Source organism: Chryseobacterium defluvii (assembly GCF_003634775.1).
Taxonomy (GTDB): domain Bacteria; phylum Bacteroidota; class Bacteroidia; order Flavobacteriales; family Weeksellaceae; genus Chryseobacterium; species Chryseobacterium defluvii.
Window position 1 is genome coordinate 922,744 of record NZ_RBXB01000001.1, and the last position, 115,343, is coordinate 1,038,086.

General features: G+C 37.1%; 83 protein-coding genes and 1 pseudogene (2 of these 84 only partly in view). 65 read left to right on the forward strand and 19 right to left on the reverse strand.

Annotation, left to right across the window (positions count from 1 at the left end; all coding sequences use genetic code 11):
* On the forward strand, positions 1 to 211 hold the end of the coding sequence (locus tag BCF58_RS04355) for a vWA domain-containing protein (protein ID WP_121460560.1). The gene continues 1,682 nt to the left of window position 1, outside the view; only the last 211 of its 1,893 coding nucleotides appear in the window; the start codon falls outside the window, past its left edge; its stop codon occupies positions 209 to 211.
* Positions 212 to 365: 154 nt separating this feature from the next.
* Here the strand turns inward: BCF58_RS04355 and BCF58_RS04360 are convergent, their stop codons facing one another.
* From BCF58_RS04360 to BCF58_RS04370, 3 genes are all read right to left on the reverse strand, one after another.
* The gene (locus tag BCF58_RS04360) at positions 366 to 1,949 is read right to left on the reverse strand and encodes a hypothetical protein (RefSeq protein ID WP_121460561.1); all 1,584 of its coding nucleotides are present in this window, start codon (positions 1,947 to 1,949) and stop codon (positions 366 to 368) included.
* A 265-nt stretch (positions 1,950 to 2,214) separates the two neighbouring features.
* The gene (locus tag BCF58_RS04365; RefSeq protein WP_121460562.1) at positions 2,215 to 2,829 is read right to left on the reverse strand and encodes a response regulator transcription factor; all 615 of its coding nucleotides are present in this window, start codon (positions 2,827 to 2,829) and stop codon (positions 2,215 to 2,217) included.
* On the reverse strand, positions 2,826 to 5,831 hold the full coding sequence (locus tag BCF58_RS04370) for a sensor histidine kinase (RefSeq protein ID WP_121460563.1): 3,006 nt from the start codon (positions 5,829 to 5,831) through the stop codon (positions 2,826 to 2,828). Before BCF58_RS04370 ends, BCF58_RS04365 begins: the two co-directional genes overlap by 4 nt.
* Before the next feature lie 158 nt (positions 5,832 to 5,989).
* Between BCF58_RS04370 and BCF58_RS04375 the strand changes: the two genes are divergently transcribed.
* The 11 genes from BCF58_RS04375 (at position 5,990) to BCF58_RS04425 (ending at position 19,706) form a co-directional block, all read left to right on the forward strand.
* A complete protein-coding gene (locus BCF58_RS04375) occupies positions 5,990 to 6,493 on the forward strand; it encodes a GbsR/MarR family transcriptional regulator (protein ID WP_121460564.1) in 504 nt (167 codons plus the stop codon).
* Positions 6,494 to 6,501: 8 nt separating this feature from the next.
* Positions 6,502 to 7,197 carry a hypothetical protein gene (locus tag BCF58_RS04380; RefSeq protein ID WP_147462020.1) on the forward strand — a complete coding sequence of 232 codons (696 nt, stop codon included), beginning with the start codon at positions 6,502 to 6,504 and terminating at the stop codon, positions 7,195 to 7,197.
* Between the two features lie 72 nt (positions 7,198 to 7,269).
* Positions 7,270 to 7,977: a DUF2071 domain-containing protein gene (locus BCF58_RS04385; protein ID WP_121460566.1), complete on the forward strand. Its 708-nt coding sequence runs from the start codon at positions 7,270 to 7,272 to the stop codon at positions 7,975 to 7,977.
* 225 nt (positions 7,978 to 8,202) lie between these two features.
* On the forward strand, positions 8,203 to 8,652 hold the full coding sequence (locus BCF58_RS04390; RefSeq protein WP_121460567.1) for an SRPBCC family protein: 450 nt from the start codon (positions 8,203 to 8,205) through the stop codon (positions 8,650 to 8,652).
* A gap of 235 nt (positions 8,653 to 8,887) precedes the next feature.
* Entirely contained in the window at positions 8,888 to 10,360 is a 1,473-nt protein-coding gene (locus BCF58_RS04395; RefSeq protein ID WP_228434733.1) for an alpha-L-fucosidase, read from the forward strand.
* On the forward strand, positions 10,360 to 13,020 hold the full coding sequence (locus BCF58_RS04400; protein WP_121460569.1) for a glycoside hydrolase family 3 N-terminal domain-containing protein: 2,661 nt from the start codon (positions 10,360 to 10,362) through the stop codon (positions 13,018 to 13,020). The genes BCF58_RS04395 and BCF58_RS04400 overlap by 1 nt, the downstream gene beginning before the upstream one ends.
* Positions 13,021 to 13,124: 104 nt before the next feature.
* Positions 13,125 to 13,397, forward strand: coding sequence for a hypothetical protein (locus tag BCF58_RS04405; protein WP_121460570.1), 273 nt, complete (start codon positions 13,125 to 13,127; stop codon positions 13,395 to 13,397).
* 216 nt (positions 13,398 to 13,613) lie between these two features.
* Entirely contained in the window at positions 13,614 to 15,002 is a 1,389-nt protein-coding gene (gene lpdA, locus BCF58_RS04410; RefSeq protein ID WP_121460571.1) for a dihydrolipoyl dehydrogenase, read from the forward strand.
* A 253-nt stretch (positions 15,003 to 15,255) separates the two neighbouring features.
* The gene (locus BCF58_RS04415) at positions 15,256 to 16,830 is read left to right on the forward strand and encodes a membrane dipeptidase (protein WP_121460572.1); all 1,575 of its coding nucleotides are present in this window, start codon (positions 15,256 to 15,258) and stop codon (positions 16,828 to 16,830) included.
* Positions 16,831 to 16,898: 68 nt separating this feature from the next.
* On the forward strand, positions 16,899 to 18,839 hold the full coding sequence (locus tag BCF58_RS04420) for a S9 family peptidase (RefSeq protein WP_121461041.1): 1,941 nt from the start codon (positions 16,899 to 16,901) through the stop codon (positions 18,837 to 18,839).
* Positions 18,840 to 18,905: 66 nt separating this feature from the next.
* Positions 18,906 to 19,706 (forward strand): patatin-like phospholipase family protein, encoded by an 801-nt coding sequence (locus BCF58_RS04425; protein ID WP_121460573.1) that lies wholly within the window; start codon positions 18,906 to 18,908, stop codon positions 19,704 to 19,706.
* Positions 19,707 to 19,749: 43 nt separating this feature from the next.
* Here the strand turns inward: BCF58_RS04425 and BCF58_RS04430 are convergent, their stop codons facing one another.
* Entirely contained in the window at positions 19,750 to 20,460 is a 711-nt protein-coding gene (locus BCF58_RS04430; protein ID WP_121460574.1) for an ABC transporter ATP-binding protein, read from the reverse strand.
* 81 nt (positions 20,461 to 20,541) lie between these two features.
* Positions 20,542 to 21,096 (reverse strand): hypothetical protein, encoded by a 555-nt coding sequence (locus tag BCF58_RS04435; RefSeq protein ID WP_121460575.1) that lies wholly within the window; start codon positions 21,094 to 21,096, stop codon positions 20,542 to 20,544.
* An 829-nt stretch (positions 21,097 to 21,925) separates the two neighbouring features.
* On the opposite strand from BCF58_RS04435, the gene BCF58_RS04440 reads away from it, so the two are divergent.
* The 9 genes from BCF58_RS04440 (at position 21,926) to BCF58_RS04485 (ending at position 30,775) form a co-directional block, all read left to right on the forward strand.
* The gene (locus BCF58_RS04440) at positions 21,926 to 22,387 is read left to right on the forward strand and encodes an Lrp/AsnC family transcriptional regulator (RefSeq protein WP_121461042.1); all 462 of its coding nucleotides are present in this window, start codon (positions 21,926 to 21,928) and stop codon (positions 22,385 to 22,387) included.
* A gap of 186 nt (positions 22,388 to 22,573) precedes the next feature.
* Positions 22,574 to 23,185: a DUF4142 domain-containing protein gene (locus BCF58_RS04445; protein WP_121460576.1), complete on the forward strand. Its 612-nt coding sequence runs from the start codon at positions 22,574 to 22,576 to the stop codon at positions 23,183 to 23,185.
* Positions 23,186 to 23,723: 538 nt separating this feature from the next.
* On the forward strand, positions 23,724 to 25,295 hold the full coding sequence (locus tag BCF58_RS04450) for a tetratricopeptide repeat protein (protein ID WP_121460577.1): 1,572 nt from the start codon (positions 23,724 to 23,726) through the stop codon (positions 25,293 to 25,295).
* Between the two features lie 160 nt (positions 25,296 to 25,455).
* On the forward strand, positions 25,456 to 25,878 hold the full coding sequence (locus tag BCF58_RS04455) for a hypothetical protein (RefSeq protein WP_121460578.1): 423 nt from the start codon (positions 25,456 to 25,458) through the stop codon (positions 25,876 to 25,878).
* Between the two features lie 107 nt (positions 25,879 to 25,985).
* Positions 25,986 to 28,865: a DUF11 domain-containing protein gene (locus BCF58_RS04460; RefSeq protein WP_121460579.1), complete on the forward strand. Its 2,880-nt coding sequence runs from the start codon at positions 25,986 to 25,988 to the stop codon at positions 28,863 to 28,865.
* Positions 28,866 to 28,956: 91 nt separating this feature from the next.
* Positions 28,957 to 29,487: a hypothetical protein gene (locus tag BCF58_RS04465; protein ID WP_121460580.1), complete on the forward strand. Its 531-nt coding sequence runs from the start codon at positions 28,957 to 28,959 to the stop codon at positions 29,485 to 29,487.
* 82 nt (positions 29,488 to 29,569) lie between these two features.
* On the forward strand, positions 29,570 to 30,013 hold the full coding sequence (locus BCF58_RS04470) for a transposase (protein ID WP_121460581.1): 444 nt from the start codon (positions 29,570 to 29,572) through the stop codon (positions 30,011 to 30,013).
* Positions 30,014 to 30,237: 224 nt separating this feature from the next.
* A complete protein-coding gene (locus tag BCF58_RS04480; protein WP_121460583.1) occupies positions 30,238 to 30,477 on the forward strand; it encodes a hypothetical protein in 240 nt (79 codons plus the stop codon).
* A complete protein-coding gene (locus BCF58_RS04485; RefSeq protein WP_121460584.1) occupies positions 30,458 to 30,775 on the forward strand; it encodes a helix-turn-helix domain-containing protein in 318 nt (105 codons plus the stop codon). Before BCF58_RS04480 ends, BCF58_RS04485 begins: the two co-directional genes overlap by 20 nt.
* 106 nt (positions 30,776 to 30,881) lie before the next feature.
* Here the strand turns inward: BCF58_RS04485 and BCF58_RS04490 are convergent, their stop codons facing one another.
* Positions 30,882 to 31,634 (reverse strand): M12 family metallo-peptidase, encoded by a 753-nt coding sequence (locus tag BCF58_RS04490; RefSeq protein WP_121460585.1) that lies wholly within the window; start codon positions 31,632 to 31,634, stop codon positions 30,882 to 30,884.
* A gap of 843 nt (positions 31,635 to 32,477) precedes the next feature.
* Here BCF58_RS04490 and BCF58_RS04495 point away from each other — a divergent pair.
* The 25 genes from BCF58_RS04495 to BCF58_RS04615 all read left to right on the forward strand — a co-directional run bounded on the left by BCF58_RS04495 (position 32,478) and on the right by BCF58_RS04615 (position 73,043).
* A complete protein-coding gene (locus tag BCF58_RS04495) occupies positions 32,478 to 33,203 on the forward strand; it encodes an NUDIX hydrolase (protein ID WP_121460586.1) in 726 nt (241 codons plus the stop codon).
* A gap of 17 nt (positions 33,204 to 33,220) precedes the next feature.
* Entirely contained in the window at positions 33,221 to 34,705 is a 1,485-nt protein-coding gene (locus BCF58_RS04500) for a xylulokinase (protein ID WP_121460587.1), read from the forward strand.
* Between the two features lie 107 nt (positions 34,706 to 34,812).
* Positions 34,813 to 36,141 (forward strand): xylose isomerase, encoded by a 1,329-nt coding sequence (gene xylA, locus BCF58_RS04505; RefSeq protein WP_121461043.1) that lies wholly within the window; start codon positions 34,813 to 34,815, stop codon positions 36,139 to 36,141.
* 96 nt (positions 36,142 to 36,237) lie between these two features.
* Complete coding sequence (locus BCF58_RS04510; protein WP_121460588.1) at positions 36,238 to 39,132, forward strand: SusC/RagA family TonB-linked outer membrane protein; 2,895 nt, start codon at positions 36,238 to 36,240, stop codon at positions 39,130 to 39,132.
* Positions 39,133 to 39,144: 12 nt separating this feature from the next.
* Positions 39,145 to 41,103, forward strand: a complete 1,959-nt coding sequence (locus BCF58_RS04515) for a RagB/SusD family nutrient uptake outer membrane protein (RefSeq protein WP_121460589.1) — start codon at positions 39,145 to 39,147, stop codon at positions 41,101 to 41,103.
* 78 nt (positions 41,104 to 41,181) lie between these two features.
* Positions 41,182 to 42,357, forward strand: a complete 1,176-nt coding sequence (gene uxuA / locus BCF58_RS04520; protein ID WP_121460590.1) for a mannonate dehydratase — start codon at positions 41,182 to 41,184, stop codon at positions 42,355 to 42,357.
* 32 nt (positions 42,358 to 42,389) lie between these two features.
* Positions 42,390 to 43,205: an SDR family oxidoreductase gene (locus BCF58_RS04525; protein WP_121460591.1), complete on the forward strand. Its 816-nt coding sequence runs from the start codon at positions 42,390 to 42,392 to the stop codon at positions 43,203 to 43,205.
* A gap of 127 nt (positions 43,206 to 43,332) precedes the next feature.
* On the forward strand, positions 43,333 to 44,751 hold the full coding sequence (gene uxaC / locus BCF58_RS04530; RefSeq protein WP_121460592.1) for a glucuronate isomerase: 1,419 nt from the start codon (positions 43,333 to 43,335) through the stop codon (positions 44,749 to 44,751).
* A 4-nt stretch (positions 44,752 to 44,755) separates the two neighbouring features.
* Positions 44,756 to 45,754, forward strand: a complete 999-nt coding sequence (locus BCF58_RS04535) for a sugar kinase (RefSeq protein ID WP_121460593.1) — start codon at positions 44,756 to 44,758, stop codon at positions 45,752 to 45,754.
* Complete coding sequence (locus BCF58_RS04540) at positions 45,751 to 46,386, forward strand: bifunctional 4-hydroxy-2-oxoglutarate aldolase/2-dehydro-3-deoxy-phosphogluconate aldolase (RefSeq protein WP_121460594.1); 636 nt, start codon at positions 45,751 to 45,753, stop codon at positions 46,384 to 46,386. The genes BCF58_RS04535 and BCF58_RS04540 overlap by 4 nt, the downstream gene beginning before the upstream one ends.
* Positions 46,387 to 47,661, forward strand: coding sequence for an MFS transporter (locus BCF58_RS04545; RefSeq protein WP_121460595.1), 1,275 nt, complete (start codon positions 46,387 to 46,389; stop codon positions 47,659 to 47,661). It abuts the gene before it with no gap.
* Between the two features lie 51 nt (positions 47,662 to 47,712).
* Complete coding sequence (locus BCF58_RS04550; protein WP_121460596.1) at positions 47,713 to 49,431, forward strand: glycoside hydrolase family 43 protein; 1,719 nt, start codon at positions 47,713 to 47,715, stop codon at positions 49,429 to 49,431.
* A 144-nt stretch (positions 49,432 to 49,575) separates the two neighbouring features.
* Entirely contained in the window at positions 49,576 to 51,183 is a 1,608-nt protein-coding gene (locus tag BCF58_RS04555; protein WP_185144821.1) for a glycoside hydrolase family 43 protein, read from the forward strand.
* A gap of 115 nt (positions 51,184 to 51,298) precedes the next feature.
* Positions 51,299 to 52,171: an alpha/beta hydrolase gene (locus tag BCF58_RS04560; protein ID WP_121460597.1), complete on the forward strand. Its 873-nt coding sequence runs from the start codon at positions 51,299 to 51,301 to the stop codon at positions 52,169 to 52,171.
* Between the two features lie 26 nt (positions 52,172 to 52,197).
* Complete coding sequence (locus BCF58_RS04565; RefSeq protein ID WP_121460598.1) at positions 52,198 to 53,580, forward strand: glycoside hydrolase family 43 protein; 1,383 nt, start codon at positions 52,198 to 52,200, stop codon at positions 53,578 to 53,580.
* A complete protein-coding gene (locus BCF58_RS04570) occupies positions 53,577 to 55,514 on the forward strand; it encodes a glycoside hydrolase family 97 protein (RefSeq protein WP_121460599.1) in 1,938 nt (645 codons plus the stop codon). Before BCF58_RS04565 ends, BCF58_RS04570 begins: the two co-directional genes overlap by 4 nt.
* 88 nt (positions 55,515 to 55,602) lie before the next feature.
* Complete coding sequence (locus BCF58_RS04575) at positions 55,603 to 58,125, forward strand: glycosyl hydrolase 115 family protein (protein ID WP_121460600.1); 2,523 nt, start codon at positions 55,603 to 55,605, stop codon at positions 58,123 to 58,125.
* Between the two features lie 266 nt (positions 58,126 to 58,391).
* The gene (locus BCF58_RS04580; RefSeq protein WP_121460601.1) at positions 58,392 to 61,130 is read left to right on the forward strand and encodes a T9SS type A sorting domain-containing protein; all 2,739 of its coding nucleotides are present in this window, start codon (positions 58,392 to 58,394) and stop codon (positions 61,128 to 61,130) included.
* A gap of 201 nt (positions 61,131 to 61,331) precedes the next feature.
* Complete coding sequence (locus tag BCF58_RS04585; RefSeq protein ID WP_121460602.1) at positions 61,332 to 63,965, forward strand: beta-glucosidase; 2,634 nt, start codon at positions 61,332 to 61,334, stop codon at positions 63,963 to 63,965.
* Positions 63,966 to 64,028: 63 nt separating this feature from the next.
* Positions 64,029 to 66,017, forward strand: a complete 1,989-nt coding sequence (locus BCF58_RS04590; protein ID WP_121460603.1) for an alpha-L-arabinofuranosidase C-terminal domain-containing protein — start codon at positions 64,029 to 64,031, stop codon at positions 66,015 to 66,017.
* A gap of 129 nt (positions 66,018 to 66,146) precedes the next feature.
* A complete protein-coding gene (locus BCF58_RS04595; RefSeq protein WP_121460604.1) occupies positions 66,147 to 67,847 on the forward strand; it encodes a ribulokinase in 1,701 nt (566 codons plus the stop codon).
* Between the two features lie 33 nt (positions 67,848 to 67,880).
* Positions 67,881 to 68,591 (forward strand): L-ribulose-5-phosphate 4-epimerase, encoded by a 711-nt coding sequence (locus BCF58_RS04600; protein WP_002978734.1) that lies wholly within the window; start codon positions 67,881 to 67,883, stop codon positions 68,589 to 68,591.
* A 39-nt stretch (positions 68,592 to 68,630) separates the two neighbouring features.
* Positions 68,631 to 70,127 (forward strand): L-arabinose isomerase, encoded by a 1,497-nt coding sequence (gene araA / locus BCF58_RS04605; protein ID WP_121460605.1) that lies wholly within the window; start codon positions 68,631 to 68,633, stop codon positions 70,125 to 70,127.
* A 27-nt stretch (positions 70,128 to 70,154) separates the two neighbouring features.
* Positions 70,155 to 71,312 carry an aldose epimerase family protein gene (locus BCF58_RS04610; protein ID WP_121460606.1) on the forward strand — a complete coding sequence of 386 codons (1,158 nt, stop codon included), beginning with the start codon at positions 70,155 to 70,157 and terminating at the stop codon, positions 71,310 to 71,312.
* A gap of 3 nt (positions 71,313 to 71,315) precedes the next feature.
* A complete protein-coding gene (locus BCF58_RS04615; RefSeq protein ID WP_121460607.1) occupies positions 71,316 to 73,043 on the forward strand; it encodes a sodium:solute symporter family transporter in 1,728 nt (575 codons plus the stop codon).
* 149 nt (positions 73,044 to 73,192) lie between these two features.
* On the opposite strand, the gene BCF58_RS04620 is transcribed toward BCF58_RS04615, so the two are convergent.
* Complete coding sequence (locus BCF58_RS04620) at positions 73,193 to 73,879, reverse strand: NUDIX hydrolase (protein WP_121460608.1); 687 nt, start codon at positions 73,877 to 73,879, stop codon at positions 73,193 to 73,195.
* Between the two features lie 513 nt (positions 73,880 to 74,392).
* On the opposite strand from BCF58_RS04620, the gene BCF58_RS04625 reads away from it, so the two are divergent.
* The 6 genes from BCF58_RS04625 to BCF58_RS04650 are packed head-to-tail and all read left to right on the forward strand — an operon-like array spanning position 74,393 to position 84,351.
* A complete protein-coding gene (locus BCF58_RS04625; protein ID WP_121461045.1) occupies positions 74,393 to 76,762 on the forward strand; it encodes a glycoside hydrolase family 127 protein in 2,370 nt (789 codons plus the stop codon).
* A gap of 33 nt (positions 76,763 to 76,795) precedes the next feature.
* Positions 76,796 to 78,700 carry a sialate O-acetylesterase gene (locus BCF58_RS04630; RefSeq protein WP_121460609.1) on the forward strand — a complete coding sequence of 635 codons (1,905 nt, stop codon included), beginning with the start codon at positions 76,796 to 76,798 and terminating at the stop codon, positions 78,698 to 78,700.
* A gap of 27 nt (positions 78,701 to 78,727) precedes the next feature.
* A complete protein-coding gene (locus tag BCF58_RS04635; RefSeq protein WP_121460610.1) occupies positions 78,728 to 80,173 on the forward strand; it encodes an MFS transporter in 1,446 nt (481 codons plus the stop codon).
* An 11-nt stretch (positions 80,174 to 80,184) separates the two neighbouring features.
* Complete coding sequence (locus tag BCF58_RS04640) at positions 80,185 to 81,294, forward strand: endo-1,4-beta-xylanase (RefSeq protein ID WP_121460611.1); 1,110 nt, start codon at positions 80,185 to 80,187, stop codon at positions 81,292 to 81,294.
* Positions 81,295 to 81,315: 21 nt separating this feature from the next.
* On the forward strand, positions 81,316 to 82,290 hold the full coding sequence (locus BCF58_RS04645; RefSeq protein ID WP_121460612.1) for a glycoside hydrolase family 43 protein: 975 nt from the start codon (positions 81,316 to 81,318) through the stop codon (positions 82,288 to 82,290).
* Between the two features lie 27 nt (positions 82,291 to 82,317).
* Positions 82,318 to 84,351: an alpha-glucuronidase gene (locus BCF58_RS04650; RefSeq protein ID WP_121460613.1), complete on the forward strand. Its 2,034-nt coding sequence runs from the start codon at positions 82,318 to 82,320 to the stop codon at positions 84,349 to 84,351.
* A 124-nt stretch (positions 84,352 to 84,475) separates the two neighbouring features.
* Here BCF58_RS04650 and BCF58_RS04655 read toward each other — a convergent pair whose 3' ends face one another.
* Positions 84,476 to 85,072, reverse strand: coding sequence for a hypothetical protein (locus BCF58_RS04655; RefSeq protein ID WP_121460614.1), 597 nt, complete (start codon positions 85,070 to 85,072; stop codon positions 84,476 to 84,478).
* A 155-nt stretch (positions 85,073 to 85,227) separates the two neighbouring features.
* Between BCF58_RS04655 and BCF58_RS04660 the strand changes: the two genes are divergently transcribed.
* The 10 genes from BCF58_RS04660 to BCF58_RS04705 all read left to right on the forward strand — a co-directional run bounded on the left by BCF58_RS04660 (position 85,228) and on the right by BCF58_RS04705 (position 100,782).
* On the forward strand, positions 85,228 to 86,100 hold the full coding sequence (locus tag BCF58_RS04660) for an AraC family transcriptional regulator (RefSeq protein ID WP_121460615.1): 873 nt from the start codon (positions 85,228 to 85,230) through the stop codon (positions 86,098 to 86,100).
* 89 nt (positions 86,101 to 86,189) lie between these two features.
* A complete protein-coding gene (fsa, locus tag BCF58_RS04665) occupies positions 86,190 to 86,843 on the forward strand; it encodes a fructose-6-phosphate aldolase (RefSeq protein ID WP_121460616.1) in 654 nt (217 codons plus the stop codon).
* Between the two features lie 17 nt (positions 86,844 to 86,860).
* Positions 86,861 to 88,051 (forward strand): galactokinase, encoded by a 1,191-nt coding sequence (galK, locus tag BCF58_RS04670; RefSeq protein ID WP_317126233.1) that lies wholly within the window; start codon positions 86,861 to 86,863, stop codon positions 88,049 to 88,051.
* Entirely contained in the window at positions 88,035 to 89,084 is a 1,050-nt protein-coding gene (locus BCF58_RS04675) for a UDP-glucose--hexose-1-phosphate uridylyltransferase (protein WP_121460617.1), read from the forward strand. The genes galK and BCF58_RS04675 overlap by 17 nt, the downstream gene beginning before the upstream one ends.
* A gap of 25 nt (positions 89,085 to 89,109) precedes the next feature.
* The gene (locus BCF58_RS04680) at positions 89,110 to 89,910 is read left to right on the forward strand and encodes an HAD family hydrolase (RefSeq protein WP_121460618.1); all 801 of its coding nucleotides are present in this window, start codon (positions 89,110 to 89,112) and stop codon (positions 89,908 to 89,910) included.
* Between the two features lie 712 nt (positions 89,911 to 90,622).
* Positions 90,623 to 94,402, forward strand: coding sequence for an nSTAND3 domain-containing NTPase (locus BCF58_RS04685; protein ID WP_121460619.1), 3,780 nt, complete (start codon positions 90,623 to 90,625; stop codon positions 94,400 to 94,402).
* A gap of 199 nt (positions 94,403 to 94,601) precedes the next feature.
* Complete coding sequence (locus tag BCF58_RS04690) at positions 94,602 to 95,921, forward strand: hypothetical protein (RefSeq protein ID WP_147462021.1); 1,320 nt, start codon at positions 94,602 to 94,604, stop codon at positions 95,919 to 95,921.
* A complete protein-coding gene (locus BCF58_RS04695; protein WP_121460621.1) occupies positions 95,891 to 96,571 on the forward strand; it encodes a hypothetical protein in 681 nt (226 codons plus the stop codon). Before BCF58_RS04690 ends, BCF58_RS04695 begins: the two co-directional genes overlap by 31 nt.
* Entirely contained in the window at positions 96,561 to 99,848 is a 3,288-nt protein-coding gene (locus BCF58_RS04700) for a hypothetical protein (RefSeq protein ID WP_147462022.1), read from the forward strand. The genes BCF58_RS04695 and BCF58_RS04700 overlap by 11 nt, the downstream gene beginning before the upstream one ends.
* A complete protein-coding gene (locus BCF58_RS04705; RefSeq protein WP_121460623.1) occupies positions 99,841 to 100,782 on the forward strand; it encodes a hypothetical protein in 942 nt (313 codons plus the stop codon). The genes BCF58_RS04700 and BCF58_RS04705 overlap by 8 nt, the downstream gene beginning before the upstream one ends.
* Before the next feature lie 207 nt (positions 100,783 to 100,989).
* Here the strand turns inward: BCF58_RS04705 and tnpC are convergent, their stop codons facing one another.
* Genes tnpC through tnpA form a run of 3 tightly spaced genes read right to left on the reverse strand, consistent with a single transcriptional unit; the run spans position 100,990 to position 103,179 of the window.
* Positions 100,990 to 102,507 (reverse strand): IS66 family transposase, encoded by a 1,518-nt coding sequence (gene tnpC, locus BCF58_RS04710; protein ID WP_121460624.1) that lies wholly within the window; start codon positions 102,505 to 102,507, stop codon positions 100,990 to 100,992.
* A 49-nt stretch (positions 102,508 to 102,556) separates the two neighbouring features.
* Positions 102,557 to 102,895, reverse strand: coding sequence for an IS66 family insertion sequence element accessory protein TnpB (gene tnpB / locus BCF58_RS04715; RefSeq protein ID WP_121460625.1), 339 nt, complete (start codon positions 102,893 to 102,895; stop codon positions 102,557 to 102,559).
* A complete protein-coding gene (gene tnpA, locus BCF58_RS04720; RefSeq protein WP_228434734.1) occupies positions 102,895 to 103,179 on the reverse strand; it encodes an IS66 family insertion sequence element accessory protein TnpA in 285 nt (94 codons plus the stop codon). The genes tnpB and tnpA overlap by 1 nt, the downstream gene beginning before the upstream one ends.
* Before the next feature lie 85 nt (positions 103,180 to 103,264).
* On the opposite strand from tnpA, the gene BCF58_RS04725 reads away from it, so the two are divergent.
* The gene (locus tag BCF58_RS04725; RefSeq protein ID WP_121460626.1) at positions 103,265 to 103,519 is read left to right on the forward strand and encodes an IS110 family transposase; all 255 of its coding nucleotides are present in this window, start codon (positions 103,265 to 103,267) and stop codon (positions 103,517 to 103,519) included.
* 128 nt (positions 103,520 to 103,647) lie between these two features.
* Here the strand turns inward: BCF58_RS04725 and BCF58_RS04730 are convergent, their stop codons facing one another.
* The 7 genes and pseudogenes from BCF58_RS04730 to BCF58_RS04770 form a co-directional block, all read right to left on the reverse strand.
* Positions 103,648 to 103,863 carry a hypothetical protein gene (locus BCF58_RS04730; RefSeq protein ID WP_121460627.1) on the reverse strand — a complete coding sequence of 72 codons (216 nt, stop codon included), beginning with the start codon at positions 103,861 to 103,863 and terminating at the stop codon, positions 103,648 to 103,650.
* A 279-nt stretch (positions 103,864 to 104,142) separates the two neighbouring features.
* Positions 104,143 to 105,114, reverse strand: coding sequence for a helix-turn-helix domain-containing protein (locus BCF58_RS04735; protein ID WP_121460628.1), 972 nt, complete (start codon positions 105,112 to 105,114; stop codon positions 104,143 to 104,145).
* 309 nt (positions 105,115 to 105,423) lie between these two features.
* Positions 105,424 to 106,549 (reverse strand): annotated as a pseudogene (locus BCF58_RS04740) (IS481 family transposase).
* 61 nt (positions 106,550 to 106,610) lie between these two features.
* A complete protein-coding gene (locus BCF58_RS04745; RefSeq protein ID WP_121460629.1) occupies positions 106,611 to 107,483 on the reverse strand; it encodes a helix-turn-helix domain-containing protein in 873 nt (290 codons plus the stop codon).
* Positions 107,484 to 108,354: 871 nt separating this feature from the next.
* Positions 108,355 to 108,789, reverse strand: a complete 435-nt coding sequence (locus BCF58_RS04760) for a transposase (protein WP_121460632.1) — start codon at positions 108,787 to 108,789, stop codon at positions 108,355 to 108,357.
* 9 nt (positions 108,790 to 108,798) lie between these two features.
* A complete protein-coding gene (locus tag BCF58_RS04765; RefSeq protein WP_121460633.1) occupies positions 108,799 to 109,338 on the reverse strand; it encodes a hypothetical protein in 540 nt (179 codons plus the stop codon).
* 18 nt (positions 109,339 to 109,356) lie between these two features.
* Positions 109,357 to 112,719, reverse strand: a complete 3,363-nt coding sequence (locus BCF58_RS04770) for an RCC1 domain-containing protein (RefSeq protein WP_121460634.1) — start codon at positions 112,717 to 112,719, stop codon at positions 109,357 to 109,359.
* A gap of 446 nt (positions 112,720 to 113,165) precedes the next feature.
* Here BCF58_RS04770 and BCF58_RS04775 point away from each other — a divergent pair, with 446 nt between their 5' ends.
* Positions 113,166 to 114,116, forward strand: coding sequence for a helix-turn-helix domain-containing protein (locus BCF58_RS04775; protein WP_170148970.1), 951 nt, complete (start codon positions 113,166 to 113,168; stop codon positions 114,114 to 114,116).
* A 393-nt stretch (positions 114,117 to 114,509) separates the two neighbouring features.
* The gene (locus BCF58_RS04780) at positions 114,510 to 114,953 is read left to right on the forward strand and encodes a hypothetical protein (protein ID WP_228434735.1); all 444 of its coding nucleotides are present in this window, start codon (positions 114,510 to 114,512) and stop codon (positions 114,951 to 114,953) included.
* 174 nt (positions 114,954 to 115,127) lie between these two features.
* Here the strand turns inward: BCF58_RS04780 and BCF58_RS04785 are convergent, their stop codons facing one another.
* Positions 115,128 to 115,343: the final stretch of a DUF1896 family protein gene (locus tag BCF58_RS04785; RefSeq protein ID WP_121460637.1), read on the reverse strand. 216 nt of this gene lie beyond the right edge of the window; only the last 216 of its 432 coding nucleotides appear in the window; its start codon lies off the right edge, out of view; it ends in the stop codon at positions 115,128 to 115,130.

Here is a 115,343-nt window from a genome sequence, read left to right on the forward strand (position 1 = left end):
TGTCACCAATGCCAAAGCAAGTTCTGATTTCAAGTTTGCCGCTTCTGTTGCCTGGTTTGGATTGGTTTTGAGAGAATCAAAGCTGATTAAAAAGAAAAACCTTATGGAAATTGAAAACCTGGCCAGAAAGAATACAGGCAAAGATGCGGAAGGCTACAGGGCGGAATTTGTAAAAATGATTCAGGATTACAAAATAGTAAATAAAAACTAAGAACAACAAAACCGACGCTCATTGAGGTCGGTTTCGTTTGATAAAATCCTCTCCTGAAATGGGGAACTATTTTTCTTCATCGTCTGCAAACCATTTTTTGCCTTGATTATAGAAAGGAGAGGAATATCTTTAAAAGGGGAAGTGAATTTTTATTTTAGTTTTGGAATTTTACAAAACTCAGGTAAAAACCAGGATTGCCTATGTTGAATCCTGCAGGCACAGTTGCATTGGTTTTTACCGCTAAAACAGGATAAGTTCCGGGTGCAGAAAAGTAAAGTACTCGATTTTGATCCCGTGGTGACATCATCTGTACATCTGCAACATTGCAATAAGTTCTCCAAACGTCGCCTATTCCATTAATGTAAAAACCAAAATCATTACAGTTGGATTGTATGGTTACTCCACAACGGAAAAAGTACCATCCTTTTGCCGGGATTACCACAGAAATTCCGGTAGACAAACCGCCACCGGGGCTACCCGTAAAAGGATTTGTTAATGTTCCTGTATAAGAAGTCCAGTTATCAGCAAATGCAGTTGTAACAGTAGATGACCAGGTCGCTAATCCATTGGCATCACTGGTCAGGACATAGCCTAGTTGTTCAGTGCCGTCCTTAATCTGTAAAGCTCCGTTTGTAGTACCGTTATCTATTACAATTTTAGCATTGGAAGCTCCTGTGGGAACTGTGTTGGTACCTAACAAAACTTTACCTGTACCTGTAACGCTGAGAGTATTTCCTGCTGTAGCAATTTCTGTGGGCTGAGAAAGGGTACCTCCTAATCTTACATCATTTCCGGAAATCGTAGTACCATTACTTGCCGTAATGTTGTTAGTTCCGCTGCCGCTGCCATTACCACCGGAAAGCTCTGTAATGGACATGAAACCTATAACTGCATGTAGCTGTGCAGTTCCGCCTGCTGTTTCTAACCTTACTTTTACGGTGCCATCCACGGTAGGCTTATAAATGGCATAAGCTTCCGGTTGTCCACCTATGGATGTTGCCGGATAATTATTAAGCGCATCAACAACTCCTGTGGTAGTGGTAGGGAGGGGCGAATTGTTTGAAGCATCAACCCATTGGTAAGCGGCATAACCATTAACAATAGAGAAGTCAGTAGCGTGTAACTGGCATCGCAAAACATATGTTTTACCTGCCTTCAAATTAAAAACCCCGGCATTATATGTAATGTTATTGGAAGCAATTACAGATGAAAATAAAACATCTGATCCGGTAGTGACGGTTTGAGCTGTACTGGGAACTACCGTAATATAATCTCCCGTTGAAGATCCGGCTAAAGAAGATCCCGATGAAACAACTTCCCAGGTAGAACTGGCTCCCGTGAGACCGGTATTGATCAATTGGATACTTTGGTTGGCCGGAACAGAAACGGTTGCATTTCCATTGATGGTCTCGGAACCTGCCGGATTTACAGTTATGGTAAAATTTGTATTATTCTTGATCGTGTATAAACGTCCTTTGAAATTCCCGTTTCCGCTGATTGCGGCAGGAAGGTTAAAGGAGGCGTCGGCTGTCCCGTTATATGATACATGAAAATCTGTTGCCGATAAATTGTAAGATGTGCTGGTTACGGCATTGTATTTGGCTGCCACAGATCCGTTAATATCAATGGTTGAACCTGGATTTACGGTGTTAATACCTACATTTCCGGCCTGTGAAAAGGCAATAGAGGAACTTAGCAGTGCTATTGCCTGCCATGCTTTTGTAAATTTCTTTGACATTTATTTTTTTGTTTTTAGTGGTTTAGACCTAATAAGTACAAGTAACCCTGACGAGAATAATCTCTTTTTAGCTGTTATTATATTTTTATTTATAATTATATATTATTGTGTTAATTTTTAGATATTAACATATATTAATATGTATTTATTAATTATAATGTAAAATTATAGATTTTTTTTTCTTCAAAACATTTTATTTTGTAGAAAAAAATATAAAGAAATGTAGAAAAAATTCTACAAAAGGTGAATTGTTACAAAGCTTGGTCTAGCTGATGTAAGTTTGGTATAATTTGATGAGATCTGCTATATTGTTGGTTTTTAGCTTCTTGTGTATTCTTTTTTTATAAGTACTGATGGTAGGCATCTGGATATTCATTTTATTCGAAATTTCCAGGTTGCCGTTTCCTTTAACCATAAGAGTAAAAATTTCATACTCTCTCTCAGATAGTTTTTTAATAGAATCCAGTGGCGATTCGCTGATCAGTTGATTAACAATACCTGATGGATAATAATATCCTTCGGAAAATATTTTAGTGACGGCATCCGAAATTTCTTCGGATTTACTTAATTTGCTGATGTATCCATTTGCACCCTGCTTGATGTACTGAACGGCAATTTCTTCCTCATACGCTGAAAATATCAATATCTTGATATCCGGATCAAGTGCCTTTATTTCAGTAATCATCTTTTTATTTTTACTTTCCGGCATATTAATATCCAGGATGACAAGATCATATTTCTTTCTGGAAATTTTTTCTAAAGTTTTAGGGTAATCTTCGGCCTGATCTATGACTGCATCTTTGATTTTTGATTCTAAAATTATACTTGTTCCTACAAGCACTATATCATGATCGTCTGCAATAAGAATGTTTTTACTCATCTCTTTTTATTTGTTAAAATCAGTTTGAAAGAAGTTCCTTGTAATTCATTTTTTTTGAAGATAATTTTTCCACCTATCATTTGTAATAATTGCAATACCAGGTGAAGGCCCATTCCATATTTTTGCAATAATAACTTTTCGTTATCAATATTGTCCTGAAGCCTTGTATAATAATCTATTTTCTTTTGTTCCATCCCAATTCCGGTATCTGTGATAAGCAGGAAAATATTTTCTCCCTCTGCCTTGCTTTCGAGAGTGATCGTTCCATTTTGTGTATACTTTACCGAATTATCCATTAAGTTGTGGACAATGGCAGATAAAATATTTTTACTGATGCATATCAGTAATGATTGATCTACCTGATTATTAATCACCGTATTATTTTTCCCGGCTATTTCATTGAAAAGTATTTTTTTCTCTTCTATAAGTTGGTATAAAGAATAATGTTCCGTTTCATCTGATCTGTGGGTGTAAATGTCAGCATATTCTTTGAGTGTAATGGTAAAATTATATAATTGATCCGAGGATTTATAAATAGAAGTGAGAATTTTTTCAATACGTTCCCTGTTGAAATTGTTTTCATCCAAAACTCCTTTAGCCGTTAACGCAATAAATTTTACAGGAGTGGTAATATCATGGGTAATTGTGCCGATAAGCTTTTTTTGCTGTTCCACCTCCTTATGCAGTTTTTCCTTAGTTGTTACTAATTTTTCTACCGTATCAGAAAGCTTTTGGGTTCTGGAATTGATAATCTCTTCCAACTCCTGGTTTCTCTTCTTTAGAAAACTTATCCTCCATCTTACTATCAAATACAGTAACCATAAGAAAAGAAAGAAAGTAACGATTTTAAACCACAGGGTCTGATAAAAATAAGGCGGAATGATGATGTTGATTTTTTTATAGATAAACTTACCATCATCGGAAACCAACATTTTTACGATAAAAGAATGTTTTCCATATCCGAGATTTGAGATAGAAAATTTCCTGTCTTTTCCGATATGCTCCCATTTTGTATTAGGAGAATTGCCCAATTTAGCCTCTATGAATACATTATCGGAATTAGCATAATAAGGCACATCAATGAATAGGTCTATACGGTTGGATTTCTGATCCAAATAAAGCTCATTTTTAAAGTATTGTTCTTTGTCGTCAATAACGGCTCTTTCCACATATATGTTTTCAGGATAATAATTTTTAATTTTCAGGGGATCAAAAAAAACCAGACCATTCAGGGAAGGGAGCACAAACTCTCCGTTTTCTAGCAGGTTTCCGCAAATATTGCTGCCTCCGTTGAATTCATTGGTATTAAACCCGGCATCTTTTGAATATTTGTAATAATGGACCCTGTACTTTTTATTTTGGATATACTTCAAAAGCTCACTTTCCAAAACCCGATATAATCCATTGTTGGTAGGAATCCAAAAATAACCGTTTTTGTCTTCCAGAATTGTATGTGCTGAGGAGATATTCCTTTCTGTATCATAAGGTATTTTGATAAGCTTATCATTTTTTAGTAAATAGACCCCTTTCCCTGCCGTAGTGATCCAAACATGCCCATGTGTTGAGCGGATGATATTACGGATGGAGATTTGTTGAGCCCCACTCAAATTATAGATTTTATTGGTTTTTAATGATATCTTATATAAGGATTTTGTTGTCCCTACAAGCATGTTTACTGCATCAAGCTGTAAGAATTTTGTTGGTTCATTTTTAAAAAAAATCCTTTTTTCAGGAGATAGAAAAGATTGATCTTTAAATACCGTTAATATACCGTCAAACTCCGGAGTCTGATTATTCCTTAAGTCTTTAAGTAACGCATAATATTTACCGTCTTTGAAGAAGAAATCTTTTAAGAATAATTTCAGATTGATGGATTTTTTATAGGATCCGGCTTTCTGATAAATCATTGCATCTTGGAGGCCCATTGTAATAATATTTCCGGCATGATCATAATCCAAGAAATAAGAAGAAGTATTTTTAAAGCCTTTATTTTCTACAAGTCCATGGCGGTCATACACTTCCCCAAAAACAGTTATTACGGAAGAAGAAGTATACGGAAGAGTGGCGTAAAATACTGATTCCGGCTTTGATGGTGGCCTTTTAACGCTTACGAAATCTGAAAGGCTGATAATCTGAAGGCCATCTATGCTGCTTCCCAGATACAATTTTTTATTTTTTTCATCAAAGTAAACGCTGATGAAATTTTCATCTTTTACATTGTCGAGTGTAATGATTTTAGATATTTTAAGTTGCTTGTCGTGATAATTACAAGAGTAGACAGTACCCTTATTAATGATAAAAGTTTGATTATTGATCTGGCTCCATAGAATTTTACTGTTAATATCTCTCAGTAAAGGAATATCATAAGAATCTGTAATTTTTCCCTTTTCTATTTTGTTAACTTTTTTAGAAGGGATATCTATATAGAAAAGCAGTTCGTTCATGGCAAAAACTCTTGGGCCATTTTTGTAAATGGGGCGTATGGACAGCCTGCTTTCAGCCTTTGAATGGAAATCTTCATATATCAGACATTTTTCCTGCAAATAATACCTTCCTTCCTTGAAATTCAAGTAATAATTCATCCCCGAAGAAACGGCATAACTAAAATTGGAGCAGTATAGAAGATAATTGGTGTTGTGGTTTAGGATAAAATTGGGGTATTTGTTGATGGAAGCAACTCTAGGGAATTTATTGTGTATCAACAGACCCTTCCCAAATTCCCCTGTAGTGAATATGCTGTCTTTTTCGGCATTTCCGTAAAAAAAAGTAAACCGCTGGCTATTTAACGGAAAGTTCTTGTACACCAAAAAGCTGTTGCCGTCATATCGTACGATTCCATTTTCTGTGGAGAGCCATATAAAACCGTATTTATCTTTAATAATGTCTTTCACGCTATTTTGAGGAAGTCCGTTATCCGTGTTATAATATTGGATGTAGGGCTTCTGACTATAAACAGGAAAAAATGAGAGGAGAAAAAATATCAGGAGTATATTATTTTTCAATTCTAGTTATTTGATATAGTTGCAAAGGTATTTTATGTAATAGTAAAACCCAAAAAACGGGTATTTATTTCAAGAGAAAGAATAAATTTATTTTCAATAATTATTGAAAATTCAAAATATTTAATTATATTTGTAATAGAAATTAAACAGTACATATAATGAAACTTTCAGAAGCTAAAGAAAAATACATTCAGACTTGGGGAACGTTTGCAACCAATTGGGGTATTAATCGTACCATGGCACAGGTCCACGCTTTGCTTTTGGCAAGTGATAAACCCCTTTCCACCGATGAGGTAATGGAGCAGCTTGAGATTTCCAGAGGGAATGCCAATATGAATTTAAGAGGTTTGATAGACTGGGGAATAGTAAAGAAAGAACTGATTAGAGGCGACCGGAAAGAATATTTTGTAGCTGAAAAAGATGTCTGGTTCCTGTTTAAACAGATCACCAAAGAACGAAGAAAAAGAGAGATCGAACCCGTAATTTCTTTCCTTGAAGAACTGAAGGAAATTGATGAAAAAGATACCCCTGAGGCGAAAGAGTTCATCAAGCTAATGGAAGACTTCAGCTCAGTTACTGGAAAGATCAACAATATTATGGATCTTGCCATTAAAAGTGATGATCACTGGTTGGTGGGAAAGATTACTAATTTATTAAAATAGAAAAACCAATGATAAAAAAAAGAGTAGTCTTTTTCTTGTTCCTATTATCAATAATGAGCTGTCAGGAAAATGTGTTAGCAAATTTTGATATTTATATAGAAAGTACGAATAAATTTGACAAACAGCATTATGATCTTCATAAGATTACCATACTAAAAGATAACAAGGCCTTTAAAATTTTGGAATCTGGAGATCATGCTCCGAGTTTAGACAATAATATAAAATTGGATAGCATATTAAAAGGAAAATACACCTTTGTTTATACTAATCTTTTCGGGGAGGAAATTAGAAAAGAAGAAACAGTAAAGGAATCAAAACGGTATAGAATAAGTATCAATCCGGATAGTTTGATCAGGAAAAATAAAGATCTGCTTTTTGAAAATTTAAAAAATAATGAGGTAAAATTTGTTTTTAAATCTATCGGTTGTTTTCATTTTGAAAAGGATTCAATTATTTTGAAGAATGTAGGAGGGGATTATTTTATTCAAGGAAAAAAAGGCTTGAAAAAGATCAATAAAAAAGTATTAGGATATTTTATCAATATTGAAAATCAAATTCGTAACATACCAACAGATGGTGGATGTACAACTAGAGACACTTTTATATTTCAATATGAGGGAAGATCAGATACAATTTATGATAAGACATGTGACTTTAACATTCCAGGTAAAATATCTGATTATTTAAAACAAAATAATATATAGAAAGGATTGAAAAGCCTTTTTTATTTTAATTATAGTTTCAAAAATTATTGAAAATACAGAAATATCTAAACAATGAAAAAGAATTACAAATTTATGACCTGTAATTGGGAAAACCTGGTGTATATAAACTTCCATATTAAGCCGGAACTGCTTGCCGGACTCCTTCCGGAAGATGTAGAACCTGATCTTTTAAACGGAAAAGCCGTCATAAGCATGGTCTGTTTTGAGTTTTCAAATGCAAGGTTATTCGGGTTCAAAATTCCTTTTCATCAATATTTCCCGGAAATCAATATCAGAACCTATGTTAAAAGAAAAGATAACGGAAATATAAGAGGAATTTATTTCCTATCTGAAATGGTTCCAAAATTATTGACCTTTTTCACAGGGAGGTTTGTATATGGAGAACCATTCTCACTAAGAAATTTAAAAATTGTAAAAACGAAAGGAAATATAAAATATGCCGTTCAAGATTCAATTTGCGAAATGAATATCGGAGTTGAAAGAATGGAATTATCTACATGTCAAAGACTGACAGGTGAGCAAGAATTTGTAATTCAACGAAGCTTAGCTTTTTGCGGGAATGCAGGAATGAAAAGCAAAATGTATGAAGTCAGACATCAGGAATGGAACCTTATTCACATAAAGAATTTTGACATTATGGTTAATAAGATAAAACACATCAATTCCAACATTCAAAGTGTCCTGTTACAAAAGATGCCTGAAAGTGTTTTTATGACAGATGGTTCTGAAGTAGAAGTTTTTAAAAACTTTCTTATTTGAAAATTATTTTCAAAAATTATTGAAAATATAATATTTATAAATTTTAATTACACATAGCAGATTTAAAATGAAAACACTGATCTTTAAAATCTGGATGTATTTTACATTCAAATTACAAAATAAACGTACAAGAGGCGATTTTCTTAATCTTTGAATTGATAACTATGAAAATTTTAAAATCATCTTCAAATTCAATATAATTAACATAAGAAACAGGAGACTAAAATGCCAAGAATTTATTTAGAAACCTACATCAAATCAGACATCCGTAAAGTCTTCGACTTAGCCAGAGATATTGATCTTCATCAAAAGTCGACTTCAAAAACCAATGAAAGAGCAATGGCCGGACGAACTTCAGGATTGATAGAAGAAGGAGAAACAGTGACCTGGAGAGCAAAACATCTGGGTGTTTATCAGACGCATACTTCCAAAATAATCGATATGGAAAAACCTTACCGGTTCACAGATATCATGCTGAAAGGAACTTTTAAATCCTTGAATCATCAGCATATTTTCAAAGCACAAGAATACGGAACAGTAATGATCGATATTTTTGAATTTGAATCTCCCTGTGGATTTCTGGGAAAGCTTTTCAACAAACTTTTCCTTACCCGCTATCTTAGAAATTTCCTGTTGGAAAGAAATGCAATGATTAAAAAAGAATCTGAATTATGAACTTTTACTCTTTGGGTTGCCCAATGGGATGTAACATTTTATAGATTTTTCTACTAACTGTCAGTAATCCAAAAGAGAATATCAACATTACAATTATTTGTATCGGGTATTGGTAGAGAAAGCAGGAAAATCATAATCAATAAACTTTTTACTTATATTATTCTGAAATAGGCGGTCTTTGTTTAACGAAGACCGCCTGTATTGTATGAAATAGTAAAAATTGCGGATTTATAAAATGATAAGTAAATTAGCCCAAAGATTCTTTATGGTAATCAGACAAAAAACTAAAACCACATTTCTAACATCATTACTTATTTCTACAACGCTTTTTTCTCAGGCGCATAATGTTTCGGAAGGATATCAGAAACCCACGGATCCGCTTGTCGTTCAAAATCTCGAAAACTGGCAGGATTTGAAATTCGGGTTGTTCATGCATTGGGGAACCTATAGTCAGTGGGGAATTGTTGAAAGCTGGAGCTTATGCCCGGAAGATGAATCCTGGACACAGCGGAAACCTGAGCATGGAAAATCTTATGAAGAATATGTAAGGAACTATGAAAACCTTCAGACGACTTTTAATCCAACCCAATTTAACCCGCAAAAATGGGCTGAAGCCGTTAAAAAAGCAGGAATGAAATATGTTGTGTTCACTACAAAGCATCATGACGGATTCGCGATGTTTGATACCCAACAATCCGACTATAAAATCACTTCTTCCAAAACTCCTTTTTCAAAGAACCCTAAGGCAGATGTTACCAAAGAAATTTTCAATACATTCAGAAAAGAAGGTTTTAAAATTGGAGCATACTTCTCAAAACCGGATTGGCATTCTGATGAGTATTGGTGGCCTTACTTCCCGCCGAAAGACAGAAACGTAAATTATAATCCCAAAAAATACCCGGAGAGATGGGACAATTTCAAAAAATTCACGTTTAATCAGCTCAATGAAATTACTTCCAATTACGGTAAAATAGACATTCTATGGCTGGATGGAGGCTGGGTTCGCCCTTTTCATACCATCGATCCTAAAGTCGAATGGCAAAGAACCATCCAGGTGGAACAGGATATTGATATGGACAAAATTGGAACGATGGCCCGTAAGAATCAACCCGGAATTATTATTGTAGACCGTACCGTTCCCGGGAAATGGGAAAACTATGTTACTCCTGAACAGGCGGTACCGGAGCATGCCCTTTCCATTCCGTGGGAGAGCTGCATTACCATGGGGGATTCTTTTTCCTATGTTCCCAATGACCATTATAAATCATCTCAAAAAATTATAGAAACGCTCATTAAAATCATTTCAAGAGGAGGGAATTATCTGATGAATATTGCTCCGGGGCCAAATGGGGACTATGATGCCGTTGTTTACGAAAGGTTAAAAGAAATTTCGGGCTGGATGGATAAAAACCAGTCTGCTGTTTTCGCAACCCGGAGCATAGCGCCTTACCACGAAGGAGATTTTTATTATACCCAAAGCAAAGATGGGAAAACTGTCAATGTATTTCATATAGATGAAAAAACAGATTACCAATCACCAACACTTCTTACTTTTTCAATTCCTGAAAACTTTAAGCCTAAATCATTGAAAGTATTGGGCATTTCATCAAAAATCCAATGGAAGAAATCAGGAAACACAATAGAGCTCAAACTGCCTGAAGCAAGAAAAAATCTGAAATATTCAACAGTAATTCAAATTGTACAATAATGAAGCTGTGCCGTTTTAAAATAATGGGGGTTGCCTTATGCAGCATAATGCTTGTTTCAGCTCAAAAGCCTCTGTATAAAGATCCGAAACAGCCTGTGGAAGCCAGGGTTCAGGATTTATTAAAAAGAATGACGCCCGAAGAAAAATTCTGGCAATGTTTTATGATTCCCGGTGACTTGGATAATGTGCCGAAAGGCCGGTATGCTCATGGAATCTTTGGACTACAGGTGAGTGCGGGAAATCAGGGAGGCGGAGCAGCAGGGCAAATGCTGAAATATAATGCCAGTGAAGATGCCGAAAGGCTGGTGAAAAAAATCAATGCCATTCAGAAATATTTTGTAGAAGAATCAAGATTGGGAATTCCTATGATTCCCTTTGATGAAGCTTTGCACGGATTGGTAAGAGAAGGCGCAACTTCTTTTCCGCAAGCAATCGGTTTGGCGGCCACGTTCAATCCTGAATTGATGCAGCAGGTTTCAGCGGCCATTGCCAAAGAATCTAAATTGAGGGGAATCCGTCAGATTTTAACACCTGTAGTGAATTTGGCGAGTGATGTAAGATGGGGAAGAACGGAGGAAACATATGGCGAAGATCCGTTTCTGAGCGCTGTAATGGGAGTTCATTTTGTGAGTTCATTTGAAAATATGGGAATCATTACAACTCCTAAACATTTTTTAGCCAATGTCGGGGAAGGAGGAAGAGATTCATATCCGGTCCACTGGAGCAAAAGATACCTGGAAGAAACGCACCTGATTCCTTTTCATAAAGCATTTATCCAGGGAAAAAGCAGATCGGTGATGACTTCCTATAATTTGCTCGACGGAAGACCTTCCACAGCCAATCATTGGTTATTGACGGAAAAACTAAAAGATGAATGGAATTTTAAAGGCTTTGTCATCAGTGATGCCAGTGCAGTAGGAGGAGCAAATGTTCTTCATTTTACGGCAAAAGATTATGATGATGCCTCCGCACAGGCAATGAATGCAGGGCTTGATGTAATTTTTCAGACAGAGTATAAACATTATGAATTATTCATTCCGCCGTTTTTAGACGGAAGAATCTCAAAAGCAAGAATTGATGATGCTGTATCAAGAGTTCTGAGAGCGAAATTTGAACTCGGGCTATTTGAAAACCCGTATGTTTCAACCAAAGAAATGGAAGAATTAAAAAAGCTGAATCACAAACCTTTAGCAGAAAAAGCGGCTGCTGAATCATTTGTTTTACTACAAAATAATAATCAGACACTTCCTATTTCGGAAGATATTAAAAAGATTTTAATCGTTGGAACAGATGCTGTTGATGCAAGATTAGGCGGGTATTCCGGACCGGGAAACAAAAAAGTAAACATTGTAGACGGAATTAAAAATTTTACTAAAAATAAAAATATTGAGATCATTTATTCAAAAGGGATTGATTGGAATGTAAAAGGTTTTACCACGATTCCTAATGAGTTTTTATCTTTTGGAGGTAAAAAAGGATTGAAAGGAAATTATTTCTCCAATGGCAATTTAAACGGAAATCCTGCTTTTGAAAGACAGGATGAACAGCTGAATTTTAAATGGACATTATATTCTCCCGACCCGGTCAAACTACAACCGGACAATTATAGTGTTCGTTGGACAGGGAAGCTACAAGCACCGGACTCAGGAAAGTATCAGTTGGGTTTACGTGGAAATGATGGTTTCAGGTTGTTTTTGAACGGGAAATTATTGATCGATAATTGGGAAAAGTTAAGCTACTCAGCCAAAACGGTAGACGTTAATTTTATGAAAGGGCAAACATATGATATTGCCGTAGAATTCCATGAAAACAGAGGAGAAGCCAATATTGAGCTTATCTGGAATTACGACTTGAATGATTACCGGAAAGATTTTAATGACGCTTTACAGTTAGCCCAGAATGCAGATTATATTATAATTACGGCAGGAATTCATGAAGGAGAATTCCAGGACCGGTCTTCATTAAGTCTACCCGGAAACCAGGAACAATTTATTCATGAAGTTTCAACATTGAAAAAACCGACAACTGTTATTCTGGTCGGTGGTTCAGCTATAAAAACAACAGAATGGAAAGATAAAGTAGGTGCAATTCTGGATATTTGGTATCCCGGAGAAGAAGGCGGGAATGCAGTGGCAAAAGTTCTTTTCGGGGCAGAAAATCCATCCGGAAAATTACCTATAACGTTCCCCATCGAAGAAGGCCAGTTACCTTTATCATACAATCATCATCCGACAGGAAGAGGGAATGATTATCATGATTTGAGCGGTGAACCGTTGTATCCGTTCGGTTTCGGATTAAGCTATGCGACTTTTGAAATTTCCGATTTACAGTTGAATAAAACTCAATATTCGGAACATGATACCATTATTGCCAAAGTGAACGTTAAAAATACAGGTTCAAAAGCCGGAAGCGAAGTCGTTCAGCTATATGTGAGAGATTTACTTGCCTCAGTTTCAAGGCCGGTTATTGAATTGAAGGGATTCCAAAAAGCAGAATTACAACCCGGGGAATCAAAGACCGTCACGATTAAAGTTCCTGTGAAAGAATTACGCTTTTTGGATGAAAAAATGAACTGGAAAATAGAAAAAGGAACCTACAGGATTATGGTTGGAAACTCTTCGAAAAACCTGCCCTTAAAACAAAATGTGGAACTTCAGTAAACACTGCCTGCAATCTGGTACGATATATGCACATTTATTGTAAATCATAATAATCTAATTGATAACAGTTTATTGATTAACGATTATTCAAAAAAGTAAATGTCATGAAAAAGTTATTGATATCAACACTATTGTTATTAGGCTTGTCAATGCATGTTTCTGCACAAAAGCATCCTCCGCGACCACCGGAACCCCCGGTTCCTTCAAGAAGTGAGATGATCAACATCAAGTCGCGTGAGCTGGATAAAAAATATCAGGCAGAAAAGAAAATGATCTCAAAACATCCGCTCTTAAGCAAGAAAATGAAGCAGGAACAGATAAGGACTTTAACGGAGAGATACAAGAGAGAGAAACGGGCATTGAGAAATCTGCCGTAGAGGTTTAAAATAAAATTGAAATAGTTTAATTCTATCGATTCAGTTTTATGGAATTTTTAATTTAAAATGAAATTTATTGAAAGAGAATGCTTTTTGTGTTCTCTTTTTTGATTAAAATCAAAGCAAATGTCTTTAAATATGCCATTGCCACATGAAATGGCATAAACATTCAACATCCAATATTTTTCCTTAAATTCGCATAAAATTTTTAAACTAATGAATTACGATATTATTGTCATCGGAAGTGGTCCTGGTGGATATGTTACTGCTATCAGAGCAGCGCAATTGGGTTTCAAAACTGCAATTATCGAAAAAGAAAATTTAGGAGGAATTTGTCTTAACTGGGGGTGTATTCCTACTAAAGCTTTATTGAAATCTGCTCAGGTTTTTCATTATATCAATCATGCTGAAGACTATGGTTTGAACAAAGTGGAAGCAAGCTTTGAATTTCCTAACGTGATTCAGAGAAGCCGTGGTGTTGCCGGCAAAATGAGTAAGGGAATTGAATTCCTGATGAAAAAGAATAAGATTGACGTGATTCTTGGTACTGCAAAAGTTCAGCCAGGTAAAAAAGTTTCTGTTACAGATAAAGACGGTAAAGCGACTGAATATTCAGCAAGCCACATTATCATTGCAACGGGAGCACGTTCAAGAGAACTGCCGAACTTACCGCAGGATGGTAAAAAAGTAATCGGATACAGACAGGCATTGTCTCTTCCTGAGCAACCAAAATCTATGATTGTTGTAGGTTCGGGAGCTATCGGGGTAGAGTTTGCCGATTTCTATAATACAATGGGCACAAAAGTGACTGTTGTTGAATTTATGCCAAACATCGTTCCTGTGGAAGATGAGGAAATTTCTAAGCACTTAGAAAAATCCCTGAAAAAATCAGGAATCGAAATCATGACCAATGCTTCTGTAGAAAGCGTTGATACTAGCGGAGAAGGTGTAAAAGCTAACGTAAAAACAGCTAACGGAAATATTACGCTTGAAGCTGATATTTTATTATCTGCTGTAGGTATTGCTGCCAATATCGAAAACATCGGTTTAGAGGAAGTGGGAATCCAGACAGATAAAGGAAGAGTTTTAGTAAACGAATGGTACGAAACTTCAGTTCCTGGTTATTATGCTATCGGAGACATCATCCCGACTCAGGCTTTAGCTCACGTAGCTTCTGCTGAGGGAATCACATGTGTAGAGAAGATCAAAGGAATGCATGTTGAGAAAATTGACTACGGAAATATCCCGGGATGTACATACTGCCATCCTGAAGTAGCTTCTGTAGGTCTTACAGAAAAGCAGGCTAAAGAAAAAGGATATGAGATCAAGGTAGGTAAATTCCCTCTTTCTGCAAGTGGTAAAGCTACTGCTAACGGAAATACAGACGGATTTATCAAGGTTATTTTCGATGCTAAATATGGAGAATGGTTAGGATGCCACATGATTGGTGAAGGGGTTACGGATATGGTTGCTGAAGCAGTTGTTGCCAGAAAACTGGAAACGACAGGTCATGAAATCATTAAGTCTATCCACCCGCACCCGACGGTTTCAGAAGCGATCATGGAAGCAGCAGCAGCGGCTTATGGTGAGGTGATCCACATCTAAGATATAATTCAATATTCAGATATATAGAGCGCAAAGATTTCTTTGCGCTTTTTGTGTTTTTGATGTTACCACTTTAGTTACTTAAGTTTTAAAATAATGAGACTTTAAAGTTCACACAAGTTGAGAATCAAAGATTTTCAGAAAAACTTTTAGGCATTTTGTGGTGACTATTTTTATGCTGAAAATACCACAAAATAGAATGATAGGGTAAAGATTAAAGTCACTAACTTTACATGTATAAAAGCCAAACACCATGAGATATTTTGATTTTCATTGCCATCCTGTTTTAAAACAGTTGTTTAATGACACTCCCAACATCGATGCTTTTATTTACAGAAGCGATGTTGCTGCATTACCCAAAATGTGTTCCGATTTACCCAGTATCATTGAAACGCAAACGCATCCTACGCAGCTGTCTGAATTCAGTGATGAGGTGATCTTAGGGGCTGTTCTTTACAGTGTGGAACGGTATGTGGCGCAAACGGTAATTCCGCTTCAGAACTATTTGAAAAAAACTTCCCGTTTCAAACTGTCCGAAAAGCTTTTAAACAATATTGTTCAGAATACCAATAAACCTTTTTCCGACTTCTTAATGAAAAGAACATTGAATGAATATATTCAATCTTCCTCCTACCATATTCTAACCAAAGACAGCTTTAAAAAAGGACTTCCGAAAAATAAGGTCAATGTGTTTTTTACCATTGAGGGCTGCCATTCTTTAGTGGATAGCCCGAATTACTGTGACACGGTTAACAAATATAAACCATCAGATATTTTGAAAAACCTGGATAAAGTACAGGAAAAAGTAAAAGTAATATCCATTAATATTACCCATCTCCAACAATCAAGTCTGTGTAATCAGGCATTCGGCATGCAGGTAGCAGATTCCAAACCTTTTTTTCCTTCCGGAAACGGGTTGGAAAACGATGGGAGAACAGTGGTGCAGGGAATCTTTGACCGGAAAATTTGTGTAGATGTAAAACACATGAGCTACAAATCCCGAAAAGATGTAATGAATGAAATAGATTCAGGAAAATTTAAGAATGTACAACCTTTAGTTTGTACTCATGCCGGATTTACAGGAATGCCATTTAAAGATTGGGCAGGACATATTCAGCTTAAAAAGCCCCTTTCCGGGGCCTTATATCTGGAGATTACCAAATCTTTTCATATGAAAAATGATCCAAGAAGACCGGGATTTCCAACCTTTAACGCTTCGACGATCAATTTATTTGATGAAGAAATTGCCTGGATCGTGAAAAATGACGGAGTGATTGGCGTTTCAATGGACAGAAGGATTCTAGGGTATGTTGATAAGCATGACGATGATCCGATAGGAATTAGCGGTATGGAAAGAATTGTAGATAAAGAATTCTTTTCAAAAACGGAATGGGCTGCCCTGGGAATCAAAAATGAAGATATAGGTAAGTTGATTGCTGAGGATGAATGTCTTACTATGGGTGAATTGGAAGAAAATACGGAAAGCAGTATTCCGCAACGCAACGAATATTTCTATGATCATGTCCTCTATCACCTGAAGCATTACTTCCAGGTTTGCATAGACAACGGAATCCCGATTAGCAAAGCCCGGAAACAGATCACCATCGGAACAGATTATGACGGATTGATCAATCCTTTCCTCAATATGCTGACGGTCAAAAGAATGGCGGATCTGAAAAGCTATATCCGTATGAACCTGAAATATTTCTTAAAGGACTTACAGGATTCTAAACAATGGGCAGATCAGCTGGATGTTGATACCTTTGTGGAAGACCTTTTTTACAATAACGGATACAGATTTGTGAAAACCAGATTTGAAATCGAGTGAAAAGGAATTTTGACAGAAAAAAAAGCCGTTTTTACAAAAAATCATTAATTTCATCTAAATTTATTACTATGAAAAACAAATCCATCATTCTGGCTTTTTCTATAGCCGGAATGTTTCTTTCAGCACAGCAGAAAAATGAATATGTAAGCCCCAATGAAAACCTGATTGCGGAGAATATCCTTCCGATTCCCAAAAGCTTAAATCAGACCATAAAGAAATATTCCGAGAGCAGGAATGCCGGTTTAGCAGATGTGCATCCCAATGGAAAAGAAATTATAGCAAGCACACGTTTTGCATCCACCAATCAGCTTCACAGGATTTCATTTCCGATGGGAGCCAGAAGGCAGATCACTTTCTTTGATGAGCCTGTGGGATCGGCAAGCTATGAACCAACAAAAGGAGACTACCTGATATACTCAAAAGATATAGGCGGTAACGAGTTCGGACAGCTTTTCAAACTTGATCTGAAAACAATGGAATCAAAGCTCCTTACCGATGGCGGAAGATCGCAGAACGGCGGGATAAAATGGAAAAAAGACGGTTCCGGCTTTTATTTTACTTCTACCAAAAGAAATGGGGGAGACCGTGATATTTATTATATGAATCCGCTGAAACCTGAAGAAACACAACTTGTTTTAGAGGTGAAAGGTGGGGGTTGGGGAATTAATGATCTCTCAGACGACGGAAAAAAACTGCTGATTGGTGAATATGTTTCCGCCAATGATTCCTATTTATATATTTATGATCTGGAAACTAAAAAACTGGAACCTGTTACCGACAGAAATGAAAAAGGGATAGTTCAGTCCGGTGCGACTTTTGGTAAAAATCCGGATGAAATCTGGTATATAACAGACAGGGATAATGAATTTGAAAGGCTTGCTGTTTTAAATATAAAAACAAAGAAAATCAATTATCTTACATCTTCCATCCTCTGGAATGTAGAAGGGTATGATGTGTCGGAAGATAAATCCACCCTTGTTTTCACTACCAACGAAAGCGGAATTAATAAAATGTATAAACTGGATACCCGTACCAATAAATACACGCCGGTTAAAACTTCCTTAGGATTGATCGGAGGTGCAAAGTTTACTAAAGATGGTAAATATTTGTTCTTTACCCAATCGGCGGCTAACTCCGGATCTGATGTTTACAGACTGGATGTCGCTTCCAATACTATTGAAAGATGGACGGAAAGTGAGCAGGGAGAAATGCAGTCTGCAGATATGTCTGTTCCCAAGCTGATCGAGTGGAAGAGCTTTGACAATATGAAGATTACCGGCTTTTATTATCCCGCTTCCTCTAAATTCACCGGAAAAAGACCGGTAGTGATTTCCATTCACGGCGGCCCCGAAGGACAATCTATGGCTTCTTCATTAGGATCTTATAATTATTATACCAACGAATTGGGAGTCGCTATGATTTATCCCAACGTGAGAGGCTCTTCAGGATTTGGTAAGACCTTTATAGCCGCAGATAACTGGTATCTGAGAATGAATTCTGTAAAAGATATAGGCGCTTTGCTGGACTGGATCGCCAAGCAACCGGAGCTCGATAAAGATAGAATTATGATTATGGGAGGAAGCTACGGTGGCTTTATGACTTTAGCTACAGCTTATGAATATGCAGACAGAATCAGGTGTTCCGTAGATGTGGTTGGAATTTCCGATTTCAATACCTTCCTTAAAAATACAGAGGAATACCGAAGAGATTTAAGAAGAGTGGAATACGGTGACGAAAGAATCCCTAAAATGGCTGAATTCTTTACCAAAATAGCTCCTTTGAACAATATTGACAAGATCAAAAAACCGATGTTCATTATTCAGGGAACGAATGATCCGAGAGTTCCCGTTACCGAAGCTGTACAGATGAGAGACAAGCTTAAAGCCCAGGGAAAAACCGTATGGTATCTGGAAGCCAAAAACGAAGGCCATGGATTCCGTAAAAAAGAAAATATAGACTTTCAGCGCCTGGCTGTCATCCGGTTTATGCAGGAGTATCTGTTAAAATAAATTTAAAATCACCATATTTAGAAAAATTAATCCGGTTTTCTCGCCCTGTTTTCTTAATTTTATTCTATGAATTTTGAGAAAGTAGGGCTTGTTTTATCCGGAGGCGGTACCAAAGGTATTGCCCATGCGGGAGTTTTAAAATTCTTACACGAGAAAAACATCAATGTAGATATTTTATCATGTTGTAGCGCCGGCTCCATAGTTGGCTGCTTATATGCGATTGGGAAAACTCCGGAAGAAATTTTGGAATTTTTTAATTCTGTTTATTTTTTCAACTGGAAGCATTTTACATTTAATCAACCCGGATTGGTCTCTTCGGTGATCTTCAGAAATTATCTGGTACCGATCTTTCATGATATGAAATTAGGAGATTTGGATAAGGAAGTCAAAATTGTGGCTACTGAACTGGTAGCCGGAACCCAGAAGATATTTGACCAGGATTTTAAAGTTACGGATGCTATTATTGCTTCATGCTCTATTCCCGGCGTTACCACTCCTTATATCATTGGTGATGAGATGTACTGTGACGGAGGGGTTCTGAATAATTTTCCTGCAGACATTATCCGGGACGAGTGCGATAAGCTGATCGGAGTTTTTGTTTCTCCGCCTCATGATATCAAAATCAATGACCTTAAATCCATTAAGGCTATTGTATCGCGTTCTTATGATCTTCTTTCCTACAGAGTGGAAAAAGTGAAATTTGAATATTGCGATTGGTTTATTTCTTCCCAGAAACTATCCAGCTACGGGACTTTTGAAAGGAAAAAAGACAGATTGGAAGAAATATTCAATATAGGATATAATGCTGCGAAGGAAAGCTTTGCTGAAAGTCAGTTTATAACACAACTTAAACCTTCAGGAACCTGAATGAATATAAAAATCCCGCTTTTAAAGCGGGATTTATTATGATTTAAACTTGATTTTCCATTTGAGTATAATTGGCAAAGGCTTCTTCCAGGCTTCCGAATTTGCCTTTGAATTCCTCAATAGGGCAATCCTGTAAAATATTTCCTTTGTGAATAAGAATTACACGGGAACAAAGCGCTTCCACTTCCTGCATGATGTGGGTGGAAAGCAACACTGTTTTTTCCTGTCCGATTTCTTTCACTACATTTCTGATCTCGATAATCTGATTAGGATCAAGGCCATTGGTAGGCTCATCAAGAATCAAAAGGTCTGGCTGGTGAATGATTGCCTGAGCCAAACCAACTCTCTGCTTGTACCCTTTGGATAGCTGCCCGATCTTTTTAGACTTTTCGGGAGTAATTCCTACCAGATCAATCACTTCGTCCACTCTGGATTCAGGAATCTTGTGGATATTGGCCACAAACTGCAGGTATTCCTTTACATACATTTCCAGATATAACGGATTATTTTCCGGTAAAAAGCCGATTTTCTTTTTACTTTCGATAGCATATTCGGAAATGTTGTTGCCATTAAAGATAATTTCACCTTCATCAATCTTCAGGGCACCGACAATTGATTTCATTAAAGTGGATTTTCCGGCTCCGTTAGGACCCAGAAGACCAATGATTTCATTCTTGTCAATAGAAATGTTGATGCTGTTGAGAGCAGTTTGTTCCCCAAACTTTTTAGTTAAATTCGTTACCTGAAGAGACATAGTTTTAATGATCTTTTTGCAAAAATAAAAATAAAAAACTCATTCGCGGGGAATGAGTTTGCAGAATATTTAAAAATATAATTATTTTCTCGATTTCTTGGTCTTACTGTTGGATGGGGCCGAAGTAGAAGCTGTAGCCGGTTTAACAGTATTCATGTTGTTCATCGTTGCAGGCTTACCATATAAGGCAGACTTTCCGTTTGTTCTTCCAAAGATTTTATCGACCTGTTTTTTATTCAGGAACTGCGATTTTCCAACATATTTTCTGTTCTTGTTGATATACTGGATAAATTGTACGGTAGGTTGTCCGTAATTTTTCTCATAATGCAGTTCAATAATATCATTAGGGAGTTCAAGAGTGATATTTCCGATAGGAGTATCGATAAATCCGTCAGTAATCAGTTTATAAAGGTCTTCAACATCTCCGTTTACATTTAAAAACGAAAAAGATCTGAAAGTATTTAAATTACTGGTATTAAGATCTTGATAATTAATGGTGAATTTATCTTGTTTTTTATATAAACCTACAGAGTTATCCTTGCCAATTTCCACTAAAGTTTCGTTTTTCAGCACTTTAATTTGTGAGAAAACAGAAATACTGAACAGGCAAGTAAATAGTAGAAGTACTTTTCTCATTTTACTGGATTTTAATTTTTTATAATTGGTGTATCTAAATTATGAATAAAAATATTCAAAAACAATCTTTATTTTCTTAAGCAAAAGTAGTATTTTTTTTTAATATCCATTAGTGCGGAAGAAATGATATTATGCGTTGCCTAATAATATTCTTTCTTTAAAAACCCTTTATTAATGGTACTTGCAAGAGTTTTACATTAGTATTGCTTTGAAAATGCATTTTTTGTAGTGATAAATGATTTTATTTCGTAATTTATTAAAACACAGGGTTCGATTTATTTTTTACGCTAGGAAAAAGCTTCCGGTTTAAAATAATTGTTAATTTTACCCAGATGTTGTACTACAATGGTTAAGTTAGAAAATTTAATAATGTGTTTTTGAATAAACGATGCTGCAGAATAAACTCTAAAGAAGAGTTCTTGTTAATTGTTTTTTTTCTCATTGTGTGTAAAATTTGATTGCAAATGTAAAGAAAATATTCAATTTATTAATTTTGAACCTGCTGTTATTGTATATAATAACAAAAGCAGCTATACGATTTGTATAACTGCCCTCCCTAAAAGTATTTAAACTGAGTAAAAATTCTTTTCGATTTAAAAGAGACCACTCCGCGATTGGAGTGATCTCAAATATAAAATTCCCTTTTTTACTTTCTATTATCCTCAGATAATATTAATTACTCATATCTGATTGGTGTAAATGTAAAAATATAGAATATATAAATAATAATTATGTTATTATTAAGTAAATTAATCTTAAAAATACACATAATAAAGAATATAATTCTGTATCTTTGGCTGAAAATCACCCTTTAAAAGAATATTATTCTATGGAACATCTAGATAATAAAGATTTACAACTACTCAGGTTGCTTCAAAAAGATGCAAAACTTACCGTTAAAGAGCTTGCTAAAGAAGTAAATCTTTCTCCATCCCCGGTTTTTGAAAGAGTTAAGCGTCTTGAACAGGAAGGATATGTAAAAAAATATGCCGCAATTCTGGATGCTGAAAAGTTGAATCTTGGATTTACCGTGTATTGTCAATTGAAACTGAAAAGTAACGACAGCTATTTAGCCGTTGAATTTGAACGCGAGATTCTGGAAATAGAAGAAGTGGCCGAATGCTACAGCATCTCAGGTGATTTTGATTTTCTTCTGAAAGTATATGTGCGGGATATGAAGCAATATCAGAATTTCGTTTTTAATATACTTGGAGCGGTCCCGTCAATTGGAAGTACCCACAGTACATTTGTAATGGCACAGGTGAAAAATATACATGGATTGACCATATAACTGAATGCAAATAAGTTCATCAGGACGAAATATTTAATTAATAAAAAGCTTGCAAATTTTGTAAGCTTTTTTGTGAATCTGAGTCAGCTTAAAGCAGATTATTAACATTTTGGCAAAAAAATTGTTGCGGCTAGAATGTAGTATCATATGTTGTAATTTTAACTAAACCACTTAAAATTTTATAATATGAAAAATTCAATTCTGGCCCTGTTAGCAGTTGCTGCTATGGTGGCTTGCAAAAAAAATGAAACTACGGCTGTTGACCAGTCTGCAGATAGTGCTGCAGTAATTGCTCCCGCCGATACTGTGATGGATGTTAATGACTCAACTGTGGTGTCAGACACTTCCGGAGTAGCAAATTCTCTTAGCGATCAGGATAAAAAATTTGCAGATGCGGCTGCAAAAGGCGGAATAATGGAAGTGATGATGGGGCAGCTTGCAGCTACTAATGCGAACAATGCAACGGTGAAAGCGCTGGGACAGATGATGGTTAAAGATCATGGTAAAGCTAATGATGAGCTTACGAAATGGGCATCTACAGTGGGCTATACTCTTCCTGCTGGTTTAGATGCTGCAAAGCAAAAAGAATACGATGATCTGAAAGCGAAAAAAGGAGCGGATTTTGATCGTGCATACACTGCTCTCATGGTGGATGACCATAAAAAGGATATCGCAGAATTTAAAAAACAAGCTGCTGAGGGTAAAGAAGCGTCTTTGAAGTCTTTTGCTGACAAAACCCTTCCTACTTTAGAGCACCACCTGATGGAGTCGAAAAAAGCAAAGAATGCTGTAAAATAGACGTTCAAAAATAATCATAGAAAATCCTGCCATTCGGCAGGATTTTCTATGATTATTCCCTGAAATGAAGAAAAATTGGTTGTAATAATATACGAGGAATCAATAAATAGCTGTTTTCATATTCCTGCATGTGATACATCAATCTGTTTTTTTTGAAGAATCAAAATTATAATTTTGAAGCATACCTCGATGGTAATTGATTCTAAGAAAACATTGACGAAAAAAAATGTAATGAGCGCTTTATCAACACATAGAGGGCTCTTTTATTTTTATTTATATTAATTTCTATTAGTTTATTTTATATTATATAAATTCGCATCTATAAAAAAATATTATTGAAAAATAATTTAATTTTGAATTATATGAATGTATATTCGGAATTTTAAGGATGTAAAGATTACTTTAAACTCATCTTGTTTTAAGATAAAAGTTTATCATTTTCATGAAAATGATAAATGCGGCATTTTAGGTAACGATGATGATGATTTATTTTTACAGCACTTAATCCGGTTGCATTATGTGAAAAACTAATGAACTAATGAAAAAAATGTATTTCGTCTTTATTTTGTCACTTTATATTTCTATAAGTGCTCAGGATGCTCATGCCTATAATATAATATTTACTAAAACCTATCTTGAAACGTCGCAAAAAGATTTTAGTAAAGCGGTTCAAATCGCAGACTCTTTATATACTGTTTCTGAAACTTCTTATTATAAAGCCAGAAGCCTCATGCTCGCTGCCAGTTTGTATCAGCAGTCTGGAGATATTGAGAAATCTGTGGAATATGCTCTTAGATCGGAACGGATTATTGAGGGAACAGAAGATGATGTGTGGAAAGCTAAAATATATGGCTTTTTGGCGACTCAATACCGGTTTTTAAAATTATATAAGCAATCTGAAAATTATTCATCCAAAACATTAAATATCACGAAACAAATTGAAAATCCTGAGCTGAAAAACAATATCCTCGGTCTATTGATGCAGGAAATGGCCTATTGTGACATGGAGCAACAGCAATATCGGAAATCCATTCACTCTGTTCTCAAATCCCAGGAATATTTTAATCTGACAAAACAAGATTTGAGTTTTTTTTCCTCCAATAATGAACAGTTGCTGGGATTAAATTATTTCTATCTGAAAGATTTTGACAGGGCACTAGCTCATTATAACAAAGCCATTGCTTTTTGCAAAAATATCCCGGAAAATCATATTACCGGATTAATTTACAATGGGTTTGCCCAGGTTTATATTGAGAAAGGGGATTTACCTGCCGCTAAAAAATATATTGATCTGGCTCAGAGTATTAGTGATAAATCAAAATATCTTCAGTTAAAAAAAGAAGTGTATTCAACCGTTGAAAAATATTATACTGTAATTGAGGATATGAAAAACCTTACCAAAGTTCAGCAAAAACAGGATTCTGTGGTAAGCAAGATTGAAGAAAAATCGTATGGTTTTGTTAGCAAATCTTACGATCAATTGGAAGAAAAAAATACAAAGATTTCTGAAAGTAATTCTATTAAGAATATAATAATTCTGATGTGTGCTGTCTTTATGGTTGCAGGAACAGCTGGTTTTGTTAGTTATACAAAAAGAAGACAAAAAAGGACGATCAGAAGGTTTAGGGAAATAATTGCCCAGATAAATGTCAGAAAGCAAATTGAAAAGGAAATCGCCGGAACACTACAGGAAAATCAGGAAGAAAAGGCTATGGAATCCGAATATTCAGCGATTATGACTACGGCTACTGAGGAAAAAATATTGCAGAGGCTGGAGGAATTTGAAAAAACGGATCTGTTTACCAATAACAATATTTCACTTTCTTCTCTGGCTTCTTTATTTGAAACCAATAACAAATATCTTTCTTATGTCATCAATACTTACAAAAAGAAAGACTTTAATAATTACATCAATGATTTGAGGGTGTATTATGTGATAAAAAAATTAAAAGATAATTGCCAATACAGGAAATATAAAATTGCCGTTTTAGCAGAAGAGGCAGGCTTTTCCTCTCAAAATAAGTTTGCCACTATTTTTAAAAAAACTACCTCCATGTCTCCTTCCATATTCATAAAACATTTGCAGGAAGAGCTTGTAGAAGAAGGATAGAGATTATCATTTTACGGAAAGTGATAAGTATAACATTTTTATAATTACTTATACCACAGTACTTTTGTGTGAGTCAGAAGTGAGCTATAAGGTTCACTATTTACCTAATAAATCTTAAGAAAGACCATTTTCTTTAGCTTAAGATAAATTAGTAGTTAAAATGATGAATGCAAAAACACAATTTCAAAAAAGAGTAACCCAAGGTGCTCTTTTAGAAAGCAGAATTCGATTAATTTTTTTTACTCCTTTCTGCTTATTTATTTCGAACACTGCATATAGTCAGAATACCATCAAAAGTATTGATGGGGATGACGTGGCATGTATAGGCCGCAATATGACTGTTTCTCTCTTCGATACTGAAGAATCTGCATTTAGTTCTAAAAATGTATTTTATTTTTTTAACAGAACTGCAATCATCTCTATTCCCCTTCTTTGTTTATATAAAATTAAAAATACATATTATAAAAATTTCTTTTCAGACTTTATTGTCAGCTTAATTTCCGACAGCCAGGTTAGTAAAAATATTTCGAAACATTTTATCTCTCATAGTTATGCAGTAAGACCTCCTCCTTATCTTATATAAACACTATCAACAATTATATAGTATCTCATTATAATGCTTCATTCTTTTTTTGAAGCACCGGATACCTCTTGTCCAAAAACTAATTAAACACAATAAAAATTATTTTAATGAATCAAAAATTACAAAATCTGATAACTCATCTACAACTGCGTTTAACTGTTGTTTTAGTATGCATGTTATGTAGCGGATCTCTTTTTGCAGATGGATCCAAAGATCTTTATCCTTCAGGGGTAACTGGTTATCGAGCATTCATGAGATCAAGTACGGCAACTACATCAAGCTGGCCTTTTGCCAATGAAGGAATCCACTATGTATATGCCAAAGTAGGAGAAAGAATTGCCTTAGCTTCCAGCGCACAAAATGGAGGGAACGGAAGAATTAAATTGTTTGCTCCTGACGGAACTCAAGTGATTAATAATACCAGTTCAGGTCAGATAACCAATCGTACAGCTGAGTTGGCCGGTCCTCAATTATTTGGGCAGACTGGCGGAAACCGGTATACTCCTATTTATTATTCTGCAACAACAGAAGGGATCTATCGTGTTGAATTTGTTGGGAGAGGTACGGGCGACCCAAGTACAACCATTGCAGCCAATAATAATTGGGTGCAGGATACCAGTTCCGGAATATCGGCCTGGGATGTATCAGTAATAAATACTTCCAATACAGGTTTTATAAATGGACGTGTTTATACCAATATTCTGAATCTGTCAAACGGAACGTCTGGTTCCAATGCGGATGGATTTTACGGACTGATCTATGTGCTTACAAAAGACGGATATATCTATAAAGTAAATAATAACGGGAATAATGGTTTATACTTCACTTTTTTTGTGAATAATAACGGGTTTGTAGATGTTACTACCCAGGAACCGGTCTATAAAAGTCTCGATCAGTCATCTACGGCATTTTTAACAGGAAAAGTGCATAATCCCAATAATGCAGATACATCTAAACATATCACGCATAAATTATTTTACACATTACCTGCTACCGATCTTCCTGCTCAATCGACAGGGGCAATACCAGGCGGAACAACTTGGTTGAAAAGTTCTGTAGTTGCTCCTGATGTGACAGATGTACAACTTACCGGTGTTGAAGGAACATCGGGGCAGTTTAGCAATAAAGGTGGCTATATAAAATTCAACGCGGGTACGCAGGGGCAATATAATATTGTTATCCAAAGTACCAGTACGCCGGCAGCTTTTGTAACGAGAACTTTGACCGGAGCATCGGTTTCCGGGGTAAATAATATTTTTTGGGATGGAAAAGACGGGGCTGGTAATGCATTGCCGGTTGGAACACTACCGGCTACAGTAACTGTGCAGCTTCGGGGAGCAGAAGTTCATTTTCCATTTTTTGATATGGAATATAATAAAAACGGGACTATTATTCAGTTGTTAGATCATACCAACTTAAATAATGTAGTATCAGATATTGTATATTGGAACGATACGGATGTACCTAATGGTTCTAATGGAAATAATTCGCCGGGAGGCAGTTATACGGATCCAAAAAACAACAGTCATCTACCGCCCGTAAACAGCACCGGGATTAGCAGTAGTGTGAATGGACATATATGGGGAATAGGGAGTACAGGTACATCCGGACAGTTTGGTGACACTAGATCAATAGACACCTGGACATTTATCAAAGGAAATGCTACTGTTCTTACAACGAGTGTGGAAATAAAGGTAGCAGATTTAAAGATTACGCAAATTATACCGGACCAAACAGCAGTTACAACAGGCGACTCAATCAATTATACGGTGAAAGTGAAAAATGACGGACCCAGCGATGTAACGGGAGCACCATTCACCTTTACACTTCCGGTCGGATTTAATTCTCAATCGTTTAGCTTCACGGCTAATGGTTGTGGATCTGAAGCGATAGCGTTAAGTTATAATGCAGGAACACATACTTATTCCTCATCCTTGAATTTACCAAGCGGCTGTGAGATCACGTATAATTTTTCAACCATGATCACTTATCTGGCTGCTTCTGGAAATCAAGCGGTCAAAGCCACTATTTTACGTCCTAACGATGTTACGGATCCTGATGCTACGAATACCAATGTTACAGTTCCGCCAACAAACGCTGAATATGAATGTGCTAATAATGGCTCAGGAGGCAGCTGTAATAATATTTTGAATAACAACAGCATCGTGTTTTCACCCGCACCTGTATGTACTGAAGATGTACAGGGAAATAACTTCAGTACCAGCAATGGAACACCGGTTACCTTTAACCAACCGGCTACAGATTATGGGTTCGTATTCGATGTTTATACCTTAGACAATTCTTTTAATCTGAATATAAATGGTGTGCAGTTGGCAACCCAGGAAATTCAATTTCAATCTTCCGGAACATCAGGAATAAATATTCGCTTTGCCGACGGAGATCAATATGAACTGAATACTCCGGATGTATGGTCGATGACAGGAACAGCATCTGCTCCTTTGATCAGGGTGGTTATCGGGCCGGCAGGTAATGTAACCATGTTTGGAAGTAAAGTTTCCGGCGGGCCCTTATTCCCTTTAGTATTATTTAATGGAAATAGTTTCAATATCATAAGCTGGAATACTGCCATAGCAAATACGGTAACTGCCACACAATCAGTGGTTGGTGTTACTGCAATGACCGGATATGGTTCAGGTAAAAAAATTATTCCTTGCCACTGTATAAAACCAGGAGCAACAGGTACACCTGATAGTTTTGCTAAGATAGGGATCCTTACCAAAGCGCGTCCTACTGTTGCTAATTGGCCACAGAGTGTTCCAAACGGGCACATTGTTTTAGACAGTAATGATAAAGGTATGGTCATAACCCACATGACTACAACTCAAAGAGATGCCTTGATTGCTGTTGAGGGAATGATTATTTACAATACAGATTTGAATTGTGTGCAACTGTACAGGGGAACCACCCCGGGAGTTGATAATTCCCGTACCGGATGGAACTGTATCAAGAGAGGGTGTAATGAATAAATGATAATTATTGTGGTGCTTGAGTCTGCCAGTTATTTATTTATAGGTGCTGGCAGCTCTTTACTAATATAAAATTTAAAAATTAAAAAAAATGAATAGAAAAGTAACGGTCTTAATATTGTTTGTCCATCTTGTTTTTTTCAAAACAGTCCATGCTCAGGTAGCTTTTGGAAAGGATAATATTGTCAATCAAAGTGCTCTTGTAGAGTTTGGAACGGGTAATAAGGGAATCGTATTACCTTCGGTAGCTGCGGCTCCGGGATCAGTGGGAGGAACATTTGTTTTTAATACTTCCAGGAAAGCAGTAGAAGTATATGAAGGAATAAATAACAATAATAACGGAGGATGGACTTCTCTCACAGATGAGAATCAAGGTGTCGTTCATTCGTTTTCAAATGCAGGTCCTGATGTAACGGGGACTAAAGGTGTAATTATAGGGGCGGGCTCTACAACTAAGCCGGGAATACTGGTTTTAGAATCAACTACTAAGGCGATGGTTTTGCCTTTAGTAGCCAACCCGCATACGACGGTCAAAGGAGCAATTGCTGGTACAATGGTGTATGATACTGCTGCAGATATGCTGGCAATATATGACGGGCAAAATTGGAGTTATTGGAAATAAAGCATCAAATAGATTAATAAGTAGCCATTAGCTGATAGCTTTTAAGCATGTAAAATAAATATGAAACTATTCTAAAAGAAAAATGAGTTTTGATTTTAAGAAAATCCATATAGGTGAGCTTATCTGCAAAAGAGTGGAAGAATGCGGGATCGAAATGACCAGGATCTGTAATTTCTTTCAATGTACTGATGTTGAAATCAAACAAATGTTCAGAGATTGTGATATGACGGCAGAAACAATGATGAAGTGGAGTAAATTATTAGGCTATGATTTTTTCAGAATCTATTCGCAGCATCTCATTTTGTATGCCCCACAGGGGAACAAGATATTTTCTATTCCTGATAAAAGTAAAAGCCGTCTTCCGAAATTTAGGAAGAATATTTATACAGCCGGAATAATAAATTTTTTGATTGAGCTTATTGAAACTGGCGAGAAAACAAAACTTCAGGTAATTGATGAATATCGTATTCCTAAAACAACTTTGTACAAATGGCTGGACAAGTACGGAAAGAGCAAGAAAATTTAAAGATACAATGTGTAATAAGAAATTAATCGGAAAATCTTTGGAAGAGGCTGAATTATTTCTCAATAAAACAGCCATAAGGATCTATGCATGTGAATATGCTGTTATTATGGAAAGTTACTTTTTTGGAATCGTGAAAAAAAGAATACACTTATCCATAAAAAACGGAATTATATATGATTGTTTTGTCAGAATTGATTTATAAATATGATTGAAATACAGACAACATGTTGACACTACGTCAAATAAACGATCCGAATTTTCTTGTCGGTTTTTCCAGGAAAGATGTGATCCGGGAGCTGGGGGATGGATTTAACTTTTACCATGATAAAGTTTGGACTTATGAATTAGCAAGGACATGGTGGGGAAAGAAAACCATTCTGGTCTTGTTTTTTCAAAACGATGTGGTCTGTAAAAAAAGCATCATTAAAAAATTTGGAAAAGTAGATGAAACCAAATTATCATAAGATTTATAATGATTTAATCGAAAAAAAATATCCGGAGAAAAAACAGGGATGTTTGGCAATTCTTTCAAAACAGCAATTATCTGCTATGGATATTATTGAATTGAACCGGATCATTTTTAATCCCGAAAACAGAGAAGGAATGAAAATCAATCAAAAGCATCGTTCCTATGACAAATTAACCATAATTCAAATGCTTGATTATCAGAAAGAAAATGGTCTTAATAACACGGAACTTGCTAAACATTTTTCTCTAAGCAGAAACTCTGTTGCCAAATGGAAAAAATATTTTGAGAATTGATTAATAACTGCTTGCAGGCACTTTCACAAAGTTTTACCCGCATTTTAAACCGAGAGCGGGTTTTCGTGTCAGTTGGCTAAAATTCATATGAATTAAAAGTGAGCATTTATTTGCCACCGTTTGCTTTTAAATCTGCCTTGCAATTAGTATCAAGCTGAGGAATATTGTTTGTATTAAGGAAGCTTAAGATATCTGTAGTTTCTGAAGCGTAGTACATTAAACAATTGTTATTATTACAATGATTGCCATTGGCAGGGTCTTTATGGTTGAGTTGCATTTGAGATCCTAAATCAACCAAGCCTAACAAATGCCCTAATTCATGTTCAAGTACAGTAGCTTCAAGTTTTGTCCTGCTAACCTGTCCAAACCCTCCCGAATTATCATGAATCACTTTTCCTAATAAAGCAACAGAAGTATTACGATAGGCTATTCCCAATGTATTGGCATTATCTGAATATTGTCCATTGGTATAAATAACGCTCACGGCCATAGTAGAACCGTTTGTAAAAGATGACCTGCTTGTATTTTCAATTGCTTTGATATCATTTAGTGACAAACTCGAAGCAGAAGCCCCCGGAATTTCTCTCGTAACAATACTTATACCTCCCTCTTTCTTAAGAAATGTGGATAGGAAGTTTTTAACCAGCTCTATAGCATTGGCATCAGGAGCATAACCCGGCATGTATTGTATTTCAAGAATCAAGGCATTGTATTTATTATTACTCAGCAGATCATTTGCAGATGAACCAACTGAACGGGTATGATTGTAATCACCCGAATCATTACTAAACTCACTGTCTCTCTCACAAGCAATACACAAGAAAAGAAGTAAAAAAGCAAAATAGATTTTTTTAAACATACCATCAGATTATAAATTTAAAATTACAAAAATTATTTATCTTACCACTTGCCGTCATACTATTTATACATTTCATGTAAGCACGACTCCTTAGGCTCGTATCAATAGTAAAGAATTTTAGTCTAATCGTCTAAAAAAGAATTATGTTTTAGAGAAAGAAAAGAGTGAAAGATACTTTAAAAAGGCTGAATGAGAGGTATTTATAAATAAAATGACACCATTTGGTCTAAATTGTCCTAATGATGTCATTAAGTGACCAAGACGAGCGTATCTTCAAACACTTTTATCGATGATTTGGAGCGTCTGAGCCAAATTAAAGGAGAATTACAAAACTTATTTTACCAGGTAATTTTCTGAGACATTTGAAGTTCTTAGCATCAAATCTGTAATCAAATAAACCTATCGTTTATATTTTGAATTTTTCAAGTTTACATTCTTATATCATATTGTTGTTTAGGTTGGTTGTTTCGTAATTATTTGCAGTTAGAGTGTAAAAAATGGTAATTTAAAACAATGATTTACTTGTTTTTTAATAATGAAAAGTGTGTTTTTTACATTTTTTTATACAGATAAAATAAAAAAAATACGATTCTTCTTATCATAAAAATTATTCAAAAAAAATGATCAATTTTTCAATATTGTGCATTGCAATTAATTGTGAATATATGTTTTATGAAAATAGTAAGTGTATAGTTAATGATAACCTTATCATAATTTTTATACAATTGATATCATAAAAAATCGATATGTAATGTGTTGATAAGCAGTATATAATGGGAGATTTATTTTTTTTATTCAGATGAATTTTTATATTTGTAATGTTACCAAAATGTTAACGAACTAATGAATCAGAATTTTATTCATACCTATGTCTCTGTAGATTGTGTTGTCTTTGGATTTGACCATGAAAACCGGTTGAATATATTATTAGTACAGCGCCACGTAGATGAGGTACCATTGGAAAAACAAATTAAACTTCCAGGCAGCTTGATTTTCAGTGATGAAGATGTAGATGATGCTGCACAAAGAGTACTTCATGAACTTACGGGAATAAAAAAAATGGTTCTTAAACAGTTCCGGTGCTTTGCAGATCCTATGAGGGCAAGCAACCTGCATGATATAAAATGGATGGATAAGGAATATAAGCATCATATAGACAGGATCATTACAGTAGCCTATCTTTCTCTTTGTAAAATAGATCATAAGATCAACAGCACAAAATATGATACTGTAGACTGGTATCCTATTGATGAGGTTCCGGGACTTCCGTTTGATCATAACAAAATCATCAATGAGTCTTTGATTGAGATCAGAAAATGGATCGAATCTGATTTCTCCATTATTTTTGAGCTGCTTCCGAAAAGATTTACCATAAGACAGCTCTATCAGCTCTACAGTGCTTTAAGTGAAAGAAATATCGATATTAAGAATTTCCATAAAAAAATATCTTCATTCCCCTATATTGTTCCCTTGGATGAAATTCAAAAAGATGTATCCCACCGCGCAGCAAGATATTACAGATTTGATGCTAAGATCTACAAGAAAAACAACACAAAACTTATAAAATAACCCCTTTTTAAAAAATTATGTACTTACTAGGTTATGACATTGGCAGTTCTTCTGTGAAAGTTTGTCTCATCGAGGCATCCAGTGGAAAAGTGATTGCTTCTGAATTTTCTCCCAAAAAAGAAATGAAAATCACTGCTATGAATCCCGGATGGGCAGAGCAAAATCCAGTTGACTGGTGGACCAATCTGAGATTGGCGCATGAAGCTGTCATGCATGAATCCGGAGTACATGCTGAAGATATTAAAGGAATTGGAATCACCTGGCAGATGCACGGTTTGATCCTGGTAGATAAAGATCAGAATCTTTTAAGACCGTCAATCATCTGGTGTGACAGCCGTGCTGTACCTTATGGTGAAAAAGCGTTTAAGGCAATAGGAGAAGAAAAATGCCTCACTCATCTCTTAAATTCACCAGGAAATTTTACGGCATCAAAGCTTGCATGGGTAAAAGAAAACGAACCTGAAATTTTTGAAAAGATAGACAAAATAATGCTTCCGGGAGATTATATTGCGATGAGGCTTTCCGGACAGATTGGAATGACGATTGAAGGGCTATCGGAAGGAATCTTCTGGGATTTTAAGAACAACTGTATCTCGGAAGATATCATCAACTACTATGGGATTCCGAAAAGCTTTTTCCCGGAAATTGTACCTACATTTGGTATTCAGGCAACAGTTTCCAGGACAGCAGCTGAGGAATTAGGTTTAAAAGAAGGTACGCCTATTTCATACAGGGCAGGAGACCAGCCCAATAATGCTCTTTCCCTGAATGTTTTCAACCCGGGAGAAATTGCCTCTACAGCAGGAACTTCCGGAGTGGTATACGGAGTTTTGGACCAGCTGGAGTATGATAAGCTATCAAGGGTAAATACATTTGCCCATGTCAATTACACAGAAGAACAGATCAGGCTGGGAGTTTTATTGTGTATCAATGGAACCGGAATTTTAAATTCCTGGCTGAAGCATAATTTCGCAACCTCACTTTCTTCTTACGGGGACATGAATGATATGGCTTCACTTTCCCCTATCGGTTCTAAAGGACTAAGTATCATTCCCTTTGGAAACGGGGCTGAACGGGTGCTGGAAAATAAAGATACAAGTTGTTCCATTCACGGAATTAATTTCAATATACATACTAAGGGAGATATACTGCGTGCGGCGCAGGAAGGTATTGTATTCTCTTATGAATACGGAATGGATATCATGAGAAATATCGGAATGGATATCCAGGTGATCCGTGCAGGAAATGCCAATATGTTTTTAAGTTCAATTTTTAGGCAGTCACTATCCAGTGTCAGCAATGCACTTATTGAACTTTATGATACGGATGGAGCAGTAGGAGCTGCAAGAGCTGCAGGAATGGGAATAGGATTTTATTCAGATTCCAGGGAGGCATTTTCTTCACTTGAAAAAATAGCGGTGATAGAGCCCGAACATGAAAAACAAGAACAATATTTAGAAGCCTATGCCAGATGGAAACATCATCTTAATGAAATAATCTAAAAAAATTACAACAGTATTTTTCATCCTCTTACTGACTTTTGAGAATCAGTGAGAAGGGAATCTCTACGCAAAAATTAAAAAGACAAATTAAAATTAATCAGATAAATATGAACACTTTAACAGGTACAAAAGAGTTTTTTACGGGTATTGAAAAAATTAAGTTTGAAGGGAAGGAAAGCAAGAACCCGTTGGCATTTCGCTATTATGATGCAGAAAAGATCGTAATGGGGAAACCTATGAAAGATTGGACCAGATTTGCGATGGCGTGGTGGCACACCTTGTGTGCAAACGGAAGCGATCCGTTCGGAGGACCTACCATCCACCACCCATGGGATATCGGAAATGATGCTGTGACCAGAGCAATGCACAAAATGGATGCAGGTTTTGAATTCATGTCTAAAATGGGCTTCAACTATTACTGCTTCCATGATATCGATTTGGTAGACCCTGCTAATAACTGGAAAGACTATGAGAAAAACCTGCAGACCATTGTGGAATATGCAAAACAGAAGCAGCAGGAAACAGGAATTAAGCTTTTATGGGGAACAGCCAATGTTTTCACGCATGAAAGATACATGAACGGGGCCTCTACCAATCCCAATTTTGATGTAGTAGCCTGCGCAGGAACTCAGGTGAAAAATTCAATAGATGCTACGATAGCCTTGGGAGGTGAAAATTACGTGTTCTGGGGTGGAAGAGAAGGATATATGAGTCTTTTAAACACGGATATGAAGCGTGAAAAAGATCATCTGGCCCGTTTCCTTTCCATGTCAAGGGACTATGCACGCCAGCAAGGTTTTAAAGGGACTTTCCTGATCGAACCGAAACCGATGGAGCCTACCAAACATCAGTATGATTATGATTCTGAAACAGTAATCGGTTTCCTGAGACACTACGGATTAGATAAAGACTTTAAACTGAATATCGAAGTAAACCATGCTACATTGGCAGGTCATACATTCGAGCATGAACTTCAGGTAGCCGTAGATGCAGGGCTTTTAGGAAGTATTGATGCCAATAGGGGAGACTATCAGAACGGCTGGGATACGGATCAGTTCCCGATCGATTATTATGATATGGTTCAGGCATGGCTTGTACTGCTTCCGTCAGGAGGTCTGGGAACAGGAGGAGTAAACTTTGATGCCAAGATCAGAAGAAATTCTATTGATGCCGAAGATTTATTCATTTCCCACATTTCAGGAATGGATGTTTTTGCCAAAGGTCTTCTTGCAGCAGCAGATATTCTTGAAAATTCGGATTACAAAAAACTGAGAACAGACCGCTACGCTTCTTTTGATAACGGAAATGGAAAAGCATTCGAGGAGGGTACGCTTACACTGGAAGATCTTCAGAGAATAGCTCACGAAACCGGCGAACCACAGCCAAAAAGCGGAAAACAGGAATTGTTTGAAGCCATCGTGAATATGTATATATAATAAAAAGATAAAAGGCTTATAAACACTAAGGATTTTTATAAACTATAATTATTAAACAGCCTTTTATTTAACAACTAATACTAAAAAATAATAATTATGAACCGATTTTATTTCAATAAAAGCAATAAAGCTGCATTATTTTTTGCAATGACTTTATTGCCTTCCGGAATAGCATATTCACAGGTTAAAAAAGATACAGTAATTAAAGAAAATAAGATAGATGAAGTTGTTGTGATAGGATATGGAACCCAGCGAAAAGAAGCTGTAACAGGTTCTGTAGCTACAGTAAAAGGAGATGTTCTGCGTGAAGTACCTTCTGCTAATATTACCCAGTCATTACAAGGAAGAACGGCAGGTGTTGATATCTCACAAACTTCCACAAAACCGGGCGCTACAATGCAGATCCGTATTAGGGGAACCCGATCTTTGACAGGAGATAATAACCCGTTGGTTGTATTGGATGGAATTCCTTTCGTAGGATCACTGGGAGATATAAGTTCCAGTGATATCAAAAGTATTGATATCCTGAAAGATGCTTCTGCTACGGCAATCTACGGATCCAGAGGGGCAAACGGAGTTATTCTCGTGACTACCAACAGAGGAGCAAAAGGACAGAAGCCAAGATTTACCTACAATACTTTTACCGGAGTTCAGACCCTGTTTTCAAAATATCCTATGATGGATGGTCCTAAGTTTGCACAGCTGCGTGCTTACGCGATTCCTGCGGGAAATACAACCCCTTTGTATTCAAACGGGGCGGATGAAAATAACAGTGTCAATACAGACTGGCAGAGCCTGTACTATAAACCGGCAATGATGACCAGTCATGATATCGGTGTTTCAGGTGGAACGGAAGGAGGAAATTATAATGTAGGCTTGTCATACTTCAAGCAAAATGCATTAATCCCCATTCAAAGTTATGAAAGATTTGCCCTGCGAATGGCTATTGACCAGCAGGTGGGCTCTATCTTTAAATTCGGGTTTACAACCAATACAAACTATTCCATCTCGGAAGGGAACGGAGTAAATCCGGGAGCAGTTTTAGGTTATTCTCCTATTGCCAATCCTTATAATGCGGATGGTACCCCGAAAAGAGTAATGAGTACCGCAGGTGGTATCGATCAGACATGGATTTATACCAGAAAAAGCTTAGAGAGCCTGGGAGATAAATACGTTGATGAGACCAAGGCTTTTGCATCATATAACAATCTGTACGGGGAAGCCAGTCTTCCAATCAAAGGATTGAAATACAGGTTAAATGTAGGTTTGGATTTCCGTACTTCAAACAGTGGAAATTACACCGGTGTAGGGGTCTTTAATACGAACCCTCTGGGGCCGTCAGCAGCAGGAAGAGGTAATAACCAAACTTATCACTGGGTATTGGAAAATCTCTTGACTTACGACCGTACATTCGGCAAGCATAAGATCAATGCCGTAGCACTATATTCCGCAGAAGAGAATAAGTATACAAGCTCATACATGAGTGCAAAGAATGTCCCTGCAGACTTTTTCCAGTATTATAATCTGGGGCAGTCACCTCAGGCAGATATTACAGTGAGACCTGAAGACCAGATATACTGGAAAACTGGTTTGCTTTCCGCTATGGGAAGAGTAATGTATACTTACAATAACAAGTATATGCTGACGGCAACACTGCGTGCCGATGGATCTTCCAGGCTGGCTCCGGGAAACAAATGGCATACATATCCGGCGTTATCATTAGGATGGAATGTTACCAACGAATCTTTCATGGAGAATATCAAAGTTATTAATCTCCTTAAATTCAGAGCTGGATGGGGGCAGACCTCCAATCAGGCAGTGGATCCGTACTCTACGATGGGAAGATATAATGTAGCGCCATACAATTTTGGAAGTGCAGGAAGTACAGGGATCTATGGAAGTCAACCACCCAACCCGAATTTAGGATGGGAATACTCAAAAACACAAAACTACGGAGTAGATTTCGGTATATTGAACAACCGTCTTACGGGAAGTGTGGAATATTACAAAACCCATACATTTGACTTGTTGACACAGAAAAGCCTTCCGGCAACCAGTGGTTGGTCATCCATTGTTTCCAATGTTGCGGAAACAGAAAATAAAGGGCTGGAAGTTTCTTTAAACGGAATCATTTTTGATAATCCGGATGGGTTTACTTGGGAGGCTGGAATTAATTTTTATACCAATAAAAACAAGATTTTATCTCTTGCATCCGGAACAGAACGTGACGTCAATAACTTATGGTTTGTAGGTCATAATATTAATTCATTGTATGATTATCAATATATAGGTCTTTGGCAGGCAGGTGACCCTTATCAAAGTATTCTGGAACCGGGCACCCCGGCAGATGTTATAGGATCTATTAAAGTTCTTTACACCGGAGGTTATAACCCTGATGGAACCCCTGTAAGAGCAATTGGACCGGATGACAGACAAATTTTTGATACAGCCCCGAAATATCAGGGAGGATTCAATATGCGCTTCGCCTACAAAAATTTTGAACTGAGTACGGTAGGAGCTTTCCAGCACGGAGGAATCCTGGTAAGTACCATCTATGGGTCTGCAAGTTATCTTAACAGATTAACGGGAAGAGGGAATAACGTAGATGTTGATTACTGGACAGAAAATAACACTGATGCCTATTTTCCGCGTCCGGGGCGACATTTGAGTGGTGATAACCCTAAGTATTCTTCTACTTTAGCGATGTTTGACGCTTCTTATCTTAAACTTCGTACCATTACATTAGGATACAATGTTGATAAAGAATTTTTAAAGGACTTGAAAGTCAATAGCCTCAGAATCTACTTTACTGTAACCAACCCTATTGTATTATTTTCTCCTTATCATAAATTTTCAGGAATGGATCCGGAGCCCAACTCTTTCGGAAATGAAAATCAGGCGGTAAGCGGATATCAAAGCCGTCAGCTTGTTATAGGAACCAATAACCCTTCCACAAGAAATTACTTGATGGGACTTAACTTAACCTTTTAAAACTGTACAGTCATGATAAATTTTAACAAAAAACTGGTATTAGGAGCAATCTTTCTATCTTTAACGTTTACAGGTTGTAATGAAATTCTTGATGAGCAGCCAAGATCAATATATACGGCTGATTATTTTAATACAGCAGATGGAGTTAATCAGGGATTTACAGCCTTGTACAGACAGCTCCGATTATTGTATGGTAACGGATACTTTATGAGTAATTGTCAGAATGGAACTGACGAATCTACATGGGCACAAAGTGCTGATGGCAATTTTAAAGAACTGGATATGTCCGGAAACGGAAATATCAATTCCAATACTTTTCCTACAAGTATGGTTTGGAATTCAGTATTCCCATACATCAATACAGCCAATGGAATTATTGAAAAAGGCCCCGGGTTCGGCATTGCAGAATCTATGATTTCTGAAGCCCGTTTCTTCCGTGGATTTTACTATTTCATGCTGGTTCAGACCTATGGGGGAGTTCCTATGGATTTAGGTGCAGGAGAATTGAAATATAATACTTTGCCGTCCACAAATTCTGCAAGGAATACCGTTCCGGAAGTATACACAAAAGCTGTCTTTGCTGATCTTAAAAAAGCAATAGAAAATTTACCGTCATCACCAAGGGTAACGGGAGGTGTAACCAAAAATGTGGCTAGATTAATGCTTGCCAAGGCTTATCTTACCTACGGATGGTGGCTGCAAAATCCCAATAATATCCCAACTTATCCGGAAGCCGCAAGAACTGATCCTGACGGGCATAATGCCCAATGGTATTTTCAACAGGCTTATGATATCGCAATGGAAGGTATCAACAATCCCGGACCTTATGCGCTTCAGCCTACCTTCTATGATGTCAATGTAGGCTCAAATGACAGAAATACTGAATCTATGCTGTATGCAGACCATATACAGTCAAGTACATACTATAATGAAGGTGACCCTGTAGGATTTGGTTCAGGTTGGGCGCCGGACAATTTTGCGGCATGGATGCAGACATGGAACTACACAGCCATTAAAAGCAGTAAAACCACAGCGTGGGCAGGAGCAGATGTTGTAAGCTCAGTACAGCGTGAAGCTGCACAGTCCCTGGGGCGTCCATGGGTTCGTATGTGTCCTACCTTGGGGGTTATTAAAAATACTTTTGCAGATAAAACCAATGATTCCCGTTATGATGGTACTTTTGTAACCACGTACAGAGGAAACTGGAACAAAAATGGGACAGGTCTTACGACAGTGCCTGTACTTTATAATGCGAATAATCTGCCTGTACAGCCGGGAGGAGCTATCTTAAGCTTCCTTAACGATGACAGCCAGACGCCTTCTTACCCTACAGGAGCCGGACAAAGCGGTGTAGGAGCTGGTACTCTGTCAGGAAGAGCAGATTGGGTAATTGCACCGAATGGAATCAGCAGAATTGTATACCCTGGCTTATGGAAAATAGGAACTTACCGTACCGATGATCCAAACGGTTTAGGATATCCGAATGCGGGATTAACCCGTCCTTTCAGTGTTGCCAAATTTTCAGAATTCTATTTCATTGCAGCGGAAGCAGCAGTAAAAGGAGCTTCAGGAGCTGTGACAGCCAGAGACCTTATCAATGTTATCCGTGCCCGTGCCGGAAAATGGAAGTTCAATAATGCCCAGAATACTGCTTATGTAACGGATAACAGTGCTGCCATGATTGCTGCTACGCCATCCGTAATTACCATTGATTATATCCTTGCAGAAAGGTCTCGTGAATATTACGGAGAATTCTACAGATGGTATGATCTGGTGCGTACACAGAAGTGGGGAGATTATGCTGCCACTTATCAGATCGGAGGAGCTTCTTATGGAAACCACATTCCGCAAACAGTAACAAGAACAATCATGCCTTTTCACTATCTGAGACCAATTCCTCAGAATCAGATTGATGCGATGGAAGTTTCTGCAGATATTAAGGCAAAATACCAGAACCCCGGATACAATTAATTATTTTCTACATTCATATCAGTAACAGAGTAGGTGTGAAAGCACCTGCTTTGTTTAATTGAATTAAAATTTAAAATTATGGAAAAAACCTGGCGTTGGTTTGGCAAAAAAGACAAAATAGAACTGAGTACGCTTCGTCAAATAGGAGTAGAAGGAATTGTTTCCGCATTGCATGATATCCCAAACGGAGAAATCTGGAATCTGGAGGCCATCAATGATTATAAAAACTATATAGAAAGCCACGGCCTTCGCTGGTCTGTTGTGGAAAGTCTTCCCGTGAGTGAAGCCATCAAATACGGAGGTGAAGACCGTGACTCTTTGATAGAAAATTATATCATAAGCCTTGAAAATCTGGGTAAAGCAGGGATTACAACAGTTTGCTACAACTTTATGCCTGTTCTCGACTGGGCACGTACCGACCTCTTTCACGAATGGGAAGACGGTTCGTCATCACTTTATTTTGACAAAGCCAAGTTTGCATACTTCGAAATTCATATACTTCAAAGAGAAGGAGCCGAAAACGATTACAATTCAGAGATCCTTCAAAAGGTAGAAGAATTAAAAAATACCTTAACGGAAAAAGATAATAATGATCTGATAGACTCAGTGATTGTAAAAACACAGGGATTTGTTAACGGGAATATTAAGGAAGGAGATGATAATCCGGTAGCCATTTTCAAAAATCTACTGGCATTGTACGATGGCATAGATAAAAATCAGCTTCGCCTGAACATGAAATATTTCCTTGAAAAAATAATGCCTGTCTGTGAAAAATGGAATATCCGGATGTGTGTACACCCTGATGATCCTCCATTCTCATTACTGGGCTTACCAAGAATAGTAACCAATGAAGAAGATATTGACTGGGTTCTGAAAGCGGTTGACAATCCTCACAACGGATTGACGTTCTGTGCCGGTTCTTTAAGTGCCAATCTTCAGAATAATGTTCCGAAACTGGCTCAGAAGTTTGCCCACCGGACCAAATTCGTTCACCTGAGAAGTACAAATGTCTTTGAAAACGGGGATTTCATTGAAGCTCATCATTTGGGAGGAAGAGGAAAGCTCATTGAAGTGATCCGTGTATTCGAAAAAGAAAACCCTGATCTTCCGATGAGAATTGACCACGGAAGACTTTTAACAGAAGATGTTGACAAAGGATATAACCCTGGCTATTCATTTTTAGGAAGAATGCTGGCATTGGGGCAGATTGAAGGAGTAATGGCAGCAGTTCAGTCGGAATTACAGAAAAATTAATCTGCGTTTGTAATAAAATAGTAAAAAGTAAAATGAAAGACCTGTTTAGTATTAAGAACAAAGTGGCAGTGATCACAGGGGCTTCAGGCGTTTTGGGAGGCAGCCTCGCCAAAAGCTTTATAGAGGCTGGAGCAAAAGTTGTTGCACTGGGAAGAAACCAGGAAACATTGGATACCCGGGTAAAAGAACTTACGGATTTGGGAGGAGAGGCACTCGCTGTAGAAGCCAATGTGATGAATATCGAAAGTCTTGAAGCCGGCTCAGAAAAAATAAAAGAAAAATATGGCAGAATTGATATTCTGCTCAACATAGCCGGCGGAAATATTCCGGCCGCAACCTTATCTCCCGAGCAGTCGTTTTTTGATATGGATATGAAGGGATGGGCTGAGGTTACCGATCTAAATATCAATGGAACCATTTACCCGAGCTATGTTTTCGGAAAAATAATGGCTGAGCAGGGAAGTGGAAGCATTATTAATATTTCTTCCATGGCAGCTTATTCAGCTATAACAAGAGTGGCCGGATATTCTGCAGCCAAATCGGCGATCACCAACTTTACCCAATGGCTTGCATCTGATCTGGCATTGAAATTCGGAGATAAAATACGTGTTAATGCTGTGGCACCGGGATTCTTCATTGGTGATCAGAACCGCGCCATTCTTTTGAATCCGGATGGAAGCTTAACCGAAAGAAGCAAAAAAGTTATGGCCAAAACACCGATGCAGAGATTTGGAGAAGTAGAGGAACTGAATGGTATTGTACAGTTTCTATGTTCGGATGCAGCAAGTTTTATCACAGGAGCACTGATTCCTGTTGATGGAGGTTTCAGCGCATTCAGTGGAGTATAAGACAATTTTCTTCATATACAACGAACAGGATCTTAATGGTTCCATTCAAGGTCCTGTTTTTAAAATGTTGACTTTTTAAAGTTTGAATAGTAAAGAGAATTAAAATCAAGGATTGTAAAAACAAGTAATGAATAATTCCATTAAAAATAAAGACGTTTTCGGAGAATCATTTTTGCTTGAATCAGCAAAGGCAGAAAACCTGTATTTCGGTTATGCCAAAGATATGCCGGTTATCGATTATCATAATCATCTTGAACCGGACGTTATTGCTGCCAATCAGAATTTCCGTTCTCCAACAGCTATCTGGCTGGATGGTGACCATTACAAATGGAGGGCCATGAGAAATTTTGGTATTGATGAACAGTGTATTTCCGGAAATGCTTCAGATCAGGAAAAATTCAGGAAATGGGCTGAAGTGGTGCCTTATACCCTTCGTAACCCGTTATTTCACTGGACCCATCTGGAACTCAAAAATCCTTTTGAGATCAACGAATATTTATCACCAAAAAATGCAGATACGGTATACCATCAGATGAATGAAAGTCTGCAGACATCCGGCTTTTTACCACAATCTATCATTCAGAATTTTAAGGTAGAAGCCTTGTGCACTACAGATGATCCTGCTGATGATCTGGCTTATCATAAAGCTTTGAAACACAGTGGATTTAAGACAGTTGTTCTTCCGGCTTTCCGCCCTGATTCCTATATTAACATGATTAATCCCGAACAATATCTTTCAGGAATCAAAAAGCTTGAAAAAGTCTGCGGGTTTTCAATCACATCAGTTTCTGACCTGTTGAATGCGCTTCAGTCCAGAATCAACTATTTTGTAGAAGCAGGAGCAAAAGTAGCCGATCATGGCTTTGAATATTTCCCGGATACGACGAAATGGAATCATAGCCTCGAAAGAGAATTTTCTGAATTCCTGAAGGGGAATTTCTCATCATTTTCAGATCCTGAAGCATTGTGTGGTTATATGTTGAAAGAGCTTTGTAAAATGTATGCAGAAAAAGGCTGGGTACAGCAGTTTCATGTAGGGGCAACCAGAAACAATAATTCTGAAATGCTCAGAAAAGTTGGAATCAATGCAGGGTATGATGCCATTGGGGAACAATACTATGCACAGAGACTGAGCATTTTACTTGATGAGCTGAATACAGAAGGAAAACTCGCCAAAACCATTGTCTACAATTTAAACCCGGCATTTAACGAAGTTCTTGCAACCCTTGCCGGAAATTTCAATGAAGGTGGGATCAAGTCCAAGGTCCAGTTTGGAGCAGCCTGGTGGTTTCTTGATCAGCCTGACGGAATGACAAAACAGATGAATACGCTTTCCAATATTGGCCTCATCAGCACTTTTGTAGGAATGCTTACCGATTCCCGAAGCCTGCTGTCATTCTCAAGACACGATTATTTCAGAAGGCTTGTATGCAATATGTTCGGAAGTGAAATGGAAAGAGGTCTTCTTCCCGATGACGAAAAATGGGTCGGAATGATCATTCAGGATATCTGTTATCATAATACAAAAAACTATTTTGAAATCTAATACCATGCAGGATTCAGCAAAAATACTATGTTTCGGTGAACTGCTTCTCCACTTTGCCCCGGATTCCGAAGGGAACTGGTTGAATGAGCAGTCTCTTAAGATGTACATAGGCGGAGCTGAATACAATGTAGCAGCGGCAATTTCCCAGTGGAAGAATTCTGTAAAGCTGCTATCAGCTTTGCCTGAAAATTTTGTAGGAAACCAGCTGGAATCTCAGCTTAAAAATAAAGGAATAGAAGTCCTTGCAGAAAAAAATAAAGGAAGAATAGGAACATTTTATCTGTCTTCCGATGGAGATATGCAGAATGCTTCAGTGGTGTACGATCGCTTTCCGTCTGTTTTTACCCAATCGGGTTTTGAAACATTTAGTGATGATGAAATATTTTCAGAAGTAAAATGGCTGCATATCAGTACCATCACACCGGCTTTGAGTGATAATGCGTTTCAGAAATGCCTGCAAATTATGAGAGAAGCCAGGACAAGAAATATTACGGTTTCCCTCGACCTGAATTACAGAGCGTTGCTTTGGCAAAACCAAAATCCTCACAAAATTAAAGAGCTGATGCCTTTTGTGAATGTTCTTATGGGAAATATCTGGTCTGTTGAGCAGTTCCTGAATATTCCTGTTGAATATGAGCTTAACGGAAATTTTGACGATGAAAATCTTCTGAAACAAGCCGAAAAAACAGCGTTGGAAATCTGTAAACAGTTTCCAGATGTAGAAAAGATAGCTAATACCTTCCGCTTTACAAACGGAGAAGAGGTCAATTATTTTGCCACCTTATTTACTGATGAAAGGCTCTTGGTTTCAGAAAAATATAAGGCAGACAAAATTGAAGAAAGAGTAGGAAGCGGGGATTCTTTTATGGCTGCTTTGATTCATGGGGTTTTAAAAGGAAATCCTGATCAGCAGATCCTGGAAGATGCCACAAAAGTGGCTTTTAAAAAGCTTTTTGTAAAGGGAGATACCATTGATGAACGCATTAATATCGAAAAATTATGACTGAAATAGTACAAAAAATAAAAGACCAGAAAATAGTTCCGTTGTTTTATGATGAATCGTTTGAAGTCTCAAAAAATATCATAAAAGCTTTATACGAAGCAGGAATCCATGTAATAGAATACACCAACCGCGGTCATCGGGCATTGGAAAATTTTACCCGGCTGAAAGCTATTTCTCATACAGAATTTCCTGAACTTCTGTTAGGAATAGGGACGGTAAAAAACATACATGAAATAGATGATTATGCCAATGTGAAAGCAGATTTCATCATTACACCGGTCATCAGTGAAGCATTGGTGAGACATGCTCTCGAAAAAAACATTCTTCTGATTCCGGGTTGTTTTACCCCTTCCGATATCAATATTGCATTTCAGAATGGGTTAACACTGGTTAAAGTATTCCCGGCAGATGCTTTAGGGAAGAACTATATTAAATCGGTACAGCCTGTTTTCCCGGGAATGAATTTCATGCCAACCGGAGGAATCCATGCAGAAACTGAAGATATCAGAGAATGGCTCAATGGAGGTGCTGTAGCAGTTGGACTGGGAAGCTCACTTATAGGAAAAGATGTTAATGAAGAAGAACTGACTCTGAAAACAAAAAAATTACAACAACAAATTAATCATAACTAAATGCAGGCTCCTAAAAACCGCAATATAAGATGGTGGATGCTGTCTCTCGTCTTTCTCGCCACTACGATCAACTATCTTGACCGTCAGGTGATGGGTTTGCTGAAACCTGTGCTGGAAAAAGAATTCAACTGGGATGAAAAAGATTACAGCTACATTGTAATGGCATTTACCACTACTTACGCTATCGGTTACCTGGCGATGGGGCGATTTATAGACAGAGTGGGAACCAAAATAGGGTATGCTGTTTCCCTTATTGTATGGAGTCTTGCCTCTATAGGACATGGGTTTGTCAAAAGTACACTAGGATTTATTATAGCGAGAAGTACCTTAGGAATCAGTGAAGCAGGGAACTTTCCTGCCGCCATCAAATCTGTGGCTGAATGGTTCCCGAAAAAGGAAAGGGCACTGGCAACGGGGATTTTTAACTCGGGAGCAACGGTGGGGGCTATTTTAGCACCGCTGCTGGTTCCGTTCATTCTCGGGCATTACGGATGGAGGCAGACATTTGTATGGATTGGTGCTTTAGGCATGGTTTGGATTATCCTTTGGTGGAAATTCTACGCCATACCGGAAAAAACAAAAAATCTTAGTAAGGAAGAATTGCAATACATAAAAAGCGATCAGGATAAAAAAATAGAAGAGAAAACTAAAATTCCTTTATCAGAATTACTTAAATATAAAGTAACATGGTCATTTGCTATCGGTAAAATTTTAACTGATCCTATCTGGTATTTCTTCATGTTCTGGCTGCCGGCATATTTCTCGGATGTATTCAAAATGGATTTAACAAAACCATCCGTTCCGTTGATTATTATTTACAGCGGAACCACGATAGGAAGCATCGGTGGAGGATATCTCTCATCATTTCTGATCAAAAAAGGCTGGGCGATCGGAAGAGCAAGAAGCTTTACGATGTTACTCTTTGCATTGATGGTTGTTCCGGTAATGTTTTCAAAATATGTAGACAATATGTGGCTGATTACCCTGATTATTGCCCTTGCCACAGCTGCACATCAGGGTTGGGGAGCCAATCTTATGACTACGGTCGGAGATCGGCTGCCTAATCATTATGTAAGTTCCGTGATAGGATTTGGTGGTATGCTAGGCTCGGCAGCAGGAATTGTTTTTCCGCTTTTTATCGGAATCGTTCTAGATACCTTTAAAAAATCAGGAAATATCAACGGAGGCTATAATATCATATTTTTCATAGCTGGAATATCTTACGTTACAGCCTGGGGATTGATTAAAATCATCAACCGCAAGAAAACCGTTTAGATTGAAGCTAAAAATCATAAAACATTAAAAAATTATAAAAAAAGAATAACAATGAAACAGAATATAATGGATTTAACTTTTTTCAGGAATAAAACCTATGTCCTTGCGGCAGCAGCTTTGCTTTCTGTGACGACTATTTCTGCCCAGACTTTCTCAGACTTTACTTACCATGGAAACGATAAAATATATAATGACAATCCTCTTAAGCCGGATGAGTTCTATTCGCCGATCCTTCAAGGTTGTTATCCCGATCCCAGCATTACCAGAAAAGGGAAAGATTATTATCTTGTGAACTCCTCATTTTCAATGTTTCCGGGAGTTCCGATTTTTACTTCAAAAGATCTGGTAAACTGGAAGCAGGTGGGACACGTCCTGGACAGACCTTCACAGCTTAAGGTTGAAAAATCAGGCGTTTCTCAAGGAATTTATGCACCGGATATAAAATACAATAAACATAACGACACTTTTTACATGATTACTACCCAAATTGCAGGCGGTATCGGAAATATGGTCGTAAAAACCAAGGATCCGGCAAAAGGATGGAGCGAAGTTCAGAAACTGAATTTTGACGGTATTGATCCTGCTATTTTCTTTGATGATGACGGAAAAGCATACATCGTTCACAACGATGCTCCGCCAAAAGGTACTGAGCAGTACAATGGCCACCGCGTCATTAAAATCTGGGAATATGATCTCGAAAAGGACCAGGTAGTACCGGGTTCGGATAAGATTATTGTCAACGGCGGCGTTGATCTTTCCCAAAAACCCATCTGGATTGAGGGGCCACATATCTACAAAAAGAATGGTAAATATTACCTGATGTGTGCAGAAGGAGGAACCGGAGGAAACCACAGCGAAGTTATATTTATGTCCGGTTCTCCAAAAGGACCTTATATTCCGGCTGGCAATAACCCGATTCTGACACAGCGTTACTTCCCGAAAGACAGAAAAGAAAAAGTAGACTGGGCCGGTCATGCGGATCTTGTAGAAACTCCGGAAGGCCAATATTACGGAGTATTTCTTGCCATACGCCCCAACGAGAAAAACCGTGTTAACAAAGGCCGTGAAACATTTATCCTTCCGGTTGACTGGAGCGGAACTTACCCTGTTTTCCAAAATGGGCTGGTTCCAATGAAACCGAAACTGAAATTGCCTGAAGGAGCTCAGAATCACAACGGACAAAACGGATTTTTTCCCAACGGAAACTTTACTTATGCCGATAAGCTGACAGATAAAAATCTTGATTACCGATGGATTGCCATGCGCAGACCTCGTGAAAGCTTCATCAATATTACCAAAAACGGTGTGAAAGTAAATCCTTTTGCAACCAATATCAAAGCATTGGCTCCGGTTTCAGCACTGTTCCACAGATTACAGCATGAATCTTTTGAAACCTCTGTAACCCTGGATTTTAAACCTAAATCCGAAAAAGAGCTGGCAGGAATTACCTGCTATCAGAGTGAAAAATTCAATTATGTTTTTGGAATTACAAAAAAGGATAAAGATTTCTATATCGTATTGGAAAGAACCGAAAAAGGAGAATCCAAGTTAATTGCAAGCGAGAAAATTTCATTATTCAAACCGGTTAAACTGCAGGTGATTGCTGATAAAGATGAACATAGTTTTAATTATTCGCTGGATGGTAAAAATTACAAAAATCTTGGCGGACCGGTTTCAGGAGATATACTCTCTACTGACGTAGCGGGAGGTTTTACAGGAAGCCTTATAGGGCTGTACAGTACCTCTTCCAATGATATTGTGCCACAATAGTATGAGAGATCTGTCATTCTGAATGGAACGAAGTGAAATGAAGAATCCAGTCTTTTATTGACAGTAACAAAAAATACTTAGTGACAACAATTAAGTATTTTAAAATTGAAAAACTAAGAGTAAAACCAAACATAACAGTACATCTTGAAAACCAAAAAATCTTATATAGTTTCTTTATTGGGATTTATCGGGCTGAATCTTCTTTCAGCCCAGGTAAATCCTTCCGGAAAACAGAGTACATCCTTTACCAATCCCATCATATGGGCTGATGCACCTGATTTATCGATTACCAGAAACGGAAGTGATTTTTACCTGATCAGTACCACTATGCATCTGATGCCGGGAGCTCCGGTGATGCACTCCAGGGATCTGGTACATTGGGAAATGTCCGGGTATGTTTTTGATACCCTGAATGACAATTCAAAATATGATTTACTGAACGGAACCGTTTACGGGAGAGGCCAATGGGCTTCTTCAATCCGCTATCATAAAGGGAAATACTATGTTTTGTTTTCTCCGAATGATGAACCTTTCAAATCTTATTTCTATGTGACTGATCATCCTGAAAAAGGAAAATGGAAATTGATCACCAGAACACGGCATTTTCATGATGCCTCACTGTTTTTCGATGATGATGACAAGGTATATGTTTTCACTTCCAACAAAGTTTTTGAACTGAGTCCTGATTGTAAAGAGGTCATAGGAAATCCGGATGGAACTGAAGTGTTTCAGAAAGATGCTTCGGAAACCGGACTTCTGGAAGGAAATCAGATCATCAAAAGAAACGGAAAATACTACATGATGATGATTTCATGGCCCAGAAACGGAAAACGCCGTCAGGTAGTCTACAGAGCGGATAAAGTGGCAGGCCCTTATGAGAAAAAGGTAATTCTGGAAGACAATTTTTTAGGATTTTCCTATGCAGGTCAGGGAGCTTTAATAGATGATAAGAACGGAAACTGGTATTCCCTTATTTTCCAAGACAGAAATGGGGTGGGGCGCGTCCCGATTTTATTGCCTGTTCAATGGGAAAACGATTGGCCGGTCTTGGGAAATAATGGAAAAGTTCCTCTGAAAGGAGAAGTTCCTCTTCCACCATTCAAAGCAAAAAATCATCTGGTGGAAAGTGATGAGTTTTCTGACAAAAAAATGAAGATCCAGTGGCAGTGGAATCATAATCCGGTGAATGAAGCGTGGTCTTTATCCGAAAGAAAAGGATTTCTCAGACTGAAAACCAGCAGAGTCGTAGACAATCTGTATGCGGCACCCAATACTTTAACCCAGAGAATGGAAGGTCCGACTTCTTCAGCGGTTGTCACGATGGATCTTAAAGGAATGAAAGACGGAGATGTTGCAGGCTTCAGTGCTTTCAACGGTGATTCCGGAATCTTGTCAGTAGTGAAGGAAGGTGATGAAAAATTCATTATTTTTTCAACCAATGAAGTAAGCCTGGACAGTAAAACAAAAGCCATTATTGGGGTTAAAAAAGAAGAGAAAAAACGGATTCCACTCAATTCGGATAAGGTTTCCCTTCGTATTGATGCCAATTTTAACCTCGGTAAAGATCTTGCAGACTTTTATTACAGTACCGATCAGAAGAACTGGACGGAAATGGCAAAAGACTACAAAATGATTTTTGATTACCGTAGATTTTTTATGGGGTCGAAATTTGCAATTTTTAATTATGCCACTAAAAATACCGGAGGATTCATAGATGTGGATTTTTTCAAAATCAATGAAGCAGGAAAATGAAATAATATAAAAATCAGAAAGGCAAAGAAAAGTCTGCTGTAAATATATACATAAAATAATATGCTATTATTTTTTTATCTGAAATAATAAGTGTTGAAAATACAAATAAAAAATCATGAATAAATCAGTTGTATTAGCATTAGGTTTCATGCTGTCAGGAGTTTTTATTTCTGCACAGGCTTTTGAGAAAAAAGCACCACAGGATTTTGATACGGAGAAAAAAGAAATTCCACACGGAAAGATTGATACCATACAATATTCGTCTGTAACCGTTGGTACTACACGCAAAGCATTGGTATATACGCCTCCCGGATTTAAACAAGGCAATAAATATCCTGTTTTATATCTGCTTCACGGCATTGGGGGAGATGAAAAAGAATGGTTTAGAAATGGGACACCCCAGATTATTTTAGATAATCTCTATGCCAAAGGAAAGCTTATTCCCATGATCGTTGTACTTCCCAACGGACGGGCGATGAAAGACAACAGAGCAACCGGCGACATCATGGCAAAGGATAAAGTGGAAGCTTTTGCAACTTTTGAAAAAGACCTGCTGAATGATCTGATTCCTTTTGTAGAAAAAAAATATCCGGTAAAAAAAGACAGAAACGACAGAGCCATTGCGGGACTTTCCATGGGAGGCGGCCAAACCCTGAATTTCGGACTGGGAAATATTGACAGGTTCGCCTGGATAGGTGCCTTTTCCGCAGCTCCGAATACCAAAGAGCCTGAACAGCTTCTTCCTGATCCGTCCAAAGCTAAACAATTAAAGCTTCTTTGGATTTCATGCGGAGATCAGGACAGACTGATGCCTTTCAGTAAAAGAACAAGCGACTATCTTACAGAAAATAAGATTCCTCATATTTTTTATGTAGAACCGGGCGGCCACGATTTCAAAGTCTGGAAAAATGACCTGTATCTGTTTTCCCAGCTTCTTTTCAGGCCCATAAAGCAGGGAGATATTAATCTCATGCTGAAGTCAGAATAAAAGTTTACATCCAAATTCTCTGTTCTATGAATATCCGCAAAATACATATCAGTTGCATTGCTATAGTAGGTTTATTTTCGATGGGATTTGCTCAGAATCCTATCATTCAGACCAATTATACCGCAGACCCTGCACCGATGGTTTATAATGACAGACTGTATGTGTATACCACACACGATGAAGATGAGTCCACCTGGTTTACTATGAACGACTGGAAAGTCTATTCCACGAATGATATGGTCAATTGGACAGACCACGGAACGGTTCTTTCCTATAAAGATTTCGATTGGGCAAAGCGTGATGCCTGGGCCGCACAATGCATAGAAAGGAATGGGAAATTTTTTATGTATGTTCCGATGTGGTCAAAAACCAATAACAAAGGCGCTATAGGAGTTGCTGTCGGCGACAGTCCGTTTGGGCCTTTCCATGATCCATTGGGAAAACCTCTGGTTCAGAGCGAATGGGGAGATATTGATCCTACAGTTTTTGTGGATGATGAAGGCCAGGCCCATATGTACTGGGGAAATCCCAAATTGAAATATGTCAAGCTGAATGAAGATATGATTTCCTATTCCGGAAACATCATAGAAGTTCCGATGACAGAAGAATCATTTGGAAAAAGAGATGGAAAACCCAATCCGGAAAGGCCAACAAAATATGAAGAAGGCCCGTGGCTGTACAAAAGAAAAAATCTGTATTATCTTTTCTGGCCGGGTGGTCCGCTTCCTGAATTCATAGGATATTCTACCAGCAAAACTGTGCAGGGCCCTTGGAAATATGGAGGAATTATCATGCCTGCTGAAGGAAAGTCATTCACCAATCATCCCGGTGTTATTGATTTCCGGGGGAAAACCTATTTCTTTTATCACAATGGTGCGTTGCCTGGCGGAAGCGGGTTTACAAGATCGGTAAGCCTGGAAGAGCTTACTTTCAATAAAGATGGCTCTATTTCACCCTTTAAAATGACCAATGGAATTACAAAAGCTATTGCTGCAGTTAATCCCTATTCGTTCAACCAGGCTGAAATGATTGCATGGTCAGAAAATGTAAAATCTTATCAGAATAAAGAGGCTGATGTTTTCATCAAAGCAAAGAAAAATGGGGCGTATACCAGTGTAAAGAATGTGGATTTCCGAAAAAAAGGAGCCGGTGCTTTCTCTGCAAGGATAGGAACTACCCATAACAGTGACATAACAATGACTATTCATCTGGATGCTGTGAACGGCCCGGTTGCCGCAATGGTAAAGGTCCCGCTGACGGGTGGGGATGATCGCTGGGAAACGGTAAAAGTTCAGATTACTGAAAAGATTGCCGGCATTCATGATCTGTATTTTGTATTCAATGGCAAAGCCTCAACAGATATTATGTATTTCGATTACTGGACCTTTCTTGAAAATAATGAGTTATGAGAAAAAAAGTTTTATATATCGTATTCAGCTTGTTTCTGATTAGCAAAAGCTTTGCGCAGGTAGCAGAAATTTCAAGCCCAGATGGACACCTGAAGCTTCATGTCTTTTCAGAAGATGGAAAGGCATTATATAATGTGATGCTTCAGGGAAAAATAATGCTTGAAAAATCCCCGCTGGGCCTGGTAACCAATGAGTCCGATTTTTCAAATAATCTGAAATTTACTGACAGCCAAAAAGACGTGGTTTCTAAGAAATACACAAACGCAAAGATCAAAAAATATGAGATTGATTATAAGGCTAATACTTTATCGGTTAGTTTCATCAACGCAGACCAACATCAAATAAACATTGAATTTCAGGTAAGCAACAACAATATTGCTTTTCACTATAATATTCCACCAATGAAAGAACGGCTGAGTGTTGTGGTACAGTCAGAAATTACAGGTTATAGATTCCCGTCACAAACCACTACTTTTCTTTCACCTATGATGAAACCGATGACCGGATTTGCCCGCACAGCGCCAAGTTATGAAAGTGGCTATAAAGCAGATGCTGAACTGGGAATATCATCTGATTACGGGTACGTTTTCCCTGGTCTTTTCCATATCGGAAATGAAGGTTGGGTATTGCTTTCCGAGACAGGAGTGAACAGTTCGTATTGTGCTTCACACCTTGAAACCACAGCAGAAAAAAGCCTTTACAAAGTAGCCTATCCGAAAATTGCTGAAAATAACGGTTTCGGAAGTACTGGAGCAGCAGTCTCACTTCCCGGAAAAACACCCTGGAGAACAATTACCGTGGGCAGTTCTTTGAAACCTGTCGTAGAAACCACCATTCCTTTTGATGTGGTAGATCCGATGTATGAGCCTTCACAGGATTATCAGTTCGGAAAATCTACCTGGAGCTGGATTCTGTGGCAGGACAAAAGTATGAACTATGATGATCAGGTGAAATTCATAGATCTGGCTGCTGCGTTGAAATATCAGTTTATTCTTATCGATGCGCTTTGGGATAAAAATATTGGAAAAGAACGAATGAAAACCCTCGTTCAATATGCAAAATCCAGAAATGTAGGCGTGTTGCTCTGGTATAATTCCAATGGTGCGGCTAATGATGCGCCCATGGGGCCTAAAAATAAAATGAGCTCATCCGTTGAACGTAAAAAAGAAATGAAATGGCTGAAAGAAGCAGGAGTAAAGGGATTGAAAGTGGATTTCTTCGGAGGAGACAAACAGGAAACCATGCGTCTTTATGAAGATATTCTGTCCGATGCCAATGATTATGGATTAACCATTATTTTTCACGGAGCCACTGTACCGAGAGGCTGGGAAGTGATGTACCCGAATTACGCAGGAAGCGAGGCCGTTCTTGCTTCAGAAATGCTGTATTTCTCAGAAGATGTACGCAAGGAGGAAGCTTTTTTTGCCACACTTCATCCTTTCATCAGAAATACAGTGGGAAGTATGGAATTCGGAGGAACTTTTCTCAATAAATACTTGACAGAATCCAACAGGGACAAAAATAAAAGACATACCACAGACGGATTTCAGCTGGCTACAGCAGTACTGTTTCAGAATCCCGTTCAGATGTTTGGTATCATGCCGAATAACCTGACCGATGCTCCGGAATTTCAGCTCACCTTTATGAAAGAGGTTCCGACACTTTGGGATGAAACAGTTTTCATAGACGGTTATCCCGGAAAATATGCCGTGGTTGCGAGAAGACATGCGGATCAATGGTATGTGGTTGGCGTGAATGCTGAAAAACAATCCCAAAAGCTGAAAATAAAGCTTCCGATGTTTGCCGGAAAAACCGTAAAGCTTATCAATGATGATACGAAAGGAAATACATCAGAGAAAGAAGTAAAAATAAATGCAAAAGGAGATTTCAGCATTGAAGTACAGCCGCAGGGTGGTTTTACGCTGAAAGATTAATCTGCGTAAATCTTAAGTTTTCAAAGCCTGCAAGGTTTGAATTGAGTAAAAAGAACACAGAGTTTCTTAAAATTAAATAAAACTGATTATGAATCACCTGAAAATATTTGTCGTTGTTGTGTTGTTTGGGTTTTGTCTAAAGATCCATGCTGCAGAACCGTTTATCAGCACTGAGAAAAATCCCGGAAATATTATTTTAAAAGCAAAAACGCTCAATCTTTCTATTTTTGCGGGCTCCGGAACAGATCAGGGGATTATGAGAGCCGTAAAAAATCTGCAAACTGACTTTCAGAAAGTGACAGGAGAACAGCCGGTAATTCTTAACCAGATTTCAGGAATGCAGTCTCCTTTACTGATTATAGGAACTGTTGGGACAAAATCTGTCATTGATGATTTAATCAGGCAGAAAAAGCTTGATGGAAAAGCATTAATAGGGAAAAGGGAAAAATATATCATTCAGAATGTCAGTAATCCTTTTCCGGGAGTTTCTGAAGCCATTGTGATTGCGGGAAGTGATAAAAGGGGAACCATTTATGGGATTTATGAAATGTCTCAGCAGATAGGCGTTTCACCATGGTATTATTGGGCAGATGTTCCGGTTCAGGTAAAAGAAAATTTATATTTCAAAAAAGGAATGTATACCGATGGTGAACCTGCTGTAGAATACCGTGGTATTTTCCTTAACGATGAAGAACCTTCACTTGGAGGATGGGCAAGAGCAACATTTGGAGGAGTAAATAGTCAATTTTACGAGAAAGTTTTTGAGCTGATTCTTCGCCTTAAAGGAAACTATATCTGGCCGGCGATGTGGGGGAAAGCGTTTTATGACGATGATGCTCTGAGCGGTTCGCTGGCCAATGAAATGGGTATTGTCATGGGAACTTCCCACCATGAGCCTATGGCTTTGGCACAGACCGACTGGCACAGGTATATCAAAAAAAATAACCTCCCGAATGTCTGGGATTATGCTAAAAATGCAGAAGTGCTGCAAAAATTCTGGAAATCCGGAATGGAAAGAAGCAAAAACCGGGAAAAGCTCGTTACGATAGGAATGCGTGGTGACGGCGACGAAGCGATGGGAGAGGGAACCAATATTTCCCTTCTGGAAAAAATTGTAAAAGACCAGCGTAAAATTATTGCTGAGGTTACCGGGAAAAAAGCTGATAAAACCCCTCAGGTATGGGCATTGTATAAAGAAGTTCAGGATTATTATGATAAAGGAATGCGGGTTCCGGATGATGTGATCCTGCTGTTCTGTGATGATAACTGGGGGAATGTAAGAAAGCTTCCCGACCTTTCAAAACCTTTACATAAAGGTGGATACGGAATCTACTATCATTTCGATTATGTGGGCGGACCCAGAAATTCCAAATGGATCAACATCAGTCCCATCCAGAGAGTCTGGGAACAAATGAACCTTTCTTATGAACACAAAGTCGACAAGCTTTGGATCGTCAATGTAGGAGATTTAAAACCGATGGAGTTTCCGATCAGTTTTTTTCTGGAAATGGCTTGGAATCCAAAGCAGTTTAATACTAAAAATCTTTTCGGGTATACCGAAAAATGGGTTGCTCAGCAGTTTGGAGATAAACACGCAAAAGAAATTGCCGGGATGATTAATCTTTATGCCAAATATAACAGAAGAGTAACGCCTGAAACCCTTGACAGCAAAACGTACAGCCTTCAGAATTATCATGAATTTGAAACTGTTTTAAATGATTACAAAGCATTGACAGTAGAAGCCCTACGGTTAAAAGAGCAGATTCCTGCTGAATATCAGGATGCCTATTATCAGTTGGTTTTGTACCCGATTGATGCCTGTAGTAATTTATACGAAATGTACTATGTGGTGGCAAAAAACAGGGAGCTGTCAGCGAAAAAAGATCCGGGAGCCAATTTCTACGCGGATAAAGTGAAGGCATGCTTTGATAGGAACGCTTATCTGGACAACCAATACAACAATGTGATCGCCGGAGGAAAATGGAAACATATGATGGATCAGATGAGGATAGGATACAAAAGCTGGGCGGACGGAAAAGAAAATATAATGCCTGAAGTCACCTATATTTCTGAAGCCGAGATTCCCAAAGAAAAAGTATTTCAGGAAAAAAACGGCTATGTATCCATTGAAGCGGAACACTTTGCAAGGCTTCATCAATCAGACAGAATCCATTGGGAAGTGATTCCTGATTTTGGAAAAACAAAATCCGGGGTAACAACCTTTCCGCAGAGTGCTTATCCAAAAGCTGATGAAAATATCTGGCTGGAATATGATATTAACTTTGAATCCAAAGGTGAATTTGACGTTGAACTTCTTTTAGCACCTACTTTAAATTTTAATCATAATAAAGGACTTCGATATGAAATTTCATTGGATAATCAGCCTGCACAGGTCGTGAATTTCAACGGCCATTATAAAGGAGAATTGGGAAAATGGCAGTCCGAACATATTATTAAATCCGTAACAAAGCATTTGATTCAAAAGGCAGGAAAATATACTTTACGCTTCAGAGTGCTTGAACCTGGCATTGTCCTGGAAAAAATATTGATCAATACCGGAGGTTTAAAACCTTCTTATCTGGGTGCTCCCGAAAGCGAAATACTTCACTAAATGACAATACTAATAACAAAAAACACTTTAATTATGAATCAGTAATCTCAATTTACATTCCAATCTAAAATACAGTTCCCTGACAGAGAATGAAGAAAAAGAACAGCGGATGATTTTGTAAGCAACTTTATTTAACAGATCGCTGCCTGATATAATTCGGGGTATTTCCTGATGGGTTTTTGAAAATTAACTGTCTTGAGAGGGAGTCTATTGCCCTCATTTCAATCGTTTATACCTGCAATCACGAATATTTAAACCAAAACATTATGAAAAAATTTTTAAGTCTTGTTGCTATTTATTCTATGGCCTTGTTTTTCAGTGGTATGTTGTATGGGCAGCTTACTACGGTAAAAATTGACAAGAATATTACGTATCAGAAAATAAAAGGATTCGGAGGATTTGTCTGCAGTCCCCAGTTTGCCTATAACCATATGTCTACATCAGAAATTCAGACGCTTTGGGGCGCTTCCAGCGAAGGTGGATATAACATTATGAGATTATATATTCCCGAGAACAGCAGTAACTGGAGTTCCGTATTAGCTACAGCACAGCTTGCCAAATCTATGGGGCTTACCATTTTTGCCTCTCCGTGGACAATGCCTGCAGCCTGGAAAACCAATAACCACGTAAATGCCGTGTATACTGATGCCAACGGCGTACAGCAGATAGGATATCTGAAAACCGAAAATTATCAGGATTATGCCCTTTATCTCAACAGTTTTGTTACCTATCTTCAGAATAACGGAGTAGATCTTGATTATATTTCCATTCAAAATGAGCCGGATGAAATGGCACAGTATCAGGGATGTATCTGGACGCCGGCTCAAATTACTACTTTTATTAAAAATTACGGACATCTTATCAACTGCAAAGTCATTGCCCCGGAAAGCGTAGGATTTACAGATAATTTTGCCGGTGCTTTGCTGGATCCCGCGGCAATGGCTAATTTTGAAGTCTATGGAGGTCATCAATATGGACTCATCCAGTCTACATACAAGCAATTCCAGAATTACAACAAAGAAATCTGGCAGACAGAATATTTGATCAACTGGAATTCTTCATCCACACAGCCGGCCCGTGATTTCAGCTGGAATACAGACGCATTTACTTTTGCCAGCAGTGTCAACAATGCTTTATTAGGCAATATCAATGCATGGATCCATTATTCTGCCAAACGTTATTACGGTTTAATGGGTGACGGAACTTACGGAACTCCCGCAGGCGTAATGACCAAAAGAGGCTATATCCTTTCACATTATGCCAAGTATACAACAGGAAAGACGAGAATAGAGGCAAAATGGGATGACAAAACCGGTGTTTTACAAGGCTCTTCCTATATTTCCCAGGATGGAAATCAGGTTGTTCTTATGGTGATCAATCCTTCTCAGAATGCCTATAGTTTGAAGGTTGATCTGCCTTTTTATACGACTTCAGGAACAAAAATCCTTACCAATACACAATCCAATATGGTGAGCACGCCTGTTTCTATAAGTACGCCAACATTCCGGCCTAATGCTGATATCAACCCTTCCAGTGTCATGACTTTTGTTTTTAATAAAAGCGGTGACAGGCCTGCGTCTCTGATGACAGGCGGTGATATCCATTATAATAAAATTGAAACACAGACTCCTACCAATACAGCTTTTGGGACGGGATTCAATATAAGCAATACAACGGTGACGTTCTCCAATCCAAGTCCTCTTATCAGTAATAATATGACTGCAGCTAACGGATATCTTCAGCTTAATGACAGGTACAATAAACTGATCCTGCATGTAAACAGCTATACAACTGCGGGGCAAAGCTATTCAGACAATACAACTTTATATTATGTCAACAGTCAAGGGGTAACAAAATCGTATAATTATGGCAAGATTAATTTTCCACAGGGAGGAAATTTTGATATCACATTCGATATTTCAAGGCAGGTGCTTACAGACGGTTGCAAAGGAATTTTAGGATTGAGAAATTCCAATTATAGCTCTGTGCTTACGCTTAATCTGGGAGATGTTTATTTCAATGTAGGAAATGAAATTGCTTCAAAATTCGGAGGAACTTATTCCGCTAGTGACAGCTATCTGATGGATGCCCTGGAAAATGGCTACTACACTTCTGTGGACTTCGGAAATGCAGCAGGAGTTACTTCCTCCAATAACTGGCAGCCTATGAGTGCAAACACTAACAGCATTTATTATGTGAATGCAAATGTAAGTTCATCTGCCAATAATGTGATTTCAGGTACAGCCTGTTCAAATCTTGTCCTTTCCGGTCAGGGTAAGGATTTTCAGGTGCCGTTTAACTTTACAGCCAATACAGCTTCTTACAGCCGTACATTTAATGGTTACGATGTGCTGATCTTACCATTCCAGGCTAATATTCCATCCGGAGTTACTGCTTATACGATGTCACCCGGAGTAAGCAATATCAGCTGTACCGCAATTTCAAATGGAATCATTCCTGCGAATACTCCGGTAATCATCAATGCAACAGGGAATATTACTTTCAGTGGCTCAGGGAATGTTTCCACACCTAAAGCAATCACGGTCAATCAGATGAACGGAGTCTATCAGAGCATCAAAGTTCCGGCTAATGCTTATGTTCTGAAAACAGAAAACGGAGTAACAGGCTTCTATAAAGTAACTGCCGGAAGTGAGCCTGTAATAGGATCTTTCAAAGCTTATCTTACAGAAGAGAATACCTATTCTGCCAACGTTCTTCCTTTAAACTTTGGACTGTTAAGCACCAGAAATATTTCGGTTGAAGCCAAAAAAGGAAGTGTGAAAATATACCCTAATCCGGTAAAAGCAGATCTTTTCATTGATTCTGATTTTTCAGAAGCTGCAGCTGCTATTTTTGACGGAAGGGGAAGTGTCATCAGATCCGGATTGAAAATAGATTCAGGGAAAAACCATATGAATGTGGCAGATTTCCCGGCCGGTATTTACTTTATTGAGGTCACTCATAAAAATAGCACGGTGTTAAAACAAAAATTTGTCAAAGAGTAAATTGAACCCAAAGCCATCATGACAATAGCTTATGATGGCTTTATCCATATCCATCCGATGATGGGAGAATAAAGATTGAAACAGAGAAGCATTAAAATAATATACACGGTCATCTGTGAAAATCCGTGAAATCTGTAGTTAAAAATTATTAACCGCAAAAGCCACAAAAGCTTTTAGGACTTTATTGAAACCATAATATTTATGAAAAGAATTGTATTAACCCTATATGCAATATTGGCGGCACCTTTATTATTCGCTCAGAACCATTATAAATACCCGTTCAGGAATCCGGATCTCCCGGTTAATGAAAGAATAGAGAACCTTCTTAATTTACTCACAACGGAAGAAAAGATAGGAATGATGATGGATAACTCCCAGGCAGTTCCGCGCCTTGAAATTCCTGCCTACGGATGGTGGAACGAGGCACTTCATGGGGTGGCAAGAGCAGGAACAGCTACTGTTTTTCCTCAGGCGATCGGGATGGCGGCCACATGGGATGTTCCGGAGCATTTTAAGACTTTTGAAATGATTTCTGATGAAGCACGGGCAAAATACAACAGGTCTTTTGATGAAGCTCTAAAAACAGGACGGTACGAAGGACTTACCTTCTGGACACCCAATATCAATATTTTTCGTGACCCAAGATGGGGAAGAGGCCAGGAAACCTATGGTGAAGACCCTTATCTTACCTCTGTTCTGGGCGTTGCTGCAGTAAAAGGTCTGCAGGGAAACGACCTAAAGTATTTTAAAACCCACGCCTGTGCCAAACATTTTGCGGTACACAGCGGACCGGAATGGAACCGCCATTCTTATAACGCAGAAATTTCAAAAAGAGATTTGTATGAAACATATCTTCCCGCTTTTAAAGCATTGGTTCAGGAAGGGAATGTAAGAGAAGTAATGTGCGCCTACAATGCTTTTGACGGGCAGCCATGTTGTGCCAATAATACTTTGCTTACTGAAATTCTCCGTGGAAAATGGAAGTATGACGGAATGGTGGTCTCAGACTGCTGGGCACTGGCTGATTTTTTTCAGAAAAAATACCATGGCACTCATCCTGACGAAAAAACAACCGCAGCAGATGCCCTGAAACATTCCACGGATCTGGAATGCGGAGATACCTATAACAATCTGAATAAATCTCTTGCAAGCGGACTGATTACCGAAAAAGATATTGATGCGTCGATGCGCCGAATCCTGAAAGGTTGGTTTGAACTGGGAATGCTTGATCCGAGATCTTCCGTTCACTGGAATACAATTCCGTATTCTGTAGTCGATTCTGAAGAACATAAAAAGCAGGCACTGAAAATGGCACAAAAGTCAATTGTGCTGATGAAAAACGAAAACAATGTTCTACCCCTCAGCAGAAATATTAAAAAAATTGCCGTTGTAGGTCCGAATGCTGATGACGGATTGATGCAGCTGGGAAACTATAACGGAACGCCTTCTTCAATTGTAACGATTTTAGAAGGAATCCAAACCAAATTTCCAAATGCTGAAATTATCTACGAAAAAGGAAGCGAAGTAACAGATCCTTCGTCCAGAACGTCACTCTATCAGAATTTCATCAGTCAGAAAAACGGCGCGAAAGGAATGAAAGTAGAGTTTTTTAATAACAATGAATTCAAAGGGCAACCGGCTAATACTTCTGTAAATTCAACAGCAATCAGCTACAACAGCTTTGGCGGGACCCAACTTGCACCCAATGTGGGAAGAGAAAATACCTCGGCTATCATTTCAGGGATTTTCAAAAGTACTTATACAGGAGAGGTTGTGTTTTCTGCTTCCACTTCTGATATCTATACACTCTTCGTGGACGGGAAAAAAATCGCAACAAGAAAAGGACCTGATGCAAGACATCCTTCGGAGTTTTCTGTAAAAATGGAAAAAGGAAAAGAATACCAGATAGAACTCCGTCATACACAAAAAGGAAAATATGTAAGCATCAGCTTTGAAGTCTACAGAAAAGATCCTGTGAATTTTGCTTCAGTCAGAGAAAAGGTGAAAGATGCAGACGTCATTGTCTTCGCGGGCGGACTTTCTCCAAGTCTGGAAGGTGAAGAGATGATGGTGAATGCAGAAGGCTTCAGAGGCGGTGACAAAACTTCGATAGCCCTTCCTAAAGTCCAGCGGGACCTGTTGGCGGAGCTTAGAAAAACCGGAAAACCTGTTGTTTTTGTTCTTTGTACCGGAAGCGCTCTGGGATTGGAACAGGATGAGAAAAATTATGATGCCCTGTTGAACGCCTGGTATGGCGGACAGTCCGGAGGAACGGCTGTAGCAGATGTTTTGGCAGGAGATTATAACCCTTCCGGAAAATTACCCATTACCTTTTACAAAAACCTTGAGCAGCTGGATAACGCTCTTTCAAAGACAAGCAAGCACGAAGGATTTGAAAATTATGATATGCAGGGGAGAACGTACCGTTATATGACGGAAAAGCCTCTTTATCCTTTCGGGCATGGTTTGAGCTATTCAAAATTTGCTTACGGAGATTCAAAACTGAGCAAAAATACAATCAGTACCAATGAAAATGTGATGATCACAATTCCGGTCACCAATATTTCAGATAGAGACGGCGAAGAAGTAGTGCAGGTGTATATCAAAAGAAATAAGGATTCCCAGGCCCCGGTAATAACTTTAAGAGCTTTTGAAAGAACTTTAATCAGATCTAAAGAAACAAAAAATATTCAGCTGACCCTTTCCAAAAATTCTTTTGCTTTCTATGATGAAAAAGCTGATGATCTGGTTTCAAAATCCGGCGACTATACCATTTTTTATGGAGGAACTTCTGATGATGCAGGGTTGAAAAGTATTTCGTTAAAAGTAAAATAAAAATTGATTCAGAATAATTGAGACCCATTGCAACCCTACTGTAGCTTTCAAAATATACGACCTATGACAACAAAAAATAAAATATTCTCCATTGCAATTTCTCTGAGTGCTGCTTTCTTTTCGGCTCAGAATAATGCAATCCGTACCTATAACCTGGATCTGAAAGAAACCCCTGTACCTACTAAAATACAGCCCACCATGTACGGGATTTTCTTTGAAGATATCAATTTTGCCGCTGATGGGGGATTGTATGCCGAATTGATTAAAAACCGGAGTTTTGAATTTGACGAACCTTTCATAGGATGGAAGCAGCCCAATACAAAAACGCTCTCTCCTAACCTTGATTCCGGATTTCTGACGATTTATTCCGATCCTTCCAAAGCCAATAAAAATTACGCAAGAATTACCGTTCTGAATGATAAAAATTATCTTCTGGAGAATGAAGGATTCAGGGGAATAGGGCTTCATCAGGGAGAACAATTTGATTTCAGCTTTAATCTGGAGAATGTTTCAGGAAATATTGCTGCGGTAAATGCAAGTCTTGTTGATGAAAACGGTAAGGAAATTTCTTCAGTCTCCACACTCATAAAAGGAAAGGGGTGGCAGAGATATACAACTGTTTTTAAATCACCTCAAACTGTAGAAAAAGCAAAACTGCGAATTACATTTACCGGAAACGGCATTGTGAACATGGATATAATTTCACTTTTCCCTCAAAATACCTGGAAAGGCAAAAAAGGCGGATTACGAAAAGATCTCGTTCAGAAACTATACGATTTGCAACCCGGATTTTTGAGGTTTCCGGGAGGCTGTATTGTAGAAGGAAGAACTCTGGCAGAACGGTATCAGTGGAAAAAAACAATTGGAAATGTGACAGACCGCGAATATCTCATCAATAAATGGAGCACAGGATTTCCGCACAGGCTTACACCGGATTACGGACAATCTTTCGGGCTGGGATTTTATGAATATTTCCAGCTTTCCGAAGATCTGGGTGCAGAACCGGTTCCTATTCTGAGCTGTGGAATGGCTTGTCAGTTCAATACCGCAGAACTGGTGAAAATGGAAGACCTTGATCCTTACGTTCAGGATGCTCTGGACCTGATTGAATTTGCCAACGGAGATTCCGGAACAAAATGGGGTAAAATCCGCACTGAAATGGGACATCCACAGCCTTTTAATTTAAAATTTATCGGAGTAGGAAATGAACAGTGGGGAGCGGATTATATTGAACGTTATAAAGTTTTTGAAAAAGCTATTCATACAAAATATCCTGACATTAAAATTATCTCAGGAAGCGGACCTTCACCTGATGGCGAGTTCTTCGAATATGGCTGGAAAGAGCTGAAGCAGCTTAATGCGCAGATTGTAGATGAGCATTATTACAATTCTCCCGAATGGTTTATGAAAAATGCAGGCAGATATGATCACTATGACCGTTCCGGACCAAAAGTGTTCGCCGGAGAATACGCTGCCCAATCAGTAGGAGTGGTAAAACCTGATAATAAAAATAACTGGCTGACAGCCCTTTCAGAAGCTGCTTTCATGACCGGTCTTGAAAGAAATGCAGATGTTGTCTATATGACTTCCTATGCACCGCTTTTTGCCCATGCAGAAGGCTGGCAGTGGACGCCTGACCTCATCTGGTTCAATAATCTGAAATCCTATGCCACCCCGAATTATTATGTTCAGAAATTATTCTCCAACAATAAAGGAACAGATTTACTGAAGATAGAAAATGACGGAAAAGCTGTATCCGGGCAGGATAAGTTATATGCTACGGCGGTGAAGGATACAAAAGCAAATGAGGTGATTATTAAAATTGTCAATACTGATACTCAGTCTAAAATAATCAATATCAAACCCGGAACTCTGAAATTGGGTAAAAAATTAACCAAAATCTCTCTGTCTGCACCACAAATTTCCAGTGAAAATAGTTTCGATGCTGAACCCATAAAACCTAAAGAAGAGATTTCTGAAGCCAAAAAAGGTGAAATCTCAGCAGAAATTCCTGCCAATTCTTTAGTGGTTTTAAAAATGAAAATGATTTAATTAATTGTAATACATGTGTTTATGAAAAATAAGTGTGTTTTTTACATTTATTTAAAATAGAATCTTATATTTGTTTTTATCTCATCAGGAGAAATTAAAACCTCAATCATCAAAAAACGTTTCACCACCATGAAAAAATATGTTATCGGGCTGGACTATGGTACAGATTCCGTACGGGCCGTCCTTATTGACACTGAAAACGGTTCCGAAATAACTTCTTCAGTCAGCTACTACCAGAGATGGAAGGAAGGCAGATTTTGTAATCCCTCCGCCAACAGTTTCAGACAGCATCCTTCAGATCATATGGAAGGTCTGGAAAAAACTATTTCAGAAGTAGTAAGAGAAAGTGGGGTAGCGCCGGAGCAGATCGTCAGTATTTGTATTGATACTACAGGCTCTTCCCCGCTTCCTGTAACAAGTGATGGAGTAGCCTTAGCATTGGTTCCCGGATTTGAAGAGAATCCTAATGCTATGATGGTTTTATGGAAAGACCACACCGCTATCCGCGAAGCCGAAGAAATCAATACCCTTGCAAGAACCTGGGGTGGAGAAGATTATACAAAATATGAAGGCGGTATTTACTCTTCAGAATGGTTCTGGGCCAAAATACTACACATCAGCAGAGCAGATGCAGAAGTAAAAAATGCGGCTTATAGCTGGATGGAACACTGTGATTATCTGACTTTCCTTTTATCAGATCATAAAGACCTGGCCACCTTCAAAAGAAGTCGCTGTGCAGCAGGTCACAAAGCCATGTGGCACGAGTCATGGGATGGTCTGCCTTCTGAAGAGTTTCTCAACAGGCTAGATCCTTCTCTGGGAGAGCTCAGAGGAAGATTATACCGGGAAACTTATACTTCAGATGAAATAGCAGGATATCTGAATGAAGAATGGGCCGCTAAAACGGGTCTTACAACCCAAACCATTATTACAGTAGGAACTTTTGATGCCCACTCAGGAGCAGTGGGAGCAAAGGTGGAAGAAAATACACTGATCAGGATCATGGGAACTTCTACCTGTGATATTATGGTTGCCTCACAGGAAGCTATTGGAGATACAACCGTAAAAGGAATCTGCGGACAGGTTGACGGATCCGTAATTCCCGGATTGATAGGACTTGAAGCAGGGCAATCCGCCTTTGGAGATGTGCTGGCATGGTATAAAGATATCCTGATGTGGCCGGTTCACCAGGTTATGATGCATTCCGAAAGTATTTCAGAGGAGCAGAAGTCAAAGCTTACTGAAGAAATGGAGGCAGGGCTTATCAGAAAATTAACCCTTGAAGCAGAAAAAATTCCTCTTTCAGATAGTATTCCGGTTGCCCTGGACTGGGTAAACGGAAGAAGAACACCGGATGCAGACCAGGAACTCAAAGCAGCCATCAGCCAGCTTTCTCTGGGAACAAAGGCTCCCCATATTTTCAAAGCTTTGGTGAATGCCATTTGTTTCGGAGCTAAAAAGATCGTTGACCGTTTTGAAGAGGAAGGTGTGAAAATCAATAAAGTGATCGGAATCGGAGGAGTAGCAAGGAAATCGCCGTTTATCATGCAGACACTCGCTAATGTTCTGAATATGCCTATTGCAGTAGCAGCTTCAGATCAGACTCCCGCTTTGGGGGCTGCTGTTTATGCGGCCGTATCAGCAGGAATTTATCCGACCGTTCAGGAAGCCAGTATGAAAATGGGCTCCGGATTTGAGGCGGAATACCAGCCGAAAGCGGAAGAAGTACAGCACTACAGAGAATTAATGCAGCAATACCAGAAGCTCGCTGATTTTGTAGAATACAATACCAAACTGAAAAACAACAGGAAAGAACTTCAGAATTTCTGATTCATCAATTTTAACTTTTTGAATGACACTCAAATGAATACCTATAAAGAACTCCAGAGAGAATGTTATGAAGCCAATATGCAGCTGGATGCCCTGAAGCTGGTGGTTTATACCTTCGGGAATGTAAGTGCTGTAGACCGTGATAAAGGCATTTTTGCCATTAAACCCAGCGGTGTTCCTTATGATATTTTAAAGCCGGAAGATATGGTGATTTTAGACTTTGACGCCAATGTCATTGAAGGCAGGCTCAGACCCTCTTCCGATACCAAAACCCATGCTTACCTGTATAAAAACTGGGAAAATATCGGCGGGATTTCCCACACGCATGCTATCTATTCCGTGGCGTGGGCACAAGCACAGATGGACATTCCTGTTTTCGGAACCACCCATGCAGACCATCTTACGACAGATATTCCCTGTGCTCCACCTATGCGGGATGAACTCATTGAAGGAAACTACGAATACAATACAGGAATACAGATTCTGGAATGCTTTAAAGAAAAACAGCTCTCTCCTGAAGAAGTAGAAATGGTTCTTATTGGCAATCACGGTCCGTTTACATGGGGTAAAAATGCAGAGAAGGCAGTCTACAACAGCAAAGTGCTCGAGACCATTGCCGAAATGGCTTATCTCACCAGACAGATAAATCCTGATGCGGAACGTCTGAAAGACTCACTCATCAAAAAACACTATGAACGTAAACACGGCAAGAATGCCTACTACGGACAGGAATTTAAACACTAAACACTTCAGCATAAACAACTATTAACGATCAACAAAATTATGTTAACACCTCTCAATACCAAAGAAGTCTGGTTCATCACAGGAAGTCAGCATTTATACGGACCCGAAACACTGGCCCAGGTAGCAGACCACTCACAGAAAATTGTGGCAGAACTTGAAAAATCTTCTTTCATCCCGGTAAAAGTTATTGTAAAGCCAACGGTAAAAACCACTGAAGAGATATTTGAAACCATTGCAGCAGCCAATCATGCAGAAAACTGTATAGGAGTGGTCACCTGGATGCATACCTTTTCACCCGCTAAAATGTGGATCAGAGGATTAAAAATTTTACAGAAACCTCTTCTGCATCTGCATACCCAATTCAACAGAGATATTCCGTGGTCTACGATGGATATGGATTTTATGAATCTCAACCAGGCGGCTCATGGGGATCGTGAATTTGGTTTTATGGTAAGCAGGCTCCGAAAGAACAGAAAAGTAGTGGTAGGGCACTGGTCAGAAGAAAGAGTTCAGAAGCAGATCGGTGACTGGAGCCGTGTTGCTGCAGGATGGGACGACTGGCAGGGAGCAAAATTTGCACGCTTCGGGGATAATATGAGGTTTGTAGCCGTTACAGATGGAGATAAAGTGGAAGCTGAAACCCAGTTCGGCTTTTCAGTCAATACCTGGGGAATCGGTGACCTTGTAGGAGTTATCAATTCAATAGGAGAAGGGGAAATAAAAAGCCTGATGGAAGAATACGAATCTTCTTATCACATAGCAGCATCTCTTTTGGAAGGAGGTGCCAACAGAAGCTCACTTCACACCGCCGCAAAAATTGAATTAGGACTTGAAAAGTTTTTAAAAGATGGAGGATTTAAAGGATTTTCAGATACCTTTGAAGACCTTCACGGGTTGGAGCAGCTGCCGGGAATTGCAGTACAGCGCCTGATGCAGAAAGGATACGGATTTGCAGGAGAAGGAGACTGGAAAACAGCAGCATTGGTACGTGCCATGAAAACAATGGGGCAGGGCCTTGAAGGAGGAAATGCTTTTATGGAAGATTACACCTATCATCTGGATCCTTCCAATCCTTCCATTTTAGGCTCCCATATGCTGGAAGTAGATCCTGTTCTGGCCGCCGGAAAACCTTCATGTGAGATTCATCCGCTGGGAATCGGGGGAAAAGCTGACCCGGTTCGTCTTGTTTTTAATTCCAGAGGAAATATTGACTCTCTGAACGCTGCATTGATGGACTTTGGAAACCATTTCAGACTGCTGATCAACAAAACCAGAGCATTGGAAATTACAGAAGAGCTGCCAAAACTTCCGGTAGCAAGAGTTTTATGGAAACCTCTTCCTGATTTATATACGGCTGCAGAAGCCTGGATACTGGCAGGAGGAGCACATCATACATGTTACAGTGAAAATATTTCAGCAGAGCAGCTGGAAGATTTTGCTGAGATAGCAGGAATTGAATCATTAGTCATTGATGAAGATACCAGAATGCGTGATTTTAAAAATACACTTCGTTGGAATGAAATGTATTATCGTTAATTAATTTTAAAAAATATGTAAATAATTATGAAAGAAATAACATATAATAGCATTTTTATTTTATTATTTTTAATTATTTTCGGCTGCAAAAAAGAAAATAATAAACAGGATATTTCAGGGAAAATGGAGAATGTTCATACTTCAGACTATGGAATTACGCCAAAAGGCGATTCTATTAAAAAATACACGTTGACCAATAAAAACGGGATGAAAATTGAGGTCATCAACTTCGGAGGAATTATCACTTCTTTAACCGCTCCGGACAGAAACGGGAAATACGAAGATGTGGTACTCGGCTTTACAAAACCCGAAGGATATTTTGAGGGTAATCCTTATTATTTCGGTGCTTTGATCGGAAGATACGGCAACAGGATTGCCAATGCAAAATTCTCGCTGGAGGGTAAAACATTCGAAATTGATAAAAATGATGGTCCCAACAGTCTTCACGGAGGAAAAGAAGGATTTCATACCAGATTCTGGAATATCGAAGTTGTAAAGGATGCAAAATTTCCGACATTGAAATTATCTTATACCAGTGCAGACGGTGAAGAAGGTTATCCGGGAAAATTAACAACAACCGTTTTCTACACCCTTACGGATGACAATGCTTTGGAAATTTCCTATGAAGCAGAAACCGATAAACCTACAGTGGTGAATCTTACCCAGCATTCTTATTTTAACCTGTCTGGGAATTTTACAAAAACGATTACCGATCATGAATTGCAGATCAATGCAGATCATTTTCTTCCGGTCAATGAAACTCTGATTCCAACCGGTGAACAGAAAGCTGTAAAAGGAACTCCTTTTGATTTTACGGTTTCAAAGTCTATCGGAAAAGAAATCAATGCAGACGATGATCAGCTGAAAAAAGGAAAAGGGTATGACCACAACTGGATTCTGAACGGAAAAGGTCTCAGAAGCATCGCCAAAGTCTATCATCCAGAAACAGGAAGAATTATGGAAGTTTTTACAGATGAACCCGGTGTGCAGTTTTATTCCGGAAATTTTCTTGACGGAAAATTTGATACCAAAACAGGAGGTAAAAATGAATTCAGAACAGGATTCTGTCTGGAGACACAGCATTTCCCGGACTCACCAAATCAGTCTTCTTTTCCTTCCACAGAATTGAAGCCCGGACAGAAGTACCAGTCTAAAACCATCTATAAATTCTCTGTTAAAAAGTAAACTATGGAAAAATTAGCAACTATTGATATCATCATATTCCTGATCTATTTCGTAGTGGTAGCTTCCTACGGATTATGGATCTATAAAAAGAAGAAATCTGAATCTACGGGGAGTAAAGATTATTTTCTGGCAGAAGGATCTTTGACCTGGTGGGCTATCGGAGCCAGTTTAATAGCCTCCAACATTTCTGCGGAACAGTTTATCGGGATGAGCGGTGAAGGTTTCTTTGTCGGAATTGCCGTTGCTGCTTACGAATGGATTGCTGCCGTTGCACTGATCATCATCGCGGTCTGGTTTATTCCGATCTATCTTAAAAATAAGATCTATACCATGCCTCAGTTTCTGGAAAGAAGGTATAACAAGTCTGTTTCGCTGATTATGGCAGTATTCTGGCTGTTTCTGTATGTTATTGTGAATCTTACTTCCATTCTTTACCTTGGAGCTCTAGCTATTGATACTTTACTGGGAGGAGAACACCTTCACGGTATTATGATCGCTCTTTTGCTTATGGCCCTTCTGATCGGCCTTGGAGGGATGAAAGTAATCGGGTATACAGACGTTATACAGGTAGCAGTCCTAATTATCGGCGGTTTTGCAACGGTTTATATGGCTTTACAGATTGTAGACCAGAGAATCAACGGAGCGGCTGTAGGAAATGCGCTGGCAGGATTCAATACCTTGATCAATGAGGCTCCACAGCATTTTAAGCTGATTCTTCAAAAACCAACAACTACCAATACTACTTTGGCAATGCCTCAGAATTTGGAAGTTCAAAAATATGTGGTATTACCGGGTCTGGCCATGTATTTTGCAGGGCAGTGGATTGTTAACCTAAACTATTGGGGATGCAATCAGTATATTACCCAAAGAGCTTTGGGAGCAGACCTGAAAACAGCAAGAACAGGAATTTTATTTGCCGGTTTTCTGAAATTATTCATGCCTGTGATCGTAATGCTTCCGGGAATTGCGGCTTATGTTTTATATTCCAAAGGACACCTTCCGGGATTCAACGGGGTGAAAGACGGAGCATACTCTGCAATATTGGGATTCTTACCTGTAGGACTTAAAGGATTGGCAATTGCAGCATTGACAGCAGCGATTGTAGCCTCACTGGCAGGAAAGGTGAACAGTATTTCAACCATTTTTACACTGGATATCTATAAGAAATACCTTAAAACAGATGCCACCGAAATCCAGATGGTGAGAACAGGGCGCTGGGTCATTATTATTGCGATGATGGCAGCATTGGCCTTTACCTGGACAGATGTTTTGGGAATTGGCGGAGAAGGCGGATTCACATTTATTCAGAAATATACAGGCTTTATCAGTCCGGGAGTTTTTGCCATGTTCCTTCTGGGAATGTTCTGGAAAAGAACGACGGGTACAGCTGCTCTTGTAGGAGTTATCTTAGGATTTGTCCTGGCGATCTTCTTTAACAGTTTTGCCGTAGAAATTTTCGGAAAAGAGACGTGGATGTATACAGCATTTACTTATGAAAAGCTTGAGAATGGAGTGGTTCATACGATTACCGAGATTCCTTTCCTGATCAATATGGGATGGTCATTTTTTATCACCATAATCGCCATGATACTGATCAGTCTTGCAGGTCCGAAAATTAATCCTAAAGCCTTTGCCATTGATGTGACCATGTTTAAAGTAGACAACAGGACTTTAGTCTTGATTGTGCTGACATTGCTTTTACTGACCGCATTATATGTAAGATTTTGGTAGATATTGAATATATGACAAAAGTGAATGGTCAATAGTGAATTTGTTTCACCTGTCAATTTTTTAGAAATCCATCATTGACTTGCGAAGCAAAATTGAATTTCCACACACAAAAAAAAGGATGCAGAGAAGGTATCCTTTTTTTATTTAAGTTATATTTTAAACATAAATCCCTGTGAGATTTTTTTATTATATTTTTTTTCGTCAAAGCGGTAAAGGAAAGAACCTTTTCTGGATGAGGTCATGTCCTTTTTATTGGTGTTGACAAGGATATCCATACTGTTGATCTTGCTGGTAAAATTCCGCTTATCAAATTTTTCATCAAAAATAGCTTCATAAAGATTCTGAAGATCCTTCATGGTGAATTTTTCGGGGAGAAGCTCAAACCCTATAGGTCCTGTGGAAGCCCTTCTTCTCAGCCTGGCTACAGCATCCTTTACCATGTCATTATGATCGAAAATAAGGTCAGGTGCTTTCTGTAGCTCAACCCATTCTGCACTGTACTGCTCATTGATCTGAATATCTTTCTCAATATTGATCAGAGCATAATAGGAAATAGACATGATTCTGGCTGTTGGTTCACGTTTGATTTCCGTATAACATTTCAGCTGTTCAAGATAAATGTTTTCAAGACCGGTCAACGTATACAAAACCCTGTTGGCAGCTTCATCCGAAGTCTCGTCACTGCCAATGAAGCCACCCATGAGTGACCATTCACCCATCTGTGGTTCAAAATTTCTTTTTACTAAAAGGATTTTAAGATTTTCACCGTCAAAACCGAAAATGATACAGTCAACAGCGACAAGGTGTTTGGGATATTGGGAGTAATCCTCAGTCATCTTTTATATTTTATGACAAAGGTAAAGCTTTTATGGATACGATATTATATAAATGTGATTCATACACTTTTTAATCAGAATGATTTATTTCATTAAAATTATTCCTAAAGGATATTTTGGGAGCTAAAACAGTCATCAAAACCGGAAAATATCACTGAAATCAGGTTAATGATACATGAATTGAATGTTAAATTTGTGTTAAAGTCAAAGTTGATATTGATAATAATGAAGAAAGGGGACTTAATGTTAAAAATACGATAAGGTATTTACTATATCGTTGAAATTTTTATCAAAACATATCCTGAATTCATTTTCATAGGGAATCGCATGATTTTACGGTCTTGTTTTTCTGTAATTTAATTATCTTATTTTTTATGATAAGGTAGACCTTTTTTTGTTATTTTTAAGGGCTTATGAATGCTTTTTAATGAGAAAATAACTGAATCAGATTCAGGAAATGTTTCGTATATAGATTCTTTCCATTATTTTAGAAATGTTGAATTAACATTTATAATGATCCCGAAACTTTCAGTTTTTTTATTGTGTCTTGCTTCATTTACCTCAGCCCAGGTTAAGGAGAAAGTCCATTATTTCCCTCTGGAAACTGTCAGGTTATCAGAGAGCGTTTTCAGCAAAGCAATGACGGCAGACCGTAAGTACCTGATGGCTTTGGAGCCGGATAGGTTGTTGGCTCCGTATCTTAAAGAAGCCGGACTGAAACCAAAAGCAAATAATTATCCTAATTGGGAAAATACAGGATTGGACGGCCATATAGGAGGACATTATGTTTCAGCATTATCCCTGATGTATGCTTCTACAGGAGATATAACAATAAAAGAGAGGGTTGATTACATGATCAGTGAATTGGAACTTTGCCAGAAAGAATCTCCGGACGGATACATTTCAGGAATTCCCGACGGGAAAAAGATCTGGAAAGAAATAAAACAGGGAAATATACGCGCTTCAGGCTTCGGTTTGAACGACCGCTGGGTACCTTTATATAATATTCACAAACTGTACTCAGGATTACGCGATGCCTATTGGTATGCAAAAAGTGAAAAAGCAAAGACAATGCTTATCAGACTCACAGATTGGATGATAAATGAAGTGTCAGATCTTTCTGATGAGCAGATACAGGATATGCTGCGCAGTGAACATGGGGGACTCAACGAAGTTTTTGCAGATGTTTATGATATCACTCATGACCAGAAATATCTGAAACTGGCTCACCGATTTTCCCATCAGGCTATCCTTACTCCTCTTTTGACAGGAGAAGATAAGCTTACAGGACTTCATGCGAATACACAGATTCCAAAAGTAATCGGATACAAGCGTATTGCCGATCTTGAAAATAACGAGTCCTGGAGTAATGCCGCTGACTTTTTTTGGCATAACGTTACCGGGAAAAGATCTTCAGTTATTGGAGGCAATAGTGTCAGTGAACATTTTAATCCTGTCAATGATTTCAGCAGTATGATAAAAAGTATTGAAGGTCCGGAGACCTGCAATACCTATAATATGCTCAAGCTGACCAAAGAGATGTTTGCAACGATGCCCGAATCTTATTATATAGATTATTACGAAAAAGCATTATACAATCATATTCTTTCTACAGAAAATCATGATCAGGGAGGCTTCGTGTATTTTACACCGATGCGTCCGGGACACTATAGGGTTTATTCACAGCCTCAGACCAGCTTCTGGTGTTGTGTAGGATCCGGAATGGAAAATCACGCCAAATATGGGGAAATGATTTACGCCCGATCGAATAAAGATTTATATGTGAACTTATTTATCCCTTCCACATTGACATGGGAACAGCAGAAAGTAGTACTCCGCCAGGTCAATAACTTCCCGGAAGTTCCTGAAACAACACTGATCTTTGATGCCGCAGGAAAATCAGAATTTGATTTAAAGGTGAGATGCCCGGAATGGACCACCCCTTCAGAAGTAAAAATTCTGATCAACGGAAAACAGCAGAAAGTACAGCGTGGTTCCGACGGCTATTTTACACTGACTAAAAAATGGAAAAAGAGAGATGTTGTGAAAATGATTCTACCGATGCATCTTTCCGCAGAACAGCTGCCTGACCGCTCCAATTATTATGCATTCAAATACGGGCCTGTAGTCCTTGCTGCAAAATACGGAACCGATAACCAGCAGGGACTTCTTGCTGATGACAGCAGAGGCGGCCATATTGCTCACGGTCCGCAGATCCCTTTAAATGAAATTCCTGTTATCCTTGGAAATCCTTCAGAAGTTGTCGACCATCTTAAACCGGCTGATAAAAATCTGAATTTTACCCTCACAGGACTTTATCCATCTGAAAAGTTCAAAGAAGGGCTAAGTCTTGTGCCGTTTTACAATATTCAGGCAGAAAGGTATATCCTATACTGGCCTCAGGCGGACAAAAACGGAATAGAAAATACATTGAAGCAAAGAGCAAAAGAAGAAGCAGAAACCAGAAAGCTGGAGATGATCACTGCTGATAAGGTCCAGCTGGGAGAACAGCAGCCGGAATCAGATCATTTTATAGAAAGCAAAGACTCGGGTACAGGATATATGGAAGACCGCCATTTCCGTGATGCCAAAGGCTGGTTCAGTTACCGGATGAAAAACGGAAAAAATGCTTCATACCTTTACCTGCTTTATTTTGATGCCAATATCAACCGTACACTGAATGTTGAGATCAATGGTGAAAAAATCATTGCTCAAAATCTGGAAGGAAAGTCAGGAGCTTTACCTCAATATCTGGCCGTTCCGATACCGGATTCAGAAAAGAAAAAAGAAAATCTTACCGTAAAATTCCTGGCAGACGAAAAACTCATGACTGCTAAAGTCATTGAAGTCCGGTTACTGACAGAAAATTACGAAAAGAAATAAAGCTGAAACAAAATTAAAAAACAGATGTTTCCCATGAAAAACAGAACCCTATATTTATTATTTTTTCTTGCAGCCATTTGCAGTTTTGATGCAAAAGTAAGGCTGCCTGCTTTGGTTTCAGACGGAATGATTCTTCAGAGAAATCAGGATCTGAAGATCTGGGGATATGCAGATGTGGGAGAAAAAATTACGATTAAGTTTATCAATAAAGCTTATCATGCAACAGCGGATCAAAATGGCAACTGGACCCTTATGCTTCCAAAGCTTAATGCCGGCGGCCCATATACCATGATGATTAATGAGATTACTCTTAAAGATATTCTTATTGGTGATGTGTGGGTAGCTTCAGGACAATCCAATATGGAACTTCCGATGCGCAGGCTGACACCTCTTTATGAAAATGAAATTAAAAACGCCAATAATCAGAATATAAGATTTTTTACTGTTCCGCAGAAATATAATTTTAAAGCTCCGCAAAATGATCTTGACGGAGGGAAATGGGAAAGCACAAACCCTCAGACGATTCTTAATTTTTCCGGGGTTGCTTATTTCTTTGCCAAAGAACTGAATCAAAAAAATAAAGTTCCTGTAGGAATTATTCATACCAGTCTGGGAGGCTCTCCTGTTCAGGCCTGGATGGATGAGAAATCACTGAAAAAATACCCGGAATATCTTGCTGAAGCAGAAAAATGGAAAAATGATGACCTGATACAATCTACAGAATCCCAGGAGAGATCATTAAGCAAAGCATGGTATGCAGAGCTGGATCAGAGTGACATCGGTTTCAATCAGCACTGGGAAAAGGATAACACCAATGATTCCGGATGGAAAACCATGATGGTTCCGGGATCATGGGAAGATCAGGAAGACCCGTTTGACGGTTCGGTATGGTTCCGTAAAGAGATTATTCTGCCCAAAAGAGCAGACCAGAAAACAGCATTTTTAAATCTGGGAAGGATAAAAGATGCTGATGTTACTTACATCAATGGAATCAAAGTAGGAAATGTAACCTATGAATATCCGCCACGTTGGTATGACATTCCAAAAGGTGTTTTAAAAGAAGGAAAGAATATCATTACGGTAAGAGTCATCAATGGCAGCGGAAAAGGACAGTTTATTGCTGATAAGCCGTATTATCTGGAAATCGACGGTCAAAAAACAGACCTTAAAGGCGAGTGGAAATATAAAACAGGAGCAAAAATGGAAAAAATGGCTCCCGGACAGACATTTATCCGCTGGAAACCGGTAGGGCTTTATAATGCGATGATTAATCCGCTGATCAATTATAAAATCAAAGGATTTATCTGGTACCAGGGCGAAAGCAATACAGGAAAACCAAAAGAATACGGGGATTTATTGTCAACAATGATCTCAGACTGGCGTTCAAAATGGAATAAGAATGATCTGCCGTTCTTCATTGTACAGCTGGCCAATTTCATGGAGAAAAAAGATGAACCGATTGAAAGCAACTGGGCTGAGCTGAGAGAACAGCAAAGACAGGTTTCCCTTAATGTTCCTTATTCAGGACTTGCGGTAACGATTGATGTGGGAGAATGGAATGATATTCATCCGCTCAATAAAAAAGCTGTGGGTGACAGGCTTGCTTTACAGGCCCTGAAAATCGGGGAAGGCAAAAAAATCATAGCTGACGGACCCGTTTATCAGTCGATGAAAACAGAAGGAAATATCATTATTCTATCCTTTAAACCCGGTACAGATGATCTGGTACAGGGAGAACTGAAAGGTTTTGCGATACAGCAGAAAGACAGCAGCTACCAATGGGCGAAAGCAGAAGCAAAAGGAAATAAAGTTATGGTATGGAATGATCAGGTTACCAGCCCTGTCAATGTACGTTATGATTGGGCAGACAACCCAGACGGCAATCTTAAAAACAAAAGCGGGCTTCCTGCTTCACCTTTTACAACAGAAAAAAATTAATTTAACATAGAAAACCATACAAAATCAATGGATAATCAGCCACAAAAAATATCGGTAATAGAGAAAGTAGGGTACAGTCTGGGAGACCTGGCGGCCAACCTTGTTTTTCAGACCTTAGTGACCTACCTGACCTATTTTTATACAGATATTTACGGACTAAAGGCGGAGGATGCTTCTGTCATCACCCTTACTGTAGGGTTAATTGCCGGGTTTGGCTTTAACCCGCTTATCGGAGCGTTGGCAGACCGTACAAGCTCACGATGGGGGAAATTCCGTCCATGGATTTTATTTACTGCTGTACCGCTTGGTATTGCTGCACTGTTAGCCTTTAGCACTCCTCATTTTTCTTATCAGGGTAAAATGATTTATGCTGCGGTTACCTATTCGTTATTATTGTTATTATACGCTTCCAATAACCTGCCTTATGCTGCTTTGAGCGGCGTTATCACGGGAGATATGGCAGAAAGGAATAGTATTTCTTCCTATCGTTTTGTAGCTGTGATGTTTGCACAGTTCTTTGTACAGGTATTTATGCTTCCTATTATTCTATATGTAGGCCATGGAGACAAAGCACAGGGAATTGAAACCGTGATGACATGGCTGGCTGTTATAGGATCTGTAATGCTGTTGATCACCTTTTTTACTACCAGAGAAAGAATCATTCCCAAGCCGGAGCAGAAGTCAAGTCTGAAAGAGGATTTAAAAGATTTATTCCAGAACAAGCCATGGATTATTATGCTTACCGTGACCGCATTCATATTTATCACACTGGCTATGAAAGGAGGATCTTATGTATATTATTTTAACAACTATGTGGATGAAAATGCCTTGAAGAGTTTTATCTCACCGATTACAGCATTTTTTAATTCTGCAGGAATGAATTTCTTCGGGGAAGATCCAAAGTCTGCAGGCTTCGGATTGTTTAATGCAGGAGGAATTGTCATGATGATCGTAGGCATTACCTTCTCTAAAAAACTGGCAGACAGGTTTGGAAAACGTGACACTTTTATTGCCTCATTATTCACCTCTACGCTTTTCATTCTGTTCTTTATATTTTATCCTCCGCAAGCCGTTGGAATCATGTTTCTGTCACAGATTTTACACGGATTCTTTTACGGAATAAGCACGCCGCTTTTATGGGCCATGATTGCTGATGTGGCCGATTATTCGGAATGGAAGAACAACCGCAGGGCAACAGCTATTATTTTCTCCGCAATGATGGTAGGCTTAAAAGTAGGTCTCAGCATAGGAAGCTCCCTGGTAGCTTTGATTATAGGAAAATACGGATACATTTCTGTACACGGGAGCGAACAGGTTATTCAGCCTGAAACAGTGGCTGCAGGTGCCAAAATGCTCGTGAGCATATTCCCGTCCATTCCGTTTTTCATTGCCTGCGGACTGCTTTTATTGTATAAAATCAACAAAAAAATGGAGGTTCAGATTGAAAAAGATCTGGCTGAAAGAAGAAAATAAAAACTATCAATATGAAACGTATTTTAATGGGTTTGGCCGTTATTACTGCTTCCGGTCTGTCGGCACAGAAGTCTGACAATTCTTTAAAAAAAGCATTTCAGGATAAATTCTATATTGGTACCGCGATGAGCCTTCCGCAGATTGACGGTACAGACCAGAAGGCAGTAGCTATTATCAAAAAACAGTTCAGCTCTATTGTCGCTGAAAATTGCATGAAATCTATGTTTTTGCAGCCTCAGGAAGGAAAATTCTTTTTTGATGATGCCGATAAATTTGTTGATTTCGGGATGAAAAATAAGATGTTCATCATCGGGCATACTTTAATCTGGCATTCACAACTTCCAAAATGGTTTTTCTCAGACAGTAATGGAAAGGATGTTTCTCCGGAAGTATTAAAACAACGTATGAAAAACCACATTATAACAGTAGTTTCCCGTTACAGGGGAAAAGTAAAAGGATGGGATGTGGTGAATGAAGCCATTCTTGAAGACGGAACCTACAGAAAAAGTAAATTTTACGAAATCCTGGGTGAAGATTTTATTCCTTTGGCATTTCAGTATGCACAGGAAGCCGATCCCAATGCAGAATTATATTACAACGATTATAATGAATGGTATCCTGAAAAAGTGAAAACAGTCATCAAAATGGTTGAGAAACTTAAATCAAGAGGAATCCGTATTGATGGTGTTGGAATGCAGGCCCATGTCGGAATGGATACCCCTTCCATGGATGAATATGAAAAAGCAATCCTGACGTATTCCAATGCCGGAGTTAAAGTCAATATTACAGAACTTGAAATCAGTGCACTGCCTTCTCCATGGGGAAGTTCTGCCAATGTTTCGGATACTGTTGCCTATCAGAAAGAAATGAATCCTTACCCCAAAGGTCTTCCCAATGAAGTAGAAATGAAATGGGAAAAACGTTACCTTGATTTCTTTGCTTTGTTTTTGAAACATAAAGATAAAATAACAAGGGTAACCTTATGGGGAGTTACCGATAAACAGTCATGGAAAAACGACTTTCCTGTAAAAGGAAGAACAGATTACCCGCTACTGTTTGACAGGAAAGACCAGGAAAAACCTGTAGTACAAAAAATAATAAAGCTGGCAGAGAAAAATTAAAATCAATAGAATTTTTACTTAATGAAAAAATCAAAATATTTATTCCCGGAAGATTATATGGCAGATCCTTCCGTTCACTTTTTTGAAGATAAAATCTATATCTATCCTTCTCACGACCGCGAAAGCGGAATTGAAGAAAACGATAACGGGGATCACTTTGATATGAATGATTACCATGTTTTCTCAATGGATGATGTAGACAGCGGAGAAATTAAAGATCATGGCGTAGTCCTTTCGGTAAAAGATATTCCATGGGCAGGGAGACAGCTTTGGGATTGTGATGTAGCCTTTAAAGACGGTAAATATTATATGTACTTTCCTCTGAAAGATCAGAATGATATCTTCAGAATCGGGGTTGCTGTAAGTGATAAACCTTACGGTCCTTTTGTCCCTGAAAAACATCCGATGATGGGAAGTTACAGCATCGATCCCTGTATTTTTGAAGATAACGGAAAACATTATATGTACTTCGGAGGGATCTGGGGCGGACAATTGCAGCGCTACAGAGATAATAAAGCGCTTGAATCTGCTGTAATTCCTGAAAATGATGAACCTGCAATCCATTCAAAGGTGGTTCTGCTGAGCGATGATATGCTTGAATTTGCGGAAGCTCCTAAAGACGTTGTCATCATTGATGAAAATGGAAAGCCTCTGCTTCATGGTGACAAACACCGTTTTTTTGAAGCGTCATGGATGCATCAATACAACGGTACATATTATTTTTCTTATTCTACAGGAGACACCCACCTGATTTGCTATGCAACCGGGGATAATCCTTACGGTCCGTTTACTTTTCAGGGTGAAATTCTTACTCCGGTGGTGGGATGGACCACCCATCACAGCATAGTGGAATTCAAAGGGAAATGGTATCTGTTTTTCCATGACTCTGTTCCGAGTGGCGGTAAAACATGGCTGAGAAGTATGAAAGTAATTGAACTTGAATACGATCATGAAGGAAAAATCAAAACGATTGAAGGTCTGGAAGGACAGTCATAATCATCTTTAATAATATAAAATTTTTCAATGCGATATCTGAGACTTTACACCGTATTTTTTCTGATGATTCCTTTACTGATTTTTGCGGAGGATGGAAGTCAGCTGTGGCTTCGGTTTCCGGCAAAAAACGGAATACCGGCAGATAAAATCATTTCCAAAGGCAGTAGTCCAACACTTACTATTGCCAGAAAAGAGCTGATCAGCCACTGGCAGGGACAGACGGTGGAACTTCGTACCGAAAACAAAGACAAAAATCTGAAAGACGGTTACAGGATTATTTCCACGCCTGAAAAAATTGTTATTTCTGCAGGCAAAGAAATAGGTTTATTATATGGGGTCTATCATATTTTACGCTTACAGCAGACAAAAGCAGACCTGTCTCATTTAAACAGTACTGAAAAGCCATCATACGATGTAAGAGTTCTGGATCATTGGGATAACCTGGACGGAAGTATTGAAAGAGGTTATGCCGGAAGATCACTATGGAAATGGGAAGATCTGCCCGGAAAAATTTCTCCGCGTTATGAAGAGTATGCAAGAGCGAATGCCTCTGTAGGGATCAATTCAGTTGTTTTGAACAATGTGAATGCATCTCCCAATATGCTTAGGGAAGATTATCTTAAGAAAGTCAAAGTTCTGGCCGATATTTTCAGGCCTTATGGCATTAAGGTATATCTTTCCGTCAATTTTTCTTCACCTAAAGTGTTGGGCGGATTACAAAATTCAGATCCATTGAATAAAGACGTACAAAAATGGTGGAAAGAAAAAGCTGCTGAAATTTATAAGCTGATTCCTGATTTCGGCGGATTTTTGGTGAAAGCCAATTCCGAAGGGCAGCCGGGTCCTCAGGATTATGGAAGGACCCATGCAGACGGAGCCAATATGATGGCTGATGCCCTAAAGCCTTACCATGGGATCGTGATGTGGAGAGCATTTGTCTACAGTCCGAGTAAAGATGACAGAGCCAAACAGGCTTACTTGGAATTTGTTCCTCTGGACGGTAAATTCAGGGATAACGTAATTATTCAGATCAAAAACGGTCCGGTTGATTTCCAGCCTCGCGAAGCTTTTAATCCTCTTTTTGGAGCATTAAGAAAAACTTCTGAAATGGTAGAATTTCAGATTACACAGGAATATCTGGGCTTTTCAAATCATCTGGTTTTTCTGGCTCCGCTATTCAAGGAAACACTGGATAGTGATACCTACTCTGACGGGCAGGGCTCTACGATTGCTAAAATTACAGACGGTACTTTAAGACCCGCAAAAATTACAGCGATTTCTGCCGTTGCCAATATCGGGGAAGACATCAACTGGACAGGACATCATTTTGCACAGGCTAACTGGTATGCATTCGGAAGGTTAGCATGGAACCATCAGCTGAGTTCAGAACAGATTGCAGATGAATGGATTAAAATGACCTTCACAGATGATCAGAACTTCCTGAATCCGGTAAAGGAGATCATGCTTTCCTCAAGGGAGACCGCCGTGGATTACATGATGCCTTTGGGACTCCATCATATTTTTGCAGGAGGGCATCACTACGGCCCTGAGCCATGGGGAGATTATAAAGGTGGAAGACCGGATTGGTCACCTGTCTATTATCATCAGGCTGATGCTCAGGGAGTAGGCTTTAATAGAACAAAAACGGGAAGTAATGCTGTTTCACAATATTTTCCGCCATTGAATAAAATATATGGGAATATCTCAACCTGTCCGGAAAATCTTATTCTATGGTTTCATCATGTTCCATGGGATTATACAATGAAAGACGGAAAATCGCTGTGGGATGAGCTGTGCTATACCTATGATTCCGGAGTGAAAAGGGTAAGGGATTACCAGAAAACCTGGGATAGAATGGAACCTTATATAGACGAGCAGAGGTTTGCTGATGTTCAGTCAAAGCTCAGAATCCAGTCCAGAGATGCGGTATGGTGGAAAGATGCCTGCCTGCTGTATTTCCAGACTTTTTCCAAAAAGCCCATTCCTTATGATATTGAACGTCCTGTTCACGAATTGGAAGAACTGAGGAAAATCAAACTGAATATGGGGCATCACAATTAAAAAAAAGAGGCAGCTTTTTTCCGGGTCGGAAATGAGAGCTACCTCAAATAATAATAGTTATATGTGAAAATTTAATCCAAAATAATTTTGGAATGATCTGAAATCTGTCCGGAAATACTCCAGTTTAACGGAGAGAAATCATTTTATTAAAAATATTTCCGTTTTCTTCAACCCGGATGATATATTGGTTTGCTGTTTGTGGGTTAAGATTAAAAGTGATATCCACTTTGCCATCAGCATATTCTCTTTCGGACGTATAATAAGTTGTATTGGAAAGATCATATACTGAAATGCTTACAGGCCCTTTCACATCAGACATGTGCAGCTTTGCCATATGGCCCGAAATGGTGTATTCAGGTTTATTTATAGTGCTTACAGGCGTTTTTTCCACTTCCATTACATTCCCGGCACTGATTTGTATTTTGTATTTTTCTATCTTCACTTCCGATTCTGCTACCAGGTAATAAGTTCCTGGTTCAAAACTCTGAAGATCATAAGTTTTCGTCACATGGTCCCCATCCGCAAGATTTTCGGAGAATAACTCGTCATGTGCACTGTTATAGACAAACACAGATACACTTTTGGCATTTGAAAGCTCAAAATTCAACGTTTTGGCTTGTACGTTTCCAAAGGAAAGGGAAAAATCTCTGTCCTTACTCATTACATTTGCTGAAAACAATAAGAATCCGGCAAAAAATACGGCTTTTAATAATGTGCTCATGGATTAAGGCTTTTAGGATTACTATTGCAAAGCTAGGACAGCAATAGTTCTTGGGCTATAATGAAATTTTCATATTTATGTGCTATATTAACTTTGTTTAATTTTATTAATGTATTATTTGTTAATTTTGCATATAAATTATTTGTTTTTGGCCTATGAAACATGTAAGCCCTTCTTTTGAAGCGATAAGACCGAGTATAGGAAGCAGTTTTACCAGCCTGAAATTTCTGACCAATGAAAATATAAAATCTCACGTATGGCATTATCATCCCGAGATTGAACTTATTTTTGTCTATAAAGGTTCCGGGAAAAGACAGATTGGGAGCAGTATTTCTTACTTTTCAGACGGAGACCTTGTTTTGATAGGAAGTAATCTTCCACACTGCGGGCTTACCAATGAAAATACACATAATGATTATGAAATGGTGATCCAGTTTAAACCAGATTTTTTAGGAGAACCGATTTGGGATATACCGGAGATGCAAAGAATTTCTGCTTTGCTTGAAAAGTCTAAAGCAGGAATCGTATTTGGGGAAGAGATAAAGAAAATAATTGGGAAAGAGATTGTTGAGATGCATGAAGCTTCCTCTTTGGACAAGCTGTGCAGATTTCTGAAAATATTGGATGAGCTGTCTGTTACCCAGGATTACAGAATCTTGAATGCAGGAAAATACTACCTTCAGACACAGATTGAAGACAATGAAAGAATCAATCTTATATTTAATTATGTGAAAGATCATTTTAAAGAAGCCATAACCCTGGAAGAAGTAGCTGATCTTGCCCATATGAAAGTACCTTCTTTCTGCCGCTATTTTAAGAAAATTACCAATAAAACCTTCACCCGGTTTGTAAACGAATACAGGATTACCCATGCGCTCAAGCTTCTGGCAGAACAGCCTTTAAGTATTACGGAAGTCTGTTTTGAGTCCGGCTTTAATAATTTCAGTTATTTTAATAAAACTTTTAAGGACTATATTCAAAAAAGCCCTTCTCAATACAGGAAAGAATTTAATTATTTCATGGAATAATTTTTTGCGGATCTGTAAAAAATTACCCCTGTATTATGATTTATTAAAATATAAGTGTAAATTTAACACTTATAAATAATAAATAATCTATGAAATTTTTTATTGATACCGCTAATCTGGCAATGATAGAGGAAGCCAGTAGCCTTGGAGTTCTGGACGGTGTAACCACCAATCCTTCATTGATGGCAAAAGAAGGTGTTTCAGGAAAACAAAATATCCATAATCACTACCTTGAAATTTGTAAAATTGCAGATGGGGATATCAGCGCTGAAGTACTCGGAATTACTTTTGAAGAAATGGTTAAAGAAGGGGAAGAGCTCGCTGCATTACATCCAAGAATTGTCGTAAAAGTTCCTATGACTAAAGACGGAATCAAAGCCATCCGGTATTTTTCTGAAAAAGGAATAAAGACCAATTGTACGCTTGTTTTCTCAGCCGGGCAGGCCCTTTGGGCGGCCAAAGCAGGAGCAACTTATGTTTCTCCGTTTCTGGGAAGGCTGGATGATGTTTCTACAGATGGTCTTCATCTGATATCGGAAATCAGGACGATTTATGATAATTATGCTTTTCAGACACAGATATTGGCAGCTTCTGTCCGCCACAGTATGCATATTGTCAACTGTGCGAAGATAGGTGCTGATGTCGTGACCTGTCCGCTGGCTCCTATACTTTCTCTTCTTAAACATCCGCTTACAGATTCAGGATTAGACCAGTTTATCAAGGATTCACAGAAAATGAAATAAGATCAGGAAGATAAAAGATGGATATTGATGAACAGTTAATCAAACCAACTATAGAAAAGTTTAACGCTGAATTCAAGGCAGAACCGGAACACTTATTTCTTTCTCCCGGTAGAATTAATATTATCGGTGAACATGTAGATTACAGTGATGGCTTTGTATTGCCCGCAGCTATAGATAAATACATCTGTTTTGCTGTCCGTAAACTCCCTCAGACAAACTTTTGTACCATCGTGGCCAAAGATCTTGGAGAAGAATATACATTTGATGTCACAATGGAGATAAAACCGGTTAAGCAGATGTGGATGAACTATATTCTGGGCGTTTTCAGCCAGCTGCAGAAGCCGGGAAACCAGTTTTGCGGAATGGAAATTGTTTTCAGCAGTACCATCCCGATGGGGTCCGGGCTTTCTTCTTCGGCAGCCCTTGAATGTGGTTTTGCGTATATCCTCAATGAGCTTTTTGATCTTCAGTTGTCAAAAAAAGAGATTGCAGTGATCGGACAAAAATCAGAACATTCTTTTGCTGGAGTTCAATGCGGAATTATGGATCAATTTGCCTCTGTTTTTGGAAAGAAGGATAAAGTGATTATGCTCGACTGTCATTCCCTGGAGCATCAATATTTTGATGCAGACCTTAAAGGATACAGTTTGCTGCTTTTTGATAGCTGTGTAAAGCATAGTCATCTGACATCCGGTTATAATGAAAGGCGTAAAGATGTTGAACATGGTAAAAAAGTTTTATGGAAAAACTTCCCGGAAATCGAAAAATTCAGGGATTTTACACTGGCGATGCTTGATCATGTAAAAGAAGAAATGGGAAGTATTTCATACAAAAGATGCCTCTATCTTCTGAAAGAAATCCAAAGAGTGGAAATGGCGGCAAAAGCTATTTCAGCAGGAAATATTGAATATCTGGGAACACTTCTCACAGAAACCCATGCCGGGCTCTCAACAGAATTTGAGGTCAGCTGTAATGAACTTGACTTTTTAGTGGAAAATACGTTACGGCAGGAAGGAGTATTGGGAGCAAGAATCATGGGAGGCGGTTTCGGAGGCTGCAGTATCAACCTTATTCAGGAAAATAAAGCTGAAGGAGTTATTAAAGCCATCAGTGAAAAATATCTGGAACAATTTAATATTCAGATGAAAGTTTATCAAGTTAAAATCTCAGACGGGATAAAAGAATACACCAATGAATACATCATTTGATCCTAAAAAACATCCCCACAGAAGGTACAATCCTCTATTGGATGAATGGATACTGGTTTCTCCACAACGGGCAAACAGACCATGGCAGGGACAGAAAGAAAATACTACAGAAGAAAATCGTCCTGTATACGATCCGGATTGCTATTTGTGTTCCGAAAATATGCGGGCTAACGGAAGCCAGAATCCTGCATACAAAGGAACTTATGTCTTTAATAATGATTTTGGAGCATTGCTTAATGAAGAAATTGATTTTTCTGAAGAACATTCAGGTTTTTTTACCCTTCTTCCGGAACGTGGAATCAACAGGGTGGTTTGTTTTTCTGAAAATCACAGTCTTACCTTACCGGAAATGTCTGTGGAACAGATAAAAAGTGTTGTGGATGTATGGCAGGAGCAGTTCAATGAACTGGCCGCTCTGGACCATATCAATTACATTCAAATTTTTGAAAATAAAGGAAGCATGATGGGATGCAGTAATCCCCATCCGCACGGACAGATATGGGCACAGACGTCAATCCCGGCGAAGGTTAAGAAAACCCAGGATCAGTTGAAATCCTATTTTGAAAATAATAAAAGAACATTACTGGAAGACTATCTTCAGCAGGAAATAACGGCTGGAGAACGAATGGTCACAGAAAATGAGCATTTTGCAGCATTGGTGCCGTTTTGGGCATCATGGCCATATGAAACAATGATTATCAGTAAACAGAAAAGAGAAAATATTGTGGCATTTTCTGAAGAAGAAAAAGAATCTTTTGCTTTGATTATCAAGAACCTGACTACTATTTATGACAATCTTTTTGAAATTTCATTTCCTTATTCTGCGGGAATCCACCAGTCACCAACAGATGAGAAGGAACATCCGGAATGGCATTTTCATATGCATTTTTATCCCCCGCTGCTCAGAAGCCCGGAAATTAAAAAATTCATGGTAGGATATGAAATGCTGGCAGAGCCTCAGCGCGACATTACTCCGGAACAAAGCGCAGCAATATTAAGAGACCTTCCCACCATTCATTATAAGAAAAAATAATAAATCAATATCTTTGAAAAAGAATATGGAACAGATTAAATTAATTGTAACGGACATGGATGGGACGTTTCTCAATTCCAGCCATGAAATGAGCCCTGAATTTTCGGATATTTACAAAGAACTGAAAAAAAGAAACATTCTGTTTGTACCCGCAAGCGGAAGACAGATGCCGGGTATCACTCATTATTTTGGAGAAATAGAAAGTGAGATCGGTTTTATCGCTGAAAATGGAGGTTATGTTATCTATAAAGATCAGGAGCTTTTTGCCGATACACTGGAATATCAATATATTGTTGAGATCATCAAAGCTGTTCGTGAAATACCAGGAGCCAAAGCAGTATTATCCGCTAAAAAAATGGCTTATTATGAAACCGGAGATCAGCAGTTTGTAGATTTTTTTTCAAAGTTTTATACTGAAAATATGAAAAAGGATGATCTTACGGAAAAAATTGATGATACAGCCTTTAAAATAGCAGTCTACCATCCGGATGGTTCTGAAAAACATCTGTATCCGGCTCTTAAAAGATTTGAAGAGTTCGGTCTGGAAGTGGTGGTATCAGGGGAGTATTGGCTGGACATTATGAATAAGGATATCAATAAGGGAAATGCACTGAAAATCCTTCAGAAATCTTTAGGTATCTCACCTGAAAATACGATGGCTTTCGGAGATTATATGAACGATATAGAAATGCTGAAAAATGCCAAATATTCTTATGCCATGAAAAATGCCCATCCGAACGTGAAAGAGGTGGCCAGTTTTGAGACCTGTACCAATGACAGCTTTGGCGTTTTAAAAACGATTAAGGATTACCTGCATGTAAATTAATTCATCAGCTGCCATAGTAGCCTTCCTATATTATAATCTGTTGATAACCAAACAGAAAATAATCAGATTATTTTTTCCAGATAGAGTGAAAGTTTAGAAAATATTTGAAAAAATGATATCTGGAGAGTTAAAAATTGTATTTAAAATTGCAGTTCCAAGTTCCCAAATCAAAGAAATATATGATCAACAAAATAATCAATGGATAATTGAATTTTTTAAAGAACTATATTTTTTAGATTTAGAATAGAATAAGAAAAATTGCAAAAATACCTATAAACCTAGTGTTATAAAAAAATGACGCCATTAGGCAATGTTTGGCCTATGGCGTCATCGTGAACCTCTTGGTACAAAACTCGAACCTTTTGTTAGGGGATTTGAGAAGATTTTCTTCGATTAGGATAGTATCCAACTACATTTAAAGACATGCATACCAATAGAACATGAGACAGGAATTGTCTTATGATAAGAAATATAAGAGACTTTTTCGGATAATCAATTTAAATTTTTAGATTGGAGTTGGTTTATTATCAACTCCAATGTAGTAAAGGAATGTGTTTCCAGAATAATTTTTTGTATTGCCTTTTTTTTAATTTTGAATCCTGTTGATCTATCTTACTGGTAATCTTTAGAATAGGTATCCTTCTTTTTCTGCTTTACCATAATTTTCTAAATCTTGTTTTTAATATATTTGCTAGTATAGACTTATTAGCTGATGAATACTATAACTCAAATAGAGAATGCATTAAAGGCGATCAACCAAGCAAGTTTTCAAACCTTAGTAAATCATTTATTATACTTACAAGGGAATAAATTTATTGGTGCTCCTGGTGCTGTTATTGGAAAAGAGAAAACAAGTAAAGGGACGCCTGATTCCTTTTTTGTAAATGAAGATAAATATATTTTTGTTGAGTGCACTACTAAGGAAAGATTAGGAGAATCAAAATCCTTTTTTGATAAACTTTCAAAAGATGTGGATCATTGTTTTAAGGAAGATGTAACGACAATAGAAAAGGAGAAAATAGAAAAAGTCATATTAGCTTGTAATGAAAAAATAAGTGCAGAAGAACATAAGCTATTAAATACTAAAGTAAAATCATATAATCCTGATACGAAGTTCGAGGTTTTAAATATTCAGAATTTGCCATTGCTCATATTTGATATTCCAAAATTAGCTGAGGAATATCTTAGCATTCAAATTGTAAAAGGAGATATTTATACACTTGAGGAGTTCCTTTTAAAAACAGAAAAAGGCTTACAGCCGTCACTTACTAATGAGTTCATTGGCAGAGAAGAAGAACTTAAAAATAGTATTGAAGCTTTAAAGAAATATGACATCTTGTTGTTGTCAGGTGGTGCAGGTGTGGGCAAATCTAAATTAGCAGTCAAAATCTTAGAGGAACTTTCAAGAGATAATTATATTCCAATCGTTATCCAAAGTTCAGGAGTGTCATTATGGGATGATTATCAACATCTTTTTTTGCCTGGAAAACAACATATAATATTGTTTGACGATGCCAATAAATCAATCAATAATCTAAATTATTTGCTGAGCAAAATAGAGGCGTCACAATCTTATTCAGTAAAAGTTATAGTAACATCCAGAGATTATGTAAAAAAGCAAGTTTCGGTTACGCTTGATAGTTATTTGTATAAAGAATTTAATATACCTGAATTTAAGGATGAAGAAATAGGGGAAATAATTCTAGCAGCTCTACCAAATCTGAAGTATCATAGCGATATAAAAAGAAAAATAGTGGATTTAGCCAAAGGTAATGCAAGAGTTGCACTAATGGCTACTTATTCCGTTACCCCTGATTCGGAAACCAATTATTTAAATAGCCCTGTATTACTGTATGAAAAATACTTTAAAAAAATCTCTGAGGAAATAGGCATTTTCAATAATCCAATCATTCTTAAATCTCTCGCTATTGTTTCATTCTTTGGTGTTTTGGACAAAAACAATGAAGAATTAAAAACAATTCTATCAAACAAATTTGATATTGACTGGAATGAACTATGGACTGCTATAATGGAACTTCATAACAGTGAAATATTAGATGTTTATTCCAACGAGATAGTTAAAGTATCAGATCAAGTATTAGCAACCTACGCATTCTATAAATGTTTTATTGATGATAAATCTTCCGTTATCAATTATGCAGAATGGATCGCTACTTTTATAGAGAAATTTTCAAATAGAATCCGAGCTACGCTTATAGATGTGAATAACACATTTGTTTATTATCATGTAAGAGATTTAGTATTACCGCATTTGAATGAAGTAATAAAGCAAATAAAAACCGATGAAGAATTGTATGCTTTTTACAATCTATTTTGGTTTTACAAAGGCCGGGACTGTCTATTGTATTTGAAAAAATGGATAGAAAACCTCCCACAGGAAGAATATCCTGAAATACTTAAATTTAGTTATGTCCATAATGACCATACCTACGCAACAAAACATTTTGAGCTATTAAAAGATTTTTGGAACCATCCTAACGAGTTGTTCAAACCTTCGCTCGAGCTGACTTTAGCATTATTAAATAAACAACCAAGCCGATTATCCGAAATTTTAAAATTCATTCACGATGACTTTAAATATAAATTAGAGGACCGAGAACAAGGATACTTACGGCAAAATATGCTGTTGGATATATTTTTAGATGATGAACTAAATAATGCTCAAAAAACATTTGCAAATGGTATTTTTCTAAACTTATCAGAGGTACTCTTAGGTTGGCATTATGATGAATTTCGTTCAGCAAAAGGACACGCATTTACAATTTATAATTTTGATTTATATAAATCAGATGAATTAATGAAATTAAGGGATCGCATTCTTAATCAATTTTATCATTTATTTGAAATCGAAAATGAACTGGTGCAAAAAACACTACATCAAATCATTTATCCGGGTGGAGACATTGACAAAAGTATTTATGTAGATGAATTGCCAATTTATCAAAAGCTCATTTCTGAAAAATTGGATAATAAACAATATGCACATTGTAAGTTTGTAAGTGTTCTTGCCAAATATTTAACAGAAATGGGAGCTGCATACCCTGAAAGCTGGAATGAATTTATTGAATCTGATATAAGAAAACTTTCCAAGTTTTTAAAACCCGATTGGGAATATAGAGAGGGAAAATCTATCCAGGAATCCGAAAAAGAAAAAAGACAAGAGTTTGATGCTTTTGTAAAAGCAACAGATTGGCAAAGTTTAGAGAAATTTCTATTAAATATTGATGCTTTGTATAAGCAGCAGAAAGATAATAACGGATGGCACATAGAATCAGCAGTTACTGATATTTATATTTCCATAGCAAGAAAGAGTAAATCTGAATTTGAAAATGCTCTAAAGTTGTTTTTTAGTGGCAGAGTACTTTTTCCATTGCGAACCACCATTATAAATATTGCTTTGGTCGAACTTATTATGACCGGAAAAGAACTCTTGGACATAATGAATGATTATGAATTTCAGGGAAAACCTTATTGGGAATCTGTATTAATAGCAATGTTACCTGAAGAACAGGTTAATGAAGTTTTTTTTAAGCTTTTCATAAATACTTTTCTAAAGCCTGACGAACATATCTATATTCATCGAATGCTTGATTATCTAAAATATGAAGCAATATTTGAAGAATATAAAAAAGAAAATTCCGAATTAGAAAATCACAATATCATCACCCATCTGACAAGCATTATACTCACTAAAACACGTAAGACAAGGCGTGATTTTGGATTTGATTTTTGTGCTGATTGTTCGTCGTATTTTACTAAACGTCCTCAACTTTTAAAAGATGCTTACTGGGCACAATATGAAATAGATTCTCACTTTGACTATGAGGGAAGAGAATTAAAAGCCCTCTTAGATTTGGATAAAAATTTTATCAATGACAGTTTAAAAAATGGAAAAATTGGATTGGGGTATTCATCCAATTTGAGGTTGGAAAAAATTAACACAAGTACGTTGTGGGAATATGAGGAATATGAAGAATTGATTGAAGATTTGTTATTGACAGCTTTAGCAAATGAACAATATACCTTCATTATTGAAAAAGATATTTATTCTTTATTCAGTTTCAGGAGTGTCAATGAGGATAGAACAGAAAAAGCAAAATCACTTATTATTAAACTTACTCAAAAGCATAGCAAAAATGAAAAGATTGTGTTAATGCTTATTGAAGTTGTGTATCATAATTTTAATGGTTGGTTTGTCGAATATTTTAGAGAATTTCTTCTTGTCAATAAGGACGTTACTCTAACAAGGAAAATTAATTTTGGACGAAGTGAAAGTTGGTCGGGTAGTCGAGTTCCTTTAATTCAGAAAAAAATTGAATTTTATCAGGATATTCTAAAAATGATAAATACACTACCAGGCATTTTAGATTATTCAGAGCATATAGATTATTTCGAACAAAAAATAGTTTGGAAGAAAAAAGAAATTGAGGATGAGCAAAGAAAGGATTTTATGGAAGAGTTTTATTATTAAATACAAATAGTATACAATAAAATTAGCAGAGAAGCATGTTTTTTCAAGAAAAAATCTTTATTTTTTAGAATTAGTATTGAAAATTAAGATACATGTGGTTTTTACTAAATTTATAAGGTCTTAACAGCTGTATTTAATGTCGATTATGGATAACCGTAATTAGGATGTTTATATACTTGTTTATATTTAAAGTATGTTAATGGAAAGCTTTAACTTATACAGAGAGGCGAAAAGCCAATATGAGAAACTAATCCCTGAGAAAAATGACGGATTGATTCTTCTTTCTCTCTATGCAAAGTATAAGGATCAAGATTTTACTGAAGAAAATATTATTGCAAGTATTAATAAGGTATTCAAAGACCAGGGAAATGAAAGTTCAAGAACTGATAATAGAAACAATACAATAATTTTAAGACTACAAGAATCATTTTTATGGCGTAATGAAACGAAGAGAACCTATCAGTTCAAAAAGTATGGATTAGAACTTTGTCAAAATATTGAAAAGAGATTAATTGAAAAATATAATCCTGCCAAAATAAAACGGTTTTTTGATGAATTACATAAAAGCCTCACAGAAAATATTGAAGGAGAAAAAGACTTTAATGAGTGGATAGAAGATCATTTCAATCTAAGGATGCCTGAGCTTGTTTCTCAAATTGAAATACTTGATCAACAAGTAAATGAATCAGTAAATGAATTCAAAGTAACTGTTAAATCTGAAAATCAACATATTACTGAAGTTCTGAGAGAAATTGAAATTCACTTAGAAGTAATTAAAGAACAGGCATTTGAATTAAAAAATGCATTTCAGGTTTCATACGAGATTGATGAAATTTTAACTGGGATTCTCCAAAAGCCGAATAACTATGATTATATTGATAATATTCAAAAGGTTCAGAAATTTCATGACAATTCCAGAAATCAGTTAGAACAGGTAAGTAAAAGAATTGACAAGATAAAACCTCGGATACGAGAATTTATTTATGATTTCAATAAACAGGATTTTGATCGGAAAACCAATAAATTCATTGATTACTTGTTAGAAAATTCTTTTGTAAAAAAAGAAGGCAGCGTAAAAAGAATTCAATTTCCGAATAACCTCTTCGGTCTGAAAGTGAAATTAACAGAACATCTTCCGATATTGAATATTGTTCCAATCAGAGAGATAAGCTATAAGTTGCCTATGGAGATTTCGAAAAGGAAAGTTGACTTCTCCAAAAGAAAAGTTTTATTAGACAAAACGAATAAATGGAAACAGGATAAGGAAAGAATATTGTATTGGACGAATATTGCCTTTAAGGAATTAGAAGAAAATGGCACATTGGCTTTTACACCCTTGTTTTTTAAAATTATAGATATCGATGAATTACCTATAGCAGTTAAAACCGCCCACAATATTTTGAGGAGAAGCACCAAGTTCAAGCAAAAATATAGAATTGATATTAACCGAAATGTTGTTAATCATACAGCAATCAAAAGTATTTCATTATGGCAGATGAGTATTCAGAAAATACAGTAAAATACCGTTTTCTATACGAAAAGAAAGCAATGAATGTTTTTGCTAAACTGGACTATACGCTTAGAAGTGGTATTCATATTCAGAGGGAATACCCTTTTGATGTGAATTTATATCGCTTTTTGAATGAAAATGAAAATTTTGAATCCTTAAAAGAATATTATAAAGATTTTTTCAATCTCAACCTTAGAAAAGAAGGCAATGAATTTAGTCAATATTATTACCTGGAACTCAATGAAGATGGAAAAAGTAATGTGTCTTCTGATTACAGAGATTATTTAAAAAGTGAGTTTATAATCATCGGGATGCTCTTTCTGAAAATGTATAAACTGGATGGTAATATTGAGCTAGACGGCATTTCAGACTTTATAAGCCTTCTTTATGAAGAATATGAAGAAGAGAAGAACGCTTTGAGAAAATTAATAAACGACAATTCTTCGGACAAAGGAACAGATACTACCGATCAAAGATTTGAAGATATTGTAAGAAAATCCTTTGTCAAGTTCGGTGAATTAGGATGGTTAATGTGGGATGATGAAAGTGAAAAAAATAAATTCAAAATTTTACCATCTTTTGAAAGGTTAAGAGTAGCGTATCAACCACAGATAGAAACAATAGATGACCTGATTAAAGAAGTGAAAAATGCAGAATAATTTTCCCCGTATATATAGTTTATCAACGATAGGCATTAAACAACACTTTAATGCAGATTATTTATTTCACCATTACAGAACAGATTTTAGTGGCGAAAGTGGTAGTGGGAAAAGTATGATTGCAGATATGATTCAGTTGATTTTAGTCGGATCAGGTGAATTTCAATCTGCTACAGATGGTAATAAAGATAGAGATGTTAAAGGAATGCTTTTGGGAACCAAAGGAAAAACATCTTCCAGGGGTTATATTTTTTTTAACATTGAAGTAAAGCGGAAACAATATATTGTGATAGGTGCTTACATTGAAAGCACCAGCAATGCTGCTGAGATGTTCATTGTCCAAAATGGATATGATTGGGAAGTGTTAACACCACTTAATAGTCCGATTTTTACCAAAGATTTGATTGTAAATGATAAAGTTGAGACGCTAAATAGTCTTTGTGAGAAGATTGAGTTTGTAAGGGTAAAGTCATTTAGAAGGAAAAACTATCATCAAATCCTTTACGATAATGAGTTACTCTCTTTAGACTTGACTAAAGAAGAAACATTAAAAGCCTATGCAAGTATTTTAAGATCATTCTCACGGGGAAAAGGCTTTAAAAAAGAATCTGAAAACCTTAAAAAGTTTCTCTTTGGGGACGATGATAAAAATGTTATTAAAGCAAAATATGATGAAGAGGTAAAAAATATAACGAATGACTTCCACGAACATAAAAGATATTTGGATGAAATCAGGTTAATCAACGAAAAGCAAACTTTACTAAAAAATGTACTAGAAAAAAGTAAGGTTTATAAATCGACTTATTCTGAATATCTAATTAAACGATACAACTACTGGAATATACTGAAGAAAAAATCCCTTAAAGAACAACAAAACATTACCAATGAGAAAGATAAACAGAGTAATGAATTAAAATTCATCGAAAATCAATTAATCACGTTACAAATCAAAGAGTTAAAAGAACTTTTAGAATTAAAAGAAGCAGTGATTAAACTTGAAAGCCAGAAAGAATCTAAAGCTGATATTGAAGACAAATTTTTAAAGATAAGTCAGTCCAAAAACTCCATAGAAAAGATTGAAAATTGGGTGAAATTAAATGATAATCAATTAGAAAAAGTCAAAGAATGGTTTTCTCTTCAAAGAAAAGAAAACGAAAATAAAATAGCCTTACAAAGCTTTACTAATCACCTTAGAAAAAATAATGCACTAAGTGATTTTGAGGCATCCGATTGGTTGATTGATTTTGAGAAAAAAAACATAGAAATTCCCACGAGAATTGAGCAACTTGAAAAAGAAATAACAGAACTTCAGTCATTGTCTAAATTTACAGATATTAATAATCCAGAGTCCCTTTTAAATTGGGCTATGGAAAACTTAAAATTCCCAATCTCTCATCAAATTGAGAGTACATTAATTTATTTCCAAAAATATGGCAAAGTAAAGCCATCTGAAAAAAAGGCAGAGAGATACGTACCTTTTCCAGAGGACTTATTTGAAAACATAGAGGCTAAAATTAAAGAAGAAACAAAGCGTGGATTCTGGTTAAATCTTGATGGTGTTTATGAATATATTGAACATTCTCCCAACCAAGTTTTGAATGTTAGCGATCCAAAGCTACTCAGTGAACCTATTCAAAAATTAAAAGAAGGTGTTGTAAATCGTTTGTCAGTTCTTAATACTAAAAAACAAAAGGAGCAAAAACTTAAAGAGATTTTATTTGCCTATAGTAACATAAAAGAACATATCGATTTATACAAACGAAAGGATGAGCTTGCAAAATTCAATATTGAAGAAAGTTTAAAAGAGCTTTCCGAAGAAACTTTTTCCCAAAGCATTGAATTGTACAATAACAAAGAAAGTATTGATGCAGAGTTTACTTCAATTCAGAAAGAATATCAAGATTTTATAAATCAAAAAGGTATAATTGAAGGACATAATAAAAGAATCAAGGAATTAGAGATCAAATTTTTTAAAGAAGATTCAGTAATTGACATAAGTCTTGTTGAATATGAAATCGAGCAATTCAAAAGTAATCTATCTGAATTGAAAGACAGCTTTAACGGAGAAGTAGAAATGTTACAGGAGAAGTATGCCAAAGAGATTAATAATGAATCAAAATTATTAAACAAAAGATTTGAACTTAAACAAGCGATAGATAATCTTGAAAAAAATAAAAAGGAAAAAGAAGATAACCATACTAAAGCAAATCAAGAACTGGATGAAACAATCAGGCTAAATGAAGATTTATTTAAATTAGAAATTAAGTTTGCAGAAGATATAGAAGAGCTAACCAATCCTGAAAGTGGTGGTTTAAATTCCCTGAAGTCTAAAGCGGAACGGTCAAAAGCAGCTTACGATGAATATTTAAAAATCGTTACCGAAAATACACCTTATGATGAATCAATTTCTGTTGGTAAACTTGCTCATTATTTATTGCCTACAGTTTTTCCTACTTCCACAATTGATGAAGACTTAATTACCTATAATATCGTAGAAAGACTGAATAAACTGACACAGGACATTCAGGAAATTGGTTCAAGAAAAGTGGAGATATTGGGAAGCATTTTCAATGAGGTATACAGAGTTTACAATAATTACCTTACTAAAATTAGTGAAATCGACTCCTATCTCAAAAAGAAAAATAAAGTTATTACTGGAGGTAATCGAGCCTCTTTGTTGTCTAAACCGTCAATTCATTTCCCTACAAGTTGGCTTTTCAATTTTAGAAAGCAATTAAATAATCAAATGAATTATGTAGGATTATTTAGTGATCTCCGGGAAGAAATAGACATCAACGTAATGATGATAAAAGCTTTTCAACAATTTGGTGGCAGTGCTAAAGTTGATCCTGAGGATTTAATGAACCCCAAATCTTATTTCGATCTAGAGTTTGATTTAAAACTTGACAACGATGAGAGTAATTCCGGAAGTAATGGACAAACTTATACCGCTAATGCTTTATTATGTTTAGCAAGATTATCTTTGATTGAGGAAAAGGGAAAAGGAGGTTTAAAAATAATGCCGATAGATGAAGCGGAAGGTTTAGGTAGTAATTACGATATGTTGCACGAATTAGCAAAAACGGAAAAGTATCAAATCATTACAATGGCTATAGAAACAGCAGGAGAAATTACGAATGATGGACAATACATCTACATTATGAATGAAAATAACTTAGCTGATATGGATACGTATGTTCCACCTTTGGGGATTTTTTCAGATATTATTGTGGAAGATATAGCCGACTATATAAACACAATGCCTGACAATGAATAAAAATATCACTTGGAAAGAGCTAAAAGCACTTGATGATTTGTTCCATTTAAAAAAAACAAAAGCAAACATTCAAGAGCATCCTTATATCAATTATTTATTGGAGGACAAATGTATTCTAGATAGAAAGCCTGGAAATAATAAAATCATCATTTCTACAAATGACTTTGAAAAATTCTACGAAAAGACGTTTAAAATACCGTATGATGAGGCTAAGAACTTTCTGATCGAAAATGGGATTGAACCTAGTGCTAAAAAGAGTTTTACACTTGAGGATATAAAAGCTTTAATGCTTATTGCTGAGAATAAAACAGAGTTAATAAATAATCCAACCAATATAGAAGATTTTTCTAATGAATTCTTTGATACTTCGAAATACTTGAAGAACAAGACAAGTTTGAGAAATGCTGTATTCAAAATTTTAAATATCACGGAGTTTCCTTTGGATAAGAAAGAGAATCAATGGAGGATAGTGGTTGATCATCCTAATCCTAAGGCAATTGTATTGTGTGAAAACAAATCATTTTTAAAACAACCTTGGATAGCTAAGAATGCTGAAGTTAAGTTGTGGCACGTTGGAGGAAACAATATCAAAATAATTGACGATATTGATGAAATAGAACTCTCTAAGCCAATTTATTACTCTTGTGATTGGGATTTGGCAGGTTTACAAATTTATTCGAGAATAAAAAAAAAGCTAAAAGATAGAAAGAAAGATATTTTTCTTCTGTATCCTAATGAACCGCATAAAAAAATAAGCACATATATAGATTATCACTATAGCCATTGGGATCTATTAAAAGAATTATCCGGTTTATCTATAGAAAATTTTTCAAAAAGAGAATTAATACTAATCAACGACCTAATCCAAAGTGAAAAGTGGATAGAAGAAGAGTCTTTTGATTTGGAAGGAATGATTCAATTACAAGTTTCCTAATAATTGAGGCTGTAACATGAACTGTCGTACATTTGAATAAATAAGAAAGCGCATGGAATAAAGCCGATGAACTGTTGGTATAAATACCGTCTGACACGTTCTGCTCCCATGCGTTTTTACATCTAAAAACTGAATAGTTAGGTAGGCTAAGAGCCTGTGTATGCGACGATATTTTATTGGATGTGTAATTTGTATCCGCCCGACGAACTACATGTCAGTTGATTTTTTGAAGTTCTGTGGGTAAAGCTCTTTTATATTCTTGTGGTTTATTGACGCTATATTCATTAGCGTATGTTTTAACCACAGAAAAGGGTTCACCTCATGCTTTTTGCAGATAGCGAAAAATGAGTAGATCATTGCCGATCGCTGTGCTGCCTCATGACTTCCTGCGAACAGCCAATTTTTGCGTCCCAGGGCAACTGGGCGAATGGCATTCTCGATAAGGTTATTGTTAATCTGCAGATTTCCATCGCGCAAATATTCCGACAGCATGTCCCAACGGGTGTATGCATAGGCCATAGCCTTTCCTATCTGGCTTTTGGGCAATGTGTTTTTTATCTCCCGGAATATCCATTTACCCATGTCGTTGATGATCGGAAGTGACTCTTTGAGCCGTAGCTCCCGGATCATATCAGGTGATAACTTTTCTTCTTTGGCTTTCCGGTCAACTTTGTAAAGATCCTGTATCATCAGTAGCGCCTTTTTGGCTCTTTCCGGGTCATTCTGCAGGCCTTTCTCAAACTCACGGCGTGCGTGTGCCCAGCAGGCCAGATGGGTGATGTCTTTCTTTTTTCCAAATTTTTCGTAGGCGGCATATCCATCCGTCTGCAGATATCCCTTAAAGTTATCCAGCATGGGTGTAGGTACATGACCACCACGGGAAGGGTTATAATCGAACAGCACCGTTTTATCCAAAGGCGAGTGGTAGACCCAATAATAGCCCTGATGGGCAGCTCCTTTTTTATCACTGTCCAATACTTTTATTGGGGTCTCATCAACCTGCAAATAGCCCTGAGCTTTGGTGTCAAAGACCAGCTGTTCATACAATGGTTCGAGTTTTTCCAGTGCCTGTCTGGTCCATCCTTCGATGGTTGAGGATGGGATCTGTATGTTTTCCCTTGCGAAGATCTGTTTTTGTCGGTATAGGGGAAGATGGTCCTGATATTTACCCACCAGTATCATCGCCAGTAAGCTCGGACCTGCAATTCCTTTATCGATGACCCGTTCAGGTAGTTCGGCAATGGATACGCCATCTCTGTTTTTAGCCGCATATTTATAACGGATGTAACGTTTGATATAGAATTTGGCTGGCTCGCACTCCAGCTCCTCGGTAATCTCCTGGCCGATGCACACCATTTCAGACAGATCACCCTCTGGGTGGATCTCGATCTCTTCTACAGGAAGGTGGGCAGGTAATTTAGCGCGTCCTTTATGGTTTGGACGCTGACGAACATACTCGATTTTCTCTTTGATCAGTTCGAGCTGTTGCTCTGCTTCTGCAGGTTCTGCGTGGAAAGGCAGGAAAGTCTGGTTGGGGTCACCTTCGAAGCGCTCACGCTTCTGGCCGAACTGCATGCGTTGAAGCATCTCCACTTGAGCTTTCAGGTAATCACGTTCCTGTGAAAGGATATCACGCTCCTGATGGAGGAGTTCATTCTCTTTGGACATACTGGAAACCATTTTCAGAAGGTCTTCTTTAGAGAGATTTTCCAGTGCTGTTTCCATACCGTAAAGATACTCAAAAGATACCTTTATTCCTATTTTAAGTCCATTTTTAAGGCAAAGAGAAACGTCTTTTTTGAATACTTTTTACCACCTGTATCCCTTCAACCATCAATACCAGATTGCTCCAGGACAATTCTCCATTTTTTGCGTTCGGCGGCATGAAGGTGCCGCTCTCCAGACGCTTATAATAAAGTACAAAGCTTCCTTTTTCCCAGTGCAGCAGCTTCATATGTGTACGGCTACGGTTCAAAAATACGAAAACCTCACCGCTGGTAGCCTGACGCTGCATCCCTGAACCGATCAGTCCGCAGAGCCCGTCGAATGATTTTCGCATGTCGCAAAAGCCATCATAAAGATAAAAATGGTGCGAGGATCCCAGGGCAAACATCAGTAAAGACGGATCAGCTGTGATAAAAGGGCAAGATCATTTTCAGTCTTTATACGCACACCATTGGGATAAATAATCTCAACATCGCTCTTTCCCCGCGCCTTATCAATTGTTATAAAGCTGCCGCCGCCTGTGTGATTTTCTTTACTGCGAGAAAACCAATAATAAAAGGTCGCTTCATTGATCCCATTTTCCATACAGTAAGCTTTCTTACTTTTTCCGCTCTGCTGCAAGTCTGCTATCATAGACAGCATACGCTCACGTTTTTCTTGAATGTTATTCATAGCAACAAAGCTAACAACCGTGGTAATCTAAGTCAATATGTACTTGGTAGGACGGATACTGTAATTTTTATTCAATCCTAAGGTTATGAAATTTATTGGAATCGACATTTCAAAAAGTACATTTGTAGCAGCTTACCCCCAGTTAAAAGGTTACCAAACCCAAACGTACACGAATGACTTAAAGGGGGTAAAGAAGTTCATTAGCTCTTTTTCCGATGCGGATCACCAATGTGTGCTGGAGGCTACGGGAAACTACGGTACCTTATTGCTTTATGCTCTGCGTGTAGAATCCTGTAAAATTGACCATTCCAATCCTGCGAAAGTGACTAAAACCAAATAAAATAAGAGCTGTTTTCATAGTCTATTCCTGATATTGCTAGGCAATAAACTCCTGATCAAATTCCAAAAAGTCTTCGTGAAGCCCCGCAAACTGTTTTCCAGAGGTTTCTGATCCTCGGTCGTGAGTCATTAACAACAGCTATCATTACTTTCATAATCGGGATTGCCCTCGTCAAACGTGCCGAGCAGATTATATAACATTCCCTTTCCATATGCTGAAAGGAACTGGTTCAATTTCTCCGCGCCTATAGCCTGGGAAATTTCTTCAAAAATATAGTAGGTATCCTGATTAAATTCAAGGGCTGCATCGGTATTTCCTTCTACATCGGAGGCTGACTGGTACATTGATTTCAGGATCATAAAACGTGCCTATTGGGTATCATCGGTGAATTCGTTCCATGCCCAGCTTAAGGCTTTGTAGCTCCTGAGCCGGACATACGGGCAACCAATGTTTCCAACTATTGCTGTTGTTTTTCATTCAGTTTGGAAAATTCAAAACTTTAGCGTTTCTACTCTCTGATGATATTTTCAAATTAGTTCTTGGGAGTACCTTTCAAGTTCTTCCTTATGAGTATATTTTCTGTTCTTGCCCAAAGATAGCAACAACATAAATTTTATATTTCTTCAAGGCGAATTTTGATTATAGTAATATTTTTCAATATATTCACTTGGAGACAAACCTTTCTCTTTTTTGAATGCTCTATTAAATGTTGCTTGACTTTTAAATCCTGCTTCAGTATATATAGCTCTTAGTGTATATTTCTCATGATCACCTTTTTCTATTTGCTGAATAACCTGATCTATTCTAAAACTGTTTATGGAATCATTGAAATTTTTGCTGCCAATATTATTTAAAACCTTTGAAATATAACTGGTACTAGTCCCTAAATCTTCAGCTAAAATTGTTTGATTGAAGTCAGGATTTTGCCAAGGTTTATTTTGCTCAAAATAATCAGCAATTTTGTTAAACAAAAAAATATCCTTTGAACTGCAATTATATTCGTTTTTATAAAAAATTGGTGTTGAAGTATTTTGTTTAATTTCATTCTGTTGAAAAGATGTACTTGCTTTTAGGAAGTATAAATTAATCATTACTCCAATAAAAAAATGAATTATTGTTTCTGAAAAAAAATACTGGTTACATTCTTTAGAAATTACATCCTTTAGCAAGCTTATACTATATAAATCGTAAATTAAGACAGAGAAAATAGTGAATGCGCAAGATAATATAGCAATTATAATGGTTTTTCTCCAACATATTAAATGACTTATTACTAATAAAAACAATATAGAATGTAAAAAATAATAGGGATTGTAAGGATACAATATGAATTGAAGGATAAAAACCGATATAAAAGATAATAAATAAGCTATCCTAAATTTATCTGGAAAACCTGAATTAATTTTTTTTGATATAAAAAAAATTCCAGGGATCAAAAAAAATATGGTTAGTTCAATAAGAGCAACTTCAATATAATTAAAAAAAATGCTAGTAATAAAATAAATTATATGAATGCTGATTATAAACCCAAGTAAAGCTTGATAAGACTTAGTATTTTCTATAGTTTCAGCTGATATGTCACCTACTTTAATCATATGTCAATTATAAAAAGTAATAAAGGTTTTGATTCAATGATATTAATTCAGGAATACATAAAATGCAATCTGAATTTTATTTTTGTATATCCCTTATTATTTCTTAATAATAACAGGTTTCGCATATGATTTGGTGTTTGAAATTATTACTTTTTAAGTTGTTTTTAGTTATAAATTCCCGAAAAAAAATGGTACAAGAGAAAAAAAAGAAAATGATCTAAAATTCATGTAATATTTTGTTTTCAAAAGGAGTATATCAAATGCTATTTATTTGTAATAGCCACTACTTGATCTGACAGTTGGGTGTTCTTAAAAATTGTCAGGTTGCCTATTCGAATATAGTGATGTTTCTTCAAAATCTAAAGATGTGACTTGTTGCTTATTCTCCTGTATTGGATAAGTAACAAGTTGATCTTCTTTTAGTGTCTCCAGCATCTTTTGTTTTGCCAAATGAATTGTATCGTCGAAGGTCTGCATAGGTGTCTTCCCAAAGCAATACTTTCCAGTGTGGGTACGATCCTGATTATAGTATGCCATCCAACGATCTAGATCATTCTGGAGCTCCTGAATGCTACGATATACCTTCTTTCTGAATGCAACTGCATAAAACTCATCTTGAATAGTACGATGGAAACGTTCACAAATACCATTTGTTTGGGGGCTTTTTGCTTTGGTTTTCGTGTGATCTATATCTTCGATTGCTAAATAGAGCTGATACTCATGCTGATCTCTTACACCACAGTATTCTGTTCCGCGGTCCTTAACAATCTTATGTCATGTTGCTCGAAAAATGGTACCACTTGGTCGTTTAATATATCTGCGGCAACTAATGCATTCTTGCGATCATACAGTTTTGTAAAAGCGACTTATCTATGAAAGTTTGCTGATATATATGCCCGACTCCTTTAATATTTCCAACATAATAAGTGTCCTGAGCTCCTAAATATCCAGGATGATACGTTTCTATTTCGCCGTGTGCCTTTTTTTCTTCTTTAGCTTTCTCCAGTGCTATAAGCTGGGCTTCCGTCAAAACAATACCTTCCTGTGCCGATTTTGCTTCTAAAGCCTTTAATCGAAGCTTAAAAGTTTGCAAATCATGACGCATCCATATGCTCCGAACTCCTCCAGGTGATATCAATATCCCTTGCTTTTTTAACTCATTAGATACCCGTAATTGGCCTAAAGCAGGTTGGTCTATGGCTAAATCCACAACAGCTTTTTCAATATGTTCTTCTACTCGGTTCTTTAACACTGGCTTTCTTCTAGAAAGTTCCTGAAGTGCAAGTTCGCCTCCTTGATCATACAATTCTTTGAATCTATAAAAGCTGTCTCTGGAATAGCCCATTACTTTACAGGCTCTTGATACATTTCCTAAATGCTGGGCAAGTTCTAAAACACCCAGTTTGTTCTTGATGATTTTTTCTTGTGTTGTCATAACTCTAATCTATTTTACAGTTGTTAATTTATCGCAACTGTCAGATTAAGTCTTGACTACTTCAATTTATTTGAAACATTTTTTGAAATTGGGATGGAGTCAGGCCTGTTTTTAATTTGAAAAATTTTGTAAAATTAGAAATCTCCTTGAATCCCAATGAGAACGCAATTTCACTAATCGTATTTTCTCTGAATACTAAATTTCTTTTAATTTCCATAACTAAACTATCTGTGACAAATTTTTTTGGAGTAATTTTTTCATTTTTATTAAACGCTTGTTCTAAGGTTCGCAGACTCACATGCAATTGATCCGTATAAAATTGTAAAGGAAGTTGATAGTTTATATTTTTATTCACTAAAGATTTGAATTTTGAAACTAATACTTTATCAGGGGTTGTAATCAGCATCTTGTTTTGCGGCTGATATAACTCTTCTGCTATAAGAAGTATATTGAAAAGATAATTATTAAGAATAGATGTTTGTATCTCATTATGTGGCCGATTCAATCCTTCATTGATAAAGTTAAAAATAGACAGTAATTCGTTTAATTTATTTCCAACATTAAAATATGAAAGTTGTAAGGGATCATTAAAAAGATTGGTCTGTCCCAGAAATTGAGTCTGTACCTTATTTCTACAAAAGAATTCTTCAGTAAAAATAAGCACTTTACCATTATATTCGATGGGATGGTAGAACTGTGCAATTTGGTTGGGAGAAATAAATAAGATATTATTTTCTTCTATATCAAAAGTGGTAAAATCCACAGAATGTTTGCCTTTTCCTTTATAGAATAGATGTATGGCAAAGAAGCTTACTTTGTGCGGCTGTAGAAGTTCATTAGGCCTTAATTCTACCAGGTCCTTTATTTCCTTCGTATTAATAAACTGTTGATTATGATCTGAAAACAAAAACGGTTCGGTTATTAGTTTATTCATACTTCTATATGATTATATGTAATACAAAAAACATTTCTTCTGGAATTTCAACATTTGATTTAGCTCTTTAACGAAAGACTTTTTCTTTAGTTTCACAAATAGAAATCCCTACTTGAGCTTTAATTGATAAGTTTTCAATTATATGACTATATAGTTATCTCCCATAAATAAAATGTAACTAAATTTAAGCTTATTTTATCAAAATAAATTAATATAGATAATTTTAACTATTAAAAAATTAATTTCATAAAGCTTCATAATAAAGAGACTTTTCAGTTTACTATAATCATTTGATTCCAGTAATGCTTCATCAAGGACTAGAGAATCGTCGTTTGTGGAAAACTTTATATTCAATGACCTGCACCTTTTCCCTTGAAGCATTCAGAACAGCAAAGTTCTCCTGAGTTATGTTAGAGATACTAACTATAAAAAGCCACCCTAAAGGTAGCTTTATGTTATTTATTAAAGGCAATATAAAACCTAAAACAATCTAAAGTAGTACCATTAGGCATTACTTTTTTATAGTTACTTTGCGTTTTTTATTAAATTATCCAACTTTTTCCACCTAGTAACTGTATTCCTACTTAATTTAAAATGTCTTGCCAATTGAATATTATTAAGATTGTTTCTTTGTTGATACTCTAAAATATATTGGATTACGTGTTTACTATAAGAACGAAATTTTTGATTATGATCAGTTTTTAGCCGGTTGTTTGCTCCGAATATTCTTTCATTGATAAAAATAACATCTAACTCAGAAAAGTGTTTTTTTTTCAATATAAATTCAAATTCCTTTAGTCTTTCTGGGTATTTTTTTTCGAGAATGTGAATGAAAATCTTTTTATAATCAGGTATATTCTTCAAAGTTGTCTTATTGGTTATCATGTATGTTATATTTTTTTATCCATTTGTATAAGGTAGTCTTAGGAATTTTATATTCATTTATTATTTCCACTATAGTTTTTTCATCATTCCTTATTAGCTCAAGTAGAAATTCTATAATTTCAATAGTGTAAATATTTTTTTTAAATTTTGGCATTTCTGAAATTGCACCATGCTTATTGTTTAGTTTCAATTTAGCAGGTGGAGCATACAATATGAGATGTTGCGAATAGAGCCTGAAAAAGTCATATTCTAACAATTTGCTCCATCTCAATAACATGTTTGAATCAAGCGATTTTTGAAGAAACATGCTATTGATTTCTTCTTCCGTAGCATTTAAAAAATTGGAAGCTCTGCTGATAGATATATTTACTTCTTTCCACCTTTTTAATATGAACTCTCCAATATGGATATCTTTATACATTTTAACGCTTTAATCGGTATATGTCCAAAAAGCCCAAACGTTTCCGTTAAATACGGCTAACTGTTTCTTAGTAGTGTCATAAACAATCATACCCGGTGAAGGATTGATAATATTAAGATGCGGTGAAGCTACCTTGGGTAAGACCATTGCTTTATTGGAAGATTCCAATACCAAGATGCCAGGGGCAGAAGAAGCATTTGCTCCAATAATGGTTTTTGCTGTAACGTTATCGTTCAGTGAATTTTGCAGAGATGTATCTACAATACCTGTGTTGTCGATACTCAGGTCTGTCCAAATACTTGAGCTTCCTCCTTTCAGAAATTTCACTTTTTTATCGGAAGTATCAAAAACAATTGTTCCCGGAACAGCCCCGGCGGTGTTAGAAATCCCCATTATCCACGGTAAAAGTAGGCCTTTTGGCTGTGAGCCGAATTCTAAAAGCACTGATGTACTTGATAATTGCTGATTAGTGTCTTTATTTATAATCACCTGTGAATTGCAAAAAGCAAAACCCAATAAAGTGATAGAAGTCAAAATATATTTTTTCATTTAATGGGTGTTTATTGATTAGTTGTCTGGGCAAGTTTGTTTGTCAAAACATTTCCACCCTGTATTTGTGGGTGTTACAGTATCTACCACATAAATTCTTAAGCAATTAAGTGTGGTGTCATAAATCATCATTCCCTCCACCGGATTTGTAATTGCAGTTACAGGGTCAGCAACCCTTGTTGGTACAAATCCTTTTGTTTTGGCTTCCAGTGCAATATGAGCTCCTTTTCTTACCATCGGCCAATTGCTATTATCAGAGCCAGCTCTTCCTAAAGCAGTAATTCCAAAATTGGTGTTCAAAGTAGTTCCGCTGGTGGAAGTATTGGCAGGTTTGTAGCAGTAACACGTTTCGCTTCCCGGCTCTCCTGATGCGTAGTTAGATACAATCACAGGGTTTGATGCAGGAGGATTTGGACAGCTTCCTTCGTAGAAAGCGTAATATGTACCTGGCCCTACAGCCAAAGGATTTGTAACTTGTGTACCTGAATCTCTAGTTGATGTGGTATACCAAGCTAGCGTTTCGCCGGTAGGAACGGTTCCTAAATGTGCATTATTAAGGTTTGCTGTTGATCCTGAACAAATTTTTAAATTTTGTACCGGAGGTGTTGTGTTTGCACCACATAAATTAATCGGAGGTGTATTTACAAAATTATAGGTAGATTCATATGCATCCACTGATGTGCCGTCTCCCATACTTCCTTGATAACGATGTCCCACATATCCATATCTTGAGGTACATTTTTTTATAAGCATACTTGTGTGCCCCCCGGTTTCTACTCCAAGAAATATGTCGTTAGCATTTAAACCACCAGGCATATAAATAGGATTATATCCGGTATCTACCGTACCCGCGCCAAGCATATTATCAGCGTTATAGCCCCATGCATAGAGCTTGGAAGTAGTAGTCAAGGCATTTACAGCTGCATAAGAGTTATCGTGCTCCTGAGGGCTGAACCAAACAATGGCATCCATATTTTCAGTGGCAGATTTCTTCACTCTTACCCAACTTGTTCTTTCTGTAGTTGTAAAGTCTCCTAATTGGTTCCTTCCATTTTTCCCCAAGCTATATAATTCTCCTGCTTTTGATAAAACATAATAACTTACACCGGCAGTTCCGGTCCCAATTTCCTGTGTCTGAATAGACATCCCAATTTGTTTTGGAGTAATTCCTGTTGGAAGTATCATTTCAGTCGCATAAGTTCTATTTGCAGATGTAGTTCCGTCTCCCAAATAAGTTCCGGTTCCCCAAGTATATATTTTCCCTGCAGCAGTAAGAGCCACCATAGCATTTGCGGTACCTCTCATAGCAACGACATCCGGCAGAAAATCGGTAGTTCCTGCTCCGGTCTTTACACGGTGCCATACAATATTGTTGGCACTGCTTACTGATGCACCATCACCATATTTAGCACCTCCAAATGAAAGTATCCAAGCCTGACCATCGCAGGTTACCAATCCTAATGTTTGATAGGAACCAAAAAGCATTTTTACATCCGAAGGAGATACCCCTGACGGAAGACCATCCGCTTTTGTGCCTGTAACACCAAAAGTTCCGATGCTTACTGCTCCAAAAGCTTGGGTATTTTTAATAGTAGACGAAAGTAGTACATTTGTTGCTCCCCAAGCATACAAGCCTGATGTGGTCAATACTGCGAATTGAGCTGTGTTTCCTGTATTCGAGGCCAAAGCAATTTTTAATGGAGTTCCTGTATAGTTATACCCATTTGCAGGTATAACTTCTCGAGGGGACAGCACTGCTGTACCATCTGGTGCTGCTGCAAACTCACCCCATACCTTCACCTTACCATCAGCTTCTTTAATAATAGTAGAATGATATGCTGAGATAATATTATCATATTCCAACGTGTTGGGATCACCAGCATTTATAAAAGTATTGCCATTGCATCCATTCACACAATAATTGGCATTACTGTTCTGTATGGTAACTGGATAAGAAAACGAATTAATACGACCGCAAGGATCGGTAGCTTTTATGGTAATAAGTCCTTTTTTTGTAGCAACACCTGTAGGTAGATGTTCCGCTGTATATACAGTTGCAGAAGTATTGAAACTTGAGAACGAGCCACTAAGCCCATTTTGTGTCCATTGATAGGTTACAGCAGTATTTCCATATCCGGTAGCGGTAACATTCAATGATAAAGTTTGCCCTTCAGTTATTACAATATCATTAGCTTGTGAAATTACTTCCGTAAATTGTGGTAATTTGTTGGATGAAGCATCAAAAACAAAATTTAAAAATGCCCGGATAGCAGCTACATTACTACTTCCTGTTCCATCCCAACTGTGTCCAGCTTCATACATGATAACTCCGTTAGAAGAATCTCCATATGCATATCCATACAAAAGTTCGTAAGCAGTTGGAGATACGGAAGCATCAGAAACTGCAATTTTAGTTCCGGAACGCCATGTTTGACCGTTTGCGGGAGTATAACCAGGCCCAGACCCTCCATCAAGAACTGTGGCTACCGTTCCCATAAACTGCATGGGCGAATCATTAGGATAAGATAGCTGCCAATTGCTAACCGTGCCACTAGGAGATCTTAAAGCCAAAGATGGAGTTGTTCCGGAAGCTGTTGTAAGAAAATTGGTTCTCTGTGTGACATCAGCAGGATTATACATATTTTCTATACCATCATTACTTGCTGGTGCATGACAGCCTGACCAAAGCCAACCACTGTTTCCGTTTGGGTTTGAAGTACTTTTTGCCCGTACCCATTCATAAAGCCTTCCATGTGTGGACCACTTTGGATCTGCATGTGGTAAAACAAATAAGTCGTGACAAGGAGTCAATACACTCGGCAATGCTGTTTGTCTCGCCGTTAGAGGTATTTTTGCTCGTGTAAGGTAATCATCTGTTATATCTCCATTATCTGTATCGAAAGTCCATTTGGTAAATGACGTAAGCATTTTATATATTGGCACATTGACATTGGTTAAAGCTGTATATTTTATTACCTCAGTGTCATAATTAGCTGCATTTAATGCCGCCTGTACATTCGGGAGTGAAACATATTGCTTTTCTATAATAAAAGTCCCACCTCGAAAATTATTTCCATCTACCGTAAAATCAATTCCGTCTTTCGGTTTTGTAGGACTGATTGACCAAATTACAGGTATATTCTGGTTCACCACCAGGTCATAGACCAATCCGTATGGATTAAGACCATTTTCTACTGTTTGTGGGGTAGCCCCCATATTGATGATAACGGAACCTGCTGGAATTTGACGTGTTGCGGTAGAAGCACTTAGTTGCCCAGAAATGGTAATTGATCCACTTAAAATGCAAACAAAAATAAATATTGTTTTTTTTGAGAGTATATGTAAATACTTATTTAATTCGAGAATAATGTTTTGGTTCATTCTTGTGCGTTTTTTAATAAATACATGATTAATACAAAAGATTACTGAAAACTTGTAAAGTGTCCAGTTAATCTTTATTTTATTGAAAAAATTTCCGATTTCGAATAAAAGCACGGGAGTTTTAATGAATCTAAAACACATGCTATAGTTTGAAAATTATAGTGAAATTTTTCATCGAAATTTTGATTAGTGTTTTTTTATAATTGATGCAACAAATGTCTAGATATTTATCAAATAATACTTTACAGTTGTTAAATTAATTTATAAATACATTGTTGATTTTTTACTTAGATATTTGATTTTCAGTGAATTAATTTTTATATTTTTAAAAATTTGATTTTAATGTTTTATAATTTGATAGTATTTATCAAAAAATGATTTGTGAACAAATTAGAATTTCACTTACTATGTTGTGGAATATCTTAATTTCGAAAAAAAAGACAAAGATGCCTAATAAGACACAATATGCTTATGTCAATTGCTTAATGATTTACACACTTTTATTTTATATCACATTCATAGTTACTGTTTTTTTATTCGGATTTTCTCAAGTGGGATATTTTTTTAGTGTTATGCTGTTAATTGAAGCGATAATATTTTTCCTAATTGTGAACACTAATTATGACTATTACAAATTAGTGATTCGAGGCGCTGTAATTAAAAGTGCGATGATTGTATGTTATATTTTTATAATTTGGAAATTTGATCCATATTTTGCGTTTCAATTAATCTTAGTTCCTTTAGTTACTGCTAATCTTGTTCCTTTAAAAAAAAATTTAATCATTACAATCTTAACTCTCTCTACAACTATAATTATTTCATTGATCAATGAGATAATGGCTATTGACCTGTTTAAATATACTATTAGCAGTAATCATCAAAATATATTCTTCATTGAAACCGTTTTTTTTATTAGTTGTTTTGTATATATTAATATATATTTTACAAATAAATTTCATGAGAAAATTTTGGTGAAAAAATTATCTGAGATCCAACTTGAAAATAATTTAGATTTGTCATTAGATGTTAACCAAAATATTTCAGATAAAGAATTTGAGCTCTTTGCGAAAATCGTCAGCTTTGTAGAGAAAAAAAAAGTATGGCAAGATCCAGATTTTACTCTTACTAAACTTTCAAAAAGTATTGAGTCCAATAGTTTTTATGTTTCCAGAACAATTAATAAAATATCAAACAAAAGTTTTAATCAGTTTATCAACGAATACAGAATTAAACAAGTAATACAAGCACTTAAAGATGAACAACATAAGCGATTTACAATAAAAACCTTATATATAGACGCAGGATTTAAAAACCAGGCTACTTTCAACAGGGTATTTAGAAATGAAGTAGGGATGTCACCAAAAGAGTTTATACTAAATAATTCAAAGTCCGATTAAGCGCAAACTCCTTTTTTATTCCAATATGATTACTTAATTTTTAAACATTTAAAATAAACTTTTGAGCTTGTATTTAGTTCCAATGGATTATCATAGATATTATACTTTCTTAAAGGGTTAATTAAATCTTTACCATCATTTTATAAAAAGTAAAGATCTTCAATCACAATCGACCAGTACTTTTTAGTTACTTCACGTTGACTTTCACTTTTTAAATGATCAACGTGAATCGAAATTGTGGTCTTATCCTTATTTTTAGAAGGAATAAATCTGATCTGTAAATGGGCACTTTCTTCAAAATCTTTGTGTTTCCAGGAAATCAGAATAGTAAAACAACATTTAATTTTAGATGTTAATATTTAAGTATTTTGTATAATAAACAATAAAACGATAATGTATAAACAAGAGGAATTTCAGAAATGGATAATACTAATCGAAGATAAGATGAATACTTTTACTGAAGAGTTTGCCAAAAGTTATTGTCTGGGACTTGACTATAGCATTCGCTCTTTAGATGAATTAGAAAATTGGATTATCAGTACATATCTGACCATTAAAGATCTGAGGGATGATCCCAAAATGCTCGACTTACTGACCATCTATATCGGAGAAACATTTAGAAAATATATCGGTGGGAAATGGGTAATGGATACAGAAGATCAGCAAAATGCCTACTACATGATGCCGACCCTTACAAGTCCCGATTATACAGGTGAAGTTTATAAATCCCCACGAACATTTGCAACAGCTTCAATTCCGAGAAAAAAAGGAAATTATATCAGCACTATACTTAAGAACTGTATGTTAGATATGTCAATTCCTATCGAGGAACAATAAATTGTTTGCTGTTTTTTCTATCTTTTTTAAATTAAATTCATTTCTATATAAATCGAATAAGATTCTATTTATAACTGTGGGGATTTTAAATACATTACAAATTTGGTCCAGTTTCAAAATACTTAATGGACCTCATTATTTTTTATCTACTTTATAGGACGGATCTTAATTATATTATAATCCGTTTTCTTCAATCCATCTTTTTATAAATTCTTTGATATCAATATATAAATTATCGTAATCATAAGTGTAGATAAAATCATCAGTGAGATCATAATTATCAAAAATACAATTAAGATTTTTAACCATTTTTAGTGCAAATGTCGTGTATTCTTCATCGAGCATTAATTCACTAAATTCTTGTTTTAGGACTTCGCAAACAGTTTCAAA

Excerpts from the sequence above, each read along its gene's own strand:
- BCF58_RS04360 (WP_121460561.1), bottom strand. The coding sequence starts at position 1,949 with ATGTCAAAGAAATTTACAAAAGCATGGCAGGCAATAGCACTGCTAAGT.
- BCF58_RS04365 (WP_121460562.1), bottom strand. The coding sequence starts at position 2,829 with ATGAGTAAAAACATTCTTATTGCAGACGATCATGATATAGTGCTTGTA.
- BCF58_RS04375 (WP_121460564.1), top strand. The coding sequence starts at position 5,990 with ATGAAACTTTCAGAAGCTAAAGAAAAATACATTCAGACTTGGGGAACG.
- BCF58_RS04380 (WP_147462020.1), top strand. The coding sequence starts at position 6,502 with ATGATAAAAAAAAGAGTAGTCTTTTTCTTGTTCCTATTATCAATAATG.
- BCF58_RS04385 (WP_121460566.1), top strand. The coding sequence starts at position 7,270 with ATGAAAAAGAATTACAAATTTATGACCTGTAATTGGGAAAACCTGGTG.
- BCF58_RS04390 (WP_121460567.1), top strand. The coding sequence starts at position 8,203 with ATGCCAAGAATTTATTTAGAAACCTACATCAAATCAGACATCCGTAAA.
- BCF58_RS04395 (WP_228434733.1), top strand. The coding sequence starts at position 8,888 with ATGATAAGTAAATTAGCCCAAAGATTCTTTATGGTAATCAGACAAAAA.
- BCF58_RS04400 (WP_121460569.1), top strand. The coding sequence starts at position 10,360 with ATGAAGCTGTGCCGTTTTAAAATAATGGGGGTTGCCTTATGCAGCATA.
- BCF58_RS04405 (WP_121460570.1), top strand. The coding sequence starts at position 13,125 with ATGAAAAAGTTATTGATATCAACACTATTGTTATTAGGCTTGTCAATG.
- lpdA (WP_121460571.1), top strand. The coding sequence starts at position 13,614 with ATGAATTACGATATTATTGTCATCGGAAGTGGTCCTGGTGGATATGTT.
- BCF58_RS04415 (WP_121460572.1), top strand. The coding sequence starts at position 15,256 with ATGAGATATTTTGATTTTCATTGCCATCCTGTTTTAAAACAGTTGTTT.
- BCF58_RS04420 (WP_121461041.1), top strand. The coding sequence starts at position 16,899 with ATGAAAAACAAATCCATCATTCTGGCTTTTTCTATAGCCGGAATGTTT.
- BCF58_RS04425 (WP_121460573.1), top strand. The coding sequence starts at position 18,906 with ATGAATTTTGAGAAAGTAGGGCTTGTTTTATCCGGAGGCGGTACCAAA.
- BCF58_RS04430 (WP_121460574.1), bottom strand. The coding sequence starts at position 20,460 with ATGTCTCTTCAGGTAACGAATTTAACTAAAAAGTTTGGGGAACAAACT.
- BCF58_RS04435 (WP_121460575.1), bottom strand. The coding sequence starts at position 21,096 with ATGAGAAAAGTACTTCTACTATTTACTTGCCTGTTCAGTATTTCTGTT.
- BCF58_RS04440 (WP_121461042.1), top strand. The coding sequence starts at position 21,926 with ATGGAACATCTAGATAATAAAGATTTACAACTACTCAGGTTGCTTCAA.
- BCF58_RS04445 (WP_121460576.1), top strand. The coding sequence starts at position 22,574 with ATGAAAAATTCAATTCTGGCCCTGTTAGCAGTTGCTGCTATGGTGGCT.
- BCF58_RS04450 (WP_121460577.1), top strand. The coding sequence starts at position 23,724 with ATGAAAAAAATGTATTTCGTCTTTATTTTGTCACTTTATATTTCTATA.
- BCF58_RS04455 (WP_121460578.1), top strand. The coding sequence starts at position 25,456 with ATGATGAATGCAAAAACACAATTTCAAAAAAGAGTAACCCAAGGTGCT.
- BCF58_RS04460 (WP_121460579.1), top strand. The coding sequence starts at position 25,986 with ATGAATCAAAAATTACAAAATCTGATAACTCATCTACAACTGCGTTTA.
- BCF58_RS04465 (WP_121460580.1), top strand. The coding sequence starts at position 28,957 with ATGAATAGAAAAGTAACGGTCTTAATATTGTTTGTCCATCTTGTTTTT.
- BCF58_RS04470 (WP_121460581.1), top strand. The coding sequence starts at position 29,570 with ATGAGTTTTGATTTTAAGAAAATCCATATAGGTGAGCTTATCTGCAAA.
- BCF58_RS04480 (WP_121460583.1), top strand. The coding sequence starts at position 30,238 with ATGTTGACACTACGTCAAATAAACGATCCGAATTTTCTTGTCGGTTTT.
- BCF58_RS04485 (WP_121460584.1), top strand. The coding sequence starts at position 30,458 with ATGAAACCAAATTATCATAAGATTTATAATGATTTAATCGAAAAAAAA.
- BCF58_RS04490 (WP_121460585.1), bottom strand. The coding sequence starts at position 31,634 with ATGTTTAAAAAAATCTATTTTGCTTTTTTACTTCTTTTCTTGTGTATT.
- BCF58_RS04495 (WP_121460586.1), top strand. The coding sequence starts at position 32,478 with ATGAATCAGAATTTTATTCATACCTATGTCTCTGTAGATTGTGTTGTC.
- BCF58_RS04500 (WP_121460587.1), top strand. The coding sequence starts at position 33,221 with ATGTACTTACTAGGTTATGACATTGGCAGTTCTTCTGTGAAAGTTTGT.
- xylA (WP_121461043.1), top strand. The coding sequence starts at position 34,813 with ATGAACACTTTAACAGGTACAAAAGAGTTTTTTACGGGTATTGAAAAA.
- BCF58_RS04510 (WP_121460588.1), top strand. The coding sequence starts at position 36,238 with ATGAACCGATTTTATTTCAATAAAAGCAATAAAGCTGCATTATTTTTT.
- BCF58_RS04515 (WP_121460589.1), top strand. The coding sequence starts at position 39,145 with ATGATAAATTTTAACAAAAAACTGGTATTAGGAGCAATCTTTCTATCT.
- uxuA (WP_121460590.1), top strand. The coding sequence starts at position 41,182 with ATGGAAAAAACCTGGCGTTGGTTTGGCAAAAAAGACAAAATAGAACTG.
- BCF58_RS04525 (WP_121460591.1), top strand. The coding sequence starts at position 42,390 with ATGAAAGACCTGTTTAGTATTAAGAACAAAGTGGCAGTGATCACAGGG.
- uxaC (WP_121460592.1), top strand. The coding sequence starts at position 43,333 with ATGAATAATTCCATTAAAAATAAAGACGTTTTCGGAGAATCATTTTTG.
- BCF58_RS04535 (WP_121460593.1), top strand. The coding sequence starts at position 44,756 with ATGCAGGATTCAGCAAAAATACTATGTTTCGGTGAACTGCTTCTCCAC.
- BCF58_RS04540 (WP_121460594.1), top strand. The coding sequence starts at position 45,751 with ATGACTGAAATAGTACAAAAAATAAAAGACCAGAAAATAGTTCCGTTG.
- BCF58_RS04545 (WP_121460595.1), top strand. The coding sequence starts at position 46,387 with ATGCAGGCTCCTAAAAACCGCAATATAAGATGGTGGATGCTGTCTCTC.
- BCF58_RS04550 (WP_121460596.1), top strand. The coding sequence starts at position 47,713 with ATGAAACAGAATATAATGGATTTAACTTTTTTCAGGAATAAAACCTAT.
- BCF58_RS04560 (WP_121460597.1), top strand. The coding sequence starts at position 51,299 with ATGAATAAATCAGTTGTATTAGCATTAGGTTTCATGCTGTCAGGAGTT.
- BCF58_RS04565 (WP_121460598.1), top strand. The coding sequence starts at position 52,198 with ATGAATATCCGCAAAATACATATCAGTTGCATTGCTATAGTAGGTTTA.
- BCF58_RS04570 (WP_121460599.1), top strand. The coding sequence starts at position 53,577 with ATGAGAAAAAAAGTTTTATATATCGTATTCAGCTTGTTTCTGATTAGC.
- BCF58_RS04575 (WP_121460600.1), top strand. The coding sequence starts at position 55,603 with ATGAATCACCTGAAAATATTTGTCGTTGTTGTGTTGTTTGGGTTTTGT.
- BCF58_RS04580 (WP_121460601.1), top strand. The coding sequence starts at position 58,392 with ATGAAAAAATTTTTAAGTCTTGTTGCTATTTATTCTATGGCCTTGTTT.
- BCF58_RS04585 (WP_121460602.1), top strand. The coding sequence starts at position 61,332 with ATGAAAAGAATTGTATTAACCCTATATGCAATATTGGCGGCACCTTTA.
- BCF58_RS04590 (WP_121460603.1), top strand. The coding sequence starts at position 64,029 with ATGACAACAAAAAATAAAATATTCTCCATTGCAATTTCTCTGAGTGCT.
- BCF58_RS04595 (WP_121460604.1), top strand. The coding sequence starts at position 66,147 with ATGAAAAAATATGTTATCGGGCTGGACTATGGTACAGATTCCGTACGG.
- BCF58_RS04600 (WP_002978734.1), top strand. The coding sequence starts at position 67,881 with ATGAATACCTATAAAGAACTCCAGAGAGAATGTTATGAAGCCAATATG.
- araA (WP_121460605.1), top strand. The coding sequence starts at position 68,631 with ATGTTAACACCTCTCAATACCAAAGAAGTCTGGTTCATCACAGGAAGT.
- BCF58_RS04610 (WP_121460606.1), top strand. The coding sequence starts at position 70,155 with ATGAAAGAAATAACATATAATAGCATTTTTATTTTATTATTTTTAATT.
- BCF58_RS04615 (WP_121460607.1), top strand. The coding sequence starts at position 71,316 with ATGGAAAAATTAGCAACTATTGATATCATCATATTCCTGATCTATTTC.
- BCF58_RS04620 (WP_121460608.1), bottom strand. The coding sequence starts at position 73,879 with ATGACTGAGGATTACTCCCAATATCCCAAACACCTTGTCGCTGTTGAC.
- BCF58_RS04625 (WP_121461045.1), top strand. The coding sequence starts at position 74,393 with ATGATCCCGAAACTTTCAGTTTTTTTATTGTGTCTTGCTTCATTTACC.
- BCF58_RS04630 (WP_121460609.1), top strand. The coding sequence starts at position 76,796 with ATGAAAAACAGAACCCTATATTTATTATTTTTTCTTGCAGCCATTTGC.
- BCF58_RS04635 (WP_121460610.1), top strand. The coding sequence starts at position 78,728 with ATGGATAATCAGCCACAAAAAATATCGGTAATAGAGAAAGTAGGGTAC.
- BCF58_RS04640 (WP_121460611.1), top strand. The coding sequence starts at position 80,185 with ATGAAACGTATTTTAATGGGTTTGGCCGTTATTACTGCTTCCGGTCTG.
- BCF58_RS04645 (WP_121460612.1), top strand. The coding sequence starts at position 81,316 with ATGAAAAAATCAAAATATTTATTCCCGGAAGATTATATGGCAGATCCT.
- BCF58_RS04650 (WP_121460613.1), top strand. The coding sequence starts at position 82,318 with ATGCGATATCTGAGACTTTACACCGTATTTTTTCTGATGATTCCTTTA.
- BCF58_RS04655 (WP_121460614.1), bottom strand. The coding sequence starts at position 85,072 with ATGAGCACATTATTAAAAGCCGTATTTTTTGCCGGATTCTTATTGTTT.
- BCF58_RS04660 (WP_121460615.1), top strand. The coding sequence starts at position 85,228 with ATGAAACATGTAAGCCCTTCTTTTGAAGCGATAAGACCGAGTATAGGA.
- fsa (WP_121460616.1), top strand. The coding sequence starts at position 86,190 with ATGAAATTTTTTATTGATACCGCTAATCTGGCAATGATAGAGGAAGCC.
- galK (WP_317126233.1), top strand. The coding sequence starts at position 86,861 with ATGGATATTGATGAACAGTTAATCAAACCAACTATAGAAAAGTTTAAC.
- BCF58_RS04675 (WP_121460617.1), top strand. The coding sequence starts at position 88,035 with ATGAATACATCATTTGATCCTAAAAAACATCCCCACAGAAGGTACAAT.
- BCF58_RS04680 (WP_121460618.1), top strand. The coding sequence starts at position 89,110 with ATGGAACAGATTAAATTAATTGTAACGGACATGGATGGGACGTTTCTC.
- BCF58_RS04685 (WP_121460619.1), top strand. The coding sequence starts at position 90,623 with ATGAATACTATAACTCAAATAGAGAATGCATTAAAGGCGATCAACCAA.
- BCF58_RS04690 (WP_147462021.1), top strand. The coding sequence starts at position 94,602 with ATGGAAAGCTTTAACTTATACAGAGAGGCGAAAAGCCAATATGAGAAA.
- BCF58_RS04695 (WP_121460621.1), top strand. The coding sequence starts at position 95,891 with ATGGCAGATGAGTATTCAGAAAATACAGTAAAATACCGTTTTCTATAC.
- BCF58_RS04700 (WP_147462022.1), top strand. The coding sequence starts at position 96,561 with ATGCAGAATAATTTTCCCCGTATATATAGTTTATCAACGATAGGCATT.
- BCF58_RS04705 (WP_121460623.1), top strand. The coding sequence starts at position 99,841 with ATGAATAAAAATATCACTTGGAAAGAGCTAAAAGCACTTGATGATTTG.
- tnpC (WP_121460624.1), bottom strand. The coding sequence starts at position 102,507 with ATGGAAACAGCACTGGAAAATCTCTCTAAAGAAGACCTTCTGAAAATG.
- tnpB (WP_121460625.1), bottom strand. The coding sequence starts at position 102,895 with ATGTTTGCCCTGGGATCCTCGCACCATTTTTATCTTTATGATGGCTTT.
- tnpA (WP_228434734.1), bottom strand. The coding sequence starts at position 103,179 with ATGAATAACATTCAAGAAAAACGTGAGCGTATGCTGTCTATGATAGCA.
- BCF58_RS04725 (WP_121460626.1), top strand. The coding sequence starts at position 103,265 with ATGAAATTTATTGGAATCGACATTTCAAAAAGTACATTTGTAGCAGCT.
- BCF58_RS04730 (WP_121460627.1), bottom strand. The coding sequence starts at position 103,863 with ATGTACCAGTCAGCCTCCGATGTAGAAGGAAATACCGATGCAGCCCTT.
- BCF58_RS04735 (WP_121460628.1), bottom strand. The coding sequence starts at position 105,114 with ATGATTAAAGTAGGTGACATATCAGCTGAAACTATAGAAAATACTAAG.
- BCF58_RS04745 (WP_121460629.1), bottom strand. The coding sequence starts at position 107,483 with ATGAATAAACTAATAACCGAACCGTTTTTGTTTTCAGATCATAATCAA.
- BCF58_RS04760 (WP_121460632.1), bottom strand. The coding sequence starts at position 108,789 with ATGTATAAAGATATCCATATTGGAGAGTTCATATTAAAAAGGTGGAAA.
- BCF58_RS04765 (WP_121460633.1), bottom strand. The coding sequence starts at position 109,338 with ATGAAAAAATATATTTTGACTTCTATCACTTTATTGGGTTTTGCTTTT.
- BCF58_RS04770 (WP_121460634.1), bottom strand. The coding sequence starts at position 112,719 with ATGAACCAAAACATTATTCTCGAATTAAATAAGTATTTACATATACTC.
- BCF58_RS04775 (WP_170148970.1), top strand. The coding sequence starts at position 113,166 with ATGCCTAATAAGACACAATATGCTTATGTCAATTGCTTAATGATTTAC.
- BCF58_RS04780 (WP_228434735.1), top strand. The coding sequence starts at position 114,510 with ATGTATAAACAAGAGGAATTTCAGAAATGGATAATACTAATCGAAGAT.